The organism is Cytobacillus sp. IB215316, from assembly GCF_033963865.1.
In the GTDB taxonomy this organism is placed as follows: domain Bacteria; phylum Bacillota; class Bacilli; order Bacillales; family SM2101; genus Nanhaiella; species Nanhaiella sioensis.
Map to the genome: position 1 here is coordinate 230686 of NZ_JAXBMC010000002.1, position 115343 is coordinate 346028.

At 33.5% G+C, this 115343-nt stretch carries 95 protein-coding genes and 2 pseudogenes (1 of these 97 running past the window's edge); 28 read left to right on the forward strand and 69 right to left on the reverse strand.

All coding sequences use genetic code 11. The annotated features are described in order from the left end of the window. Positions 1-44: 44 nt before the first annotated feature. Complete coding sequence (locus SLH48_RS05460) at positions 45-755, reverse strand: DNA alkylation repair protein (RefSeq protein WP_320257579.1); 711 nt, start codon at positions 753-755, stop codon at positions 45-47. Positions 756-994: 239 nt separating this feature from the next. Between SLH48_RS05460 and SLH48_RS05465 the strand changes: the two genes are divergently transcribed. Further along, positions 995-1165 carry an aspartyl-phosphate phosphatase Spo0E family protein gene (locus SLH48_RS05465; RefSeq protein WP_214482317.1) on the forward strand — a complete coding sequence of 57 codons (171 nt, stop codon included), beginning with the start codon at positions 995-997 and terminating at the stop codon, positions 1163-1165. A 118-nt stretch (positions 1166-1283) separates the two neighbouring features. Here SLH48_RS05465 and SLH48_RS05470 read toward each other — a convergent pair whose 3' ends face one another. The 4 genes from SLH48_RS05470 to SLH48_RS05485 form a co-directional block, all read right to left on the reverse strand. Then, entirely contained in the window at positions 1284-1448 is a 165-nt protein-coding gene (locus SLH48_RS05470) for a hypothetical protein (RefSeq protein ID WP_320257305.1), read from the reverse strand. Positions 1449-1779: 331 nt separating this feature from the next. After that, positions 1780-2358, reverse strand: a complete 579-nt coding sequence (locus SLH48_RS05475; RefSeq protein WP_320257306.1) for a DUF6944 family repetitive protein — start codon at positions 2356-2358, stop codon at positions 1780-1782. Between the two features lie 427 nt (positions 2359-2785). After that, positions 2786-3208, reverse strand: a complete 423-nt coding sequence (locus tag SLH48_RS05480) for a hypothetical protein (RefSeq protein WP_214482315.1) — start codon at positions 3206-3208, stop codon at positions 2786-2788. A gap of 550 nt (positions 3209-3758) precedes the next feature. After that, a complete protein-coding gene (locus SLH48_RS05485) occupies positions 3759-4634 on the reverse strand; it encodes a LysR family transcriptional regulator (protein ID WP_320257307.1) in 876 nt (291 codons plus the stop codon). Positions 4635-4740: 106 nt separating this feature from the next. Here SLH48_RS05485 and SLH48_RS05490 point away from each other — a divergent pair, with 106 nt between their 5' ends. From SLH48_RS05490 to SLH48_RS05510, 5 genes are all read left to right on the forward strand, one after another. Continuing rightward, positions 4741-5661: a PhzF family phenazine biosynthesis protein gene (locus tag SLH48_RS05490; protein ID WP_320257308.1), complete on the forward strand. Its 921-nt coding sequence runs from the start codon at positions 4741-4743 to the stop codon at positions 5659-5661. 249 nt (positions 5662-5910) lie between these two features. Continuing rightward, positions 5911-6354 carry a DinB family protein gene (locus SLH48_RS05495; protein WP_320257309.1) on the forward strand — a complete coding sequence of 148 codons (444 nt, stop codon included), beginning with the start codon at positions 5911-5913 and terminating at the stop codon, positions 6352-6354. Between the two features lie 176 nt (positions 6355-6530). Then, positions 6531-7448 (forward strand): DMT family transporter, encoded by a 918-nt coding sequence (locus SLH48_RS05500; protein ID WP_320257310.1) that lies wholly within the window; start codon positions 6531-6533, stop codon positions 7446-7448. Positions 7449-7705: 257 nt separating this feature from the next. Next, the gene (locus tag SLH48_RS05505) at positions 7706-8140 is read left to right on the forward strand and encodes a GNAT family N-acetyltransferase (protein ID WP_320257311.1); all 435 of its coding nucleotides are present in this window, start codon (positions 7706-7708) and stop codon (positions 8138-8140) included. Positions 8141-8449: 309 nt separating this feature from the next. Continuing rightward, positions 8450-8881, forward strand: coding sequence for a hypothetical protein (locus tag SLH48_RS05510; protein WP_320257312.1), 432 nt, complete (start codon positions 8450-8452; stop codon positions 8879-8881). A 48-nt stretch (positions 8882-8929) separates the two neighbouring features. On the opposite strand, the gene SLH48_RS05515 is transcribed toward SLH48_RS05510, so the two are convergent. The 11 genes from SLH48_RS05515 to tagD all read right to left on the reverse strand — a co-directional run bounded on the left by SLH48_RS05515 (position 8930) and on the right by tagD (position 24041). Further along, entirely contained in the window at positions 8930-10864 is a 1935-nt protein-coding gene (locus SLH48_RS05515) for an endonuclease MutS2 (RefSeq protein ID WP_320257313.1), read from the reverse strand. Between the two features lie 924 nt (positions 10865-11788). Then, entirely contained in the window at positions 11789-14143 is a 2355-nt protein-coding gene (gene helD / locus SLH48_RS05520) for an RNA polymerase recycling motor HelD (RefSeq protein ID WP_320257314.1), read from the reverse strand. A gap of 394 nt (positions 14144-14537) precedes the next feature. Continuing rightward, the gene (gene tagH / locus SLH48_RS05525) at positions 14538-15359 is read right to left on the reverse strand and encodes a teichoic acids export ABC transporter ATP-binding subunit TagH (protein WP_320257315.1); all 822 of its coding nucleotides are present in this window, start codon (positions 15357-15359) and stop codon (positions 14538-14540) included. Positions 15360-15549: 190 nt separating this feature from the next. Next, the gene (locus SLH48_RS05530; RefSeq protein ID WP_320257316.1) at positions 15550-15825 is read right to left on the reverse strand and encodes a hypothetical protein; all 276 of its coding nucleotides are present in this window, start codon (positions 15823-15825) and stop codon (positions 15550-15552) included. Between the two features lie 503 nt (positions 15826-16328). Further along, a complete protein-coding gene (locus SLH48_RS05535) occupies positions 16329-18386 on the reverse strand; it encodes a CDP-glycerol glycerophosphotransferase family protein (protein WP_320257317.1) in 2058 nt (685 codons plus the stop codon). Positions 18387-18414: 28 nt separating this feature from the next. Beyond that, on the reverse strand, positions 18415-19593 hold the full coding sequence (locus SLH48_RS05540; protein WP_320257318.1) for a CDP-glycerol glycerophosphotransferase family protein: 1179 nt from the start codon (positions 19591-19593) through the stop codon (positions 18415-18417). A 29-nt stretch (positions 19594-19622) separates the two neighbouring features. Continuing rightward, complete coding sequence (locus tag SLH48_RS05545) at positions 19623-20648, reverse strand: ribitol-5-phosphate dehydrogenase (protein ID WP_320257319.1); 1026 nt, start codon at positions 20646-20648, stop codon at positions 19623-19625. Continuing rightward, the gene (locus SLH48_RS05550; protein WP_214482303.1) at positions 20641-21357 is read right to left on the reverse strand and encodes a 2-C-methyl-D-erythritol 4-phosphate cytidylyltransferase; all 717 of its coding nucleotides are present in this window, start codon (positions 21355-21357) and stop codon (positions 20641-20643) included. The genes SLH48_RS05545 and SLH48_RS05550 overlap by 8 nt, the downstream gene beginning before the upstream one ends. A gap of 240 nt (positions 21358-21597) precedes the next feature. Beyond that, positions 21598-22404, reverse strand: a complete 807-nt coding sequence (locus SLH48_RS05555; protein ID WP_320257320.1) for an ABC transporter permease — start codon at positions 22402-22404, stop codon at positions 21598-21600. A 69-nt stretch (positions 22405-22473) separates the two neighbouring features. Beyond that, positions 22474-23646 carry a CDP-glycerol glycerophosphotransferase family protein gene (locus tag SLH48_RS05560; RefSeq protein WP_320257321.1) on the reverse strand — a complete coding sequence of 391 codons (1173 nt, stop codon included), beginning with the start codon at positions 23644-23646 and terminating at the stop codon, positions 22474-22476. Beyond that, on the reverse strand, positions 23646-24041 hold the full coding sequence (gene tagD / locus SLH48_RS05565; protein ID WP_320257322.1) for a glycerol-3-phosphate cytidylyltransferase: 396 nt from the start codon (positions 24039-24041) through the stop codon (positions 23646-23648). The genes SLH48_RS05560 and tagD overlap by 1 nt, the downstream gene beginning before the upstream one ends. 741 nt (positions 24042-24782) lie before the next feature. On the opposite strand from tagD, the gene SLH48_RS05570 reads away from it, so the two are divergent. Next, a complete protein-coding gene (locus tag SLH48_RS05570) occupies positions 24783-25514 on the forward strand; it encodes a WecB/TagA/CpsF family glycosyltransferase (protein WP_320257323.1) in 732 nt (243 codons plus the stop codon). Between the two features lie 76 nt (positions 25515-25590). Here SLH48_RS05570 and SLH48_RS05575 read toward each other — a convergent pair whose 3' ends face one another. The 3 genes from SLH48_RS05575 to SLH48_RS05585 all read right to left on the reverse strand — a co-directional run bounded on the left by SLH48_RS05575 (position 25591) and on the right by SLH48_RS05585 (position 29357). Further along, positions 25591-25806, reverse strand: a complete 216-nt coding sequence (locus SLH48_RS05575) for a DUF1272 domain-containing protein (protein WP_214482298.1) — start codon at positions 25804-25806, stop codon at positions 25591-25593. Between the two features lie 463 nt (positions 25807-26269). Then, positions 26270-27208 (reverse strand): S8 family peptidase, encoded by a 939-nt coding sequence (locus SLH48_RS05580; protein WP_320257324.1) that lies wholly within the window; start codon positions 27206-27208, stop codon positions 26270-26272. Between the two features lie 715 nt (positions 27209-27923). Continuing rightward, the gene (locus tag SLH48_RS05585) at positions 27924-29357 is read right to left on the reverse strand and encodes an alanine/glycine:cation symporter family protein (RefSeq protein WP_214482296.1); all 1434 of its coding nucleotides are present in this window, start codon (positions 29355-29357) and stop codon (positions 27924-27926) included. A 287-nt stretch (positions 29358-29644) separates the two neighbouring features. Between SLH48_RS05585 and SLH48_RS05590 the strand changes: the two genes are divergently transcribed. Further along, positions 29645-30283 carry a pyridoxamine 5'-phosphate oxidase family protein gene (locus tag SLH48_RS05590; RefSeq protein ID WP_320257325.1) on the forward strand — a complete coding sequence of 213 codons (639 nt, stop codon included), beginning with the start codon at positions 29645-29647 and terminating at the stop codon, positions 30281-30283. 311 nt (positions 30284-30594) lie between these two features. Here the strand turns inward: SLH48_RS05590 and SLH48_RS05595 are convergent. Next, a pseudogene (locus SLH48_RS05595) lies at positions 30595-31937 on the reverse strand (RNA-guided endonuclease InsQ/TnpB family protein). A 34-nt stretch (positions 31938-31971) separates the two neighbouring features. Then, on the reverse strand, positions 31972-32376 hold the full coding sequence (gene tnpA / locus SLH48_RS05600; RefSeq protein ID WP_320257326.1) for an IS200/IS605 family transposase: 405 nt from the start codon (positions 32374-32376) through the stop codon (positions 31972-31974). A 964-nt stretch (positions 32377-33340) separates the two neighbouring features. Here tnpA and SLH48_RS05605 point away from each other — a divergent pair. After that, positions 33341-33781 (forward strand): SRPBCC family protein, encoded by a 441-nt coding sequence (locus SLH48_RS05605; RefSeq protein WP_320257327.1) that lies wholly within the window; start codon positions 33341-33343, stop codon positions 33779-33781. 374 nt (positions 33782-34155) lie between these two features. Further along, entirely contained in the window at positions 34156-34599 is a 444-nt protein-coding gene (locus tag SLH48_RS05610) for a YtoQ family protein (protein ID WP_320257328.1), read from the forward strand. 128 nt (positions 34600-34727) lie between these two features. Here SLH48_RS05610 and SLH48_RS05615 read toward each other — a convergent pair whose 3' ends face one another. After that, positions 34728-35516, reverse strand: coding sequence for a GNAT family N-acetyltransferase (locus SLH48_RS05615; protein WP_320257329.1), 789 nt, complete (start codon positions 35514-35516; stop codon positions 34728-34730). A 466-nt stretch (positions 35517-35982) separates the two neighbouring features. After that, the gene (locus tag SLH48_RS05620) at positions 35983-37674 is read right to left on the reverse strand and encodes a phage head spike fiber domain-containing protein (RefSeq protein WP_320257330.1); all 1692 of its coding nucleotides are present in this window, start codon (positions 37672-37674) and stop codon (positions 35983-35985) included. Positions 37675-38255: 581 nt separating this feature from the next. Here SLH48_RS05620 and SLH48_RS05625 point away from each other — a divergent pair. Further along, on the forward strand, positions 38256-38429 hold the full coding sequence (locus tag SLH48_RS05625) for a hypothetical protein (RefSeq protein ID WP_214482290.1): 174 nt from the start codon (positions 38256-38258) through the stop codon (positions 38427-38429). Positions 38430-38976: 547 nt separating this feature from the next. Here the strand turns inward: SLH48_RS05625 and SLH48_RS05630 are convergent. The 11 genes from SLH48_RS05630 to gshAB all read right to left on the reverse strand — a co-directional run bounded on the left by SLH48_RS05630 (position 38977) and on the right by gshAB (position 56287). After that, positions 38977-41118: a beta-galactosidase gene (locus tag SLH48_RS05630; RefSeq protein WP_320257331.1), complete on the reverse strand. Its 2142-nt coding sequence runs from the start codon at positions 41116-41118 to the stop codon at positions 38977-38979. 16 nt (positions 41119-41134) lie between these two features. After that, entirely contained in the window at positions 41135-41752 is a 618-nt protein-coding gene (locus tag SLH48_RS05635; protein ID WP_214482288.1) for a YesL family protein, read from the reverse strand. 29 nt (positions 41753-41781) lie between these two features. Beyond that, positions 41782-43722: a glycoside hydrolase family 2 TIM barrel-domain containing protein gene (locus tag SLH48_RS05640; protein ID WP_320257332.1), complete on the reverse strand. Its 1941-nt coding sequence runs from the start codon at positions 43720-43722 to the stop codon at positions 41782-41784. A 31-nt stretch (positions 43723-43753) separates the two neighbouring features. Further along, complete coding sequence (locus tag SLH48_RS05645; protein WP_320257333.1) at positions 43754-44602, reverse strand: carbohydrate ABC transporter permease; 849 nt, start codon at positions 44600-44602, stop codon at positions 43754-43756. 9 nt (positions 44603-44611) lie between these two features. Continuing rightward, positions 44612-45520 carry a sugar ABC transporter permease gene (locus SLH48_RS05650; protein WP_320257334.1) on the reverse strand — a complete coding sequence of 303 codons (909 nt, stop codon included), beginning with the start codon at positions 45518-45520 and terminating at the stop codon, positions 44612-44614. 383 nt (positions 45521-45903) lie between these two features. After that, a complete protein-coding gene (locus SLH48_RS05655) occupies positions 45904-47157 on the reverse strand; it encodes an ABC transporter substrate-binding protein (RefSeq protein ID WP_320257335.1) in 1254 nt (417 codons plus the stop codon). A 227-nt stretch (positions 47158-47384) separates the two neighbouring features. After that, positions 47385-48362 (reverse strand): LacI family DNA-binding transcriptional regulator, encoded by a 978-nt coding sequence (locus SLH48_RS05660; RefSeq protein WP_214482283.1) that lies wholly within the window; start codon positions 48360-48362, stop codon positions 47385-47387. Between the two features lie 134 nt (positions 48363-48496). Next, entirely contained in the window at positions 48497-50026 is a 1530-nt protein-coding gene (locus SLH48_RS05665; protein WP_320257336.1) for a glycoside hydrolase family 30 protein, read from the reverse strand. 250 nt (positions 50027-50276) lie between these two features. Further along, on the reverse strand, positions 50277-51959 hold the full coding sequence (locus SLH48_RS05670) for an AMP-binding protein (RefSeq protein WP_320257337.1): 1683 nt from the start codon (positions 51957-51959) through the stop codon (positions 50277-50279). A gap of 148 nt (positions 51960-52107) precedes the next feature. Then, positions 52108-53796, reverse strand: coding sequence for an AMP-binding protein (locus tag SLH48_RS05675; protein ID WP_320257580.1), 1689 nt, complete (start codon positions 53794-53796; stop codon positions 52108-52110). A 169-nt stretch (positions 53797-53965) separates the two neighbouring features. Beyond that, positions 53966-56287, reverse strand: a complete 2322-nt coding sequence (gene gshAB / locus SLH48_RS05680) for a bifunctional glutamate--cysteine ligase GshA/glutathione synthetase GshB (RefSeq protein ID WP_320257338.1) — start codon at positions 56285-56287, stop codon at positions 53966-53968. Between the two features lie 854 nt (positions 56288-57141). On the opposite strand from gshAB, the gene SLH48_RS05685 reads away from it, so the two are divergent. Continuing rightward, a complete protein-coding gene (locus SLH48_RS05685; RefSeq protein ID WP_320257339.1) occupies positions 57142-58515 on the forward strand; it encodes a tryptophanase in 1374 nt (457 codons plus the stop codon). A gap of 1160 nt (positions 58516-59675) precedes the next feature. Continuing rightward, the gene (locus tag SLH48_RS05690; RefSeq protein ID WP_320257340.1) at positions 59676-59933 is read left to right on the forward strand and encodes a DUF3006 domain-containing protein; all 258 of its coding nucleotides are present in this window, start codon (positions 59676-59678) and stop codon (positions 59931-59933) included. A gap of 83 nt (positions 59934-60016) precedes the next feature. Here SLH48_RS05690 and bioC read toward each other — a convergent pair whose 3' ends face one another. From bioC to SLH48_RS05730, 8 genes are all read right to left on the reverse strand, one after another. After that, a complete protein-coding gene (gene bioC, locus SLH48_RS05695; RefSeq protein ID WP_320257341.1) occupies positions 60017-60859 on the reverse strand; it encodes a malonyl-ACP O-methyltransferase BioC in 843 nt (280 codons plus the stop codon). Further along, positions 60856-61593 (reverse strand): alpha/beta hydrolase, encoded by a 738-nt coding sequence (locus SLH48_RS05700; RefSeq protein WP_320257342.1) that lies wholly within the window; start codon positions 61591-61593, stop codon positions 60856-60858. Before SLH48_RS05700 ends, bioC begins: the two co-directional genes overlap by 4 nt. A gap of 1 nt (position 61594) precedes the next feature. Continuing rightward, complete coding sequence (gene bioF, locus SLH48_RS05705; RefSeq protein WP_320257343.1) at positions 61595-62800, reverse strand: 8-amino-7-oxononanoate synthase; 1206 nt, start codon at positions 62798-62800, stop codon at positions 61595-61597. A 71-nt stretch (positions 62801-62871) separates the two neighbouring features. Next, positions 62872-63870, reverse strand: coding sequence for a biotin synthase BioB (bioB, locus tag SLH48_RS05710; protein ID WP_214482275.1), 999 nt, complete (start codon positions 63868-63870; stop codon positions 62872-62874). A 282-nt stretch (positions 63871-64152) separates the two neighbouring features. After that, the gene (gene bioD, locus SLH48_RS05715; protein ID WP_320257344.1) at positions 64153-64854 is read right to left on the reverse strand and encodes a dethiobiotin synthase; all 702 of its coding nucleotides are present in this window, start codon (positions 64852-64854) and stop codon (positions 64153-64155) included. Further along, positions 64847-66208 (reverse strand): adenosylmethionine--8-amino-7-oxononanoate transaminase, encoded by a 1362-nt coding sequence (bioA, locus tag SLH48_RS05720; protein ID WP_320257345.1) that lies wholly within the window; start codon positions 66206-66208, stop codon positions 64847-64849. The genes bioD and bioA overlap by 8 nt, the downstream gene beginning before the upstream one ends. 884 nt (positions 66209-67092) lie before the next feature. After that, positions 67093-67500, reverse strand: coding sequence for a thiol-disulfide oxidoreductase DCC family protein (locus SLH48_RS05725; RefSeq protein WP_320257346.1), 408 nt, complete (start codon positions 67498-67500; stop codon positions 67093-67095). An 824-nt stretch (positions 67501-68324) separates the two neighbouring features. Continuing rightward, positions 68325-69290, reverse strand: a complete 966-nt coding sequence (locus SLH48_RS05730; RefSeq protein WP_320257347.1) for a nitronate monooxygenase — start codon at positions 69288-69290, stop codon at positions 68325-68327. A gap of 389 nt (positions 69291-69679) precedes the next feature. On the opposite strand from SLH48_RS05730, the gene SLH48_RS05735 reads away from it, so the two are divergent. Together SLH48_RS05735 and SLH48_RS05740 are read left to right on the forward strand one after the other, a co-directional pair. After that, the gene (locus SLH48_RS05735; RefSeq protein ID WP_320257348.1) at positions 69680-70267 is read left to right on the forward strand and encodes a TetR/AcrR family transcriptional regulator; all 588 of its coding nucleotides are present in this window, start codon (positions 69680-69682) and stop codon (positions 70265-70267) included. Between the two features lie 20 nt (positions 70268-70287). After that, positions 70288-71553, forward strand: coding sequence for an S-layer homology domain-containing protein (locus SLH48_RS05740; protein ID WP_320257349.1), 1266 nt, complete (start codon positions 70288-70290; stop codon positions 71551-71553). 184 nt (positions 71554-71737) lie between these two features. Here the strand turns inward: SLH48_RS05740 and SLH48_RS05745 are convergent, their stop codons facing one another. The 6 genes from SLH48_RS05745 to SLH48_RS05770 all read right to left on the reverse strand — a co-directional run bounded on the left by SLH48_RS05745 (position 71738) and on the right by SLH48_RS05770 (position 76623). Beyond that, positions 71738-71968, reverse strand: a complete 231-nt coding sequence (locus tag SLH48_RS05745) for a hypothetical protein (RefSeq protein ID WP_320257350.1) — start codon at positions 71966-71968, stop codon at positions 71738-71740. Between the two features lie 107 nt (positions 71969-72075). Then, positions 72076-72390, reverse strand: coding sequence for a hypothetical protein (locus SLH48_RS05750; RefSeq protein WP_320257351.1), 315 nt, complete (start codon positions 72388-72390; stop codon positions 72076-72078). A gap of 254 nt (positions 72391-72644) precedes the next feature. Beyond that, entirely contained in the window at positions 72645-73529 is an 885-nt protein-coding gene (locus SLH48_RS05755; protein WP_320257352.1) for a metal ABC transporter permease, read from the reverse strand. After that, on the reverse strand, positions 73526-74908 hold the full coding sequence (locus SLH48_RS05760) for an iron chelate uptake ABC transporter family permease subunit (protein WP_320257353.1): 1383 nt from the start codon (positions 74906-74908) through the stop codon (positions 73526-73528). The genes SLH48_RS05755 and SLH48_RS05760 overlap by 4 nt, the downstream gene beginning before the upstream one ends. Before the next feature lie 12 nt (positions 74909-74920). Further along, entirely contained in the window at positions 74921-75667 is a 747-nt protein-coding gene (locus tag SLH48_RS05765; protein ID WP_320257354.1) for a metal ABC transporter ATP-binding protein, read from the reverse strand. 20 nt (positions 75668-75687) lie between these two features. Further along, complete coding sequence (locus SLH48_RS05770; RefSeq protein WP_320257355.1) at positions 75688-76623, reverse strand: metal ABC transporter solute-binding protein, Zn/Mn family; 936 nt, start codon at positions 76621-76623, stop codon at positions 75688-75690. Between the two features lie 917 nt (positions 76624-77540). Here SLH48_RS05770 and SLH48_RS05775 point away from each other — a divergent pair. Next, complete coding sequence (locus SLH48_RS05775) at positions 77541-77972, forward strand: hypothetical protein (protein WP_320257356.1); 432 nt, start codon at positions 77541-77543, stop codon at positions 77970-77972. 290 nt (positions 77973-78262) lie between these two features. Here SLH48_RS05775 and SLH48_RS05780 read toward each other — a convergent pair whose 3' ends face one another. The 6 genes from SLH48_RS05780 to SLH48_RS05805 all read right to left on the reverse strand — a co-directional run bounded on the left by SLH48_RS05780 (position 78263) and on the right by SLH48_RS05805 (position 85095). Next, positions 78263-78664 (reverse strand): hypothetical protein, encoded by a 402-nt coding sequence (locus tag SLH48_RS05780; protein WP_320257357.1) that lies wholly within the window; start codon positions 78662-78664, stop codon positions 78263-78265. 313 nt (positions 78665-78977) lie between these two features. Then, entirely contained in the window at positions 78978-79802 is an 825-nt protein-coding gene (proC, locus tag SLH48_RS05785; RefSeq protein ID WP_320257358.1) for a pyrroline-5-carboxylate reductase, read from the reverse strand. Between the two features lie 598 nt (positions 79803-80400). Then, positions 80401-81435, reverse strand: a complete 1035-nt coding sequence (locus SLH48_RS05790; RefSeq protein WP_320257359.1) for an alpha/beta hydrolase — start codon at positions 81433-81435, stop codon at positions 80401-80403. 985 nt (positions 81436-82420) lie between these two features. Next, positions 82421-82876, reverse strand: a complete 456-nt coding sequence (locus tag SLH48_RS05795) for a nucleoside deaminase (protein WP_320257360.1) — start codon at positions 82874-82876, stop codon at positions 82421-82423. A gap of 801 nt (positions 82877-83677) precedes the next feature. Next, a complete protein-coding gene (locus tag SLH48_RS05800) occupies positions 83678-84067 on the reverse strand; it encodes a hypothetical protein (protein ID WP_320257361.1) in 390 nt (129 codons plus the stop codon). A gap of 491 nt (positions 84068-84558) precedes the next feature. Further along, positions 84559-85095, reverse strand: a complete 537-nt coding sequence (locus SLH48_RS05805) for a hypothetical protein (protein ID WP_320257362.1) — start codon at positions 85093-85095, stop codon at positions 84559-84561. A gap of 1174 nt (positions 85096-86269) precedes the next feature. On the opposite strand from SLH48_RS05805, the gene SLH48_RS05810 reads away from it, so the two are divergent. Next, positions 86270-87304 (forward strand): beta-propeller fold lactonase family protein, encoded by a 1035-nt coding sequence (locus SLH48_RS05810; protein WP_320257363.1) that lies wholly within the window; start codon positions 86270-86272, stop codon positions 87302-87304. A 206-nt stretch (positions 87305-87510) separates the two neighbouring features. On the opposite strand, the gene SLH48_RS05815 is transcribed toward SLH48_RS05810, so the two are convergent. Next, the gene (locus SLH48_RS05815) at positions 87511-87873 is read right to left on the reverse strand and encodes a hypothetical protein (RefSeq protein WP_320257364.1); all 363 of its coding nucleotides are present in this window, start codon (positions 87871-87873) and stop codon (positions 87511-87513) included. A gap of 642 nt (positions 87874-88515) precedes the next feature. Here SLH48_RS05815 and SLH48_RS05820 point away from each other — a divergent pair. The 3 genes from SLH48_RS05820 to SLH48_RS05830 all read left to right on the forward strand — a co-directional run bounded on the left by SLH48_RS05820 (position 88516) and on the right by SLH48_RS05830 (position 91450). Then, a complete protein-coding gene (locus SLH48_RS05820) occupies positions 88516-88653 on the forward strand; it encodes a hypothetical protein (protein WP_320257365.1) in 138 nt (45 codons plus the stop codon). Between the two features lie 1118 nt (positions 88654-89771). Beyond that, the gene (locus SLH48_RS05825; RefSeq protein ID WP_320257366.1) at positions 89772-90800 is read left to right on the forward strand and encodes a cytochrome D1 domain-containing protein; all 1029 of its coding nucleotides are present in this window, start codon (positions 89772-89774) and stop codon (positions 90798-90800) included. 131 nt (positions 90801-90931) lie between these two features. Next, positions 90932-91450 (forward strand): hypothetical protein, encoded by a 519-nt coding sequence (locus tag SLH48_RS05830; protein WP_320257367.1) that lies wholly within the window; start codon positions 90932-90934, stop codon positions 91448-91450. A gap of 392 nt (positions 91451-91842) precedes the next feature. Here the strand turns inward: SLH48_RS05830 and SLH48_RS05835 are convergent, their stop codons facing one another. After that, the gene (locus tag SLH48_RS05835; RefSeq protein ID WP_320257368.1) at positions 91843-92505 is read right to left on the reverse strand and encodes a hypothetical protein; all 663 of its coding nucleotides are present in this window, start codon (positions 92503-92505) and stop codon (positions 91843-91845) included. 489 nt (positions 92506-92994) lie between these two features. After that, positions 92995-93465 carry a hypothetical protein gene (locus SLH48_RS05840; protein WP_320257369.1) on the reverse strand — a complete coding sequence of 157 codons (471 nt, stop codon included), beginning with the start codon at positions 93463-93465 and terminating at the stop codon, positions 92995-92997. A 1042-nt stretch (positions 93466-94507) separates the two neighbouring features. On the opposite strand from SLH48_RS05840, the gene SLH48_RS05845 reads away from it, so the two are divergent. After that, positions 94508-95512 (forward strand): cytochrome D1 domain-containing protein, encoded by a 1005-nt coding sequence (locus SLH48_RS05845; RefSeq protein WP_320257370.1) that lies wholly within the window; start codon positions 94508-94510, stop codon positions 95510-95512. Between the two features lie 211 nt (positions 95513-95723). Here SLH48_RS05845 and SLH48_RS05850 read toward each other — a convergent pair whose 3' ends face one another. The 5 genes from SLH48_RS05850 to SLH48_RS05870 all read right to left on the reverse strand — a co-directional run bounded on the left by SLH48_RS05850 (position 95724) and on the right by SLH48_RS05870 (position 104696). Continuing rightward, positions 95724-97691 carry a translation factor GTPase family protein gene (locus SLH48_RS05850; protein WP_320257371.1) on the reverse strand — a complete coding sequence of 656 codons (1968 nt, stop codon included), beginning with the start codon at positions 97689-97691 and terminating at the stop codon, positions 95724-95726. 317 nt (positions 97692-98008) lie between these two features. Further along, positions 98009-99496, reverse strand: a complete 1488-nt coding sequence (locus SLH48_RS05855) for an amidase (protein WP_320257372.1) — start codon at positions 99494-99496, stop codon at positions 98009-98011. Positions 99497-99594: 98 nt separating this feature from the next. Next, positions 99595-100446 carry an AraC family transcriptional regulator gene (locus SLH48_RS05860; RefSeq protein WP_320257373.1) on the reverse strand — a complete coding sequence of 284 codons (852 nt, stop codon included), beginning with the start codon at positions 100444-100446 and terminating at the stop codon, positions 99595-99597. Between the two features lie 278 nt (positions 100447-100724). After that, positions 100725-102344 (reverse strand): ABC-F family ATP-binding cassette domain-containing protein, encoded by a 1620-nt coding sequence (locus SLH48_RS05865; protein ID WP_320257374.1) that lies wholly within the window; start codon positions 102342-102344, stop codon positions 100725-100727. A 711-nt stretch (positions 102345-103055) separates the two neighbouring features. Then, on the reverse strand, positions 103056-104696 hold the full coding sequence (locus tag SLH48_RS05870; protein WP_320257375.1) for a lamin tail domain-containing protein: 1641 nt from the start codon (positions 104694-104696) through the stop codon (positions 103056-103058). A gap of 553 nt (positions 104697-105249) precedes the next feature. Here SLH48_RS05870 and SLH48_RS05875 point away from each other — a divergent pair. Beyond that, positions 105250-106140 carry a GNAT family N-acetyltransferase gene (locus tag SLH48_RS05875; protein ID WP_320257376.1) on the forward strand — a complete coding sequence of 297 codons (891 nt, stop codon included), beginning with the start codon at positions 105250-105252 and terminating at the stop codon, positions 106138-106140. Between the two features lie 294 nt (positions 106141-106434). Here the strand turns inward: SLH48_RS05875 and rraA are convergent, their stop codons facing one another. Beyond that, positions 106435-106917 carry a ribonuclease E activity regulator RraA gene (rraA, locus tag SLH48_RS05880; RefSeq protein WP_320257377.1) on the reverse strand — a complete coding sequence of 161 codons (483 nt, stop codon included), beginning with the start codon at positions 106915-106917 and terminating at the stop codon, positions 106435-106437. Positions 106918-107288: 371 nt separating this feature from the next. Then, positions 107289-108026, reverse strand: coding sequence for a metallophosphoesterase family protein (locus tag SLH48_RS05885; protein WP_320257378.1), 738 nt, complete (start codon positions 108024-108026; stop codon positions 107289-107291). Positions 108027-108401: 375 nt separating this feature from the next. On the opposite strand from SLH48_RS05885, the gene SLH48_RS05890 reads away from it, so the two are divergent. From SLH48_RS05890 to SLH48_RS05900, 3 genes and pseudogenes are all read left to right on the forward strand, one after another. Then, positions 108402-109328: a GTP-binding protein gene (locus SLH48_RS05890; protein WP_320257379.1), complete on the forward strand. Its 927-nt coding sequence runs from the start codon at positions 108402-108404 to the stop codon at positions 109326-109328. Positions 109329-109513: 185 nt separating this feature from the next. Then, positions 109514-109654 carry a hypothetical protein gene (locus tag SLH48_RS05895; protein WP_320257380.1) on the forward strand — a complete coding sequence of 47 codons (141 nt, stop codon included), beginning with the start codon at positions 109514-109516 and terminating at the stop codon, positions 109652-109654. 429 nt (positions 109655-110083) lie between these two features. Further along, positions 110084-110482: pseudogene (locus SLH48_RS05900) on the forward strand (sigma-70 family RNA polymerase sigma factor); the annotation flags it as partial. Positions 110483-110667: 185 nt separating this feature from the next. Here the strand turns inward: SLH48_RS05900 and SLH48_RS05905 are convergent. Further along, a complete protein-coding gene (locus SLH48_RS05905; RefSeq protein WP_320257381.1) occupies positions 110668-110862 on the reverse strand; it encodes a hypothetical protein in 195 nt (64 codons plus the stop codon). Positions 110863-111235: 373 nt separating this feature from the next. Here SLH48_RS05905 and SLH48_RS05910 point away from each other — a divergent pair, with 373 nt between their 5' ends. Continuing rightward, a complete protein-coding gene (locus SLH48_RS05910) occupies positions 111236-111424 on the forward strand; it encodes a YkvS family protein (RefSeq protein WP_214482234.1) in 189 nt (62 codons plus the stop codon). A 488-nt stretch (positions 111425-111912) separates the two neighbouring features. On the opposite strand, the gene SLH48_RS05915 is transcribed toward SLH48_RS05910, so the two are convergent. The 4 genes from SLH48_RS05915 to SLH48_RS05930 all read right to left on the reverse strand — a co-directional run bounded on the left by SLH48_RS05915 (position 111913) and on the right by SLH48_RS05930 (position 113946). Then, positions 111913-112086, reverse strand: coding sequence for a hypothetical protein (locus SLH48_RS05915; RefSeq protein ID WP_320257382.1), 174 nt, complete (start codon positions 112084-112086; stop codon positions 111913-111915). 143 nt (positions 112087-112229) lie between these two features. Further along, positions 112230-112382 carry a hypothetical protein gene (locus SLH48_RS05920; protein WP_320257383.1) on the reverse strand — a complete coding sequence of 51 codons (153 nt, stop codon included), beginning with the start codon at positions 112380-112382 and terminating at the stop codon, positions 112230-112232. Next, positions 112379-113527 (reverse strand): AimR family lysis-lysogeny pheromone receptor, encoded by a 1149-nt coding sequence (locus SLH48_RS05925; RefSeq protein WP_320257384.1) that lies wholly within the window; start codon positions 113525-113527, stop codon positions 112379-112381. Before SLH48_RS05925 ends, SLH48_RS05920 begins: the two co-directional genes overlap by 4 nt. A gap of 248 nt (positions 113528-113775) precedes the next feature. Beyond that, positions 113776-113946, reverse strand: a complete 171-nt coding sequence (locus tag SLH48_RS05930) for a hypothetical protein (RefSeq protein WP_214482230.1) — start codon at positions 113944-113946, stop codon at positions 113776-113778. Between the two features lie 385 nt (positions 113947-114331). Here SLH48_RS05930 and cspD point away from each other — a divergent pair, with 385 nt between their 5' ends. After that, on the forward strand, positions 114332-114532 hold the full coding sequence (cspD, locus tag SLH48_RS05935; RefSeq protein ID WP_214482229.1) for a cold-shock protein CspD: 201 nt from the start codon (positions 114332-114334) through the stop codon (positions 114530-114532). A 786-nt stretch (positions 114533-115318) separates the two neighbouring features. Further along, positions 115319-115343, forward strand: the beginning of a protein-coding gene (locus SLH48_RS05940; RefSeq protein ID WP_320257385.1) for a hypothetical protein. The gene runs 1619 nt beyond the window's last position; 25 of the gene's 1644 nt are visible here — the first part of the coding sequence; it begins with the start codon at positions 115319-115321; its stop codon lies beyond the right edge, outside the window.

Genomic DNA, 115343 nt, shown 5'->3' on the forward strand with positions numbered 1-115343 from the left:
TAAAAGATCCTTTATTTAGCGTCAAAGCTCCTTAAATGCTAAGTCTAACAAATACACGTTTTTCTTTTCTTCCCTATTAACTCTTTTTTCTCCATTTTCTCAATATATTCTTTAGCTAGTGGAACTTTACAAGCTGTGTTCCCCATATTCACCTTAACCTTACCAATTACTCCTGCTATCCGCTTTGCCTCCCCATGAAGTGGCTCATAATATGCTCCAACTGAGATAACAAATCCATTCATCACATAACGAACTCGATTTCTTTCATCATGTATCGTGTGTTCTACTTTTGTTAATAGTCTCATTATTTCATCTTGATCAATTAGTTCATCAGGTGTAATTGATAAATAGTTTGAAAAAACACTCCACCCTGCACAAGCAACATTTTCACTTGTGGAAGCAATCCATTCTCTAGCTAGTTCTAATGAAAACCGAGACTCCGCTGTAACTTGGGCTACTGAATATTCACTTATCATATACCAATTTGCTTGCTTCACCCAGTTTTGTAGTTGTTCCTTCGTCATTTGTTGAGGACTTACAGAAAGACCCGCCAAATACATAGCATCACTATTCCCCGAATTGTATAGTTTTAATGCTAAGTCTTGATCCTTCTTCACCTTTTTCACCAGGTGCTTTTTTAAGTCACCGATTTTCACTCCATATAACGGCTCGCTTGCTCCATGTCTTAGCAACGTATTTTTCGTTTGTTCATTTCCAAGTTCCGATAGCTTTGTCATTACTTCCTCATATGTAATCAACGTATAACCTCCTTTTGAAATTTAAGATAGCTTCATTACACCAAAATCTTCACCATTCACTTTTGTTCATAATCAATAATGTTAACCTAACACATCAACATCAAAACCAACTATTCCCATATATTTTTTTAATAAATCTCTTTAAATTCCTAGTTGTTGGATATATAATATATCTTGCATAATACAGTATTATCCATTATTGCTCTAATCTAACTTTTAAGGAGTTCCTATACTAAATGAATATATCAAATTACCAAACTGAACTATTGCAGGAAATAGAGGAATTGAGGATTAAAATGATTACTATGGGCCTAAAAAAAGGACTTCATCATGATGATACGATATACATTAGTAAACATTTAGATTTGCTATTAAATATATATCAAACATTATCAATTCAGAAATGATGAAAGAAATGCTTCTCAACAATTCTACCCACCTTTTCCTCTTATCATGCGCTACATTTAGTACTTTAGTATGAGTTTTCCTTCACATAAATATGCCCATTATCATGAAACATAATACCTACGAATCTCTTTGATTAATATTTATTACCTTCCCCTCATCTTGTAACAATTTTCTTTCTATGTTAATTAACTTATCTTCAACTGAAGAAATTCTGTTATTCATCCTTATCAAAACTGGCGAATACAATAAAACCGTTACTAGTGCTGTTAGAAAAATTTCCATGGCTAACTCCCTCCATCATAAGTCTTCCTTTTAGACTCTTATTGTAAAATTTGTTGCTATAGTATCTAAACTAGTAGATAAAGATGTCATTTTTCTCAACATTTATCGTTTTATAGTAAAACTACATAAAATCTAATTGTATACGTGTTTATTTTTTCTTACAAAAAACAATAATCTATGCAAAAATAGCTTTATTTTATGTATAGCTATTGCTTATATATTCTCTATGACTAGAACAAAATTCCTTCCTAGAAAGCATCATTAAAATAAAAATTAGTTTTCTCTCATATGAATAGCTAGTATGAATACACATCAACAGCTTTTATACATTTCAATCCTTAATTGCTATTTGCTTAGTAAATATGATAGCAGAAAGTGTGGCACCAATTGCTTGTATCCAAGTTCCAATCTTAGATATTTGTAAACCAACTTCATCCATACTAACTAATAAGTATATGCCACCTATCGCTCCTAGCCCAGCCCCTAAAGATTGCAATATATTTCCTACAACTGCAAAGTCTTGTAGAGGAGCCTTAATCATGTTAGATCCAACTGCCGCAAAAGCAGCTCCTAGAGATTGAAATGAACCACCTAAAATACCAAGTTGAGTTCCCTCATCTTCTTCAATAGTGGTTGCTACAGCACTTGCAGTATTACCGGATGCCTGTATCCAACTTCCAAAAATAATTAAAAAATCCGCCTCAGTCCCATCACCCTGAATATTCATTGTTCTCCCTATCGGCTTAAATGTGTTCCCGACTGCTTGAAGACTATTTCCAACTCTAATGAACTGATTAGATAATTCATTATCATTTAAAATAGGTTCAGTTCTGCCAATTGCCGCAATAATGTTTCCAATAGACTGAAGCCATGAACCAATTAATTGCAAGTCAGTTCCTGTCCTTATCACCTCCAAATCCCACCAATCCTGCTTTTAGTTATTTAAGGTATTGTATTCAATTGGAGAGATATAATTTTGTGAAAAAGCCTAAATTATTTACAATTTATAAATATAGTTCATTATCGCAACTGGCGATTACCTACTTCAACACGCTTAATATGTCTTTCTGATTCACCAAGCAATTTTATGTCCTTAATTTACATTAACTTCATTAAGTACGAATGCGAAGAATTGTTAATTATTTATACAATAAATTCTTCAATAACTAAAGGTCAAAACAATCCAAAAAAGAGCTGATTCCTAAAGTAAATCAGCTTATTGTTGAACATAATCTACATTAAAATTACTAAAACTAACAAGAAATAATGGAGATTTTTTATGTATACATAAAGTCCATTTCATTTTATCGAACTTTATTTGCACTGTTAATCCTAGTTCACATGTCATTTTCTACATAAAATTTCTCAACTTCTTGATCTATCGCTTTAACTACTTCTGGGTTAGCGTACATAAATAAAGTAACACCTTTTGAGCCATCTTCGTTTTCGACTTCTGCTTCAACACTTATCCTAGTTTTTTCCTCTTTAAAAATAACATTAAATGTACCAATTTTTTTATCCTCATGTCTTTTTTTCATCATATGTATTTCTTTATTGATTAAATTAATATCATCTTCCGTAAACCCTCTATCAAAGATTGATGAAGATAATTGCATAAAAAAAGGTTGTATGTCTTCAGGGTCACAATTAAAATCAGATAATAATGGCTCATTATCATTGGTTAATACTCTCTTTTTAATTAACAGAACAATCATGCTTACTAAAATGATTACCCCTAGACCAAATATTATAGATTTCATCCCCTTAATCCTCCCTTTCATAGTTGAATACAATACTATGAACCTTATTATTACCATATACCCTCAACAAATTCCCTTTTGTAAATTAGTCGCTCAACTTATAAGTACCACTATATATCGTCTAAAAAGATGAACGAATGATAATTGGAGAAGAGTTTACTTAACTTACTTGAAATTACGAACTAAACATTGAATGGGAAGTAAAAATCTTAGAAGTGTGAAATATAGTTGAGGACTAACATATACAATAAAAAAAGGACTAGTGGTAGCCCAGTCCAAATTGTTGTAATATATCTATCTTAATAAAAAACATATCATAAGATTACAAATGTTAACAATATAGAATTAATGGATAGATAACCATTTTTTTCGTAATACTAATGTCCTTGAATATCGTGTGATAGAATCAATTAACAAACTGAACTTATTAATAGAATTAAGTTCGAATTATCTCACCTTGCATCTGATCTAATGGATGCTATACTGATTAGCTTCTTTTAAAGCGTTCTCGACCTCTACAATATCTTCAAAAGCTCTATCGTACCCGAGGTTACTCGGTTTCTTCTAAGCACTTCTTAGTCAATTCTACAAACGCCTGTACAACTGGTGGAGCGTGTTCAAACGAGTTTGCTACTAAACCAATAGAGCGATAGTAATTTTCTTTTAACCTTACTGAAGTTATTTCTCCAATACAAACGGATAAAACCATTTTTGGAACAATACTTATTCCTAGGTTCTGTTCAACCATTGCACTTATTGTAGGATTATCTTCAATTTCACAATATATATAAGGCTTTACATTGTTTTCTTTAAATACTCTTTTAACCAGTGCATCACACCCACCCTTTGGCATGATAAAAGGATTAGTTGCTATATCATGTATACTAATGTTCTTCTTTTTTGCAAATGTGTGATCAGCTGGTACAATGACATAGAGGTGGTCATCAACAAGGTTAATAAAGTCTAAATTATCTATTTCTGTTGCTGGTAAAAAACCGATATCCACCTCTCCTTGTAGAATCATTTTTCTAATTTCCTCATACCCACCCTCATAAAACTCCACTCGGATTGCTGGATACAACTTGTGAAATTTTTTAATAATAAGCGGTAATAATTGAACAGATACGCTACTAAAAGTACCGATACGAATGGTTCCTATTTCAAGGCCATTCATTCTCCCTGCCTCTTGCTTCATTAGTTCAGTTTTAGCTAAAATCTGTCTGATGTAATCAATGATTACCTCTCCCTCTTTCGTTAAAGTAATCCCTGACCGATTTCTATATAAAAGGGTTAAGTTAAGTTCTGATTCTAAGCCTTTTATGGCATGGCTAACAGCACCTTGTGTGAGACCTAATTTTTCCCCAGCCTTCGTAAAACTCTTTGTATCAACAATTGTATGAAACACTTCATATTGAAGTAATGTCATCAACAAACCCCTTTCTATTAATATAATTAATATATATCATTATAAACATTCGTTTGATTAATCCTAATCGTTGTAATAAGATTACAGCAAAGGGGGGCAATAAACAATGCAAACTTTACATTACACGTTAATAGACGTATTTACAAATCAAGCATTTGGAGGAAATCAATTAGCTGTTTTTAAAGAGCATGGCAATCTATCAACTGAGATGATGCAAAAAATCGCCAGGGAATTAAATCTTTCTGAAACGGTTTTTATGAGGCCTTCAAGAAGTGCAGCAGCTGATAAAGAATTACGTATTTTCACACCGCAAATCGAATTACCTATCGCAGGTCATCCGACAATTGGAGCTGGTTACGTTTTAGGGATGGACCGCATTTCTACAATGAAAAGTAGACTTAATCAATTTGTATTCGAAACGGGTGTTGGCAATATTAATGTAACAGTAAAAAAAGAAAATGATATGATTTCTTTTGTAGAAATGAATCAAAAAACACCGGTTTTTGGACCTGTTTTTCATAATATTAAGCGCGTTGCTGAACTTTTAGCAATCTCTTCAGAAGATATTGATTCAAACCTTCCTATACAATCAATATCAACGGGTGTACCTTTCTTGTTAATTCCCATCCGTACGTTGTCTGCAATGGAAAGAATAAGCCTTCAAACAGACGTTTGGAATAAGTTTTTTAGTGAAGATAAAAATATAAAACATATTTATGCTTTTACAACTGAGACTATTTATGAGAGTTCAGATGTCCATAGCCGCATGTTTGCCCCAGCAATGGGTATTACAGAGGACCCTGCAACTGGTAATGCAAATGGCCCATTAGGAGCATATCTCGTTGAATATTCAGTAATTCCAAAATCTGAACAAACGTATAAAATTAGAAATGAACAAGGGATTGAAATGAAAAGGCCGAGCTTTATAGACATATCAATTAGTAAAAAAGGAAATGTATATGAAAACGTCTCAATTGGAGGTAGTTCAGTAATGATGGGTTCTGGTCAACTTGTTTTTGAAGTGTAAAATACGGAAACACAATACCAATGAATATTATACAAAGGTTATAAATACACGCATACCCGAGTTATTCAAGATTTAAGAAAGTATGCACAAAATCAGGACGAAAACTTATTGTACAAAACTAATATAGTTAAGTGAGGATTTTTTCGAAAGTATAATGCAAAGAATCCCAATGCCGACATGAAAAACAACAGCCTATAACGAAGTTGGTCTCAGTATAGTATTCTAAATATTATAAATAGGAGGAAAATTATGTTTTCTACAACTACACAATTAGAAAATTATTTATTATCAGTTCCACAAAAAATTAAATCTCTTTCAAATATGGAATATAAACCCATACAATCAAAATGGTCTAAAAAAGAAATATTAGGGCATTTATGTGATTCAGCTAATATAAATCACCAACGGTTTGTTGAAATTTTATCTGCAACGACAGCTTCAGTTTCTATCAATAACTATAACCAAGATTTATTGGTTAAGGTTCATAATTATCAGCATTCATTCAAAACAGATGACCTCATTATAGTTTGGGTTGGTTTAAATACACAAATTGTCAACCTCCTAAAACATGTTACGAAAGAACAGTGGGAATTACCATGCTTATTAGAAAATAAACAACCTGTAACTTTAAAATGGTTAGTTACTGACTATATAAACCATTTGAGCCATCACTTGGAACAGATATTTTCATAGTTTGCTCATGTTAAATATACTAAAACATTGGTTAACCAAGTCAATTGCTTCTCCTACAATAGAAGTCGACTTTAGCGGAAAGTTTTGTAATTATAAATGAGACGACATATACCTTTTAATACACCTAAAGACAAAACCTGTAACCTACTATTTGTAGGTAGAGAGGTTGTGGAAAATTGGAAACATCTAAATATCATTCAACATCGATATATTTTTTACTTTTGTTAGTTCCCCTATTTTGGGGAGGGGCTTTCGGTGCATCTAAACATGTCGTTACAGAAATACCTCCTATGACTGCTGGTACGTTACGTTTTGGTTCAGCAGCAATCATCTTACTATTACTTGTCATCTACCGATCAGAATGGAATACAGAAAAGCTCAAAAGACATTGGTTCGGATTAACATGTATGGCCCTCACTGGTATATTTTTATATAACGGTCTTTTCTTTTTAGTAGGCTTGAAATATACGTCGGAAGTAAACGGCGCATTAATCATGGCTACAACCCCTGCTTTTTTAACAATGGGGGCTGTATTGTTTTTAAATGAAAAGTTTAATAGACGTTTAGGGTTAGGCTTATTTCTATCATTATCAGGCGTTCTAATCGTCATCTTTAAGGGGATTGATACAATTGGTTCTCTCTCTTTTAATAAAGGAGATTTATTGTTTGTTGGTGGCTTAATTTGTTGGGTCATTCACGGGTTAATCGGCAAAGTTGTTATGAGAGACGTCTCATCAACTCTCACAACATGTATAACGATGTTAATTGGCACTATTTTACTGGCGGTTTTTTCTATTATTGAAGGTGGTTGGATATACGTTGCAACTATGTCAGCACAATCATGGATTGAAATAAGCTACATGAGTATCTTTGCTTCGGTCATTGCCTTTATATTGTGGAATGAAGGAATCAGACGAATTGGAACTAGTAAATCTAGTATTTATATGAACCTCGTACCTATAAATGCCGCTTGGATAAGTGTAGTTTTGTATGGTTCTACACTTACGTTGCAACAAATTATTGGTATGTTTATCGTAATTTTAGGTGTTTATATTGCTACATCTAATGAAAGAAATGTTGTCAAAAGCTCATAATATAACAAATATAAAACACAACTGCAATTATTATTTAATCAGTAGTATTGAGATTCTACTAGATCATGCTTTGGTTTTAGTAAACCCCTATTTGCTATGAGCAATATCGCCCCCACGCTTGTTTGTGGGGGCTTAAATATCTACTTTTCAAATCCAAGCAATAATACTTGTAGATGGGAATATGAATAGCAAGATAACTTCTTACATTTTTTGTTATGATGAACTTTATAAGAGGTATACTTTAGGAGGACAATACGTTGATTATTAACAAAATATTGTTAAATGATGCATATCATATAAGTAAATGGAAATATGATGAACCATACACACTTTACAATTTCGATGATAGTCCTGAGGATATACAAGAACTGATGGATGGATCATATTTCAGAGTTCAATTGAACAACGAATTAATTGGGTTTTTATGTTTCGGTTACAATGCCCAAGTACCAGATGGAAGAGCTGTTGGGTTATATAATGATAATGGAAAAAATTTTATAGATTTCGGGCTAGGTATGAAGCCAGAGCTATGTGGACATGGAAACGGCTTGTCATTTGTGCAAACAGGACTAGAATTTGCCATAAAACGTTTTAAACCTAAATTCGTACGGTTAAGTGTTGCTACTTTTAATATCAGAGCCATATCGGTTTATAGTAGAATTGGTTTCAGCAAAGAGCAGACATTTTTTTAATAATGAAACTGAATTTCTAATTATGAAATATGAGGTATAAGAAACAATTGTTTTTAGGGCCTTCGTAGCAACCTTGTAACAAAATTGGAAAAGCTATATGGTGGTTATTTTAGATTTCATGCTTCCGAGAAAAAATACCTCAAACGATAATTTCATACATGTTCATAGTTCGGAAGCAACAATATTCATGAAAATAGCTTTTCAAGCTGTAAACTTTGTCGATGCCTGATAGATTTTTTTATTACACTTGTTTACATTTACATATTTATCCCTTTCTTAAATATAAAATAATTTATAGGGGGGGTTGGTGTGCACAAGTCAATTAGTTTTGCTATTATCTTATTCATTATTGTATTTACAATTAGTTTGTATGTAGGCATTAGTTGTCTCGTTATCTATTTACTTAGTTTAATTTCTTCATTGGCAATTGAAATTTATAATTGGCATTCAATGATGTTAATTTCTTTGTTAAATTTCTTCTGGTTACTACCGTTTGATATCATTAGCAGCCTATTTAATGTATCAACACCAAATAAAAAAATTAATGACTTTGTAAAATTGGTGGGATTGTTAGTAAATGTAGCAGTATTTTCACTATTTGTTATTTGGCTCAATAATACCTTTACTGGCGTTTCATTTTCAAAGATAGGCCTCGTTTGCTATATCCTTGCAATGACTATTATTGTTCACCTAACCATGATTGGTGGCACAATAATTGAAGAACAAGATAAGAGAGTCTGACTCCCTTCACTTTAACGCGTTACACTACTGGTAGTCAGACCCCACATTTTATTCTTCTGTTTCGATAACTATTCCTTCTACGTGTTTACGGTTTAGGAGGTTATCTTTCTTTCGATAGTCTTTTGTTTTAAAAATAATATCAAAATCATAGTCTTCGGGATATAGTTCATCTCTTGCTATATACAACTGCATACGTTTATGATTAATTTTTCTTTTTTCATCCTTCACTTGAATTATATAATTCCCATATTGGTCAGGTCCTTTGTACACTATACCAAGCTCTCCTGTTGACCCAATTTTCACATTATCTCCCATCTCAAAAAGCGTAAATTTTTCCTTAGCTTGTTGCGTGTTTTCCTGCTTATCTCTTCTTACATATTTATTTGATGCAATTTGCTTATCAAGCTCTCGTTTTATTGACAGTGATGGTTGTTGAATCTCGTAGGATTTATGTTCTTTATAAGTTATAGAATGAGCTTTTTCAATAATTTTCGGGTGCATCCCTAACTTTAGTGCAATGCTAAATGCTTGGCTGTCACCACCTTCTCCAATGAGCAAACGGTAAGTTGGACCAAGTGTTTCGATATCAAATTCCATTGAACCATTACGGAAGCCTTCTCTCTCTGTCGCAAATTCCTTCATTTCACTAAAATGCGTAGTTGCAAAAATAGTAGCTCCTTTTTCGTATAATTCATCTAAGATAGAAATTGATAATCCCATACCTTCACCAGGATCTGTACCAGACCCAAGTTCATCAATTAACACTAAGCTTCGATCATTGGCATTTGCTAAAATGTCAATAACATTTGTTATCCGAGAACTAAACGTACTTAAATTTTGTTCGATACTTTGACCATCGCCAATATCAACGAACATTTGTTGGTATATCGATAGATGGCTACCTTCATCAACTGGAATGAATAACCCACATTGAACCATTAATGTAAGCAACCCAATTGTTTTTATCGATACTGTTTTTCCACCAGTATTTGGTCCTGTTATAACAAGAGCGTGGTAACCATTTCCTAGCTGGACAGATAAAGGAACAGCATCTTCTCCTAGCATTGGATGTCTAGCGTTTTTTAAATTGATAAAATGTGATTCATTTAGTTGAACTTTGTTACCCCCAATTGCTTCGCTATATTTCCCCTTTGCAAATAAAACATCGTAATGAATCATCGTTTCTACAGCCAAGCCTATTTCTTGTTGATGTGCTTCAACTAGCCCTGTTAAATAACTTAATATAGCCTCTATTTCAATATCTTCTTCAAACTTCAGACTGTCGATACGTTCTTGAATATTAGCAACTTCAGCTGGTTCTAAATAAATTGTTGAACCTGAAGCAGAAGCATCTACTACATTCCCTTCAACTTTCCTTTTGTATTCTTTTTTAATTGGAATAACATATCGTCCATCACGTTGACTCACAATTGGCTCTTGAAGATAAGGTTGATATTTTTTTGATTGTAAAATGTGTTGGACCTTATCTTTCAATCGCTCTTCTTCAATCAATAATTGCTTTCTAATTTTCTGCAACTGCTTTGTTGCGTAATCATCGACTCGCCCATGCTTTATACACCGAATGATTTCATCAGCTAAGTTAGGCAGATCCTCTATCGCATACACATATGTGGTGACTCGTGGTGCAATAAATTCCTTATCCTTCATAAAACGTTTAAGCTTCGTACTGCTGTCTAAAAATGAGTAAATTTTCGTTAACTGCTCAGTTTTTAACACAACACCCTTATTCATCTGCTCAATAACCTTTGTAATACCATTTAGTCCATGAATTGGGACTGATGCACTTTTCCGCAAAATATAGACAGCTTCTTCTACTTCATGTAACCAAGCTTCAACTTGCTTCAAAGATATCGAAGGAGATAGTTCCAATAAATGTTGCTTACCTTCCTCTGTTATTGCATATTGTGCTAACTCATTTTTAATGAAATCAAACTGTAATGCTTGAAATGTTTGTTCGTTCAATGTATTCTCCTCCAAATAAATTTATTTATTGTTATCCCTATAGCAATTTCTTCAATCGTAGATTCACGGTATAAAAACCACTTCATCTTCATAAACTCACCCTTTCCTTACACAAAAAAGACCACAACGAACAATGTTCATTGTGGTCTAACTTCATACGAGTCCTTAAATCCAATTCGTCTATTATCTTACATTATAGTTGTAATGGTTTCCTAAAAGTACACGTTCCACATAGATGAATGAACAATAATAATAATTATTATTACACATCTCATCAACATGTCACCTTATATGTTTAGACAGTAACTTACAAAGAAACCTAACTTTAATATACATAAAAAGCTGTGCCAAAAGACACAGCTAAACGAATAAACGGATACTGTATGCTATGACCATTGTCCTTAACATTTCATCCAAAAAGCATACTTAAATAAGCTATCTGAAAATTCACTTTCAGCTTAGGCTTTTTGAATGACCGTATGAAATTACGGATTAGTTAAGAACGACCCCTAACATAAACAGAACTCCTTTATTATTTGTAATTTAATCAAATAAATAATACATGTTGGTTAAAATAATGTCAAGTGTGTTTTTAAGCACAGGACTGATTATACTAACTGTTTGATGGAAAATAGGGATTTCTAGAAAGACATGAAGAAATTTTTAAATACACGTGTTAGTATTGTAAAAAAATAGTTGTGAGTCCACCTAATATTCTGTTTTACAGAATTTAAAACTGAAGAATACGGTTAAAACAAGGTAGTAGAAAAGATGCTACACATACTAATAATTTTCATTTTTTAATTATTAATACGAAAACAACAATAAATGTAATATACCCAAAGGAAAAGAATGATTATCTCCTAAATTAAAGAAGACAACCACCCCTACTTAAAGTTAAAGTCATGACTATGAAGATATACTCTAATGGCTATGTTCAATTATATACTTGCTAGGCGAAATGCACGATAAAAACGGGCTCATCTCACCAATGAAAAAAATATGCAATTTGTGCATTGCACGAGTACATGCAGTATAAAATAGCATACGCTCATTTTCATCGACATAAATAGAACTAGAACCATTAAAAATAATTACAGCGTCAAATTCAACACCTTTCGCAAGGTAGGATGGAATGACAAGTACCCCACTTTCAAATGAACTAGTTGTTTTATTAATAAGGCGGAGAGTCAAATCATTTTTCAAACGATCGTATGCCTTCTTACTTTCATCAGCGGTTTTACAAATAACCGCTATCGTTTTATGATCTTCATGTTGAAGCTTGTGAATTCGTTGTTTCACTTTATCAATATGACTCGTGTCATTGTCGACCTTTGTCATGAAAGGTTTTTCACCCTCTCTGTTAAAGGCATCAATCGCTACATTTCCAACAAGGATCTCTTTTGTGAATTCTATAATTGGCCGAGTTGAACGATAACTACGTGTCAAGTCTATACACTCAGTTTGATTTTCTCCGATCATTTTCGTCAATAATGCAAATCCATCTTGAGAAGCTTGAGAATGAATTGTTTGATTCTTGTCACCAAGAATGGTCATTTTACTATTTGGAAATAAATATTTAATATAGGCAAATTGAAAAGGTGAATAATCTTGAGCTTCATCAATAAAAATGTGTTTTACAGCCGTATTTTTTTTGAAGCCTTCAAGTTGTTCCTTTAAATATAAGTATGGTATTGTGTCTTCAAAAGCTAATTCGAATTTTTCAATACGTGCGACTGTTTGATCACACATTTCTTCCCACTGATACTGAGTACTTTTTTCCGCTTTCGGCATATTCATAAATTGATTAGTTGTAAATAACTGCATATATATTTTACGGATATCAACAAAACGCAAATGTTCCACTTTAGCCATCAAAGGTTTAAGATGTTTTCTAACAACTATTGCTGCAAGTAGCTTTTGCTCGCGTCGGTAATCGTCAAATGTGTTATTAGACTTGTTGTTATCTCGTTGAAGTTTTCGGTACACCCGAGCATACACATCACGGTCTAATAATTCTATTTCATCTTCCACCCACGGCTTCTTACGTTCTGCTTTTTCAATTTTTTTCAGCTCTTTAAGCAACCATTCCACCATTAGCGTTAAACGGTTAGGAATCCGCAAAGATGGATCAAACGAATAAAATTGTTCTTTTATTTGATCTGCTGAAATAACAACCTTATTTCTAAATGTTATATCTTTAAAAACCATGTCTCGTTTTTTCAGTTGATTAATATAATGATCTATTAGTATCATAAATTCCAAACTGGCTTTATATCGTATATTGTTCATCCTAACCGAATATATTGAATCTTTTGTAGCTGTCAATGTATATTCAAGCTGTTCATACTGATCTTCTAAGTCAAATTCTTCACCAAGTTGATGGTCTATATATTCTTGAAGAGTTGTTTGCTGCATATTATCCTCACCAAGCTCTGGTAGTACAGTGGAAACATAGCTGTTGAACATTGAATTAGGAGAAAACAGCAATATTTGCTCTGCTTGCAATGTTTCTCGATATCTATATAATAAAAAAGCTACACGTTGTAGAGCAGCTGATGTCTTTCCACTTCCTGCTGCACCTTGAACAATAAGTAAGCGACTGTTTTCATTACGAATGATTAAGTTCTGCTCTTTCTGGATCGTTGCGACAATACTTTTCATCTGAGAGTTAGATTGATTACCAAGCACTTCTTGCAATAGTTTATCACCTATCGTAACACCTGTGTCGAACATACTTACGATTTGGCTTTCATGTACAATAAATTGACGCTTTAGGTTCATCTCTCCTGAGATTACACCTTCAGGGGTTAAAAATTGAGCTTTTCCTAATGAATAGTCATAATATAAACTTGAAATTGGTGCCCTCCAATCATAAACGAGAAATTGTTCCGACTCTTCATCGTAATAAGAACGAATACCGATATAAATGTTTTCCATTTTACAATCTCCATCTTCAACAAAATCAACTCTTCCAAAATAGGGGGAATCTTTTAATTTATTTAAGGTTGTTATTTGTTGAAAGGCCTGTTTGTGGTTCCGTTCCCTTTCAGAAAGCATCTCCGCCTGTTGTTTAACACTAATAGCTGTTTCAGTAGCTTCGTTTGTATCATCTAAATTAACTGTCACATCATCCCAAAAATGCTTACGGATATTAATAATTTCAGCTTTAACACCACCTATATCTTTCTTAAGAGATCCAAGTTCTGCCGAGATTTTTTCGACTACAAAATCAACACGATGCTGTTCTCCTTGCCATTCCTTGTTAACTTTATTCATATAAGCACCTCTCAAATTAGATATTTTCCACTGAAAGCTTGACAGAAATCTAAATAAATGTTAATATTAAATTGGGTAATTGTAATTATATTTATTTTTTATTCTGATCAAATCTAATTCTAACACAACCTTATTTTCGAATCAATATATATTTACATACAAAAAGGGGCATTTCTAAGTCAAAATAAGACATAGAAGTGCCCCTTAATTTGTTATAGAAAGGATCGATGTAATTTAATAAGATTTTTTCAAAAACATCGATGCTTTTGTTACTAAAAATGCACAGCATAATGTATACTATGCTAGATGTATACGTGCTTTTATCCTAGAACGAAAGCATCAATCAATGCGAAAACAACCTTATGTATCAGAAGTAAATATTATGGCTGTTAGGTTATCCAGTAGGTGATGTCTGCGCTTGGATTTGTTTGCCACTACGTTTTTCATTGAATTTATGTTTTAATTGCTCCTTTTCTTCCTTCGTCATCTTCTTATAATCTTTTATAAACTTTTCATATTGAGGTATAATCTCCTCTTTTAAACCATATGCTTTGATTTCACCTGCTTCTAACCAAAGAACCTTTTCACAGAAGTCTTTTATTTGACCCATTGAATGGCTAATAAAAAAGATGGTCTTTCCTTTTTCTTTAAAGCTATTCATTTTTTCTAAACATTTATCAGCAAATGTTTTATCACCTACTGATAGCGCCTCATCAATTACTAATATATCAGGATCTATTGACACTGAAATTGCAAATCCTAATCGAGACTTCATACCACTTGAATATTTTTTAACGGGTTGATCAATGAATTCCCCGAGTTCAGCAAATTCAATAATTTCAGGAGTTAACACTATTATTTCTTGTTTCGAGAAGCCTAACATTAAACATTTCAGCTCAATGTTATCTCTCCCAGTTAATTCATTGTTTAAGCCAGATGCGATTGCTATAAGCGAGGCTTCACCGTTTATTTCAATACCTCCTGAAGATGGTGGTATTACCCCTGAAATCAAATTTGATAATGTCGATTTTCCTGAACCATTAATACCGACAATACCTATAGTATCTCCCTTTTCAGCTTTAAAGTTAATATCCTGCAACGCATAAAAATCCTTCCCATAGCCTTTAGGGAGGACGATATCTAACAGCTTATCTGAAGTTTTTTTATACATTTTATACTTTTTTGCAACATTGTTAAAAATAACAGTACTGTTCATATTTGCTCCTTCTATTAACCATAAAAATGAATATAGGCACTTTTACTATTCACAATTTTTATATCCATATTAACATAAATTTTTATGAATAGATATTTATTAACAACATACTCACCATCATGATTAATATTAGCTAGGTAAAATAAACTGATCATACAACAGACCTTAAAGTAAATGAATTTTGTACATATTATAGTAAATGCGAACATCCTAAAGATGCTAATTCTTCCTCATATTTATCCTTAGGCAATCCCTTAAAATAATGACTAAGAGGATTAGATAAATTGTCACTTAATTCTAAAATTTCTAATTCTTCGTAGTATAAAAATGCATCTAGCTTACCTTGAGCTCTCACCCATACACCAGCCTGATCTTTTTTTATTACATCATATTCTTTACCAATCATGTCGTTAGGTGTAGCGATACCATTTTCATCAGTTATAGAATTTATAACTTTTATCCTCATTAATAGTCCCCCTTTTCCAACTTACGTCTTCATGAACAAATCAATTACTTTTTTATATCAGGCTATCGAACTGTAGGGAAACAGTATCATGAACGTTAGTTGTTTTTACATATTATTTCTTCTTACGAAAACAATAATTAGGGTAAGCACAAGCAATATAAATCTTCGTGGTGAATGCTACGCTGTACCTGAACGAAGTAATAATGAACAATTGGCATATATTAAGTTTTCCACACAGACAATATAAATATAAGTCTGATTATCGAACTATTTACTTTATTATACGGATTTGATTTGCGAAAAATACAGTAAGCTTTTAAAGATTTTGATAAATTTTTGTAAATACATCATAAGCTCATATAAATTAAAAATGCCATTGCAAGATTGTTTTTGTTAGATATATAAACCTAAGCAAATACTCCTGCAATAGCATGAAATCAGTTATTTATGTTTCGTCCATTTTGCTTTCTGACAGCAAACCTTTGAAAATAAAACTTCTTCATTTATCCCTCTTCAATAACTTCTTCCTCAAGCCCTAAAATCAATTGGTCAACCACTCTTGCGCTAGACATCCCATCTATATCATCAAAGAAATACTCTACAAATGGTTTTATTTTATGCATTTCGAAATTTTCATTTATAATTGTCTCAATTAGTTCTTTTGTAGAGCGTACTAGTGGACCAGGAATAAATGATTGGTACTCAAAGTAAAAATCTCTTTTCTGCACATATTCTTCAACATCATAAGAAAAGAAAATCATAGGTTTATCAAGCAATGCGTACTCAAAACATACTGAAGAATAATCCGTTATTAACACATCTGTTATAAATAATAAATCATTGATCTCCCGATACGATGAAAAGTCATAGAAAAAATCACCATACTGATAAGGTATACTAAAGTCATTTTTTATAAAGGGGTGTAATTTAAACAGAAAAACATATTCATCACTTAATGATTCGTATAGCTTATGTAAATTCAATACTTCCATAGGATAATAAGCGGATTGTTGACCATTCCCTCTGAAGGTTGGTGCAAACATAATGACTTTTTTACCTTTTAAAAATGGATAATCATTGTATAATTGTTCTTTTACTTCCTCTTGATAAGACTTATCAAAAAACACATCTGTTCTAGGGATTCCTGTTGCTACAACGTTTTCCCTATCAATACCAAAACCCTCAGCATAATATTTCCCAATATGATCAGAACTTACAATTGCTTTAGTATAATTTCTATGATTTTTTGATTTTGGTGAAGGCCCACCAGGTAGACCTATCCGACTAAAACCAAATTTCTTGAAAGCACCCACTGCATGCCAAAGTTGAATGAGTTCAGCATTTTTACGAATTTTCAAAGGATAAACCATCGGGTAAAAGTCATCAAGTAAAATAACTTTCGATGTTGCCAAATGATAAGCTAACTCAACTATTTCTCCTATTGTCTTTTTATCAGTAATGCCTTCTTTAAATAAAAATCTGTATTTCCAATCAAATTCTCGACTTTGCATCTCTTCATAAACGAATTCGAAATTACCACTCATTTCAGTTCGACTATCTGATGCAAACAGCACTTTATTCTTCTGCATTGGTAACAATTTGAAAATGCTATATAGCCCTCTAAAACCAATTGTTTTTATGATTTTATATATTAAGCCATTGCTCTTATTTTTTTCTATAATCAGCCTAGAGGGATCGATATCCATTAGCTGTGTTGATCTTAATGTCAACGTCTTTTCATGTTCATCATAAGATGCTAAAAGATTATATCGCATTTCTTTTCTGTTAGAAAAATACTCCATTTTAGTTGTATAAAACTGATGATGTAAAAACCTCTCTATATTACCTAACGGATACATTCTACTGTACTTTTTACCATTATAATCTTGAATCTCTATTTCAATAAACATTTTATATAATGATGCAGGAAGAGGGTGTGCATTTTTAGAAATCGTCGCAAAATTTACCGTCCCAACAAAACCTGCCCATTTGTATACATCTACATCAATATTTTTTGATTTATCATCGTTAAATAATTCAACTAAAACATCTCTTAAAGGAATCGCTATTTTCTCCTTCTCTTCGCTAATTAAAATGAGACGTTTCTTTACTAAATCTTCATCACGTAAAGGAATATCCTGCAAATAATAATATCCCTTAATTTCCATAATTGCACCGTTCCAACTTAAATGTGATATGGTTCTCTTAGGTATAATCTCTTTTCCTGCATCTATCATACGTTTTGCAGATGGTAGCATATTTTCAGCATGATCAATATTTTTTACTAATAAATCTTCGGTATATGTTGTATTTTCATCATTAACATGTGGTTGTGGAGTTGCCGTAGGAAGATTTTTTCCCGCAGCAATCATCTCTTTTGCAGCACGTATTACCTCTTCATCATATTCATTGGTTTTGATAACCCCAACTTCTTCATCATATTCATTGGTTTTGATAACCCCAACTTCTTCATTATAGTTTGTATTGTCATCATTTATCTTTAACTCATTAGGTGCTATTTTTTTATGTAAATTACTCTCTTTTAAGCCTGGTGAGTTCATTAAAGTAAACCCCCTTCTTTCTCTGTAATCATCCTGAGTGTGTATCAACCGAAAATATGAAATCAGTCACCCTTTTGGATACATGACCATCACTGGTTGGTAAAAAGCGTTGCCTAAACGTTGATATTAACTGATAATCAAATTCACCTTTTTTTATACAGTAAGCCAGTTCTTCGGAGTTATTGAAAAACGGACCAGGGATAAAATTTTTATAAGGATAATAGAAGTCTCGTTCTTTCCTATACTCTTCTAAATCGTTCGCATAAAATAAGATTGGACGTTGTAAAATACTATAATCAAATATAATAGAAGAATAATCAGTAATTAACATATCAGATAATAATAATAGCTCTTCAATACTATAATTCTTCTCAATTTGATAAATAAAACAAGAATGTTTTGGATTTATTGCTATTTTTTCCTGTACATAAGGATGAAGGTGCACGAGAACCGCATAGTCCTCTCCTAAAACTGAATGTAATGCGTGGAAATCAATTAAATAGTCCATTGATTCCTGATGATAACCATTTCCACGAAAAGTAGGAGCATATAATATCAATTTTTTTCCTGATAGTTCTGGAAATTCACCGATAAATCTTTGATAAACTGGCCTATGCTTTGCATAATCAAAAAAATAATCTGTTCTTGGTATGCCTATGGGGTATATTTTATTTGCAGACATATTAAATGCTTCAGCATAATATGGAATAACCTCTTCCGCACTAACTAATACTTTAGTATAATTGCCGTGTACTTTTATGTATTTTAAATATTCTTTAGATGGGCCATAACTCTTACTAATTGTACTATGTCCAAAGGTCTTAAACGCACCTGCTGCATGCCATAGCTGAATAATATCCACACCTTGTCTAGGGCTTATAATATACACAGGAAAAAAATAATCATCTATTACAAAGTATTTTGAAGTAGCCAGATGATACATTACCTTAGTCATATGTACTAAATATGTCAACTTCCCTATTTTACTTGCTGAATTCCTTTTAAATAACAATACATAAGAGATTCCTTTGTTTCTAGCTAATAGCTCTTCATAAACAAATTTTAAATTTCCACTAATCTCCTCAGAACGACTAGATGCAAAGGTTATTTTATTAGGATTGATCGCATAAAGCAGTGCAAAAATTTGATGCAAACTACCAAAAAAAATTTTCACTAATAATGTTGGCAAAAGCTTCACATTTATCATTGAAATATCCTTCTTTGAATATTAGACATTTATATCTTCCATTCCAGTACAGTCTTGCCCCAAGATGTAGTTAAGTCTTTTTCAAAGGCATTGATAACATCTTTAATGGATCTAACTTCATTAACAGAGCCTACAAGTGTTTCTAAATAATCCACGATGTCAAGATTTGCTGCTAAAAAATCAACTGTATTCTTAAAGTCAATATAACCACTTCTACTGCTTCCAATGACTGTAATACCTTTTTCTAGAATCATCCTCGTATTAATTTCCACTGGATATTCAGAAACTCCTAAGATTGAAATGGAACCTTCAGGAATAATATAATCAATAATTTGGTTAATTGCATATTGACTACCAATTCCACCAACACATTCAAAGGCATGGTCGAACTGAACATCATCTGGTATGTCATTAATATTGTATACTTCATCTACAAATGAGAAGTTGTCTAACTTATATTGCGTTTTTCCAGCTACGATGACATGACAATCTCTATATTTTCTTTTTAATAGGAGTGCAGTAATATAACCTAAATTTCCATCTCCCCACACACCAAACCTTTTTCGACGAGTATGCGATAACCTCTCAAACCTTGACATGGCATGCATCGCAATTGTTATTAATTCAGTAAAAGCAGCAACAAATTCATTAATATTGTCAGGCAGAACTACAAAGCGATCTCTTTTCAGAAAAACATAATCCTGCATAAAACCGTCATAACCGCTTGATAAAAACCTGCTTGAACGTAGATAATTCTCAGCAATAATTTCATCCTCTTCAATAGGAGAGTTTGGAATCATAACAACCTTCGTCCCAGGACGATATTCACCATAAGGGTCGTACACGATCTCTCCCACTGCCTCATGAATTAATGCCATGGGTAGCTTTTTAGATAATGCAGCTTCCCCCCTAGTTCCAGTATAATACCGTTGATCTGCTTGGCAAATCGATAAAAATGTTGGACGAACGATTAAACGATCTGAATTAATTGAACTATCCTTATATGAAATTTCAAATTGCCTTGGAGATACCAATCTATATACTTGATTAATCATGCTCAATATTCTCCTGTAATATTGCATTAGCAACCTTTAGATCATATGGAGTCGTAATTTTTATATTAAAAACCTCACCTTTAACTATTTTTACATCTTCACCATACAGTGAACATATTTTGCAAGCATCTGTCAGCTGTTCTTTTTCTGCTCGTGTTAATTTATTGTAATAGCCAACAAGTGTTTTTATATGGAAGCTTTGCGGAGTTTGTCCTTGGTACATCATACTTCTATTTGGTATATCAGAAATTAAGTTTCCGTCTTCAGATTGTATAATTGTATCAATTGCTTCTATTACTGTATCAACAGCATTATAGTGTTTAACTTGTTCAATATTCTCTTTGATGATTCTATGTGTTAAAAATGGACGTACAGAATCATGTGTAACAATATAGTCATCATCAAAGATCCCAACCGTATCTTCGATATAACGAATGCCATTCATAATTGACTCGTTGCGATCTTGACCACCCTCTAAGACTATAACTCGATCATTATCACCTATATACTTATTTATAATGTCCTTCGAATGATGAACCCACTCTCTAGGAGTCATGACTAATATCTTTTCAAAATCTGAATTTAAGATGAATTTTTCAAGTGTATGAATTAATATCGGCTTTTTGTTTAATGGTAGAAATTGTTTTGGCATATTCACATTACCCATGCGAGTTCCTTTTCCACCTGCAAGTATTTCTGCATAAATCATATACGAAACAACAACTCCTTTCATTTAAAATAGATCTTCGTCTAACGCTTTCAATCACTCTGTGAGCATTCATGCCCACGAAACTGACAAATGCTTATATCTAGGTTATAATTTCTTCTACTAATTTATAATAAATGCTTATAAAAGTAAATCTTTCCACTTACTTTAATTAATCAATATAACCAAATATTTCGAAACAAGTTCTATGCGTGAAACTGGCAATTATCATAAGGAGCACCTCTATAAAAAGTCCACGAAACGATCTCGAAATTTTACATGTAATACAGAACCGATTAATAATAGTATGAAAACAACCCCCCAAAAATATAAAGTGTAAGTTAGATTGTCGATAAAGTACCAGTTTAGTCCTAATAGAGACGATCGGTAACCTTCAACAATATAATAAAATGGGTTTAATTTCATAATTAGTTGAATAAACTCTGGTAATTTCTCTACTGTCCATAATATCGGGGTTAAATATAATAGAACTCTGACGACTGATTGAACAACCATTTGTACGTCACGAACAATCGTTGCTAGTGTGGCTGTTATTAAAGATATAGCAATTAAAATAGCTATCGTAGCAGCCATAAAATAAGGTAGCTGTAAAAAGTATACCGATATTGAATAATCGTAGAAAAACAATATCACCATAATAATGCCAGTAAGTATAAGATGAGAGTAATACTTAGATGCGATAACAAATGTAGGTATGACACTCATCGGAAACTTCATTTTTGCTATGATCCTTACTCTTGAATAAATAGATCTCGAACCTTGTAAAATGGATTGAGAGATGAAAAACCAAACACTAATGCCCGAAAGCATCCAAGGCAAGTAAGCGATGTCACCCACTCCTTTATCGCCTCGTATACCTAACCCAAAGACAAACCAAAAGACACTAATTTGAATCATTGGGTTTAAGACCTCCCACAGGATACCTAAGTAGTTATTATTATTTGTACTTTTTAATTCGTATATAGATAAACGTACAATTAAATAGAAATTGTTTATATGTTCATTAATAATCGTCAATACTGATTTCATGCTGTAATCCTTTCCATAAAGCTCATTTTAACTTTGTTCTTACATGAACAACCACGATTGTCGAATAAATTAGGTTATTTTGGTTAGTATGTACTGAACAAGTCTGTTTGATGAATTTCCTTTTGAGTGTTCATTCCATTGATGATAAAATCTTAATATCAACTCATTATTAAATTGATGGGTTAAAATAATATCGATAATTTCATCAGTATCATTCGCTACAGGCCCAGGGACAGTAGTTTCGTAATCTTGAATAACACCCTGCTCCTGTTGATAGATTGTTAAATCATAGGGGTAAAAAATCATTGGCTTTTGTAAAATTGCATATTCAAAAGGAATGGATGAATAATCAGTAATTAAACAATCAGTGATCATCAATAACTCATTTGTACTTTTATAAGAAGATAAGTCAACAACGAAACCTTTGTATGTTTCCTCATAATCCACATTTACTTTAACCATTGGATGTAGCTTCAATATTAAAATATATTCCTCTTGCAGCTTTTCGTAAAGCTTGTCCAAATCCAGCTTAATATTGTAATTATTTAATTGACCATGCCGAAAAGTCGGAGCATATAATATTATCTTTTTATGTTTTAACAGAGGAAATCTAGAATAGAGTTTTTCTTTAATTTGACTTGTAAGTTGGTCATCATAAAAGAGATCTGTCCTTGGAATTCCAGTTGGGAGTATATGATTAGCTGGTATATGAAATGATTCCATAAATATTTGTGCCATTTCTTCTGAACCAACAACTACCCTGTTGAATTGCTTATACACTTGTCGAAACCTTCTTTGAGCTTTGTTACTCCTTTTACGAACCGATTTGTCTTGTAAGCCAAAGGTTTTTAACGCTCCAGCGGCATGCCAAATTTGAATGCACTCAACATTGTTCTTAAATGTAATTGCCGATAAAAATGCAAAATAATTATCTATGATGATTATTTTGGATGTAGCCAAATGATAAATAGACAAAAGCCAATGAATTAAATTCTTTGATTCAAACGTATATATTTTTGCTTCTTGAAAAATATGTTGAAGGTCTGTTTTTGCTGACGTTTTACACAAAATGATAATGTCAATTGACATAGATTGTTTTATCAATTCTTTATATAAAAAATGAGCATTTTCTTCATACGAAATAACGAATGTAATTTTTTTCTTCAGCTTGAATTGTTTAAATAAATTAAAGACCAGCTTAAATAGTAGTAAATAACTCGAAATTAATAATTCCTTACCCATTATTCAGTAAATAACTCCATATTTTTTTTAATCATAGTTGTAGAAATACTCTTTGTCCTTGGCAAATAAATAACATGACAATAATCCTCTAAATAGTCAAATTTCCCCTTCCAATCATCTCCCATAACAAAAATATCAACATTATGCGTAATGATATCATCAGCTTTCTGCTCCCAATTTTTTTCTGGAATTACTTTGTCAACGTAACGTATTGCTTCAATTACTTTTTTTCTATTTTCAAAATTATGATAGGATTGCTTATTTTTCATTTTATTAAACTCATCAGTTGATAAGCCAACAGTAAGGTTGTCGCCTAACTCTCTTGCTCTTTTCAGAAGGTTAACATGGCCCCAATGCAACAAATCAAACGTTCCATAGGTAATAATTTTTTTCATAACGTCTTACGTCCCTTCTTTTTAAAAGGCATAATATAGATGCTAGTATTGCAATGAATGTATGAACAGGTTTCCACTAGCATAAAAAACTAATTATAAGATAAACATCGCTTGACAACAATACAAATATTATCAAGTGCTTTTTGAAGTAGGCTCTTTTCGCAGCTAGCTGAGGCATCTTGTATACAGAGAAAAAGGTGATAACTACAATCGTTAATATGCTTGTCTATTTTTTGGTACGAAAAATTAAAACCTTGAAAACAGCTTTTTAGTATCTAGGGCAATTCCTTTGTATAGAATAACAATTACACATCTAGACCCAATATCATAATTTTTAAATTTTGTTAAAACATGAATAATTATCCTTGATCACCAATACTTACATTATTGTTTATGACATCTATTTTACCAAAGGTTGCTGTATATATTAATTATTTTCTACTGATTAGCCGGATTTCCAAAATAAATATACTCATAATACTAGTATATTTATCCGATATACCCTTAACTATACAAACATATAGTTCATTCATATATGTAAAGAAATTAATAGCTTCACTCAATTCCAAATATTTTGATGAAAGCAAAAATATGACTTTCATGCCAATAACACTATATTTTTAGTTGAATTTATGCGAAAATAACATTCTAGTGTATCTATATTATAAATTTTTTTCTACCAGTTTTAAGGAATACAATTATTGGATAATTATTTTGTAAATATATCGGGGGATATTAAAAATGGTTAACTTTGATGAGGTTATGGGATATGAATTTGTTAACAATCGAATGGAAAACTTCTTAAAAGAAGTTCACAATAGAATGCAAGTTTCTCAAAAAACCTTTATCGTTACAGCAAATCCTGAAATTATTACATATGCTAAATCAAATCCATCATACGATTTAACCCTAAAAAAAGCTACCTACATTATCCCGGATGGAGCAGGCATTGTAATTGCTTCCAAAATCTTAGGTAAACCTCTCAAAGAAAAATTAACGGGTATAGATTTTATGGAACAGCTCTTAAATATTGCAAACAACCATCGTTACAAAATATATCTTTTAGGTGCAAAACCTGACGTTATTGGCCTAACTGCGAAAAACATTCAACAACGATACCCACATGTAGATATCGTTGGATTTCACCATGGTTATTTTGATGATAATGATGAGACGATCATCTCTCAGATTAAGGAAACTGAGCCCGATATTGTGTTAGTAGGTCTCGGGTTTCCAAAACAGGAAAATTGGATTGCAAAAAGCATGCATAACTTTAATAAAGGGGTTTTCATCGGGCTCGGAGGAAGTTTTAATGTATGGGCTGGTGTAGTCAAAAGAGCACCAAAAATATGGAGGGATACTAATTTAGAATGGCTATATCGATTAATTAAAGAACCATCTAGGTTAAAAAGAATGATTGCCATTCCGAAATTTATGGTGCGAGTACTTAAAAAGAAATATCATCGAAGCTAAAGTAATATTGTTAGCGAATATTCCCTCGTATTAAACTTAATATTTTTTTTGATTTTTCCTTTTCTGCTACCCTTCATTATTTTGAGTTGTTCAACACATTCATAACAGTTCTTAATTTCCCATCTCTTTTCGGTCTACTGACAAGCTCACCTCCACAGTTCGGACAAATATTTTTGACTTCAGCGCTACATTGAGGACAAAATGTACATTCATAAGAGCAAATATAAGCATCAGCATCCTTCTTTAACGAAATATCACACCGCTGGCAAACTTTTTTCATTTTTAACCCCATCTTGCTTCATCCTCTCTATTTCTTTTTACATTCAATTTCGCTGGGTTACATAGCTTGTTACTTTGCATACAATAAACATACTCACCTGTCATAAAGTTTATGAGAAGCTTTATCGTACACTTTGTTGCTCTTTTTACTTAATTTTGAGCAACTGATACCTACTATATGATTTTAATAGTCTTGAAAAATGATAAGATGCCGCGCACATTAAATGGATCCATTTTTAGTTTTCATTACGAAAAGCAACAATTAATGTGAATACAGCCTTCATTAAATAACTAAGAAGGTCAGTCATCGAGCAAATATTTAGATTTTGCTATTTATCAAACTACAGTTGAAATTCATAATTTCTGCAACACCAAAAGCTCTACAAATAGTCCCAACGAAATCATTGGTTGTTATTACTTCCATTTTTATCTTGCAGTTGAACTTTGAAAAGCAAAACATAAGAATACAAAGTATCTTATTCAGTCAGTTGTTTATTTCCTAAATAAAGAAGCCCATTCCCTTCCGCATGTCTGCTATAGCCAATTGGTTGAGTATGCTCAATTAAAATATCATATAACTCGTTTTCACATATTTTTCTACCTAACTCTTTTTCTTTCTCATTTAACAACAAGGCTGCTGCACCAGAAACATGTGGTGTAGCCATCGATGTCCCAGACAGCCTAGCATATTTATTATTTGGATATGTTGACAAAACCTTAACTCCTGGTGCGACTAAATCAATTTCCTCATGTGTATTCGTAAAATCAGCCAGTCTTTTGTCAAAGTCGACAGCTCCGACCGACACGACTTCATCATAATAACCTGGGTAGCTTCTTTCTATTGTATCAACGTTTCCATCCCCCTCGTTCCCCGCTGCACATACGACTAAAATATCGTTATTGACTGCATTTTTTATTGCGGTATGTAGACTAGATACATTTTCTGGCCCTCCAAGAGACATGGATATAACACGAACTTTTTCACCATAGGGTCCACGCCAACTTATTGCATAATCCAATGCATCAATTAATCCCTTATAGCTACCAGATCCATCTTTGGATAATACCTTCAAAATCAATAGTTTTACTTCTGGTGCAACACCAACAACGCCATTATTGTTTAATGTAGCCGCTATTGTACCAGCTACATGCGTACCATGGTATTGGTTATCATCAAAATTTGATTCATCTCCACCATAATCGTTAGTAAAATTCCTTCCATCTATTATTCTATCTTTTAAATCAGGGTGTTCAATATCACATCCTGTGTCAAATACAGCAACAACAACATCATTTCCCATATATCCCTTTTCCCACATACTTGGTGCTTCTATTAATGCTACTCCTTGTGGTATTTCGGTTGTTTTGTCAACAATTTGGTCAACCTTATACGGTATTAGTCGAATTTGACTCATTGAAAGTACCTCCTATCGATAATAGCACTTGCCTAGCTTTTTTTATTATGCCTCTTTTCGTAAATAGTGCTAGTTGTAATTGATACAGACTGTAAAAGAGGTCTTAGATGATTATCATCATATAATAGAAGAAAAAGATGCTACGAGTACTAGTTGTGTTCGTGTTTATTGATTAGTATGAAAAACAACAATATATACGCAAACAACCCTAATTATAAATGTAAGCCCCCATATTGAGATAAAAATGGACTGAAAGGAATTGTAACCATAGCTGGGATTTTTTATTTATTGAATTTTCAGATATTTAAAACGAGAATTATTCTTAATTTATACAAATCATGAGTTGGATACACTTAACAATATACCATATTTACCTATTATTTGCTATTAAATAACTTCTAAGATTTACACATAAATGCTCTTTTTACAGGAATTTAGGATGAGTAAAATCTTAAGGTTGATACAATCAATTTGGCTAATGAAACTACCACCTACATAGAAAGAAGTTTTAACATGGTGTAGGTGCTTTGCTTACTTTTTTCAGTGTATAACAAATAGCAGCTATTTTCTAGTAGCTCACTAAAATGGTTTAAATTAAGCATATTGACTGCTCTCATTAAATAGCTAACAACAATTTGTATAATAGATAACTTTACACAAAAAAGAGACAGAAAAAAATCCTGTCTCCGCTTTAATGTTTCGTTTTACTTAATTATCACACAGCTTTTTTCTTGTCAATTTTCTCTTCTTCTCCCCAACACTCAACATTCTGCAAACCATCTACGTTTGATACGTGGAATACTGGGTTTTTACCGACTTTTAGTTGAGAGACATAATCATCCAATGTTTTGAAAGCAATTTTGCCTAGAAATGCGATAGCAATTAAATTGGTTATAGCCATTAATGCCATTGATAAATCTGCTAAATCCCATACGATTTGTACACTTGCTAACGAGCCAAATAATACCATCCCTAACGCTGCAATGCGATATAAGAATAATACCGTATTATCTTTCTTAATAAACTCAATGTTCGTTTCACCATAGTAATAACTACCGATAATTGAACTAAATGCAAATAAGAAAATTGAAATCGCAATAAATACGCTTGCCCAAGGACCAACATGTGAAACTAACGATGCTTGCAGTAAGTTGATTCCCTCGAAAGTTCCTGTTTGATATTCATTTGATAATAAAATAATAAATGCTGTTGCACTACATACGAATAATGTGTCAACGAAAACACCTAATGTTTGAATAAGACCTTGTTTTGCAGGGTGAGAGACTGTAGCTGTTGCTGCTGCATTTGGAGCACTACCCATTCCAGCTTCATTAGAGAATAAGCCACGTTTAACCCCATAAGAAATAGCTGCACCAACTGTACCACCGAGAGCTTCATTGAAGCCAAATGCACTAGATATAATTAAACTAAATACTCCAGGTATTGCTTGGAAGTTTGTAACAATAATAAATAAGCCGATGAGAAGATAGAATACCGCCATAACTGGTACAACAACTTGAGACACTTTTGCTATGCGGTTTATGCCACCAAATATTACGAGTGCCGATACCCCAGTTATAATTAAACCCATTACGAGACGACTTGTGCCAAAGGCTGATTCAAATGCAACTGAAATCGTATTTGACTGTACTGAGTTAAAAATCAACCCAAAGCTAATCGTAATGAATATCGCAAAGATAATCCCTAACCAACGTGCATTTAAAGCTTTTTCAATATAATAAGCAGGCCCACCTCTGAATCCATTTTTATCCTTAACTTTGTATATTTGTGCTAACGTGCTTTCGATAAAGCTTGTTGCACCACCTACTAAAGCAACGATCCACATCCAAAAAACTGCACCAGGGCCCCCAAGCCCTATGGCAATGGCCACACCGGCTAAGTTACCCGTTCCAATTCTTGTTGCCGCACCGATACAAAACGATTGAAAGGATGAAATCCCTTTTTTACCGTCTGCTGAGACTGTAGCTTTATCTGTCAACAGCCTAAACATTTCACCTAAAAGTCTAAATTGTACAAACTTCGTTCTAAAAGAAAAATATACACCTAAACCGATTAATAAACCTATTAAAATATAAGACCAAAGATAATTATTTAGTTCGGTAACAATGGTATTGAATAACTGTCCCACTTACTTTCCTCCTCTTGATGCATCACTTCTCCGCTGTTATGTACTAAATTATAAACAACGAAATAGAATATTGCAATAATTTTTTTAATATATCAAAAAATTATATTTATTAAAGTGATTTCTTATATTTATTATTTTTACAGTACTTTCATCAGTAAACTCCTACATAAATAGTGTATATGCGTTGTATAAAGAAGCTACAAATCTATTAATCAAAACAATATTTCCTAGTTTTACAATTATCTTTAATATAGTAAAATTAGTTTACAAAGGAAGGTGTTTGTATTATGACAATATTAAAAAACTTTAAAGATACCATTACTACTGAAGAGGAATTACGTACAATCATTGGAGAACCTAAACAAATGATTAATGATAAGGTCATATCTTTTGTTGATGAAAATTGTAAAAAGTTCATTTCACTATCCCCTTTTGTATTAATAGGAACTGCAAACGCTGATGGCTCCTGTGACGTGTCTCCCCGTGGTGACGGTGCTGGATTTGTTCAAGTTATTAATAATAAAACACTCCTTATTCCTGAACGTAGAGGAAATAAGAAGATAGATTCATTACGTAACATTCTTTCAAACAATCAAATTGGTCTTCTCTTTATTATTCCTGGTTTAGGAGAAACTCTTCGTGTGAACGGTAAAGCTGTTATTGTTAAAGATCAAGTTTTGCTAGAAAAGATGGAAGTGAATGGTGTAATACCAAGTTTAGGTATTGGTGTTGAGGTTGAGGAACTATACATACATTGTGCTAAAGCTATGATACGTTCGAAAATATGGGACCATCAATCTTACCCTATGAAAGATGCATTACCATCAGCAGCTAAAATACTTGCAGGTCATTTACAGCTACCAAAAGATGCAGTTGATGATTTACAAAGCAACCTTGATGAAGCTTATGCGAAACGGCTATATTAACTCTATTTCATACGTCAACTACCCCCACTGAGGTGAAAAACTTCAGTGGGGGCTTGAGTTAGAATCCCAGGTCTTTTATATCCATTTCTAGACATAGTGACGCTCTAGGGTTCATGCCACCTTTCGGTGACACCCCAAGTAAGTTTTTGGTTGGTTTGGCATGAAAGAATGCTTCACCACTTGCACCACCCTTTCGAAAAAGAGCAGTTCTTCATACAGAAGAAACCACCACTCAGAATTATCTGGCGTGTGCTACAAGCCCCGACAAGTCGAGTACACATGGATGGTTGACACACCCACTAAGCTATGCGCTAGGCAACAACCTTACGTTTTTGTACTTCTATAATAATTGGCGTTTTAATTTTAATTGTTTCGTCTATTTTCACAATTTTTGACTTTCGTAAAATATTCAACGCAGAATTAATATCTGCATGAATACATTGTCCACTTTTGCTTCTATACAAGCCTTGAGTAATACGTTTTCCACTGAATTTATAGTCCGTTTTATTGTTTTCCGACCAAACCGGAATAACATCATTATCTAGGAAACTAGCTTTTGAAGTATAGCTTTCTTCTTGCTTCTCAAATCGAATGCCCTCTTTTAAACATTTATTTTCGATAGCTGAAATCAGTTTATGAAAAGGTATTTGAACAAACTTCTGATTATTCTTTTTTCCCATATCAGACTCTTGCTTCCAACCTGCGTTATAACCAACAACAATTGTATCGATGTTTAATTCTTTTACTTTTTTGAACAGCAAACCAACGGTTTGGGTAATATAACCGTTTATTTGGTTGTTACGCTTAATCCAAAGCTCTGCTAATTTATTGGTTACAATTCGTTTTGACATGCCATTTTCTATATTCTTTTGCTGCAATTGGCTTATCTCTTTATTGAAATATTGGTTAAGTGACTTTAGTTTTTTACCATCAATTAAGAAAGTGTCACCTTTATTTGTAGCGCAGCTCATGAATAAGTCTACACCTAAATCACAACTCAAAGCATTTATCGTTGTCGTTGGTTTTTTCTTCATTTGAGCAACGTGCATTTCGTATGTATAATGCACCTCAAAGAACCGACCTTTTTGCTTGGGTACGATTTCGATGTATGAGATTTTTTTGTTTAATAGATTTTTAGGCATTCGAATTTTAATAGAACCAAACCGTTTTCTGAATTCAATGTTCATAGGGATACTCCAGTATCCGTCTTTGTCCACTTTCGGAATTTGATAGATTTCGATAATTCGCTTCATTGTAGAACCTGAATATCCTGGGAACTGCGGACGACCGGTAAATTTATCAGGATTTTCCTCCCACTTTTTCAACGCATTGAAAAAACTCTTTGCTTCAGCATATAGCGTTCTTCGAACGGCTTGAACAGAATTGGATTGAATACCCCAATAGTTCACATCGGCTTGCATGGCTGCATCCACTTCTTTTATTGATGCCATCTTCCCAGTTTCCAAATAACATTGTTTTATCGTATATAATCCAACATTACGAAGTGCCTTTGAACTATGAGACATTCGTTGAAGCAAGCGAAACTCTTTAGACGAAAGAGCGTTGCCCCCAATATTTTGTTTTTGAGTGAAGCGTTGAATCTTTTCGGATTTCCTTTTTTTTGTAATATTTTAACCTTTTTCTTCTTAGTCATTTTTTCACCACCTTTCTAGTTGAATTTAATAGAATTATTTCATTCCCTGAGACTCTATGTATTGGCGGATTGTCTCAATAGGAGCACCACCTGTTGTTAAGAGACAATAGCTTCTAGACCAAAACATCTCTTTCCAAAGTTGATTTTTTATAGTTGGAAAATCACGTTTTACAAATCTAGAACTAACACTCTTGTAGCTATTAATTGCCTTCGATAAGTCAATATTAGGGACAGAGCGAAACAAAATGTGAATATGGTCACCATCGTGGTTCCACTCTTCTACAGTAATTCCTTTCGGTTCGAGTAATCGTACGAAATGGTCTTTAAGATAGTTCGAAATTTCATCGTTCAAGACTTTTTTTCGATACTTAGTAACTAAAACTAAATGGTAGTGTAGCAAGAACACTGAATGGTTATTATTATCTAATTTCGTTATCATATCAAAACACTTCCTATCTACGACTGATTATACCAAAAAACAAAAAAAGTGCCTTTATTTGTACCTTATATAGAGAACAAATTATGTGTTCTTTCCAAAACAGTCCTAACTATCGACCGAAAGCAATTCATCTCCACCTGAATTGTCAGACACTCACCTCAAATACAAATCAGATGGATTCTTCTTGCCTATGAGGGTAAAACTAAAACTTAAAACAAGCAATTTCCGTGAGTGAGTTTTGGAGAATACAATGCTCACTCACTATGTTGAATACCGTAAACAGCTTCTTCTCTGTCTTGCCTTGTCAAAAATTTTCCTTGTTTCTGAAACAGCAATACTTTTTACTACTTTTACCTTTTTACGAAGGTTGGTAACTTCCGAGCAATAAACCCTAACATGTTCTTAAATTTATTTTTGCAATGGCTGCTCTAGCTTTTCTTCTAGTAGCTTGCTTAAACGACATACTCATACAACTTTCTACCATTTATTAGACTTTACCCTCTTGATTGTAATGAAAGAAACCAAAACTATGCCCCTATAGCTACAAAGAAAGATATACTATTCATCATGATTATACGATTAATATGGACGCCTACAATTGATTAGTTGTTCATATGTTATGCTATTCCCCCACCCGATTGAATAACTACATCTATATTACTCATGATCTCATTCGATTTAATTATAATTTTCATTCTGAATTTTTTACTTATTCACTACAAACAATTGCTGCTTCTGGAATTGTGATATATTAGAATTAAACAAGCTATTTGTTGCATGGCGTAATTTTTATAGGTTACTATGGTATATATGTTGAGCATAACATTCATTATGAAGTAGAGTTACTTCTAAAAGATGAGAACAAACTTACAGACTTTTTTTATATTTGTAGCAAAATTGAGGTTTGTATGAAAAACACTAATCAACGTGAAAAGAGCAAATAATTGTATAGGAGGAAGCGTTGTTGATTGCATTTACAGATCAAATTGTAGTGAGTAAATCCATTGAAGAAACGTTTGATTATGCATCTAATATGGAAAATTCACCTAAAATATTAGCAAATGTAGTTGAAGTAACAAAAATGACTGATGGACCAATTGGTCAGCATACTAAGTTTAAGGAAGTTAGAGAAATTCGAGGAAAAAAAGCAGAGGCTATCATAGAATACATATCTTTTTCAAAGAATAAATCTTACTCTGCTAGAAGTGCCCTACAAGGTCTTGAAACCATCTATCATTATGAATTCTCAGAAACTGAAGGTGGTACTAGAATAGACTTTTCTTGTGAAGTTAACACTAAAGGCTTAAAAATGCGAATTATACGCCCTTTCTTTATAAAAATTTTAAAACAAGAAGACAGTCAACATTTAACAAAATTAAAAGATGCTCTTGAAGCTAATTCTTAATAAAAACCAAGACAAGCAAAACGCTGTAATGGAGCTTTATAATGGAAAAACTGCCAAGACTATTTAATGCGCAGTAAAATCATTATGTAAAATAGCTTAATTACATCACAATAACAATGTAAGCACTAAATTATTAACAGTTATTACATGCAATAAGCTGTGAATTAATATTCTTTTATAAAAGCTTGTTTGCGAAAGATTGTTGTTCTTTGTACTAAACACGTATACAACTAGTACTCGTAGCATCATTTTTTCAATAGATCGATGACTTTTACGTAAAATGACATCTTTATCTTCTAGTATAAAAACGATAACAACAAAGTTTACAAAAAAAAGTCCTTATAAAAATTAAAATGATCATCGGAGGTATTTATATGGAATTAACTGTTTATCTTGCAGGAGAAATTCATAGTAATTGGAGAGATGAAATTAAGGAAAAAGCAAAAGCTTTACAGCTTCCATTAACATTTGTTGGCCCAATGGAGAATCATGACCGCTCTGACAATATAGGAGAGGACATTTTAGGTGAACAGCCAAATGCGATTTTTAAAGATGATGCTGCCTCTGATTTTAACAATTTCAGAACACAAGTGTTAATGAATAAAGCTGACATTGTCATTGCACTATTTGGAGAAAAATATAGACAATGGAATACAGCAATGGATGCAAGTGCGGCAATCACTTTACATAAACCACTTATTCTTGTACGCCCTGCATCATTGCACCACCCTTTAAAAGAGCTATCTAATAAAGCTAATATAACTGTTGAAACTGTTAATGAAGCTCTAAAAGCACTTTCTTATGTTTTTGAATCATAGAATGAGTTTCAAGCGTATTTCTACACCATTTGCACTATAACATAAAGCTGATTTTGAAATAGACCCAAAGATCGAAAGGGTCTATTTCCTTTAGTAGGTCCAAGCAATGTTGTTATTAACCTTTTAGGTCAAATGCTATTATAGTGAAAAGCGTATACAGGGTATGAACAGTTTCTTTCAAATCCTAACTTTGTTGCTAATTTATGTGACGCAATATTATCGTGAGTAGTTTCCCATAACGGAATAAAGTTTCTTGCCAATCCATACTCAATTAATTTTGCTCCTGCAACGGTCGCATAACCTTTTCCTTGCTCGTTTTTATCAAAAGTTTCAACACTTATAAAATATGATTCATTATGAACGAAACCATTATTTTTACATACGGCAATGATTTTATTATTCTTTATAATTTTTGATCCAAAACGTGTCTCATTTATTAATTCACATTCCTCTTCTTTACAGCTAGATGTTACAATAGGAAATTGGTCAATTTGACAATCAACCTGCGATTCTATTTGCCTCGTATCAAGCTCTCTAAACTTACCAATATTTAATGTATAAAGAGATTCCCAATGCTTTTTCACATCGAGATTAGATAAATTTGCGCTAAACTCTTTCTCCCACTCTTGATTTTCACTTTTATAAATTTCAAAAATGCTTTTTCCCTCTATTTTAAGAAACTGCCAAAGCGAATCAATTATGCTTCCATAAGTATGATTTTTAGGAATGTCCCCCTCACAATATAGCCATCTTCCAAGAGCCCAAACAATTGCAAAATTCGGTTGGATAACTGAATCAACGAATATCTTACCAGGGTAATTTCCGTAGATAACAGAAAGTGCTGGAATATATTGTTTATGACCTCGAAAGAAATGCTCGACTATTTCATACTGATTCTTGTGTAATTGTTCTAACATCATTTTCCTCCATTTGACTGCTATGAATTTCAAAAGGTTTTATGGATAGTATGTCACATTTCGAAAGAAAGAACTAGTTGACAGTTTAATAAAGTTCGAGTCTCTATACCAAACTGAAAAATAATGGCTAACTATCGTATTCATTACTGTCTTGCTTAAACGGTATATTTAATAGCTACAAACTACTGACAAAATTTAGAGCTAACAATCTACCATTATGAATATAAAAAACCTTGTATACAAGGGCTACTAGGATACCAACACACTTTATATTTTTTTTTGATCTCAAAGTCACATTCGCTAGCTATAAAGTAAAACTGTTTCTAACAGTGTATACAATTTGATCATGATCAATATTCTTATGTATTTTAATTAGTTACTCTATTTATAGTTTTCAACCAAGTCTTTTAACGAAACATAAAAAAACTGTTGTGACTTCACAACAGTTTCTTCAATACATTGTTATTCAGTTTCCTTCAGTCACCACTACATCTTTTACATAAATAGAACCAGCTTGACCTGTTTGAAAGCCTGCAGGATATATAGTTGCTCTTAACCAATCAGCATCATCATCAAATGTTTGGGTGATAGTTACCCGTTGCCATTGACCTGATGCCACATTTACCGTTTTGACTTGATCATTATTTCCATTATTCCCACTATAACCTTTAGCTCTTAAACGAATACTTAACGCTTGTTCCACGTCACTTTTCACGAGCATACTATAAGTGTATGTATGGCCGTTCGGATTTAAATTAATTGTATTGTTAACATACCCGCCATTACTTGTGGCTGTCAGTTTTAACATTGCCTCTCCATTATCAGTGCCGTGCTCTACAACACTGTTAGTCGTGTCAAACACCTGGCTCCCCCACATGTAAATAGTACCTGTTTCACCCGATTGGTAACCCGCTGGATAGATAGTTGCTCTTAACCATTCTGCTTCTATATCAAAAGCTTGGGTAACTTCAACACGTTGCCATTCATTAGCTTGAAGATTTACAGTTTGAACACTATCATTATCTCCGTTACCTCCATTTAAATTACCCTGACTTCTCAAGCGCACACTCACTTGTTGGTCTTGTTCAGACATTAGCCAAACGCTAAAAGTATACGTGCGGTTGTTTGGATTAAGCTGAATTGTGTTATTTACATAACCATCCTCGTCCTTCGCGACTAGTTTTGCAACACGGTCACCATTCAGATATTTCACGTTTTCATCAAATTCAAACGATGTATTATTTCCTTTATTCCATGCATGAGGACTAAATGTATTTAGAGGCTGTTCCCATAGATTATTTACACTGTATTCAAACATAGCAGACACAGGCTTATGGTCTGATAGACCTTTCCCGTTGCTATCTAAAAAATCATCATGAGGAACATCATAATCAGTTACGTTAAGTGTAAGACCGTCACTGCCTCGAAACAAAATTTTATCAATACGGCCACCGGATTCACCAATATCAGGTATTTCACCATTATTTTTTATTTCCGCCCAAGCATCTGAAAAATTAGCATCAACAAATTGCCTTACTCCATCTGAATCTTTCCAATGGCTGTTAAAGTCACCCGTGACAATGACAGCATGATCTTCTGACCATTGTTCAATTTTTGACAATAATTGCTGAAAATTTTTCTTCCTGACAGTATAATCATCATTACTACCACCAGCATCTGCATGAACATTATACATGTCTATAAATACGCCTTCTGCAACTTCATGCCTAGCAAATGAAAATCCTTTAGGCGTTAAACAGTCAGAACCGTCCCCAAACACACCATGACAGTCATTCCAATCTTCACGTTTAAATTTAGTAAATGGGTAAATTGACATTCGATTTAAACCATCTCCAAATCCCATAATCCCTGAATGTGAAGACAGGTATTCATGTTCGACTGCTGAAATCAAATCACTATGATAATTAAAATCCTCTTGAACTAATACAACATCATAATCATTTAATTTAGGACTGATTTTCTCTGTGTTATTTGCGGGATTAGAAGATGATACAGGATCCCATAATCCAGCAACGTTATAAGTTAACAGCGAAAAACTACCTGTGTTATTACTAGCTCCTACAACTATATTCTTTTGACCAAAAAATGATAAACTAATGAGCATTGATAAGAAAAGAATAGTTAATAGCTTTTTCATACAAAATCACCCTTTTAATAGTTTAGTAGGCGTGTTAAGAAAATTAGATAAAATACAGCATAAACACTTTCATTCGCTAATTCCTATTATATTTTGATAAAAAATATTAATTCTCGAGAATTAACTACATCCTACCATTATGTACATATATATGGAAAATTCTGAAATCGGTATATTTTCTCTAAAACCCATAGAAATATTCGCTTTTTCTTCATAATACTTAATATTTCGAATATTTAAATAAATATATTAATAGTACATAAATTCTTTTATTGTAAAGGTTAACTACTTTTCAAGATCTACTTTAATGAATATATAACGAATAAGTTTTTTCTTCAAATCTATGTTTATCGTTTCTAAAAAACGAGTCTTATTTTTTCGTATTATCTTTTTTCCAAATATGTTTTATGGACTTTGTTTTTTTATAAAGGTGCTAGGTGGTTAAATCATTGACTAACAATTCGCACAAAGTAACAGTAGCAACAGAAGTATATGAACAGAGTATTTGGTAACAATAACATTCAAATATAAGTAATAATTGCTATTATTAACTAATTCTTAAGAGGATAAGGAGCAAAAAGATGTCGGTGACTTATGTCATGCTTGCTGTTGTTTGGATATTAGGTTCATTGTTTGTTCTAGTAGATGCATCCTATAAGAGAGGGCAAAATCTAGGCTGTTTATGGTCATTAGTAGCACTCACGTTAGGTCCGATTGCAGTCATTGGATATATTTTGGTTAGAAACACCGAATAACTTTGTAACAGTGTGCTAAATAAAAACAATATTAAGTACATTATATTTACCTTGAGCATTAGATAGTGGCTAGTCAAGTTAGCTAGTTCTTTCGTTCGTATTTCTATTAAACTACTAAAAAAGATACATCATAGAAGGATGGTTTAAAAGAAAGGTTTTATATAAACTTTATTGCTATTTATCTTAAGTTCGATCACTAAAAATTATAAATAATGGCTAATATGCTACAAACATTAGATGTATACGAGCTTATATCTTAGTACGAAAAGCAACAATCTGTGCCAGAACAGCCTTTTATAAACTTTGATTCTTTTTTTACTTTTTCGTAGGAGTAACTGATGTGGATGTTATAATTTTTATACTGTTTAGCTTCTTATTATAAAATGGAACAATTAATGTCAAAAAAGCAAAAAGCAAAAAAAAAGGTGACGAAAAGCTGTTAACTTTTCGTCACCCTCCAAAGAGGAATAAGTAGTGTGTAATTACATATTAACACGCTAACATCGACAATTAGTTACAAAAAAGTAACAAATGTCACATTATTGCATTACCCCTTTTTGTTGACTTGAGAGCTAATGTTTGAATGCTTGCTGTAATAAAAATCACAAGGTGCATCAGCTTTAACAGTTTGTCCTCGGTATGACACAGCTGGAGTAACGAATGACTCATCGTAATCGTTAATTCCTTTTACTACACATGATGTAATTTCTTCGCTTGTTAAAGTGATTATTGCACAACCTTTTGCAGGAAGTGAAATAGATATTTGTTCACCATCTATACTCAGGTTATGTTCTTTTTCAATTTGTGAATTACTTAAGACATATAATGATTTTTTACCGTCTAGCTCATATAAAAACGTATAACATTCGTCTCCAACGACACGCGACTTGTCAATATGAATATTCATTAAATGTGCAAATGTAGGTGAGATTCCACATGATGAGAATGGATTTTCTGGATAATACACAACAATTCCATCTCCATGTTCAACTGTATTGTATCGTTTAGAATCAGTAATTACACTTGCTAATATATCACATTTATCCATTGCTTCATCGTATTGTGGAACTTCACCGAAGAAGAATAGTTTACCACCGTTATTTACATATTGTAATAACTTCTCCTGTACAGCCCTGTGCATAAAGAAGCCACCTACAATTGAGATTGCACCTTGCTGTTGTAATTCTTCCAAAGAAGCTGCTTCTATATTAACAATCCCAAATTCACGCTGTTCTTTTAACATCGTAAGCATAAATGATTCCATTGCTTTATAGCCTGAATGTGGTGCCTTCACGCCCAATTTTTCAAAATCACGATCCTCAATACCAAATGAAGCTAAGTAACTATAAGGTGCATATAACCCCCACGCGTTTTCATGTCCGCGCTTGCCTTCGGTAATTAGCTGTTCATTTTCTTTTAAATACGAAACTAGCACTTTTAACGCTTCGTATTTCTCACCTGTCTCACCCTTTTCTGAAATAGGTGAGCAGTCGGGGTATGGACGTGCATGAATTGAATCAAGCTCATCAGTCCACCCGTCAGTGGAAATACCAGTATATACATTAAAGCCTGTAGCACCTAGTCCCATAGCTAACACTGTTTGGTAAAATGGTACATGATGATAAATATATCGCCAATCATATAGTGGATCTGAAAAGCCCCAGTTTTCCTCTAGATTTATACCTCTATCACGTTTTACGAGAAGTAAGTATCGTAAAAATGCTGTTTCATCATGAGAAACGACACCAATCCAGTTTGTAAAACCATAGCTAACATCCCAATGTTCAGGTACTACACGTGTTAACCAAAAATCAAAGCCTTTTGCCTCATTTAACGGAGGGTTTATATTGTTGAAAACAGGTAATGTTGAATCAATTGCACTACCCCAATTTGTGTATAAATCTCCTAAATAACGATTTTGTGTCTCAGCCCAGTGTAAATAAGGTAAAATTTCTTTAACGTTCTCTTTCGTATGAATATCAAAAGACCTAGGCACAGGGATATCTTGATATGAAGTATAACTTGAACCAAACATGTCATTATACTTGTCAATTGAGCCAAACTGTTTTTGTAGTCTTTCTGCATGATATTCCAATCCACTTGGAGAGTAATCATATGCTAAAACACTATGTTGTCCGTCTGAATATAATCCTTCATTTAAAATTTGTAACGCGATTACAGGTCCTGCCGGGTACGTAAATGGCTTAATTACAGTTTCATCACATACTTTATACCAATCCTGCACTGCATTTGTAAAAGCTGCATCAAAAGCAGCAGGTAGGTTTTTATGCCATTTTCGCTCATTTCCTTCATTATCTAGCATTGCTTCAAACTCTTTACCACCTTCAACAAAATCAGGTAGTCCACCAAAATCAGTTTCAGCATGAATGAAAGGCCCCGGTTTCACAACTGCAAACATTTCTTTTTCTTCAACTAGTTTAATAAATGAAAGTACGTCGCGATTCCCTTGAGTTTCCCCAGAAAAATCTATCACATCTTTTCCATCAATCTTTAAATGATGGTGTCTCCACGGAACGTAAAATGTAACGACTTCGATTCCTGCTTCTTTTAATTTATCCAGTCGATCTGACCAATTCTCTGGATAGTCTCGGTAGTACGGATAATCTGCTGAAATAAACACAAATGGTTTCCCATCGCGATATAAAACTCCATCTTTTACATTAATCATTTGGGTATCCCCCATTCTATATTGTTTGTTCTAGTTTGTTAAAGCTTTTATGAAAAGCTACAGTAAAGGTGAGTAACAAAGGCATAATTCCAAACAGTGGTATTATGGTCGGGAAATATCCATAGATAACTCGTATTGATAATATTACGATAAATATCATTAATGTTACTACCGGATTGGCAACTCCTAATAAAAACGCATTTTTTATTACTTTAAAGGCTGAATCTGTCGTGATTGATATTAATGGAAGTGAATAAAAAATCGTTATTAATAAGAACATGCTGACAATTACTAGCCCTATACCAAAGATCGTCACTACCATGTTGTCAAATTGCTGTATGATTTGAAAATCGAGATACAACATAAATGAAACAGCTGCAGTTAAAACGCCAAGGATATTTCCTCGAACAAAGTTTTGTTTATATATTGCCCAAAATGTTGAAAAAATAGGGATGTTATCCTGTTCAACAATACGTTTTTTCATAAGATAACAAACAGCTATTGATGCTGGAAAAACTCCAAAAGCAACTAAACCAACGACTGTAAAAAGAAACCATAGTAAATTCAGAACGATGAACTGAAATATCATATCAGTAATAAAATAAAGTCGTCGCCCAGCTGAAGATTTAAGCATCTGTTTTCTCCCCTTTTTCCCCATTCAACTTATAAGTTTGTTAGTTTTTTGTAGTCCCGTTTTAAATGTTCAAATACAGGCTTTGTTGTTTTGCGATCCATTTCAAATAGGCCCATCGTTTGATAAAATTGATTATGGTTTATATACCAGTCATAGACAGTCCAATAATTAATACCAGTTAAAAAACCCTCTTTATTTTCATGACCATCTGGTGTAACGGTAGCTTTTTCGAGCAAAGCTCGCAATGTTTCAGTATAAATGTGTACTTGTTTTTCCTTCTCACTGCCATCTTCCCTAGACCAATATCCGTATTCAGTATTTAAAATAGGTTTGTCTGGCCATGCCTTATGAGCCTGTTCTAAAAAGTTTTTCGTACCTTCGTACGGTGTACTGCCATGGAATACACCAAAATACATCGTCCACCCTGCTACGTCGAGCGGTTCTACGGATTCATCCCAGTATCCTGGTTGGTCTGCTGCAGCGCTCTGGGTAATGAGTCGATGATCGTTATACTTCATACGTAAGTCATTCACTAATCGTTCATTATGCTTCTTTCTTAATACGACCTCAACAGATTCATTTTGCGTACTCCACAAAATAATAGATGGACGATTATAGTTTGACAACACCATTTCGCGCCACATTTGTTGCGCATGAAGCCTTGTTTCTTCAGCCTCATAATGCTCTTTCTCAAATTGCCATAATGGTATTTCACTCTTTGCTGTAAGACCTAATCGATCAAGGATAATGTAAGTGTAAATGTGATTAGGATAATGTGATGTTCTCACAAAATTTATTGATAGGTCTTTCATTTGTAATAAATCATTAACGATACGATCAAAAGAAGCAGTTCTTCCAAAATTAGGCCATTCTTCATGCCTTGCTAAACCTACAAGAAAGATAGGCTTGTTATTTAATGTAATCTTTGTACCATTAGTGGAAACCGTACGAATTCCAAACTGGGTAAAAAACTGATCTACAATAGAATGCTCTTTAGTAAGCTCAACCTGGCAAACGTATAAATTTGGTTTTCGAATATCCCACAGCTTTGCATTGTCTATAGTTATTTCCGTCGTCCAAATCGCCACACCATTCGCTTCAACGTGCAATGTTTGCTCGCTCGTACCGACAAAATGCTGGCGTTCACCTTTTATATCCTCTGCATACGGCGATTGCAAATAGGATGGCGCTTGTTCATTACCTTGAAAGAATTGTAATGAAACTGATATATTTTCTGCTATTTCACTATGATTTTCAAAAACTAGTTTCACCTTTACTTTTCCTGATGTATCAACTGGTACAATATCACACCTGCTGATTTGTACCGGAGAAGATGCTTCAATAAATAAGTCATGAATAATGCCTGTATAATTGAAGAAATCAGTTCCTTCTGTAGCTGGAATAATGTCATAGCGACTCCCCCAAGGTGGGTTATCAACTCGAATGACTATTGTATTAACTTCACCAGCTCGTACAAAATTTGTAATATTAAATGCAAATGGTGTATAACCACCTTCGTGAACACCTACATACTTACCATTAATCCAAATATCAGCAACATAACTGATAGCGTATGCCTTTAATATTGCTTGTTTTTCTTCCCAATCCGAAGGGACAGAAAAAGTTCGACGATACCAAACACCATCCTCATACGTTTCCACACCGTGGATACTGGCTTCTCCTGTCATCGCATTTTCCGGCAAAGGTATGCTGTGGGTGTTCAAACGTTCATCATTAAACTGTACGTTTGTGATACCTTGAGCATCTTGTTCTGTAGTTTTGACCCACTCAGCCGTTCGTTCAGCCATCGTATGTTCATGATTAGCTTGAAACCTCTCTTTTTTCCATTCACCTGCTAAAGAAATTGATTGCCTCTTTTGTGGATCAAATGAGGGCAATACAGTTCCATTTTGGAATGGAACTTCATGACCATTGATCGTTTTAAGTGACAACGTTGATTGTAAATACATCATTATCCAACCTTTTCATATACCAAATTAATTAACCTTTTACTCCACCAATATTAATACCCTTCATGATGTGCTTCTGTAAGAATAAGAAAACAATAATGAGTGGTAATGCAACCATAACCGAACCTGCAATCATTACAGGATATAATTCGGCATTTTTATCTGCTGCACTTATAAGTGCGCCTAAACCGAGAGATAATGTGTAATTTTCTGGTGTTGTTATAACTACTAATGGCCACATGTAGTTATTGTAATTCCACATAAATGTGAAGATCCCCAAAATAACAAGAATCGGCTTTGCTAATGGCATTGCAATTTTCCAGAAGATAGTAAACCAACTAGCACCATCGATGATTGCTGCTTCTTCAAGCTCTTTAGATAAACTATAGAAATGTTGGCGCATTAAAAATACATTATATACACTCATCGTAAACGGCAAGATAAGCGCCCAAAGTGTATCATATAGACCCAATTGGTTTACAATGATCATATTTGGCACAAGTAGCACTGTACCAGGGATCATTAGCGAAACTAGTAGAATTTTAAAAATGACTTCCCTACCTCTAAAGTTCAGTCTTGCAAAAGCATAACCAGCTAAAGAATTTAAAATTATGTTAACGAAAGTTGCAATAACCGCTACAAACAGTGTATTAAAAAATAGCGTACCTAAATTTAAATATTCAAAAGCGTACTTGTAGTTATCAAAGCTGAAATATATACTGCCATCATCGTGTCTTGGCAAAAGAGAAAAAGTAGTTGAAAATATATCTTTACTTTCTTTAAAAGACGAGGAGGCTAGCCAAATAAATGGACCCACAAGAATCACTGCGAATATTGACAGGAAAATATACAAAAATATTCTATCAAGTTTAATCTTCATCACATTCACCTACTCATCCATCTTTTCTGGAACAAACTTAAAGTTGATCCAAGTTACGAATAATATAATTACTAATAAAATGTAAGACATTGCTGAAGCAGTTCCCATTTCAAAATATCGGAAAGCATGGTTGTATAAACTCAACATGTACGACATCGTTGACCCATCAGGACCACCCTTTGTCATTAAATACATCGGGTCAAAAATTTGAAAGCTTGCAATTAGTCCTGTAACGAGTAAAAAGAATATCGTCGGTTGAATCATAGGTAATGTAATATAAATGAAGCGTTGTATTGGATTAGCTCCATCGATTTTGGCTGCTTCATAAACACTATCTGGAATTCCTTTCATCGCTGAAATAATAATCAAGATGTTATAACCTAATCCTGTCCAAATGCCCATCACCGCTAATGCAGGTAACGCAGTTGTTACACTACCCAACCAACTATGATTGATTCCCAATAGTTGGTTAACCATCCCAATGAGGGGATCCAATAAAAACACCCACATAGCTGCGACAGCAACAAATGAAGTTACATTAGGAACGTAATATGCTGTTTTAAAGAAGCCTTCTCCTTTTACATTGGCATTTAACGCAGATGCCAAAATGAGTGCAAGAAGTATCCCAATTGGTAAACTAAAGAGAATATATTTTAAAGTTACCAGTAATGAAGGCCAGAAATTTGGATATTTCACCGAATCAAAAAGTAAATTCGTATAGTTTTCAAAACCAACAAACTTAGGTGTACTTCTCATGTTCCATTCTGTGAAACTTAGCACAAATGATAATAAAATAGGCAGTAATAAAAATATACTAAAATAAATGATCATTGGTAAAATGAATAAATAACCAATCTTAGTTTGATCATTAAGGGAACCTTTTTTGATGCTTTTACCTTTTTTTCTAGACGTACTCATACTCTAGATTCACCTCTTTTTCCCCGCAAATTAATTAATAATTGTCTTATGTTCACATGAATCTCATTTCAATTTAGGAAAATGCCAAGATCTTTTCCTAAATTGTGAACAAATCATACAAACAATTTGATTATTTACATATTTTGTTAAGTATAACTTTATTGTGTTGATTGTTTTCGCCATATCACTACAACAAACAAATTTAACTTACCCTCGATGATTGTAAAATATCAAGCCAATTTACAAAAATGGGTCTTTTGAAAAGAAGGGGATGTCCAAAAAGTCAATTCACGACTTTTAGACGCCCCTAGTTGAAAGTGTAGAGCATGGATATATCAGTGTTTCTTTATCAATTGGTATATCGCACCAATAAACAACTTATATTATTCGCTAAATAGAATATCGTTGGCTCTATCTTGTGCTGCACCTAATGTTTCTTTTGCATCTTTACCACTTAATGTTATTTCTTCTAAAGCAGTACCAATAACCTCATCATTAACTTTTAACCAATCTGTTAAGCGTGGACGTGCAACAGCTGTTTCCATTTGTTGTAAAAATACTGATAGATTTTCATCTTCTGCATACTTAGGGTCTTCAGCTGCTTCTAATTGAACAGGGAAATTACCTGTAATATCAGCAACAGCAATTGAATTTTCTTTAGATGTTAAAAATTTCACTAATCCCCATGCTGCTTCAGGGCTATCACTATTTTCATATACTACGATGTTATCTCCACCGATATTTGAATAAGACTGAACACCTTCTTTAGAAGGAATTAATGCAACACCAAAGTTTAAGTCTGGGAAGTTGTTTTTGAATGTGTCAATTTCCCATGGGCCACTAATTTTCGTTGCTAGTTTACCATTTCCGAAAGCATCTTGGCTGTCACGAACTGCTAAATCCGAGTATTTGTATAAGCTGTTCAACAATTCAGCTGCTTCAACTCCTGCCTCTTCACCAAACGTTGCTTCTGTTTCATCTGCATTTACCATACTTCCGCCTCCACTATGAACAAAAGCAGGGAATAACCAAGCTGCCCAGCCACCAGTACCGACTCCTTCATAAGCACCGATTTGATCCTTCGCATACACCTCTTCGGCCATTGCTACCCAATCATCCCAAGTTGCTGGTGGTGTAGGTACTAAATCTTTATTATAGAAAAGAGCTACAGTCGTTTGGTTAAGTGGTAATCCAAATAAATTTCCATCTACTACATTCGTGTCGAATGCGCCTGTGAAATATTGCGTACGATCAATACCATTTTCACCATCTGCATATTCATCTAGTTGAAGTAACGTACCATCTTCAGCAAACTTTGGCACTAACGGTTGGTCTAAGTATGAAACGTCAGGGTTTTTCCCAACAGCAATTGAACTATTTAACTTCGTATTAAAATCATCCTTTGGAATGTATGAAGTTTTTACCGTTACGTCATTTGCTTCTTCATACTCGTCAATAAGTGCATTTAAAGAGTCTTTATGCTCTTTTGAACCTGGCTCATAAGCCCAAAATTCAATTTCATTGCCTCCTTTGGCACCTCCAGCTTTATCTCCTTCATCAGCAGTACCACAACCAGCTAAACCAATTGTTAAAGCAACAGCTGACGCAAATGGCATGAATTTTTTCATGTTAATCATTGTTAAGTTCCTCCTTATAGTTCAATATTTTCTATTAGTTTGTAGAGATTTCACTAATGGTATTCACAAATGTGACAAACATCTTTAATAGGACGTCCTACCAAAATATATGTTATCCACCTCCTTAAGGTGTTAACGTTAACATTTAGTGAAAAACTTTATAGACTCATAACATGAATCCAAAAGTTTTTTTCAGTAACTATTAAGTATCTACTAATGATGAATCTTTAATCTAACTGACTCTCGTTAATACTGCTAACAGAATTTCGTTTAACTAATGACGGCTTCATCATCTTTTGTACGACTTCACCTTCTGGGTTCTCAATTCTTTCTAAGACCAGTCTAGCCAGTTGTTTTCCAGCATCATAAACAGGCTGCTCAATCGTAGTTAGTGATGGATAAGATAATAAATCTATACCTAACCCATCAAACCCTGAAATCGATATTTCTTCAGGAACTTTCCTTCTTAATGTCCTAGCTGCCCTCATCGCACCTAATGCGAGTACATCGCTTGAACAAAAGAGTGCGGTTACATTTTCTTTTGTAAGTAAATCAAGTGTTTTTTCATATCCGCAATTTTCTTCATTAGCTGTAAATCTCATAAATTTATTCTCGACTTTAATTTCATGATCATGGAGTGCTTCGCAAAAACCGTGCAATCGATCAGTTGCAAAACGTTTGTTTTCATTAATACCAATGAAGCCAATTCGCTGATGACCTTGCTTAATAATATGGTCAGTCATTAAATAAGACCCTTTTTTATTGTCAACATCTAACCAATCAATATCAAGGTCGGTGTGTCCGAATAAAACAATAGGTATATCCATCAAACTAGCGAGCCAATCGTCATCTGTCTTATCTAAACCCATTGCAATAATACCATCACATTTCAAAGGGATGTCACGATCTCTTCTCAAAAGGAATGAATAGTAAGATTTACTTAACTCCTCACTAATACCGGCAATCACATTCATTACGAATGGGTTAGCAGCCTCAAGCCTAATTGGAATGTATACGTGAATCACCTTTGTTCGATTAGATACAAGAGCCTTCGCAGCATGATTCGGTTTAAAGTCAAGTTCTTTCATATATTTCATTATTTTTTCTCTCGTCTCTAGCTTCACCTTCTCAGGTGTATTAATCACCCTTGAAACGGTTATTATCGAGACACCAGCGGCTTTCGCCACATCCTTCATTGTGGCCATGTTTTCCCCCTAAGTGACTGTTAACGTTTACATTGATATTATACTCCCGACGATAATTGACGTCAATAAGTTTCACTCGTTTTTTTCATACAATTATATGAATTGAATTTTCTTTTTCACCTGATCGACATATATCATTTCCATTTTACCGTAACAACACTTGCAGGTGGAACTTTATATTCCCCTTTGTTTCCTCTCCAACGAATTGATATATTTTGATCATTATCTGAATTCTTATTTGCAATTGTAACTACTATTGATTGATCAGGATTCATAAAGGCAACTACATCTAATTGTGTATTATCATTTTTTGCGTCTATTCGAATAGGGTTTCCCTCAATTGTCGGATGAACAAATTTGCTTACTTGCCCAAGCGCATAAAATTCGACTTCTTTCCTTACTATACTCTCGTCATTATCAACCGTATACACACCACGACAATTACCACAGCCTCCTAAATGAGGTCCAGATTGTTCATCTAATGCTAGGTTCCATAATAATACCATACTAGAATTATGCAACGGAGTACCTAAAATGATATTTTCCATATTCCACAGAAGATTGTCTTTAAAATTCGTAGCCCAGCCTCCACCTGTTATTTCTGTCATATATAGTTCAGCATTCGGAAATTGTTCGCTTATTTTATCAAAGGCTTTACCGAAATCTTTAATTCCATCAGCTTCATAACCATGAAATGCGATACCTGAAATATAATTTGATGCATATTCATCTTCGAGGAGAACCGTACCATAATTAGCGATGTCTTCTTCAGCTCTAGTATTGTTATCTGTAAAATTGTGATCCCAGCCCATAATTTTTGTTTCAATCCCATTTGCTTCAAAGGCTGGACCTAAATAATTCCCAACAAAATCAGCCTGTTCAAAATGCTCCATATACATAGTTGGGTAATCTCCATGCATAAAATGAGGTTCATTTTGAACAGAGACATAATCGATCGTAAGCCCCTCAGTTTCATATGCCTTAATATATTTGACAAAATAATTTGCATAAACATTATTAAATTCTGTCAAATAAGCTCCACCTAATAACGAATGCGTTGTTTTCATCCAAGCAGGGGCACTCCAAGGAACAGATACTATTTTTACATTCGGATTGATTTCTTTAATTTGTTTGAGAACAGGAATGATAAATTCTTTGTCTGGTTCTATTGAAAAATTTGATAATTCATTGTCAGTATCATATGGATCCTCTAAATCATTATACGTATAATGCTTTCTTTCTCCAAATACAGGTCCTACAAAATCACTTGAGCCCATAGGCACTCTAACAACTGAAAGCCCTATTCCATTTTCTATTGAAAATAAACTTTCTAATATTTCATTACGCTCGGGGGAATTCACTATATTGTACGCAGAGCTATGTGATACAGCAGCCCCGTATCCATAAAATTCTTGATATTGTTTTTTATCATCAACAAGGATTTCTGTGTAATCATTATCCCCCTTCGATAAACCTTTACCCCACGCAAGGTCTTCTTGACGTTCTAATAGGGTGCTTTCATCACCTTTCGTTAGCCAAACTTCAGCAGGTTCCGCTTTTTTATTACTAAACATATTATTACCAGATACAATCACTACACCTATACCGACAACAATACAAGTAAGTAGGATCGTTATAACCAAACCTCTCTTCTTCTTTATCATCAATAATCCTCCCTCGACACATCTTATGATAACGTTATCATAATTAAATAAATGTGTATGCAAAACACGATTTTATTACATTTGAATTTTATAAAATGGATGTCACAACGTCAATACATATTTTTTCTAATAATCTTTTTTTGACTATGGAATTCAATAGTTCTAAGTTTTACTTTCATTTTTAGAAATATACGTATTGAGTAAAAAAAGCCGGTACTTACCAAAACTAATGGTAGACCGACTCTAATAATTAGGCTTGTAGCTTTGCTTTATCTTCTTCCACTAACGCTCTACGTAAGATTTTTCCAACTGCTGTTTTTGGAAGTTCATCACGGAAGTCATAAATTCTAGGTACTTTATAAGCTGCCAAGTGCTTTCTACAATAGGCATCCAGCTCTTCTTCTGTACAATGTTGACCCTCTTTAATTACCACATATGCTTTTACTGTTTCACCCCGGTACGGATCTGGTATACCAGCAACAATCGCTTCTTGGATCTTTTCATTTTCATATAGAACCTCTTCTATTTCTCTAGGATAAATATTATAACCACCTGCTATTATCATGTCCTTTTTACGATCGACAATGAAGAAAAATCCATCTTCGTCCATATAGCCTAAGTCTCCAGTGTATAACCAGCCATCTTTAAGCGTTGCTTCAGTTTCTTCTGGTCGATTCCAATACCCTTTCATGACCTGAGGTCCCTTAACTAAAATTTCACCAATTTCATTTACTTCAGCAGACTTGCCAGTTTCCATAGAAAGTATCATTGCATCGGTATCTGGCCAAGGCACACCAATACTCCCCACTTTCCTCTTATCCCATACCATGTTAGCAATAACAGCAGGTGATGTTTCAGTAAGTCCATACCCTTCTACTAGACGTCCTCCACTAATTTTTTCAAATTGTTCCTGAACTTCAACTGGTAATGGTGCAGAACCACTTATACACGCTTCAATGGATGATAGGTCATACTCATTGATTTTAGGATGGTTTAATAAAGCTATATAAATTGTTGGAGCACCTGGAAAGATTGTAGGCTTGTGTTTATCAATAGCTTTAAGTGTATCTTGAGCATCAAACTTTGGTAATAATATCATTTTAGCTGCATACATTATCGAATAATTCATAACGGTTGTCATTCCATAAACGTGAAAGAAGGGTAGTAAACCTAAAACGCTTTCATTTCCTTTTTTGGATTTATATATCCAGTAATTACACATTGTTGTTTCAGATACTAAGTTCATATGTGTTAGCATTACTCCTTTGGATAAACCGGTCGTTCCTCCAGTATATTGTAGTAATGCCAAGTCTTCGTAAGGGCTGAATTTAATATTGATTTCTTTTGGATCATAATTTTTTAACACGTTCTTAAATAAATTTGTTTTACTATTTTCTTCAATTTTAACTACAATTCCTGATTGCTTTTTTTGTATATAAGGAAAAATCATGTTTTTTGGAAATGGAAGATAATCTTTGATGGAAGTTACAATGACGTGGTCTATATTTGATTTCCCTTTTACGTTCATTACTTTTGGATATAATAAATCAAGACACAAAATGAACGTAGCACCTGAATCAATAAGCTGATGTTCTAGTTCTCTTTCCATATATAAAGGATTTGTTTGAACTACTACTCCCCCTGCAAGTAGTACTCCATAATATCCAATAACCGCTTGGGGACAGTTCGGAAGCATAATTGAAACTCGATCCCCTTTTTTTAACCCCTTGTCGACTAAAAAATTTGCAAATGATAATGACTGATCATAGACTTGACGAAATGTCATTTCTTTCCCAAGAAAATGAAGCGCTTTCTTTTCTGGGTACTCTAATGCCGATTCCTTCAAATACTGGTGTAATGTTTTTTCCTCATAAGCAATAGAAGTCGGAATTTCCTTCGGATAATGCTGAAACCAGACTTTTTCTTTTCCCATCTTTTTTCCCCTTTCGACATTACAAGACATACACACATTACTAGTATAAAACAAAATTGTTAGTTTTTTAATATATTTTTGAATTTTTTTAATATAATAGAACTAACCCCCAGCACTTTATCACATTAACGTACTGGGGGTCAGTCTCTTAATTAACTTTTTTCTGTTTTTCTTTTTCTTCGTCAACTAAAGCACGACGGAGTATTTTTCCTACTGCTGTTTTCGGTAATTCATCACGGAATTCATAGATTCTCGGTACTTTATAAGCAGCTAAATGCTTTCGACAAAATGCATCTAGTTCTTCTTCGGTACACTCTTCACCCTCTTTAAGTACAATGTATGCTTTCACCGTTTCACCACGATAAGCGTCTGGCACTCCTGCGGCAACTGCCTCTAATATTTTGCTATTTTCATATAGCACCTCTTCTATTTCACGAGGATAAATATTATAGCCACCAGCAATAATCATATCTTTTTTGCGGTCGACTATGTAGAAAAATCCTTCTTCATCGACATATCCTAAATCTCCAGTTAAAAACCAACCATCTTTGAAAGAAGCCTCATTTTCTTCTGGACGGTTCCAATAACCTTGAGTAACTTGCGGTCCTTTAATAGCGATCTCACCAATTTCATTAACTTTTGCAGGTTCTCCTGTCTCCATAGAAAAAATGATGCCATCTGTATCAGGAAATGGGATACCAATGCTTCCTAATTTGCGTTTCTCCCACACGGTATTTGCTAGAGCAACCGCTGATGTTTCAGTCAGTCCATAACCTTCAACTAGCCTTCCACCACTTACTTTTTCAAATTGTTCTTGTACTTCTAATGGCAGAGGTGCTGAACCCGATATACATGCTTGGATCGAAGTCAAATCATAATCCTTAATTTTTGGATGATTCAATAATGCAATAAATATTGTCGGTGCCCCTGGAAATACAGTTGGCTTATGTTTATCAATTGCTTTTAATGCATCACCAGCATCGAATTTAGGTAACAAAATCATTTTTGCTCCATATAATGCTGAGAAATTTAAGACTGTGGATAAGCCATAAACATGAAAAAATGGTAAAATACCTAAAACTATATTTTCTTTATCATTATTTTTATATAACCAATGATGGCACATAGTTGTAACTGACGTTAAATTATTATGTGTGAGCATAACTCCTTTGGATAAACCAGTTGTACCACCAGTATATTGTAGTAAAGCTATTTCATCTGGAGATACTTCGATGCTCAACTCATGGGCTTCATAGTTCTTGAGAATACTCTTTAATTTATGGGTATTACTATCTTCTTCTATAGTAACTACAATTCCATGTTGTTTTTTCTGAATGTAAGGATAGATGAGGTTTTTCGGAAATGGCAGATAATCTTTGATGGAAGTTACAATGATGTGTTCAATTTTTGTCTTACCTTTTACATTCATTACTTTGGGATATAGTAAATCAAGGCATAAAATAAAAGTTGCACTAGAATCTACTAGCTGATGCTCTAGCTCTCTTTCCATATATAAAGGATTTGTTTGGACAACTACTCCACCTGCCAAAAACACTCCAAAATAACCAATAACAGATTGAGGACAATTAGGAAGCATTATGGAAGCTGTGTCACCCTTCTTAAAGCCCTTTTCTTTTAAGAAGTTAGCAAACTTAAGCGCTTGTTCATACAGTTCATCAAATGTCATTTCTTTCCCTAAAAAATGAAGCGCTTTCTTTTCTGGCATTTTGCTAGCAGTTTCCTTTAAAAATTCCTGCATCGTTTTTTCTTCATATTTAAGTGATTTTGGTACTTCCTTAGGGTAATGCTCAGTCCAAATCTTTTCAACTTGTTCTATATTCTCCACATTTCATCCCCCTTTTTACCTATTTTCAATTAGGCCCTTATTTTAAGTATAAATGAAATTTGAAAGTTGTCTATTATATTTTGAATTTTTTAATTATTTAGTAATTAACATCCCCCATCTCACTGGGCGAAAACATCTGAGTGGGATGAGGGACTACCCTTTAGAACCCGAGAGCTTTTATAATTTTTTGTCCAGGCATTCTATTCTTTCCTTTATACGGGAAGCTATGGATGTGTATAGCAGGGTTAAAGTTCAATTCAATGATTGCATAGTTTTCTTCAATTTTATTTTTAGTTATATCAGGAATCACCATGTCAACACCACAAATAGTTGCGCCAGCTGCTTTTGCTGCCTTTATTGCAACCGTTTTATACTCGACTGGAATCTCATCAGTGTAATCAATACTGTCACCGCCCGTGCTAATATTAGAATTTTCTCTTAAAAATATTCGTTCTCCATGCTTAGGCATATACATAAAGTCTTTTCCCTGTTCTCGTAAAAACATCTTTTCAGGCTCTCCTAAATCTATTCTTTCCAAAGGAGTCTTATATCCCTTTCCTCTCAGAGGGTCTTTGTTTTTTTCTATGACTAATTCTGTTATGTTACTATATCCATCTCCAATGACATTGGCAGGAACTCTATTAAGTATCCCAACAACATCATCACCGATAACAAGAAATCTGTATTCTTTTCCATCAACAAATTCTTCAATAAGGATAGAAGTGTCATGTGTAAAAGCCATTTCTACTGCTTTTTCAAATAAGTGTCGCGAGAACACGTTTTTTAAAATTGTAATTCCTAGTCCAAAATTTGTTGACTTTGGTTTAATAACTATGTCTTGATTGCAAAATAAACGATACGCGTTTTTTGCCTCATTTATATTATTATAGTATTCACCAATAGGAACCTTTATCCCCGTATGGTTTAGTACTTTCTTAGTCACTAGTTTGTTCTCCATAATTAAGACTGTGCTATATGAATCCAAAGACGTTTTGGTTGCTTGCTTCACATACTCTTGTTTAAATCCATCGTCCAATAATACAAAATTTTCCTGTCTATCTAAGATTTCAAAATTCACGCCCGTTTTAAGTGCATTCATTAGTAGTATTTGTGTGGACAATTCAAGATCTTCATGGTGCAATAAGTTAAATTTCTTTCTTTTACTTTCCTTCAAATGAACTTCTGCTAAATTTAAATGATAATCAATATACGAGTGCTCCTTTACCCCCTTCGATATCACAGAAGAAATAGTTTTTTCTGGATTATCAATCTTCTCTTTGGCGCTTCTAATGATTTCTTTGTACTTATTTTCTTTTATTCCAAGTTGGAGAGCTAGATCTAACATCTTATCCAATATGTTATGTCCCCAATCATGCATACTTATTTTTTCGTGTTCATTTTTTAGCAACATTAACTGTGGCTTTCTACCTAAACTTGCAACAAGATTATGATTCTTTAACGCTATATTTTGATCAATGCCCTTCGTTTCCTTTTCATTGATAAAGAGTGTGAACAGGATAAAAAGATGGAAAAATTCTAATGTATTAAGATCTATTCCCACTTTGTGCAATGGATTAAGATCTAAAATCCTAAATTCTACATAAGCAATGCCGTCTTTACTTAATGAGCTTAAATAATTTTTTTTATCATGAGGTTTTAATTTAACTGGGCTGTAATATTCCTCAACCCTACTTATCTCTCCGGTTTTAATTAACTTATTCAGGTCACGTAAGTACTCTTCAACATTACGGTGAGAAACATGAAAGTTTGTTTTATTTCTATAACCACAAAGCCCATTTCTGAAAGAGCTTCCATATTCTAAATTATTATGTGAACGATCATCACATGTCGAGTCAAAACATTTTTCGGACACACTGGCCCCAAATAAATAGATAAGAAGCCATCTATATTTCAAAAAATTTCTACTGACTTTTAGATAAATCTCATTTTTAAACTCTTTAAATGAGAGCCCAGTGCTTAATTGTTGATGTATCATTTGTAGAAGATGTTCTGTAAAAGAAAAGTTAAAATGGATACCAGAAATGAGCTGTTTTTTCTTACCATATTTTTCAGCCAACTTCATTCTATACTCTTCAGCTTGGTGGCCTTTTGCAGATGAATCATATCGAGCTATAGGAATCGTTTCTTCATTAGGTAATAGAGGCGGAGCGCTTTGAGGCCATAAATATTCATCCTCAAGCTCAAGTGAGACGATATGGTGAATATTTTCAAGAAAGTTATAGCTTTCTTTTATTGTGCTACATGTAGGTGTAATCATTTCTATTTGACTTTCAGAGAAATCAGTTGTGATAAAAGGGTTTTGAAGCTTATTTCCAAATCCTATTGGATGAGGTGATAAAGCTAACTTACCTGTACGATCGACTCTGACATTTTCCTTTTCTAATCCAAAATTCCCTTCAAATACATCTTTTTCAAGACCCAATGTTTTTATTTTATTTATCAAGTTTATCGTTTCTAACATCCTCATACTCCTTCTGATGTTTATTACATCTATATATGTTGTTCTTTTAGTAAGGCTGTTTTCACATTGATTGTCGTTTTTCGTAATAAAAAGGTAAATACGAATAAGCCAAGCGTTCGTGGTACCTTTTCTCATTTAAAATGAAGACCATTGCATAAATTAATTTTTATGACAGCCCTAAATGTATCTCAATAGCAACAATGTTTACGAAAAGAGACTTTTGTAAACTTTTTTATGGTGACAACATTGTAACGAAGCAAAATGCCACGTGCAGCTCGTTCATAGTAAAAAACAATCAATGCACATCAGCTTTAATACAAAATCCTGTATATTAATCAAAAATATTTGATGATCATCCCGAAACTTTAAGTTCCCTCAAGTTTAGTACACTTAGGTTATCAAAGTCGATTATGATCAAATAAACCGTCTGTTTGATGTATAAACTGACAGGTACTGACGAGGATTCAAGTCTTAAAATCCTAACCATTTCATATGTATAAAAACACTGCAATCTTTAATCTAAATTAATCAAATTTTTTTGATATATGTACTCATCTTATTATGATAACCTCAAATAGTCAACTATAATTCAACTTAAATTACTAAATGACTTTAACACACTACCGTACTGATGTTCTGATCCTAAATACATATTTCAAATTGCTGGGCATACAATCTAGTGTTATCTATTTATTGGCTGTTTTCGCATGAAGCGTTTTTCTCCCACCTAGCAAGTATTTCATTCAACCTGTCTACCTATAATATTCGCTGTAGCCTGACCTAGCATTTAACATTTTCTAAAAATAACATTTATCGAAAAGAGCCTAACTATCTTTGAAGGGGGATAATTTCTTATGAGTAGATTACCTGAACCATACAAAATAAAAATGATAGAGCCAATTCGGTTGATTTCTAGAGAAGAAAGAAAACATAAGTTAATAGAAGCTGGTTACAATCCTTTTTTATTAAAAAGTGAAGATGTATATATTGATCTGTTGACAGATAGTGGAACAGGTGCTATGAGTGACAGACAATGGTCTGGACTCATGCTTGGGGATGAATCATATGCCGGGAGTCGTAACTTCTATTACTTAAAGGAGACAGTCCAGCAATTGACAAATTATCAATATGTCATCCCCACTCATCAAGGTCGTGGTTCAGAGCAAGTTCTATTCTCGCAATTAATTAAGAAAGGGCAAGCTGTGTTAGGAAATATGCATTTTGATACAACAAAAGCACATATAGAGTTGAATGGTGGAAAGCCAGTGAACCTCGTAATTTCTGAAGCATACGATACATCAAATCAGCATCCTTTTAAAGGGAATTTTGATACAAATAAATTAGAATCCTATATTCAACAGCACGGTGAGGAAAGTATTGCTTTTATTAATGTGACCATTACGTGTAATAGTGCTGGGGGACAACCTGTTTCTATGGAAAACATAAAGGCTGTTTCCAAAATCGCCAATAATTATCACATACCTCTCATTTTCGATGCAGCTCGCTTTGCAGAGAATGCATATTTTATCAAAATGAGAGAAGATGGCTATAAAGACAAAGATATACGTGCCATTGTAAGAGAAATGTTTGCATATGGAGATGGCTTAACAATGAGTGGCAAAAAGGATGGGCTTGTCAACATTGGTGGACTAATTGTAATAAAGGAAGATGAGAAATTATTTCAACAGTGTACATCAACAATCGTGCCATTAGAAGGTTTTCCGACGTATGGAGGGTTAACCGGAAGAGATATGCAAGCTCTTGCGATTGGATTAAATGAAGTTGTTGAAATTGATTATTTACACCATCGCATAAGCCAAGTACAGTTATTAGGAAAACTACTAGTAAGTTATGATATCCCCATTCAAGAGCCTATCGGAGGCCATGCTGTTTTTGTTGATGCAAAAAAGCTGTTACCACACATTCAACCTAGCCAGTTCCCAGCTCATGCGTTGGCTTGTGAATTATACATTGAAAGTGGTATTCGAGGTGTTGAAATCGGCTCTCTTTTATTTGGAAGAGATAGCGAATCTAGAAAGGACGGGTTGTCAAAGTTAGAATTACTTAGATTAACAATACCGAGAAGAGTATATACTGATAATCATATTCAATATGTAGGAGAATCGTTAGGAAAACTGTCTCATAAACGTTCCCAAATAACTGGTGTTCATTTTACTTATGAACCAACTATACTTCGTCACTTTACTGCTCGCTTTAAACCTATCTAGCCTCAACATAACACGATAATCGCCTTTTTCTATGAATGATCCATTCATTAGAAAAAAGGTTTTTTTATTGGATGTTTTCACCTTAATTTTAACTATCCGTAACAATATCTAAAGACAAATATAACTAACATTCTCAGCATCTTCTCTTTTATAAAGAATATAAAAATCATATTATAGACTTCATCTCCTTCGAATGTAAGTAAAAAAAGCAGCAAAGTAGACGATAATTTTCATGTAATCCCTCCTTTGAATAAAGGCAGAACAGCCTCTCTTCCCACACACAACTAATGAACGTTGATCTATTTAGAACAGCTGACATTTTAGTTCATCTTAGCATGAAAACTTATGCCTGATGTTAACCATCCTATACAGTAAATGTATAAATACAATTCACTGTTCTCATATTAATTGGACTCAATTACCATTTTATAAAGAAGAATGAAAGATCCCAGTTATATTCATAATGTAAGTGCCTTCCCCTTAGTAAGAGTTTATATATTAAAAGGTTAATGATTATAAATAGTTTAAATTATTAGAAAAGTAGAAATATTTAAAATAGTTATAAAAACCTAAGGATTTATGAGCAATCTTTGCTATTTATTCATAAAATGAGGAAATTGTAGTGTTGACTCTCAACCGATAGAATGATAAATTTTAAGAAAATTACAAAATAAAGTAAATTCAAGGATACCTTCATGTGAAAGCGATCTATCTCTTTATTTATGCTGCATGAATGATCGTGTTCCTTGAATGAATTTGTGAATAAATATTTCCCAGTGAAGTAAGCGTCTCTGTAGCCAAACACCAGAATGTAATGCCATTACGTCGTATTACAATTAAAAAGATGCACAATTATGATGAACTATTAGAGTTCAAGAATTGAGTACAAATTTTAAAGAATTATGATATACGGTGACAATTGTATAAAACGATGTTTTTTTGTGGAATTTTTATGTTAATAACAACAAAAATGCTAAAAGAGCCTTTGATAAAGCATCAAATTTATATGTTCTATTTCCTTTCGCTGTTTTCTCATGAAGTTTGTATTTCGAATACCTAAACAAAAACTATAGCCCTTATCCAACGTATTTTAATAAATAGTAACAAAGTATACGAAAAGAGCCTCATTATTTTACTCTTAACGAATGGAGATGTTATGTATGCTTTTTAATGACAAACCTTGTGGAAATTATACGATTGATCGAATCGAAGGTGCGATAGCTGTCCTATTATATAGGGAAGATACATCTAAAGAAATAAATTTACCGTGTACAATGTTACCAGTTGATGCAGTGGAAGGAAGTTTGTTGGAATTATCTCTTGATAACCAAGATCATGTACAAATTAAATTATTTCTCGAAGAGACAGAAAGTGCACGAAAGAGTGTAGAAGCATTACTACAGAAGTTAAGAGGTTGAATTAAAACAAGCTAGCATCGTTAATATTTCATGCTAGCTTCAAGAAATATATGGAAACATCCAATACATTTTTCTTCCATCTTTTAACCTATCTCCAAATTACCTTCAAATTTTTTATATGTTACAAATAAACATTGATACGTAGCTCTTACTCCATGCTCATCTCGATAATTATTATCATATTGTTTAATTACTTCTTTAAAAAACGATGGTTTCTGACAGGATTTTCCAGAATTGCTATTATTGGCTCCTATTTTCTTTATTGCAGTAAAAAATTCATGCACTGTCTGAAAATATTCTATTTCAAGGTCTTCTTCGACCCGAAAATTTTCACTAGGTATTTCATGACTATTATTAAACGCTCCCTTACTGAGGTTTGATAGCTCTAACATCGTGAAAAATGATTGCCCTGGTGCAGTTTCCATTTGAAGATTTAATACCTGTTTTGCCCTATCGTAGCTTGAATGAAGTTCTCTGAAAGTAAGATTTCCAAAGGTGGAAAATGAGATTACTCCTCCTTTATTTAATGCTTTTCTCAGCTTTGTTAACATAAGAGGCAAATTATTTAACCATTGGAAGGTCGCATTCGAAATAATTATATCGTAACCTTCTAGCATTTCTATGTCTTCGATATCTGCGCATAGAAATGTGACGGCTTTGCCATTCAATCGCTTTTTCGCTATGTCAATCATACCTGGAGCTAGATCTACAGCTGTAATTTTTGCATGAGGAAAATTGGTATATATTAAATTTGTTAAATAGCCAGTTCCGCAACCAATTTCTAAAATATTTAACCTATCCCCGTATGTAAATGATGAAAGCTTATTCATTAATTTTTGCGCCATCTTTTTCTGTACGATTGCGTAATTATCATAGGTTTCTGCTCGTTGACTAAAGCGCTTTTTTAATAGCTTCTTATCAATCATCGTCTTTCCCTTTCTTCTATAAATTCCTTAATTAAATTTGCACAAGTTTCTTTCTCGGTAAAAAATGGTATATGGCCAGAATGATGAAGAATGTGTAGAATTGAGTTTGTTATCTTCGTGTGAATATACTTGGAAGCTTCGACTGGGCATATATTATCTTCCACCCCATGAATTAATAAACTCGGGACATCAATGCTTGCTAATTGTTCCCGAACATCTTGTTCAATGAGGTAATCTAACCCTTTTATGAGAGTATTTAAGTCGTTATCAAGAGCACCCGCTATACACAATCGTAAAAATTTATCATATTCTCCCATTTCATGCTCATGTACAGAAAACATTGAGTGATAAAATGCCTGTAATGTTCTGCCTTTATCTCTTCTCAGTTGCCTCTTCATACGTTCTACAATTCGTGGATTCCACCCCGAGAGATAATTGTCCATAATCGTAAAACGACTCGTTCCTCCTACTAAAATTAAACCATCAATATTTTTATGTTTAGTAGCAATATTTATTGCAGCTATTGAGCCCATTGACCATCCTAGGAGATAAACCTCTTTAGTTTTATCATTTAATAAAGATCCCACTCTTTCTTCCAGGTTTGTTCCAGAGATGATGTCTTGCCAGTCTATAAAATTAAAATGGAACAATGGTTCTAAAAGATGGGTCAATGGTAAAAATACTTCCTTTTCCATCCCCCAACCTGGTAACAAAACAAGATGTTTTTTTGACATATTAAATCACCCCTAGACTTTTCCCAACATAAATTATCCTATCCAAAGCCCAATTAATATCTTCGCGTGCTTGAGCTGAAGTAATAGTAAAACGGACTCTCGACTCCTTCTCAGGAACTGTAGGGGGTCTAACCGGGATTGCAGCGATACCTTCTTGTTGAAGTAATCTAGCAAAATGTATTGACCGGTCATTTTCCCCAACAAGTATCGGCACAATCTGTGTTTCACTACTACAAATATTAAATCCATTTCTTAATAATTCACTACGAAAATGATAAGCTAGGTCGTGTAACGACTGTCGCTTCTGACCTGCTTGTTGAGCAATTTCAATTGACTTAATTATCGAGCCTAGCACAGCAGGTGGTAATGCTGTTGTATAAATCAAACTACGCATTCGGTTGATTAAATAGTCTATTAACCACATATCACCAACAACATATGCACCATAAGAACCGAGTGCCTTGCTAAAGGTCCCCATTTGGATGTCCACCTTACTTTGTAGGTGCTCCATTTCCGCATAACCTGTGCCATTTTCCCCATAAACACCCGTTGCATGAGCTTCATCAACCATTAACAATGCATTATAGCGTTCTTTTAATTCAACAAGTCCTTTGAGGTCAGCAATATCCCCATCCATACTAAACACCGTATCTGTAACTATTAATTTTCTTTTCTCTATTGGTTCCCTTTGTAATAAAGCCTCTAAGTGATTTAAGTCTTTATGTCGATAACGTCTATGCTTTGCTCGACTTAAAACAATTCCATCTACTATACTTGCATGGTTTAATTTATCACTAAACACTACATCATCTCGCCCGGTCAAGGCTGAAATAACCCCGATATTTGCTACATATCCACTATTAACAATTATTCCCGCTTCTGTGTGTTTCCATTTTATGAGTTCTTTTTCAGCCTTATCGTAAAGGGGATGACTACCAACTAATAATCGTGACGATGTAGAGCCTACACAATAATGTTGAATAGCTTCAATCATAGCATGTTTCAAACGTTCGTCTCCAGCTAGTCCTAGATAGTTATTTGAGGCAAGGTTTAACATTCTTTGCCCTTCTATCGTTAACCATGCTTGATCAGCATTTTCTGTCATTACGAGAGACCTTCTCGCTGATTCGTTATCTAATGCTAATAATTCATCTGTAATGTCTTTTTCCCATCTACTTACGTGTTCGATCGTTATTCTACCTCCCACACCATATACGTAAAGAGGCTTACTCTGAATACCTGAGCTCGCCTCTTCTTTTCTAATATTCTATATTGCTACTAAAAGGAACCTTCCTCAATTTCAAAGCCTAGATCTTCGATCATTTGATGATCAATTGTCGCTGACTGCCCTTCTGTCGTTAGATAATCACCTACAAAGATTGAATTCGCTGCATACAATCCCATTACTTGAAGAGAACGTAAATTAATTTCTCTTCCACCTGACATTCTTATTTCTTTAGATGGATTTATCAAACGGAACAAGGCAAGAACTTTTAAACAAAAGCGTGGATTTAGTTCATCCATTTTTTCAAGCGGCGTTCCTTCAATAGCATTTAAGAAATTAACTGGTATTGAATCAGCATCAATATTACGAAGCTCTACAGCTATGTCATATAAATCGTTATGTGATTCTCCCATACCAATAATACATCCAGAACATGGTGAAATGCCGGCTCTTTTGACATTTTCCACGGTCTCAACTCGATCATCATATGTATGAGTTGTTGTTATTTTTTCATGATGCCCAGCACTAGTATTCAAATTATGGTTGTAACGGTCTACTCCCGCTTCCTTTAATTGGTCCACTTTATCATTAGAAACAATACCTAAGCAGGCACATATCTTTAGTGGCATATCTTCCTTAATTTCCTTTACCGCAGCAACTACTTGTTCTACTTCTTTATCTGTTGCACCACGTCCGCTCGCAACAATACAATATGTTCCTGCTTTTCGTGCCATAGCTTCACGAGCTCCACTTACAAGCGTATCCTTATCAAGAAGTGTATATTTTTCAACTGGTGCATTAGAAACAATAGATTGAGAGCAATAACCACAATCTTCTGGACATAACCCACTTTTAGCATTAATAATCATATTTAACTTCACTTTATTACCGTAAAAGTGCTTTCTAACTTTGTATGCTGACTGTAAAATAGGTAATAGTTCTTCATCTGGAGCCGATAGTACACTCAGTGCCTCGTCTCTCGTAATTAATTCCCCTGCTAACGATTTTTCTGCTAACTTATCCCATTGTGTAACATGAACTAGATTTTCCATATAATGTCCTCCTATTTACCCTTATCTTTTATGGTAATTAACATTTTTATAGACTTCATAAATGTATTGCTTTTGAGACTAAATTAGGATATTGACTATTAAATTTATACAAATGAGAAAAATGCCACAAACGCTTGATTTATGCGTGTTGATTTCTTAGTATAAAAAACAATGAACAGCCTTTTTTTATTAAGTAATTTACGCGTACGTCGAATGTTTGTAACCTTTTCTTCAAACGTAACAATTGAATGAATTTACTTCTGGCTTGATTATTTTAACTAATTACGAATTTATTGCATTTAATAAACTAGCAACCTTTATTTTTTCATTTACCATGTCCACAACTTGTTTTCGAGTGGCCCCCTCCATCCAAGGTATAACTCCTAGTACAGGAACATCAGTAAACTCTTCAATTAAAGCTGGGTTCGTTTCTTCAGCAATGCCGTATTCATCTTCTTTCAAACCATTAATAATAATACCTAAAACATGTAGCCCAGACCTTTTGGCAAATTCTATTGTTAGCAACGTATGGTTGACAGTACCTAGGTTGGGTCGTGCGACGATTAATAAGGGCAGACCAATCTCTTTTGCAACATCAGACACTAAATAGTTTTTGCCAAGAGGAACTGCCAAACCACCAGCACCTTCAATTAAAAAAGTACTATGTGTTTTTTTTACGCTATGCCATGCTGCAATTACATCATCGATCGATACATGTCTTCCTTCTCTCTTTGCCGCAACATACGGTGCAAGTGGCTCTTCGAATTGATAGGGATTAATTTCTTCTAATGAATTGCCATCAAGTGACATCTGCTTTAAAATTGCTGCGTCACTTTGTGGATCATCACGACTCATTCCACTAAGCATTGGCTTAAACACACCGACGTCTTGACCTTTATCTTTTAATACAGCTGCTAAAGCACCCGTAACAAAAGTTTTTCCTATTTCTGTATCTGTTCCCGTTACAAAAATACCGCTACTCATTAAATTGAGACCCCTCAGTAATGATATAAATTGCTTCTTTCATAATTGACATCATCGCTTGAAGATCATCATTAGTGCTCGCCAATGGTGGCATAAATACGACGACATCTCCTAGTGGTCTCGTAATCATTCCTAGCTCCCTCATTTTCAATGTTACGTTGTAGCCGATACGCTTTTCCCACTGAAATGGCTCTTTCGTTTGTTTGTCTTTTACAAGTTCAATTCCTGTCATCAAGCCCACTTGCCTAATATCCCCAACATGGTTTAACTCATAAAATTCTTCAAACATTTGATGGACATCTGCAGATTTCTTTTTAACATTGTCAACTATATTTTCACGCTCAAATAACTTGAGGTTCGCTAAAGCTACAGCACATCCTAATTGATTTCCTGTATAAGAATGACCATGAAAGAATGCTTTCATTTTCGTATAATCATCATAGAAAGCCTCATAAATTTTCTCGCTTGTCATCGTAATTGCTATAGGAAGATACCCCCCTGTCAGCCCTTTACCAGCTGTCATAATGTCTGGCACGACCCCTTCATGATTACAAGCAAACATCTCTCCAGTCCTACCGAAGCCAGTGGCAACTTCATCAGTAATGAGGAGTACATCATATAACTTACAAAGTTTTTCGACTCCTGCTAAGAATCCCTTTGGCATGTTAATCATGCCTCCAGCACCTTGCATCATTGGTTCTACTATTAAAGCAGCAATTTCGTTATGACGCTCTTCAAGTAGTAATTGCAGCTTGTGTAAGCATTCGTCACGACAAACATCAGCATTAGCAGATGGATGACGATATATGTATGGATACGGTGTTTTATAGCTGTCAAACATTAATGGTTTATACACTTTATGAAATATATCTATGTCGCCTACACTTACAGCACCAACAGTATCACCATGATATCCGTTGTTCATTGTAATAAACTTTTGCTTTGATGTTTTACCAATGTTTCTCCAATATTGGAAGGCCATTTTTAGAGCAATTTCAACTGATGTTGCACCACTATCTGAATAAAAAACTCTATCAAGTCCTGGAGGTGTTAGGTTGACGAGCTGTTCAGCAAGCTCCGTCGCTGGTACATTTGTCATTCCTAGTAAGGTTGAATGTGCTATTTTGTCTAGCTGCGCACGAATGGCATCATCTAGCTCTTTTTTTCTATGTCCATGAACATTTAACCATACAGAAGAAAAACCATCATAATAGACCTTTCCTTCAGTATCTTTTAACTTAACCCCCTCTCCACTTTCAATAATGAGAGGATCCCTTTCATAGTCTTTCATTTGTGTAAAAGGTAGCCACAAATGCTTTTTGCTTTTTTCAATTAATTGCTCATGATCATTCATTAAAAAAACCCACCCCTTTTGTTAACTAAAATTAAAATCAAGTTAACATATAGCTATTTTAATCTAACCATGTCGCAATAAATCTGTCAAGATTACTTACAATTATATGGAAGACAACATACGTTTATATCCTACGATTATTTAAACTGAACCCTTCCTAAAACGTTATTAGATAGTAAATTAACATTGACCAGCTGATATGTTCTATTGCTTTGAGGCTCATGTTAATAGTTGTGGTTTAGTAGAACATTTTTAGTATGATACAATTCAAAGTTTAAATAATTTCTAAAAATAGCATAAGCAGTAATTGTTCAAAAAAATGATTGCTAGTAGCTAAAAGAAGAGAGTGGTAAGGGTATGGTAATAAATGTATAAAGTACCATTTATAATAGTATCGTAGCCAGTTTTATGGCTTTATCTAAAAGAATAAGGGGGAAAAAGACATAATCATCCAAAAATGACCATCTATTGGATATAAATGTGCTTTAACACGTTTACACAGCTACTAGTAGAAAAGGAAGAATCGCACCTCCCCCTTGTGGATTGGTGTTGAAATGGTCGCAACTGATTTTCTCAGACGTTTTCTTTTCCATAACGAAAAAATTAGCCAATTTTTCATCATATTTTAGGCAGGGAATTCTTGAAATAAATGTAATAATTTCATCCTCATTTTTTTAAAAAACATGCATTGTATGACGGTTAATTAAATCAAACCGTTTCATAAATTATTTGACATACTTCATGAAATTGATATAAACACCCTAGGACAGAGATACATACTAACAAAAATATTTGGCATATAATATAACATCTCCTTTCATTTTAAGACCTTCCTAAATTTTTTTCATATTTTTCTGGGGAGGTCTTTTTATTTGTTCATCAAATTAGTTAAGGAATTTCTTTTTGATTTCTGGTGTAGGTAACATACATTCTGTTCTACGCCCAAACCATTTATAGCGGTTTTTTGCTACCCAATCGTAAACATAATCACGAATTGGTACAGGTATGATCCTACACAGATAGAACACCTTCCATAAACCCGGCAAATATTTAGACACTTGAAGTGCTGCAGTTGATTTTACATAAAAGTTATTCCCATCTATAAAAACGAAGCTATCAACATTGGTTGGAATTTGATATGTGACTAACAATTCCTTTGCAGCTTCTGATTGCATAGCAGTAAAACGCAATGCATCCCTCTTATCTCTCTTTAGTAAAAACTGGACAGCTCCGTTACATAAATTGCAAACCCCATCAAAAATAATAATCGGAGTGGTGTTGTCATTATTCATTATTCATCATCACTCTCCACCTAGTTGTTTATTATGTTGAACTTATTATTCTTCTGATTAGATAACGGGATCTTTCTCAAATGGTAAGTTCTATCAGCAAATAAAATTTAATGCTTAATTCCAAGAATCTCATCCTTCTTGAATCAATTCATTTAACAGATTGTTTTCACTATGGTTGTTATGTACTTCGTATTGAAATAAGCAATAAGAGAACTAGCTCATAATGGCATTTTTTACAGATAATTGTTTAATTTTTTTTAAGTACTTTTCGTAAACTTTATTGGTATTTTCAAAATGGGCATTATGATGAGTATTAATAGAGCTCCATAATTTTAAGAGAGACCTGATGTCACGAACGCTAGTTGTATACGTGCTAATACGTTAGAACAAAAGCAACAATCAATACGAAAACCACCTTAAAATAACTCCTATCGAAAAAAGGATGAATATCTACAATACATACTTTATACATTAAATGTAATATATGTCCATACACTAAATAATACTTCTACAACTTAGACTGATGATTGTGGATGATTTATTTAAATATGGAGGGAAAAATTGTGACGAAGAATACGGTAAGCTTGATCGTTACTATTGTTGTTGTAATTATCATTGTTATTTTACTTAGATAATGCTTAAACATAATGTATTATCATTCGATTTATATACGAAATTAATAACACCTATAATATATATACTCATAAAACGTAAAAAAGGGTATTCCTTAAGTCGATTATTAACGACTTGGATGCCCCTTTTTATTTATATACTTTGTCAATATTCTTCTGTACTTAAAACCTTCTCAGTAATAGTATCTTTCGCTATCGTTTACTTAATTCAGAAATGATGTTTTGGGCATCGACATATTCTTTATACATATTGTTTACAATCGTATCTACTGATTCAACAGCTTTAATTGACCCTACACCATGACCTGACGACCAAATATCCTTCCATGCTTTTTTATCAGATTGTGGATTATTAAAGTCAACACTTGCTTTTGCTGCTAGTTTATCTGGATCGAGACCTGCTAATTTAATACTAGGTGCTAGCATATTTGCAGGGATACCTGTAAATGCGTCCGTACAAATTATATCCTCACATGAAGAGGAGACTAACATGCCCTTATAATCTTCTGTCGCCATGCTTTCGTTAGCGGAAATAAACCTTGTCCCCATATAAGCCAGATCAGCTCCAAGAACCTGTGATGCTAAAATTGCCCGCCCATTAGAAATTGATCCTGCTAGTACTAAAATACCATCAAAAAATTCACGAACCGCTTGAACAAAAGCGAATCCAGATATTGCGCCAGTATGTCCTCCAGCACCAGAGCTTACAAGTACAAGTCCATCCACATTAAGAGAAGCTGCTTTCTTAGCATGTTTTATAGAGTTAACATCTGCAAAAACTTTACCTCCATATGAATGAACAGCTTCAATAACTGCAGCTGGATTACCAAGCGCCGTTATAACTATTTGTGGTTTATATGTTTTTATTAATTGTAATTCTTGATGCAAGCGTTCGTATGTCGAATGAACAACTAAGTTCGCTGCCCAAGGCGCAACTTTTTTATTAGGATTTGCAGTCTTATAGTCACTTAACTCCATCGTAATGGTAGCCATCCATTTATCTAATATGTCAATTGTACGAGCATTAGGTGCTGGAAATGATCCAATTATTCCTGCTTTACACTGTGCTAAAACTAACTCAGGTCCAGAAACTAAAAACATAGGCGCACCAATTACTGGTAGTTTTAGTTTTGAGCTAATTTCGTTAGGTAATTTCATTTTAATCACTCCTTTATCATTTACTTACTTGTAAGTAAATTTGTTATTATTCAGAAGATTAACATAATTATTATTATTGTGCAATTATTAGTTCTTCATATTAAAGAATCTATAATGTTTTTATTCACTACAATTAAAATTAGACCAGTGAGATATTCGAATGGTAATTAGGTCGTAATTGTGCTAAATTGGACAAATGCCATGAAAATTTCTGTCCCATTTTTAGTAATCTCATGTACAATAGGAATAAAAGTATTTTTCAATAGATTTTGGGCAAATGGGTTGTGGATAAGCTTGCATACTTCGTAAATTGCCCTTTTAAAGTTATTAAATTTTACAGTTCTTCACGAAACACCTGAGAAGAGAAATTATAAAGAAGGATGAGAAATTTGAAAAGAGGATCAAAAGACGTAACTCCTGAAAAAATTATAGATGTAGCAAAAGAATTATTCTTTCGAAATGGATATAAAACCACTAGTTTAAAAGAAGTAGCTGATGCTCTCAATGTGACTCGACCAGCCATTTATCATTATTTTAAAAGTAAAGATGAAATTATTTTTTCAATTATTGATAAGGTTACTTGGAAAATTACTGATTTTGCAAAAATCACCTTAGCAAGAGAAGATATAAAGGATCATGAAAAATTTCATCTGCTCGTGAAACAACATATTTTATTAATCTTGGAAAACAAAATGGACATTGGTTTGTTTTTTGATGAAAAAAAGAATTTATCAAATGATTTAATTAATAACTCATTACAGCATATACGTTTGTATTATAAACATGCTACTGAACTATATAAAAATGCTGTAGCATCAGGTGATTTCGTAGATATCCCACCGTCTATCGCAGTTCAAACGATTTTCGGATCATGTAATTGGGCTTATCAATGGTACGATGCTAACGGTCACCTTTCAAAAGAAGAAATAGCAGAAATGATGTCTTCATTGCTATTAACCGGTTATAGAAGTAAATAAAAATATGAAGGAGTCGGGCAATGAACAAATCGATACTAATGGCTCTCATTTTCGTTTTGATTTCCACTTTCATTTGGAATGATAGTGTATTTGCTCAAATTGATAAAATTGAAAATGCGAAAATCATAAACTTAAATAGTGAAATTGAAACGATTCATGAATTAGATGGGTCAGTATACTATTATTCATTTTCAATTGAACAACATGGAAAATTCATACTGGAACTACTAACTGAGACAGAAATATTAGATACATATACAATCCTAGATCAGAATAAAGAAGAAATACTATCAAACTCTGCACCCTCAACGTGGATTTTAGGATTACCTAAGGGCTCATATTATTTAGCAGTTTCTACAAAACAAAATCCAGCTACAAATGCCGAATCATTTACTTTACAAATTAATTTTGAGATAGACAAATATTTCAAAAACTCTTTAGGGACAAATGAAATAGCAAGCGCAACACCAATTGCATTAAATACAACCTATCAAGGTTTTCATTATGCAGACGAGAATGACTACTTCACATTTCAACTCACTCAAAAGGAACGAGTTGGTATAAAAGGAACTTACGCTAATGCAACCTTGTATGATTCTTTAACTTTTAAATTACTAGACGAAGAAAACAATATTATCAATTATACTTTAGCTACACCTGAAGGCGGCTTTTTTGAAGCTGAATTAAGCGAAGGAACATATGTTATTGATGTGTGGGGATCTTCTCCAGAAGGATATTATGACCTTGAGGTAACAACAAGTGATTTTAAGGACTTAGCTTTAAATCATTGGGCAGTAAAGGAAGTTCAATTTTTATCAGATTTTAATATTATTAAAGGCTATCAAAATGGCAACTTTGGTCCTGATGATGAGGTTAGACGTGGACAGGCAGCACTTATGTTCGTAAGAGCTCTGAATCTTGACTTGGATAACCGTCCTAATCCAGGGTTTGAAGATATAACAGCTGATCATATTTATTACAAAGAAATCGCAGCAGTTGTTGATGAAGGGATCTTCCCTAAGGGAGAGAAATTCAATGCTTTCGATCCACTGAAACGAAGTGATATGGCCTTTGCTCTAGTAAATGCTTATGATTTACAAGGCACTTTTAACGGGGACATTGTTGATGTTGATAAGGCAGAGCCAAATTACCTCTATATCAATACATTAGCTGCTAATCAAGTCACTAACTTATATAGTGATGGCACATTTAAACCAGAAAGTGTAGTCAATAGAGCACAGTTTTCAGTGTTTTTTGCTAGAATACTTGACGAAAGATTTAAGTAAGAAAATGATTAAACATGAACTTGTAAAGGTCCAAACTACATTTCGGTCATAAATTTGTGAAGGAATGTTACATTAGCAACAACCTCCTGAAAACAGCAGTTTGCACAGAAAAAGCATTTAATGAAAAAGATAACATTTTTCATTGGATGCTTTATTTTTTAGAGGTCCGATCGGACACAGCCTCTTACTTATCTATGCCTTTCTCTACTTTAATTTTTAATACCATGACAAAAGTCTCTTCTTGGATCATTTCGTCAATTCCAGCCTGAGTATAGTAGTCATAGGGACGTAAAATGGTTTCATCATTATGCCGGAAGAATGCTAATACTCTTGTTTCGCCCGATTGTAATCGAATCGTATCTTCTAAAAAAGCATTAATAGAATTGACTAGCACCTGTAGAAAAATATGAATCATTTACTTCAAGGGCTTGTGGTCTCTGCATTGTCGCTGGAGAATATAGAAAGAACAAATCTTGATCTGCGGATTCAATCATACCAAACCCCATTGAGCCTGTAGAAGTATTACGTGGATCCCTCCCATAGGATAACTGTATTAACGGAGAAGCTTTTAGCTTTTATCTTTTCTCCATCCTCATATCCTTCAAGCCAAATATTAACCCAGCTTTGATCTGCATCCGGAAGTTCAAGTTCAAACTCAAGTAACCAACCTAGATTTAGCTCCATCAAGATTTTCTGATGAGATGAATCTGAATCTTCTTTTTTCGAAATATATGCGACATAGTCAATATTTTCCTCAATTGTTGTTTTCTTTGAACATGAAGTTACAGCCATTAAAGATAGAATTAGTAATATTCCAAAGATTTTTCGAGCATTCACACGCCTATCACCTCTTAAGAAATTAACATCAAGTTATTCATTTTATTAAATGTACTATTCCATGCTTATTATTATGGCTATTTATTTCACATCAATTTTATGCTTTAATGTAGTATAAGCAAAATATATACAGGTATTTTCATCCTATTATAAAACACGTGTAACGTTCTTCGCAGAAAATTCACCAATACTTTTCTATAAAAAAAGCGCCTCATACCCTACACTTAGCAAAGTGAAAGCTTGAGACACTTTTATCAAAAATCCTTAATGGTAACTTTTCTTCTCGCTAACCACCTGGACAGTACCCCATGCTTGGGTGATAAGAAAAATGTAATAGCAAAGATAATCCCAGCAGAAGTTGCCATTGCTCCAGCGATTGATACATTCCATAAGACGGCTGCATAGTAGCCAAGCACAGCAGCTAGTACACCAATTAGAGCACTTATGACGAGCATGATACTAAGCCTTTCTGTTAATAAATAGGCTGTTGCTCCAGGGACGATGAGCATCGCAACAACAAGAATCGCCCCTACACTATCAAAGGATGCAACAGTTGAAATCGATACCATCCCCATAAGTAAATAGTGTATAAACATAACTGGAATTCCTAATGCTAACGCCATTTCTGGATCGAAGGAAGCTATTTTTATTTCCTTATAAAATAAAATAATCAAAATGAGGTTTATGACAAATACAGAACCTAACATCCATACTGCCTTTGGACCTAAATTGTAACCCGCGATTTCAATTGTATCCCATGGTATAAATGTGATCTCACCCATCAATGCATGATCAACATCTAGATGCACATTATCAGCGTATAATGAGAGTAGAATGACGCCGACTGCAAACAGCGAAGTAAAAACAACACCAATTGCTGCATCTGATTGTACTCCACTTGAATCAAGAAGCTGAACAAAAAAAGCAGTAAGTAAGCCTACTATAACAGCCCCTATTAGCATATTTATTCCGTCTAAGCTATTGCTTATTAAATAAGCTCCAACAATCCCTAATAAAACTGTGTGACTAATTGCATCTGCAAGCATAGCCATTTTACGCAATATTAAAAAACATCCGATCATGCCACAAGTAATACCTACAAGTGAACCTGTAATTATTATCCAAGCTGCATAACTCATGAGCTTGCCCCTCCATGTCCTTTTACCTTTTGTCGATGCGTTTCTGTTGATGTAGGGCTAAAAACAGTGTGTAAGCTGCCTTCCGAACTAGGCACTAGCTTTGGTTGCCTTCCGTATTGAATTAATAATTGCTTCAACTCGTCAACTACATTTTTCGGTAAATCTAATATTGATGAATGATTATCATGCTTTACATGTAATGCTGCAAATTTCATCTCGTGCATTAAATAAATTTCCATTAATCTATGTTTCAATACTACATTATAAGCTTCATATAAACCTTTTTCGGTTAAACGCCATGTAAGATTAGGTTCTTTTTTCACAATACCTTCTTTTGAAAATTGTAATAATACTTTGTTTAACTGTCGACTCGATAGAGGTCGTTTTTTGTTAATCTCTCTTTCTTCAATTGCACGGAGATAATGCCTATTGTCAGAATTAATCATTTCTTCAGCAAAATCATATAAAGATAGTAATATATTTTCCTTCGCTACGAATTTTCTAAGCTTTAGCAAACGAATTCCTTTCATTAATAAGCCGCGATTTGGTGCAAAAATCATTGAAACAAGAAAGATGATAGTTGCCGCGACGATAATTAACGGACCTGTAGGCATACCTGTTGTTGTCGTACTAATTAAAGTACCTAATATACCTGAAACTGCACCTATTGCTCCAGAAATAATGACCATGTAATCAAGCCTCTCTGTCCAATAACGCGCAGCTATGGCAGGTGTAATAAGCATAGCTGCCATGAGGACAACTCCAACTGCTTGTAAACCAATGACAACTGCCCCAACTATTAGTACCATGAGTAATGCATTTAAAATACCTGTTGGTAATCCAATCCCCTTTGCAAACTGAGGGTCAAATGTTAGAAGCTTAAATTCTTTAAACAATAGTAATGTAATAACGAGCATCGTTATAGCTACACCAGATATAACTTTTACATCCGTACCTATAAGCGATGCAGCCTGCCCAAAGATAAAGTCGTCTAAACCGCTTTGATTCCCTGAACTGTTTTGTGCAATAAATGTTAATAAGACAATTCCAAAACCAAAAAACACAGATAGAATTAAGCCAATCGCCGTATCTTCCTTAATTCTCGAAAAGGATATAATAGACTGTATAAAATAAGTTGCTATTAAGCCTGAAATTGCTGCACCAATTAGAAATAACACAATTGACTTTGAACCGTAAAGTAAAAAAGCTATACATATCCCAGGTAAAGCAGCATGTGCCATCGCATCCCCTAGTAAGCTCTGCTTTCGAAGTAATGCAAAGCTCCCTAACACACCGCTAGCTATCCCTAATAAAACGGTTCCTATTAACACCCATTGAGTATTTGCATCTGATAACGTGCTAATGAGTGTAGCCCACATAATATTTCACTCCTATTGTTCAACTAATGCATTTCCGTGTTCAAGAAATGCCAATCGTCCACCATATGTTTTTTGTAAATTATCAATAGTAAACACTTCTTCTGTAGGACCAATTGCGATTTTCCTCATGTTTAAAAGCAGCACCCAATCAAAATATTCCTTTACTGTTTGTAAATCATGATGTACAACGAGCACTGTTTTTCCTTGTGATTTTAATTCTGTCAATAAAGCAATGATTGCTTTTTCAGTAGCTGCGTCGACTCCAACAAAAGGTTCATCCATAAAATAGACTGTTGCATCTTGTGCCAAAGCTCTTGCAAGAAACACACGTTGCTGTTGTCCACCTGATAACTGACTAATTTGTCTATTAGCAAATTCCTTCATCCCAACTTTATCTAGACAAGAAAGAGCAAACTCTACATCCTTCTTATGCGGCCTGCGAAACCATCCAACGTGACCGTATCTCCCCATTAAAACTACATCTAATGCATTTGTTGGGAAATCCCAATCAACAGAGCCTCTTTGTGGTACGTACCCTACAAGCTTTCGTTGAGCTTTATACGACTTTTTATAAATTTGAACATCTCCACTTGCCTTAGGAATTAACCCCAGTATTGCTTTAATCAACGTCGACTTCCCAGCTCCATTAGGACCGATTACACCTATAAGCTTTCCCTCTGGAACAGTGAAGCTCACTTCTTGTAATACGGGCTTGCGATGATATGCAACTGTGACATTTTCTACTTGTACTGGATTCATCATTTATACTCCTTTACACATTATTTCAACGCTGAAACAATCGTATCAATATTATGCATATACATTCCTTCATACGTACCTTCTTCAGTTCCTTGTTCCCCCATTGCATCTGAATACAATGATCCCCCAATTATTACTTCATGTTCTTGTTCTTTTGCACCTTCAACGACAGCATTAATTGATTTTTCAGAAATACTACTCTCAATAAATACTGCTTTAATTTTTCTATCAACTAATAAATCTACTAAATTTTGAACATCTTTTAGCCCATACTCTGAATCAGTACTTAACCCTTGTAAACCCATTACCTCAATACCATATGCATCGCCAAAATAGCCAAATGCATCATGAGCTGTAACGAGAACACGACTTTCTTCAGGTATTTGAGCGAGCTGTTCTTCAGCGTATGCCCTTATTTCTTTTAAAGTGTCAATATACTTTTCAGCATTGGCATGATAAATATCAGCATGCTCAGGGTCCAATTGAGCTAACCCCTCACTAACGGCTTTTACAGAATATGCCCAAAGGTCAGTATCAAACCAAACATGCGGGTCTATAGCTTTTGTATCTCCAGGTTTTGCTAACAGCATATCTTCTGGAACTGTCTCACTTACAGCATACGTAGGCTTTTCAGCTCTCATTTTTTCAAATATTTCGTTCATTTTTCCTTCTAAATGTAGTCCGTTATAAAAAATAATATCTGCTTCACTTAATTTCTTAATATCCCCTTGAGAAGCTTGAAATAAATGGGGATCTATCCCAGGCCCCATAAGTGGTGTTACTTCCACATACTCACCGCCTACATTTTCAACAATATCTGCGATTTGACCGATTGTCGTCGTAACCGTAATAAGGCTATCTGATTTATTAGTTTGTGATGTATCATCACTACATCCAGTAGCTAAGATGATAAAAGTTAACAAACTAGTAAGCAATAACATTAGTTTTTTCTTCATATTAAACCCTCCGCTTTATCTGTTTTTGATTAACGCTATTTTATTGGACTAGTGCAACTTTTGAACAAAAAAATAATGTTCTTTAGCTACTTTTGTATACTATGCCAATAATATAGGAAGTTTAAAATACATTTTTCATTACCGCCAATTAAATAGTCAAAGACAATTGTTTTTCCCTAAGGAAACTTTATCAAAAGATATGCCCATTTGTCAATAATGAAATTCATTATTAATCAATGAACAACATATATTCATCTGTATCAAGGATAATGCTAGGTCTTCATATCTGTATCGTATGATTATAGCAAGTTAATGGCTATATGTACTAGAAAAAACAATTTTAATAAATTTCATGTCTATAATTCTACATCTCTCATTAATTTATTATTATTACTAATTTAACCTTGTTGTTTCTAATAACCGTTTTCGTATTCGATTGTTGTTCCCAAATAGGTACTTAGCGTACAAAACTAAATGAGGGCATTTTTCTCTTATGTACAATGCAAAACGAAGATTTAAATACAATTTCTAACACTGATATTTGGTAACAATAGCAATAATCGTTGTAATATAGTCGTTTTATTTCTAGTCCTCAAATCCGTTTAACCTCGTCCTAATTTAAGGGTGAGATCAATAGTTGTTTCATTATAGGAATAATCAAGATTATAGAAATAGCATCATAAAGTTGTTAAAATTATGTTAATCAGAAAATAGCGCTTGTTTGTTAAATAGCATTTAATTAGTAAACAGAACTCAACTTGTGTTTTTGGGGTACTCAATTAGTAGTAACCTTTTACTCAAAATATTCGGAAATAGTTAATTGTTTTCTTTAAGACTCTTTGCTATAAGATTGTTATTTTTATGTAAGTTCTCTATTTTGTATAATTTGGTAAAACAATATCAAGGAGTGTGTTGATATGTTAAAAAGAAAAATTTTAACATTGATTTTTGCTTCATTGTTATCTATTTCACTTATCGCTTTTTGGTATGTATTCACAGATGGAGAAGAACTGATAGCTTTTTTTCCATTAGCGCTTTGGATTAGTTTAATTGCAATTCCTGTAATATTAATTTATGGGCTTCCTGTATCATTTTTGTCAGAAAAATTAACTAAACAATTTACAAATAACAAACGAATATTTTGGGCTCTTGTTATCCACGTGGTCTTTGGTTTCGGATTTGTATTTATCGTTGGGCTAATATTTGAGACAGAAATGTTAATATGGGATTTCATCCAATTCTGGCGAAAGTATGAAGTGTTTTTATTCCCCTCGTTAGTCACTTCTATATGTTTTTGGGGAGTAGATGAAGTAATCAGATTTTTCTCATTAATAAAAGATACAAAATAACATTTTCGTATCATTATTTATATTTGAGGTCTTTTTTAAGCACTCCTTAAGATCTCAACTGTAAAATGGCTCGATTTTTGACACAATGAATAAGCACTTGTTCTACTCGTTTAATTCATAACTACTTTCCTTTACCACGGGAAGGTCCATTTTCTCCTCTTAATTTGTTACAGTTTTCCCAATTTTTAAAGCAACCAATCTATAAAAAGTAAAACGTAGTTCCAATTATTCATTTCTGAAAAACGGGAACTACTCTACTCAATAATCATTGTGTTGAATAAAATTGTAAGTTAATGTGTTTTACAAGGAACTGTCATCCCATCAATAATCAATTCCCCCATACACATATCATCTGGCCCTTGCACTTTACATGTCGCTTCTACTTTCGTTACGTTTTCAAAGGAAAAAAGTTTGTTAAAACTAACTGTATCTAGCGTTACGGTTTGTACTATACCGTTTGTAGTAAAATTTACGTCTAATTCTCCTCCTTGTACTACATTGCCGACCAAATTGAAACAGACTTCACCATGAAGGTCTACTGCCCTACCATCGTAAATTTGAGCTGTTTGGCCTTGTTGCAGCATGTACATTATAACAGCATCTTCCACGATTAACTGACACGGACAATCACACTTATTTTCTTTTTGAATCGAACTTCCACAACAAGAACTAACTTTCTTATATTGACTCATCATTTAACCTCCAAATTCACAGATTAATATGATATCTTATGTCTATATTCATAACTTGACTGGGTGTATGATGCGTCAATACTTTTTTCATGTTTTATCATTGAACACAGTTTTTAATATGTTTACTTAATAAGAGTCACAATAATCCACAATACAATTACGCGATTACAAGGTATAATAAGACCCCTTAATACTCTAATTTATCCTCGTTTTTCTGAGTCGGATAATTCATCCCATTTCTTTTTAAATTCCTCAGTATCACTTTTTTCTAATTTGCGAACCATGTTTATGAAAAGATGAACTGCTCCTACATTTATAAATACTCTTTATTAATTTCCTTTGATCGTTTTGCAGCTGTTTTGACTGCTTGCTTAATTGCCTTGCCCCCGCCAAATTTTTGTAACGCATCTAACCCAGCTTGTGTTGTTCCATTTGGAGATGTTACATTTTCTCTTAATTTTGTTGGAGATTCGTCTCGTTCCATAATCATTTTGGAAGCACCTAGCATTGTTTGAACACTAATTTTTCGTGCTGTTTCTTCTTCTATACCCCCGTCAACTGCTGCTCGTTCAATTTGTTCTATTAAATAGTAAAAATAAGCTGGACCACTGCCGGCAATTCCAGTAAATAGATCCATTTTCTCTTCCTCAATAAAGTAAACTTCACCAAAGCACTCTAATATTTGCTTTACTATCATTACTTTGTCCATTTCAACATTAGATCCAGTAGACACCCCTGTTGCCGATTCTCTTACCATACTAGAAGTATTTGGCATTACTCTTATTACTTGCTGTCCTTCATTTAATCGTTCCTCTATAAAAGCAGTTGTGATACCTGCCATTACTGATAAAATAACTTGATTCGGCTTTATTTTATTCTTTAAAAATGTTAGAGCTGATTCCGCATCTTTTGGCTTCATAGCTAAAACAAAAAAATCTATTTCAGAAAAATTGATATCATCCTTTGTATCTCCACGAATCCCGTATCTATCCTCAAGTGTGCGTAGTCTTTCCATATTACTTTGATTACTTACAATGATATGGCTATTTGGAATCTTCTTTGTATAAATCAGCCCTGATATCATAGCTTCCGCCATTGAACCAGCGCCTAAAAATGCAACCTTTTCGTTTTGTAACATCTACTCTTACCACTCCAGTTTTTATTAAAAATGTTTATTTTAGGTCTCTTTCAAAAGATACAGTTAATAGTCTACAGAACTACTTAAGTTTGAGAAAACACCATTTACACGCCTCACTAGCAACCTCATTGAATTGAATACGATCATTAATACTCATATGAGCGATTCTTACAATTGCTAGCAAATCCTTCAACATCCTACCAAACATATATTGTAAACGCTCTATATCACCTATATGCCATATAAATGTTTTAAATTTCTATATAAATTAAGGTTCTTTTCGTAAACTTTGTTGCTATATAGATAAAAACGTCGTTTTACTCAACAGTCATCGTTTTATAAAAGTAAAGATGCCCCGAAACCAAGTTGTATACGTGTTTATTTTTTTGTATAAAAACTGTCTAAACTAAAAAGCAGACCATCAAAATTTAAAGTCTACCAATGATATTTCTTTTTATTAACAATTCAAAAGAATTTACGGAATGAAAAAGCCATTCCTATATGGAACGGCTACTTTTATAAAACCATTAAAAAGCTCTGTTACGGAGTAAATCACATTAAATCTGTGTATTTAATTAAGCTCACTCCTTTATATAGTTTATATTTCACCAGCCATTTTCAAAATAGCTTCAATAATTGCATCAGGTTGGTCAAACATCATATTGTGACCGCTATTCGGAACTAAAATAAGCTCACTAATATTTGATAAATCGGTTTGTTGTTTTTGAGCATCTTTCCATTGCTGATCAATAATATTCGCCTCTTCTTCTGAAAATCCTAATCCGATTGTACCTAATATCATTTCTCTATCTATATCACTTGGTGTAATAATTAGTAGGGGCTTATCATCTAGGTGTTGAGTATCCTTCAATAGCTTCTCTAATGATCTTAATTGTTTGAATTCTTCATCGGTTATTTTGAAAAAATCAGAGTCGTATTGAACATTGACCTGCTTTTCTGCTGAAAGGTAATCGGGAATTGCATCGCCAAGCATTGCCTCCCCAAATAGGCGTATAATTCCAAATTGAGATAATATACGATACACTGTTTGATCTTGTGACTCAAAATACACATCATTAAATGTTGTAGCTTTTTCTGTAAAATATTCATTTCGTGCATCAACAAGAATTAAGCCTGAAACCTTTTCAGGATATTTATCTGCAAAGAGACGAGAATAAAGCCCTCCAAGTGAATGACCCACTAATATTACTGGGGTATCAATATTAGAATATTCAATAATTTCACTTAAATCATCTATCGTCGTATCGATATTGTATCCATTAGGATGTGGCTCACTCCACCCAAGCCCTGCTCGGTCATAAGTAATTACTTCAGTATGCTTTGATAGCTCTTTCTGGACGTATGACCAATCATAGGACCATGAACCAGCTCCTGCTTCAATCACAATAGATGGTAGATTCGTTTTTTTCCCTTGAATATTCACATGTATTTGTCTATCTCCTACATCAACCATTTCTCCATCTGGAGGAAAGTTGTTTTTAACATTTTTGTAACTCGTATATTCATACAAAAAACCTGCTACCAATGTAAGTAGAATGATAGTAATTAAAGTTATACCTACTAATTTTAACTTTCTAAATGTTTTAGTAGCATTCCTATATTTAATTTCCAAATTTATTACATCTCCCTTAACTAAGCAACTATTTTATAGCTTATTATGCCTCTTATTTCATAACTTTTCTGAACCACTATTTGTATCACTATCCGTTAGAAAATCTCCTATGTACAGTTGCAAAAATACTAATAAGTAATTGTCGCCTTGTTACACTCTTCTTTCGATGGCTAATATTTTTTTCTTCGAACAGAATCATAAAGTTTCAAATCACCATAATCCTTTTAAGAAATAATCGTTCCTACCCTTTCTTTTAGTAAGGCTCTTTTCGTAAACTTTGTTGCTATTATTATCAATTAAATAAAAAAAAAGTGGTTATTATATTGTTAGTCATCGTTGTACTGAAGAAAAAATGCCACGAACTCTAGTTGTGTACTGTTCTATTTCTTAATACGAAAAACAACAATCAATGCGAAAACAGCCTTTAGTAATTTGCTATCCACCTTTTCACCTCTTTTATATTATTGTTAATAATTATCTATTCTAGAATCTTCCATATATCCCTGCATTAATAGTTATCATACTTCACAATGTAATTTGGGAATATTTTGCCCTTCTGCTTTGTTATCCAATGATGCAGCTACATACTATGGCTAGGATAGACAAAAGTGGCTATAAAGCGTTAATAAAATTACAATATTAAAAAGCCCAATCTCTCAGTATTAAAAATGAGAAAATGGACTTTTTTCGTTCTAAAGAAAAAGTTTAGTTATTTCTGGTTGACGTATTAATATGTATTATTTTTATGGAAGTTACAATAAGAACATTACTATTTCCACTCTATCAAGAATGCATTATCTATATAGAATTGATATAGCGATAGCAAATTTTTAAAAAATAACTGACCCTAACAATTAGATTGTTATTTGCCACCTATCTAGTAACAATATAGTTATACAGTGCGCAAACAATAATGTATCGTGTAGAAAACAAATCCATATTTTGAAGGTAGGTCACTCTGGTATCTTTCTTAGATATTTCTAATTTAAAACTTATATCCTTCAAATACTTTTAATCCCTCTTCATTTAATATTTTCTCTACCACTACTGGTTTTTGAGGACTTTTATCAAATACTTCTTTGCATGATATCATAATGTTACTACCTGCTATTTTTGCTAATTGATCATGAGATACACTGTATACTAATTTTCCGAGATTCGACCAAACCATAGCTCCAGAGCACATTACGCAAGGTTCACAACTGGTATATAGACTATATTGACTTAGGTCAAAAATATTATGTTTAGAACAAAATTTTCTAATAAGTCCAATTTCAGCATGGTGAGTAGGATCACACAAAGTATTAATTTTGTTTTCCCCAATCATCACTACTTCATCACCTTTTACTAATATAGCTCCAAAAGGTTCATTTCCTGCCGTTCTAGCTTGAAAAGCGATATCCAGTGCTTGTTTCATAAAATAATCATCATTTTTCGTCAATTTATTAAACCTCCATCCAAATGATTAGAACAACTTATTTTCTATTATGGTTAACAACTCCAATTTTTACTTAAGATTTATTAAAAGATTATGTAAAGTAACTAAGGGTTCACTCTAAGGTTAGAAATAAATAGTTCTTCAAGCTCTTATCTTGTCAAAAATTTCACTCACATGACTTCCTGATGTAGGGTTTGTGTACTATGATACCTTTTATTAAATACCCATACATCATAAATATCATTATTAACATCCTAGGTCCTTTACAAAAAAAGCTCTTCATTAAGGGCCATTTCGTAAAAAGCGGAATGTTAGTTCATTCCTTCCATTTTGCTAATACTCAATTATCAATCCATTTAGTTACGGTAAAAGAAATTTTTCGTATTTGGGTCGTGCTCTAAATATCCTCCATAACGTCAAACTAATAGACCATAATCAAACGTTCTACTAAAAAACCAAATATCGTAATAATTTATTCTTTCTCATAGAACTTTAAGGTTCTTCATTATCCAGTTTTCATCCTCATTAAATATTGGGCTATTATCTATACCTAAATATAAGTATGCTTCATTGGAAACAGTGTATTACTTCTTGTCCCCATATGTATCACTAAAATGAAAAAGAGGCTTACTTTTTTTCATTTTAGCACTATATAGATGAGGTTTGTCAGTCATTTCTGTTTATAAATTCTTTTAAGCTATTAGTCTAAAAGTAGCCAAGATAGTATTACATTCTTGTGCACGATAATTGAATGTCATTATATTTTTCAACACTGTCAAAATATAAATATAGTAATCTCCTATCCTATGACAAAGAAACCATTAAACATAATATAAATGCAATACTTGATAAAGGTGTCATTACATATCTTTCTTTTTTACTCTTGGATATTAGATTTTTTATCGTATTTAAGCCAAGATAAACTGTTATTACCCAAACTAAAATATTTGTAGGTAAAAAATTAAAGATATTTAAAAAGTTAGTATGCTGTAAAAAAACAACTCCCATAAACAAAAGAATGATAGCATTGATGAAACTTATAATACGTAATTTTATAGGTAAAACTTTATAAAATCCACCCATCGCAAATTCGCCTAACGGTACGCCTAGTGCAAGTAACACTTGAAAAACAGCAATAAAAGCAAACATTATAGCAACAATAATGGATAATACGTAGAAAATATCCCCGTCCATAAAATTCGCCTCCTCCAAATATTATACTTCCTATAATACTCAGATTCTTCAACTGGCAGACTAAAATAATACAAATTCCAGTAACAATTCAGCTTATTAAGTTGGATCGACACTTTTTGAAAAGAAAGGACACGTCTTTTACAGACACCATCCATAGTATTGAGTACCATTTAATTATTACACACAACACAACTTGTGTTTACTTCCACCCAATTTAACAATAACGTTTTTATACAAAAAAACGAGGATATAATTTTAATTTTTATAAAAGGAATCATCAAATATTAACAATTTACACAACCATTCATATTCCATAAATTCCAGCTTTATAAGAGTGCTGTTATATCAACGTTTGTATAAATTGATTGGTTCTAGCTGCTATTATGTAAACTAGATTTGAATTTAATATTCATTAATATACAAAAGAAGAAAAAAACTCACGCCTAAAGAAAAGACATGAGTCGTATGTGTGTGATTTAATTCTCAGCTTACTAAATAGTAACTTGGATTTCTGATTCAGGAATTGCCATCCCGTTTTGACGTATTACAAATTCTACTGATTGACCTGATTGCAACATTACCTGTGTTGAAAATGAAAGCTGATAATTGTTGCCTGTGTTTCCTATAAAAATTACGCCACCAGGACCATTTACGGAGGCTGTTCCAGCGAATACGCCTGGATTGTTATAATTCATGATAACACCATTTGTAGCAAGCCTAGGGGCACCATTATCCGATAAAAAACCATAATTTGCACCATCTAACTGTATTACTGAGAAGTTGAAAAATTGAAACATGGGGGTTCCCATAACATTCCTGACTTCCACATCAAAAGGAAAAGGTATAGGTGCTCCAGTTGGTAATTCGAAGCCTACACACTGCTTAACGGTAGTAATTAAACTAGTTGATCCAGGTGGTCCTGGAGGTCCTGGAGGTCCTGGAGGTCCTGGTTTTCCAGGAGGTCCCTGTGGTCCTTGAGGTGGTGGTGGAACTACCCTACATTTACATTCCTTGTCCTCACCATACATCTTTTTCACCTCCAATATATTATTCTATTTATTTTTATGATATTTTTTAATATTTGCTTGGACTAGCGTTTATAGTTAGTCACAACTTTAAACATTGTCATAAAAAATATAACAAGTTCTTTAGATATATTTTTCACAACACCCCCTCTGTTCCAGGTTCTTTGAACAGAGGTTACTAATTTTCATACTCCTAAAAGGAGCAAAGGGTGCTTCGCTTCAGTATACCGCAAAGTAGATTCCTGATTATGTAAAATAGAAAAGTTCCAATTCTTCATTACTGAAGTACTGGAACTAATCGACTCAGTAATCCTTGAGTCTTAAAAAGTGTTTTTTGACCTATCACATTAATACAAGTTTAAATTCAATACTTACATAACATAAAGTACACCCTTTATTATCACTCTTCCCTCCCTGGTTGGTTCATTCCTCTTTTCGTGACCATACGGGAGGGCTAATATTTTTCTGGATGTTCACTTTTTGTTTGTATCTATTTCTGGACGGTTGACATTTAGGTCTCCAATTTCAATTATTAATGATCTTTCTATTAACAAAAGTAATGGAAAAAAGAAAAATCCCGCTAACACTAAAAAAATCTTTTTTATGATACTTTATGTCATCTCTCCCTGTTGATTCGACTGTTACACGTTTTTTCTATTGTGCTTAATTAATAATTCTATTTTTACAATTAAATTAATTCTCCTGATTTTTTAACCGTTTTCATTTTATTTTTCACACTCAAAAGAATAACTACTTGTTATGTACTCGTGTATCTCTAGTACCACTTCTCCACCAGATTCATAGCACTTTGAAGTCAGTAAACTTATTTCCTTACTATTAAAATAACCAAATGAAATAATTAGAAAAGATACTACCAATATGAGAATTACTAGTATTATTAATAACCCTATAATGTGTCTGCTATGTAAAATTGACATGTTACATCCCTCTTTTACGATAAAATAATGGATCAATATTTTTGTTTATTGAAGCGGTAAGCGGTAATTCATGCGTTTACCAATACACCTTTAATGGCTTATCTTGTATGTTGGCATCACCATGTTTTCTAAGATTTTTTATAAACATAATATCACCATTGTTTCATAAAAAGTATCACCCTAACTAACTTTTTTCATATCTATATAGAAAGTATACTCGACGAGAAAGAGGCGGTTTTTTGACGACAACGGTAATTGATGTCAAAACACATAACGTAATTACTACTATACCTGTTGGAGATAATGTCGTATCTGCCCAACCTATCTTTACTCCTGATGGAAAACTGGCTTATATAGCTAATAATGATGTAGAAACTGTTTCTGTCATTGATGTGAAAACACATAGTGTAATTGCTACTGTTCAGGTTGGAGAAAATCCAGAACTTGTCGACTTTACACCCGATGGAAAACTGGCTTATGTAATCAATGAGGGCGCGGACTCTGTTTCAGTCATTGATGTGAAAACACATAGTGTGATTGCTACTGTACAGGTTGGAAGAGATCCTAGAGATGTCAACTTCACTCCCGATGGAAAACTGGCTTATGTAGCTAACTTAGGCGGGGACTCTGTTTCTGTCATTGATGTCAAAACTCACAGCGTGATTGCAACTATAACTGTGAAGAACGGTCCAAGAACTGTCACCTTTACACCTGATGGAAAACTCATTTTTGTGACTAACCGTCGAGAAGATCCTGGGCTTATTTCAGTCATTGATGTGAATACGCATAGGGTGATTGCTACTGTACAGGTTGGAGGAGACCCTAGAGATTTAGTCTTCACGCCCGATGGAAAACTGGCTTATGTAACAAGCAGGGATGAAAACTCTGTTTCAGTCATTGATGTAAAAAACCAAAGTGTAATTGCTACTGTGCTAGTGGGAGAAGAACCTAGAACTGTCACCCTAACACCCGACGGTAAACTTGCTTATGTGGCCAATAGAGATGATGATCCTGGCTCTGTGTCTGTCATTGATGTGAAAACACATAGTGTGATTGCTAATGTACAGGTTGGAGAAGAACCAGGTGTTATCGCTTTCACACCCGACGGTAAACTTGCTTATGTAACCAATCGTGACGATGATCCAGCCACTGTGTCTGTCATTGATGTAACAACGCATAGTATGATTACTACTATTCAGGTTGGAGAAAATCCAGGAGTTGTCGCCTTTACTCCCGATGGAAAACTGGCTTATGTAGTTGAGGGCTCCTCTTAATTAAATGCTCTTGATGTTTGTTAAAATAATAAACAAAATAATACTTATAACTAAATCATTCACGTCTTCATCCACAAGGTCTTAGCTAATTCTTATAGCACGTGTTGGCTGCTTTTCCTAAGTATAGAATTTTAAAAATCCCACTTCTGTAACGAAGATGGGATTTCATTATTTTTCAGTATATTTACAGAAGAAATCCAACCTTCTCATTTGATACAATAAGAATCAATTCTTTGCAGTTCATTTTTGTCATTAAAAATATACACATCACAGGCTGAAACAAAAGATAATTGTTCACCATTACGAATAAATTCAGCTGTTCCATTCACTGCAACGCAATTTTTTTCAGAAATTACATTTAATGTAGTGAATTTAGTGGTAATCGTTTTGAAATAATTTGAAGTTTGCTTGCATTCTTCTATTACAGCCTCCCTACCTACCAAGGTTTTGTCACCTACGATATTCCATTCGATTATTTTTGCTAGAAATGGAAAAGTAGGCTCAAAATTACCATTAGAAAACGACTCTGCAATTTGTTTTTGTGTGAGAACATGACTTTCTGAAGCCATAGTTCAATTCCTCCTTTAATAATTAGTTTAGCTAACAGATGTCTTACCACTATTTGCTGTATTAAATTAATACACCCGAAGGGATTAATACTTGCAGGAACGGAATCCTTTTTGATTCATTTAGCTGTATTATAACTTCCATAAATTCATCATAATTACCTTCATTTATAAAATAATTGTTGTATTACTCTTGAAACCTTTTTGGAATTGTTAGAGGATCCTATTATAAATACTAGAAAATAACATACTGCTATACTGTACAGTCATGATATACAATCAAAGTAATTACATAGAGGAACTTACAAACGCTTCGTCTATTTCTTATGTTTTCATTCTAGTTTTTTCATTTTTATTGATTTTTTCTCCTTTTGAGTGACTAGGTTTATTTGAAGATTAATCATTAGTGTATTTTTTGTTTTTGGAAGCATAGCTTATTGTAAGGATCATTATGGCTTTCATCACAATTGACTTAGTTCATGTTAGAGAGTAGGTAATTTCATAACCATTAAAATAATAGTTTTATATACAGGATTATCGCGCTTGTATACTCAATGTACATCTTTTTCAAGTGTACTTTTTTGTTATAATAGACAATATGTTTATTTTTCACATCAACTTTTTTTAACAGGAGTGTGTTTTAAAATGAGATTTGATGCATTTACACCAATGGTAGGGTTATTTATTAATTTCCTTTCTTTTATAATCGGAATGGTTATTTTATATTGGGTGATTAAACTTGCTGTTAAGAACGCCATCAATGAATCAAAAATGAATAGATAGAAAACATGTATCGTTTTTTTCACTTTCAGATTTTTTATAGGTGTTTTATCAAACTTTTTTGCTATTAAGTCTTATAAAACTAGTGTGTTTCATCTAGTACATACATAAGTTATTTTCTCGAACCTGTTTTTAATACATTGTTTGATATCTTTAAAATACAATGGTTATTAAGTTCGTCTCCACTGTTTGTAGAAACATTTATTGTATTTGTTGCGGTGAAATTATCACCCTTCTCAGTGATCATACCTATTGTACAATAATTGCAAATAGTTAGTTCATCGGGAAATTCACATTGACAAATACAAGTACAAATTGGACAAGTTCCTGAAAAAAATATATCTACTGACAAGGTATCACCCCCTCTCATGACTAAAATATCTTATGCTATACAAAGTATTTATATAAAGAGCCTTTATATTTTTTAATTAGACTGTTTTTGTTTGTTGCTATTGTTATCCAATTAGTACCAATAAAAAGTGGTTTTACATGGTTAGCCATTGTTATACAAAAGAAAGTTGCCACGAACATTAATTATGTACATGTTTGACTCTTTAGTACGAAAAGCAACAATTAATGCGAATACAGCCTTTAATTAACTCCAAGCTTATTTAGTTTCATAAATTCACACATTAACTTACTTGATTAATCCAATTCTTCATTAAAGCTAAATATTTCAAAGGCTTAACATTTAAAGAATTATATAGTGATGAATGTAAAGAAAGGACTTTATTAAATGTTTAATTCTCTCGAGAAAGTAGCCACCATTTTTCTTAGCGTGTGGGGAATTGTTATCATTATTGGATTCATTTTCAACCTAGGAGTAACAAATTATCCTATATTCGATAACCCCATATTTGGTTTAGTTTCATTATTTTTTCTTGTGGTTTTTATATTTTCAAAAATAAAAAAGTTGTTAGTTAAAAAAGACAAGGAACTAAAAAGCCTATAATTTGATTTTATGGGCTTTTTCATATTCAGTTATACATGCTTGTTATCAAGTAACCTCAATTTACTCTTGTGTTTCATAAAATTTTTTCCTAAAAATATATTTTCGAATTATCCCAATAAACTCCTCATACCTTTGTATTAGTAATTACTTTGAAGAGGGTGCATTTGGTTTGACTACTACTGTGATAGATGCAAGAACCCATAGTGTGATAGCAACTTTACCAGTTGGAACTGCAGACTTTTCTTTCGTACAGTCTGTTGCCTTTTCCCATGATGGAAAAGTCGTTTATGTCACTAATAATGACGATCGTACAGTTTCTGTCATTGATGTCAAAGTTCATTCCGTGATAGCTACTATTTCTGTCGGAAACAACCCCTCTGGTATCTCCTTTTCTCCTGATGGAAAATTTGTTTATGTAACTAATACTGGAGATAACCCTGGTACTATTTCGGTCATTGATACCAAAACACATTCCGTTATTACTACCATTTTGGTTGGGGGAAATAGTCCATTTGTTGTATCCTTTTCCCAAGAAGAGAAATTCGCTTATGTGACTAATCCCGAAAGTGGAATAGTTTCTGTCATTGATACCAAAACACATTCTATTATTTCTTCTATATTGATTGATAATGCCCCAGTAGATGTAGTTATCTCAGCTGACGGAAAATTTGCTTATGTCACTAATAATGTTGACCTTGGTACTGTTTCGGTCATTGATGTCAAGTCTCACTCAATAATTTCTACTATTTCGGTTGGAAACTTTCCACTTGCTATCTCGTTATCTCCAAAAGAAAAACTTGCTTATACGGTTAATAACGATGACTTTGGTACTGTTTCAGTTATTGATACGAAAACACAGTCTCTAATTACTAGTATTTCAGTTGGAAGCTTTCCACGTGATGTTGCCTTCTCCCCTGATGGTAAACTCGTATATGTCACTAATGAATCTGACACTGTTTCGGTCATTGATGTGAAGACTCATTCCGTGATAGCCACTATTATAGTTGGTGGGAGTCCTATTGATGTTACGTTCAACAATGAGGGAAAATTGGCGTATGTTACTAATTCTGGGGATAGCACTATTTCTGTCATTGATACCAAAACTCATTCTGTAACTTCCTCTATTATTGTAAACACTCCTGTAGCTGTTGCATTCTCTCCTGATGGTAAACTTGCTTATGTAGATGAAGGGAATTAAGTTCATTAACCTTAATTACTCTCAAGTATCCTTAAATAAATATGTTTGTTGTAATGGTCATTTATCAGTTTCATCTTCATACTTTCTGCATTTACTATTAACAACTAATACTGTATAGGGACTGATTAACTATGACTAACTGTAAATGTAAAGACGATAAATGCCCAGAGTTATTTAAAGTTCAATCCAATCAAGAAATTGACTACGAAGAGGCCATAGATCCAATTGATTTACTCCAATTACCCGTATTGATTAAATCTAAGAACACTGAAGTAAAACTTGATTCAACTGTTGAAATTTTCACAAGTATTATAAATCGTGACCGAGATAATATAGGTTTTGCATCTTTCTCTTACGAATATATCCTTCAACGATCAACAAACGGTGGTAACTTCACAACCCTTGCAACTATGACTCCCGCACAGAGTCTCAATGTAATACCTGCTTCGGGCGCCGGACCAAGTAACTATAGTGGATCTCTAGTTACTAATCTTACATGGGTAGATAAACCAGAAATAGGTTGTTATATATATAGAATTCTTATAGACAAAGGACCAGCACAAACCTTTATAATCCAGACCCCCGCCGATCTTTCCCGCATGGTTAAAACCCGTTCTCTAAATGCTTCGGTATTTACTCACCAAACATAAATTTTGTTAGTAACCACAATACAAAATAAGTCATATCCTTCATGGCTTCATCAACAATGTCTTTGCTGTTACTTATATACCTAGTTTGACTGCTTAATCTAAGGAAAGAACTTAAAAATCCTCCCTCCTATTACCGAGATGGGATTTGATTTTTTTATAGTCTGAACAAGCTAATTATCCTACTAAATATACTGCAATTTATAACCTAGTAAATAATTAATCAAAGAAACTTTTTGTTCCACAATATGGCCCAAATCATAAATAACGGCGCATCTCATAAAGAAATGCGCCAGTTCTGTTGAGTTAATTAGTAAACAGAACTTAACTTGTGTTTAGTAGTAATTAATACAATAGTATACTTCTGTATCTCATTAAAAACTATTATGGTTTATTTATTTATTTATTGATTTGTTGGGATCTAATAAAGTACATATGGAGTACTTAAATTCTACATTACCCCCTGAGTTATTAAACACCTTGATTTCCTTTATATTTTCAAAAGGAACTGTTATTGACTGACCATTAGCTAAAGGTACAGGTATTTCAATTCCAACAGTCGGGACAAAAGTTAGATTTATAGCATCCCCTCCATCTTTCTTTATCGAGACCATTCCTGTTTTGCCCTCACCAAAGATATCCTGGAATATAAAAAATGTTGAACCATTTCCTATATCAACTTCTATATCTGGGTTAGTTTGGGAACATAATATAGGACAACAGTTTTCTTGTGGGTCTAAAAATGTACATATTGAATAAGCGAATTGTGCTAACCCAACTCCTGTATCGTTTTGAGCCATGATTTCTTTTATATTTCTGAAGGGGATGGTCCTTGACTCATTTATGTCTATAGTCATAGGTATACTATTTCCCACTACAGGTATAAAGGTTAATTTTATTCGTATATCCCTGTTCTGTACAGTAATCATTCCTATCTTACCAATATTATCTGGTACTGACTTAAAAATAGGAAAATTAGCTGTACTATCAATATCAACATCTATGTTAGGACTTTCTTCTTGAGAACATAATTCCTTGCAACATTTTTCTTGGACCACCTTAGAAGGAACTTTATTCTTGCATGTACAGCTATTAGTAAGAGTACTCATCTCAATCACCACTTTAGTAAATTTTTATAGTAATATATGCTATTGGTTAATCTGAAGGATAGATTCATGCCTAAGAAATGAGTAGTAAGACAATATTCTTTTTGAAAAGTACTCAGTGACATGTATTTTTGATGGGAGTATGAGAAACTATTTAGGGAATTGATAAAAAGGGATGACAAAAAGTTAATGAACATTTATTCATCATGTTGTGTGCTCAAATGAAATTTAGATTGTTAAAGGAATTTTATATAGAATTGATCAGAGAGGTGAAATGAACCTAATCGGTCAGGTAGGTAAGTTGTTTATCTGAGGCTGAAATTGCATGATTAATTTACTGTGCACGGTCAATAATGTGATGATTATTCATTTTTTAATCCTCTTCTTTTTTCCCTAAGTTATAATAATCTGAGGTTTTTTCTTCTACACTTGATCACAAAGTTAATTAAGCAATAAGGCATTCATTGATCTACTATTTACAAATGCTCCAGCCACACCTCCCTGCGTCTCAACTACAGATGCCATAAGCACAAGGTCTCCTCCTGCACATGGTACTGAAACTGTAAAATTTGGATTTGTGTTATGTTCTACATTAAATTCAGCAGGCTGTTGTACTCCACTTACAGTGTCCAATAATAAAGGAGAAGCCGGTGTATAGTTTGCTTCAGTTGATTCAACCATAACTTGATAAGCTACTTCATATTTGTATGATAGACTTGACTGCTCTGCTGTATTTTCCAAACCAACTACAAAGAAATTAGACTGAAAAAAACCATCAAGTTTTGTCTGTCTTCCATATAAATGTTTAGGTATCCTTAACCTTAGTAACTCAACTCTAGTTCCGTCTAATGGTAATTCTATGGGCTTAGTCTCTTGTGTAGAGAGAAATTCTGCACAATGATTTTTTGTCATTTTTCCACCCCCTGTCCCGTTCAAAATTTACAAATTTCCATAGAGCATAAACTGATTCATTGGAAAAGGTTCTCAGAATATGGTATTCATAGAAATACGCAATGCTTGGATTAACTTCTTAGATCATAAATGGAAAAATATCAGAAAAGAAACTCACTTAACCCTTAATTATCTAATAAGATAAAAAAAGGTTTATTTAAGCTGAAGATGAAATATGAGTGATAACATTAAAGTAGATTTAAATAACGTATACGACTACGAAAAATTCCCAGACAAGCTGGTAGCAGCTGTAATAATTGCAAATCCACTAGTTTTAATTGCTCTGTAGAAGAACTATTTTTTCATACGTGAGTGCATTAATTATGGGAAGAGTCTCTAATTCTAGGCAATAGAGCTATTTTAAATAAACTATGGTTCATGTATATAGAACATAATCCACTTTTATATATCCCTCTATAAGGAATGGCTTATAATGCGCTATTTTTATTTAGCCACTTTTCATTATTCTATTTAAAAGGCTGTCCTTTCAGGCACTATCTCTGATAAACCGTCATTAAATGTATTTAGGATTCCCCCATATTAGTCTGGGAGTCTAGGGTCTATGCAAGTTCATTATAATAGTCGTTATATTCTCAATTTGAACAGTCAGAAACATATAAATCAAATCCTTTACACTGTATATCTGATATGAAATTATCTAGTATTACTCCATATATTAACTTAACAGAGCCATTTTGCAGAAGGTGTCTCCATAATTCCCTCATTAATACAGTCTTTAATCTTACGTAATTAGATCACAACTCGTATTATTTCCCCTTTTTAAATATAGGAATTTAGAAAGCATCCATATTTCATTGCGGATTTGATAAATTTCGTGTAATCGAAGTTACATCATCATTAAATTCTCTGGTATTCTATAAAAATATTCGTTGGTTTTAAATAGGTTGTAATCACATTATTCCTAAGTTTCATAGTTAGCGAATTAACTAGTTCACTTTTCCATATCTTTGTTATAACAAGTATTGAAAAGAGGTGGTTTTGATTGACAACAACAGTGATTGATGTAAAAACACATAGCGTGATTGCAACGTTGCCTGTTGGTGATACAGATGAATCCTTTCCTGTTGCGTTTTCACCTGATGGGAAACTAGCTTATGTGATAAATATTAGTGGCAATATTTCAGTCATAGATGTAAAAACTCATTCTGTTATTGCTACATTGCAAGTTGGAGGTCTTCCAAATCGTGTCGCTTTCACATCAGATGGAAAACTTGCCTATGTGACGAATACTACAATCGCTAATGTATCAGTTATAGATGTAAAAACTCATTCTGTTATTGCTACTGTGCAGGTTGGAGGAGTTCCAAACGATGTGAATTTCACACCAGACGGGAAACTCGCTTATGTGACGAATACTGATATTCCCACTATATCGGTTATAGATGCAAAAACTCATTCTGTTATAGTTACTGTCCAAGTCGGGGTAAATCCACAAAATATCTCTTTCACGCCAAACGGGAAACTTGCTTATGTGACGAATTTTGATGATGCCACAATATCGGTTTTAGATGTAAAAACTCATAATGTGATTACTACTGTGCGGGTTGGTAATGGTGCAACGGATGTTGCTTTCACTCCGAACACGGAACTGGCTTATGTGGCGAATGAAGGTGATGCCAATATATCGATTATAGATGTAAAAGCTCATTCCGTTATTGCTACTGTCCAGGTTGAGAACCAACCAAAATCAGTCACCTTCACACCAGATGGGAAACTCGCTTATATAACGAATTCTGGGGATGCTACTGTATCGGTTATAGATGTAAAAACTCATTCTGTTATTCATACAGTGCAGGTTGGAGAAGATCCAAACGATGTCGCTTTCACGCCAGACGGAAAACTTGCTTATGTGACGAATACTGGTGATGCCACTGTTTCTGTCATTGATGTGAAAACACACAGTGTGATCGCCACAATACAAGTTGGGCTTTTTCCATGTATTGTCTCTTTTACACCTGACGGAAAAATTGCTTATGTAACTGAATAATGAACACAATGTCCTTGTGTCTTATAGAACTTTAAAAATCCCCCTCCTGTAACGGAGAGGGGATTTGAAATTTTTTATTTAAGTGTAAGCACGTTAATTAAGCATGTCTAGGTTTAGGAACATTCCTGCAATTTTAAATCTACAACATGATTAATAAATACTTGTTATTCAACGACCTAGCTCTTGTGCAGAAGAAACTTACTTTTTCGTGCTACGACAATGCCTTCCTTACACTTAAAATATACTTGGACTGATCTAATGGATTGACTCCTCTTCGAGTTCTTGTAGCTAACACTTCTTCGGGACATTCTTGATAACTATGAAAATGAGTCGTAATTGTCCCTTGGCCTTTTGTATAAGACGCTAATTGAACCGCATATTCCATAGAAGTTGCCAAAGGTATTATTCCTTCTATGATCATTCGATCTTCAAGTTGATTTGGTGAATCAAATGTTGCACGCATTAATGATAGATCATGAAGAACCTTTCCTCCAAATTGTTCTGGCACAGATATTCTAAAGTTCAACATAGGTTCTAGTAACTTCGTACCTGTATTACTTAACCCTTGCATGATACCCATAGGTGTCGCGACAGCAAAATCCAGAGGATGTGTGTGGACAACATGATGTTCTCCTTCAATTAAGGTAATTTTTAGATCCACTACATTCCAACCAAATAACCCTTGCTCCAAAGCCTCTGGAATTCTTCTGGAAACCTCATTTTGATAGCGTTCTAATAACTCTTCTTTACGCACAACTGAATGATAGGTAACCCCACTTCCTCTTTCGCCTGGCTCTATTTTAAAACGCAATACAGCCCAGCATGGTTTAGGCATCGTATAGCGGATAAGTCCTTCACCTGAATTTTTCGGTGTCTCCTGATAAATAACAGCAGGCTGTCCAAATCCAACTTTCAGCTGATATCGGTTTTCCATAATAGATTTAAGTATCTCGAGCTGAATGTTACCCATCACTTTAATATGTAGCTCTCGATCCTCTTGTTGCCACTGTAGATTTAATAAAGGATCCTCATCAACAAGTTCCTGAAACGCTTTTACAACAGCAGGATAATCCGCCGCTTTTTCCCATTCAACTTTTACAGTCAGAAGAGGTACCGCCATACGAGGATGTTCTGGAATCCCTTTTGTATCCCCTAATATATCACCTATCATCACATGATTTAATCCAGTGAGCGCAGCTATATCACCTGCTTGAAGCTCTCGTAAATCTTCACTTTTGTTACCCCTGACTTTACGAATTTGAGTCACTTTCTCCTCAATATTTTGAGTAACATTTGTGATCGTATTCCGATTTTGTATACTTCCTTCAAAAAGCCTAACGTACGCTAGTCTGCCTAATTTCTTATCTCTTTCTATTTTAAATACCACCCCAGCCAAAGGGGCATCCTTTGATCCTTTTGGCTGAGGTAGGTACTCGACCATGGCATCCATAAGTTCCTTTATCCCAATACCTTTATTTGAGGCACCAAACAAAATAGGAAATAAATCACAGCGTGCAGATAACAAATTGATTTTCTCTTTTAAAAGGTCGTTTGTTATTTCTTCTCCTTCTAAAAATTTATGTAAGATCGAATCATCATGTTCTGATACTGCTTCAACAAGCTGCTCATAAAAATCATGTTCATGGTTCATTAGCAAAGAGGTGATACCTGTAAAAGTGTGTTCATACCCTTGCACAAACTGTATAGGTACACAAGAATTAGTTAAGTTACGTTGAATTTCAGCCATAACTCGACGAGGATTTGCTCCAATTCTGTCAAGTTTGTTAACATAAATTAATGTTGGAATGTTAAGCTTCCGAAGTGCATGCCAAACAACTTCTGTTTGAGGTTGAACACCTTCTACTGCGCAAATGATAAGTATTGCTCCATCCATAACTCTTAGGCTACGTTCAACCTCTGACAAAAAATCAACGTGACCTGGAGTATCAACAATATTTATAACCGTATCTTTCCAAGTCAATTCCGTTGCTGCAGCAGTAACTGATATACCTCTTGCTTTTTCAACTTCTAGCCAGTCAGTTTGGGTTGTGCCTGTATCAACACTCCCTAAGGAGCGGATTTGACCACTTTGATATAACATCTGTTCTGTTGTAGTTGTTTTCCCGGCATCAATGTGTGCAAAAATACCGATATTTCTTCTTTTCTGAGAGGTTAACAATTCTAGATCACCTATTTCATCATCTTATTACTTCGCTGTTATCACATGTATCGTTGTTCTTAAAAGAAAATTAATGTATAAAACGTATATTTTAATAGAAATCGTGGACTCTTTTCTTCATTAAAACGATGAAACTTGCATCAAATCCCATAATATAGAAACAAGAGCAACAAAGTTTACGAAAAGAGCCTTTGACTAATATATCTTCATTTCATATTGTATCAGCAGTTAGTAGACAATGTCATTGTGAAACAGCTTCATATCGGTATTTTTTCTCTTCTAAACTTCCTATTAACCTAACCTGTGTATCCCTTGTTCTAAAATGCAACTCTGGGAATATCTATATTTAACTCCATCACAAGCTGTTTTATGATGTGTAATAATTGATAATCATTCCACCTTTTCCCCACACACTGTACGCCTATCGGTAGGTTTTCATCACTTAACTGAAGAGGAATCGTAACTACTGGATTTGCTAAAACATTAAATAAATTGGTATATGCAGTTGTTGCTTGCCAATATTCCATCGGTTTGTCATCAACATACACAGGTGTTTTATATATCGGTTGATACCCTATCATTTTTTCTTTTGTGATATGCTGGAATGCTGGTGTAACACTAACAGGTAAAATAAACATATCATAAGGGTCAAGAAACATATCAAATGATGTAATGAGATCTTCTCTTTGAGTTAACGTTCTCATATAGTTTTTAAAGTTTAGTGGCATCAACTTACTAGATGTCGGGTATTTCCGTTGAATTTTTTTAGTAATTACGTGTTCAAGCATCCTTAGTAAAGCAGGTTGATTTGAATTCAGTTCAGCATCGATGATTTTACCCCACGTTTCCCAAACTTTTATAGTACTGACTGGAAACTGCTCTATTTTAACAGTTTGTATACCTATGGATTCTAGCTTTTTTACATATTGATGGATGGAAGTTTTCACTTGCTTACTGACAGGAACATCTGGTAGTTCATCCATCCAGGCTATCTTAAGGTTTGCTAGCTTTACATCAACCTGTTTTTCAGTAACTAAATTGGGTACCTTCACGTCATTACTGTCTGTCCCAGCAATAATACCATAAGATAAAATTAAGTCATCAATAGACCTTGCTATCGGTCCGTAACACGCTAAATGCCTTGAAGAACGATAATTTGGTTGCGTTTTTACATTTTCCATTGGTAAGTGGCCGAAGGCTGACACTGAGTGCTCTGTAGGTTTTAAGCTATACACTCCACAAAAATGTGCAGGCACTCTTAAAGACCCTCCTATATCACTTCCAATATCTAAATAGCTAAAACTAGCTGACACTGCAGCAGCTCCACCACCACTACTTCCCCCAGGGGTACGTTCCAAGTCCCAAGGGTTATTGGTCCTTCCGTAAATATCGTTATCTGTTTGTAAATCCATTAGTAAAGGTGGGACATTTGTTTTACCTATAATAATGGCTCCTGCTTCTTTTAACCGACGTACAACAGTAGCATCAAAATTTGTCTCATAATCTTTGAGTGGAGTAAAGCCACTTGTTGTTTTCATTCTTTTGACTGCATACGATTCTTTTAATGTTATTGGGACACCATGTAAAGGTCCAAGCTTAGTACCTTCTTTCATTAGTTGATCTGCTTTTTTGGCATCATTTATTAGCTGATCAATATTTACATTCACAACTGCATTTACTTTCACATCAAATTGTTGAATTCTTCGAATGATCGCACGTACCACCTGCTCAGAAGTCAACTCCCCATTTGCAATTAATTTAGCAATCTTATTTGCTGATAAAAATAAAAAATCATCTCGTCTCATGTTTCTCTCTCCCTTCATATTAAAGTTAAAGGTAACAAGAAACAAAAACTTGATGATTAATGCTAAAGTGACCATATTAAGCATAAGTATAGGGCACGTTACTTACTTGTAATTGGAATACATATTTGTATCGCATGCTTTGTACCTTCCTCAAACGAGCGATATCTCTCAAAATCATATAAGCCATTAGCAACATATTTAGACTTTGGTAACCATACACCATAAATGTATTCATACGATAGTGGTAACGCCTCTGCGGATCCTTGATGATTAAAAATGAGATAATTACTTTTAGGCAATGTAATCTCCTTTAATTCTTGATTAGGAAGTTGTATAATTTCATCTTCCTCCACAGCAGCTATATATTTAAAATCAATTTCTAATCCAAATGACTCAGGGTAGTGCAAAACGCCATAAAGATACGTATCTGTTTTATCATATTTATGGATATCCCTACGTAGTTTAGACCAGCTTGCATATATTTCTTCGTGTGATGTATTTGTTGCCATATAGCCTTTAAGTCGAAGATCTTCCAACGTGACTTCCTCAATGTCTCCTAATAAATTCTTATTTTTATTTGTAAGATATTGTACATCAATTGGATTTTTGTAGATAAATTCTGCTGTTACTCCAAGTTGTCTAAATTGATACGGACTCATTTTATACCTTTTATTGAAAGCCCTAGTGAAAGCTTCATGTGATTCATACCCGAGCTCTAAAGCAATTTGCAAAATATTCATAGAATCGTTCACTAAAAGGGTTGCAGCTTCGGATAATCTTCTATTCATGATATATTGACCTACAGTTTCCCCAACCACTTGATGAAAGAGTCTTTGAAAATGAAACTTTGAGTAACCGCTATAATGGCTAATATCTTCTATCGTTAATTTGTTTGTTAAATTATTTTCTATGTAAATAATAGTTTTTGAAAGGTTTTCTATATATTCCATAAACAATCCTTTCATATAGAATTTTTTTATATGAATTTATCAGCACATTATGAAAGGTTGGTTTCTATTAATTTTTATATTTCGTAATAAAACACTAAACACGTATCAATTTTACCTTCATACCATCTTTTTTATTTGAATATAATGGTTACCGATACAATCACCAATTAGCTGTGCCAATTTAGTTTCAATTACAACAAGGCTTACGACAAGAACCTAAAGAAAAAAAGGATAGATGTTTATATTTTATCTATCCTTTCCACTCATATCTTATACAATTATTTATACATAGTTGCAATTTGACGTTGCAACTCATCATCTTCAATATATTCATCAAAAGTAATTTGTTTATCGATAACTCCGCTCGGTGTCACTTCAATGATGCGATTTGCAATCGATTGAACAAATTGATGATCGTGTGACGTGAAGAACATGGATCCTTTAAAAGCAATGAGACCATTATTGACTGCTGTAATAGATTCTAAGTCAAGGTGGTTCGTTGGCTCATCAAGAATTAATACATTTGCACTGCTAAGCATCATTTTTGACAACATACAGCGAACCTTTTCTCCTCCAGATAAAACACTAGCCTTTTTCAATACTTCTTCACCAGAGAATAGCATTCTACCTAAAAAACCGCGTAGGAAACTTTCACTTTCATCTTGTGGTGAAAACTGACGTAGCCATTCAACTAAATTAAGATCACTGTTCTCAAAAAAAGCTGAGTTATCCTTAGGGAAATAGGCTTGTGAAGTAGTTACTCCCCATTTAAACGAGCCGCTATCAGGCTCCATTTCACCCATCAGAATTTTAAGTAATGTCGTGTTTGCAACTTCATTACGACCTACTAGCGCAATTTTATCATCTTTGTTCATTGTAAAGCTAACGTTATCTAGTACTTTTTCACCATCAAGTGTCTTTGTCAAACCTTCTACTCGTAGCAGATCGTTGCCTATCTCTCTTTCTGGAGAAAAGCCAACAAACGGATATCTTCTAGATGAAGGTTTAATATCATCAAGTGAAATTTTGTCTAATAGTTTTTTCCTAGAGGTAGCTTGTTTTGATTTAGATGCATTTGCACTAAAACGTGCAATAAAGTTTTGTAATTCTTTAATTTTTTCTTCTTTTTTCTTATTAGCATCCTGAGCCATTTTTAAGGCAAGTTGACTAGATTCATACCAAAAATCATAGTTCCCTACATAAATTTGGATTTTCCCAAAGTCTAAATCTGCCATATGTGTACAAACCTTATTTAAAAAGTGACGGTCATGTGAGACAACAATCACGGTATTTTCAAAATTAATTAAGAATTCTTCTAACCATTGGATCGCTTTCATATCAAGGTGGTTAGTAGGCTCATCTAGTAATAGAACATCAGGTTTACCAAAAAGTGCTTGCGCTAATAAAACCTTTACTTTTTCTCCACCTGCTAAATCACTCATTTTCTTCGCATGAAGGTCTTCACCAATACCTAGGCCATTTAATAATGTTGCTGCTTCTGACTCTGCTTCCCAACCATTTAGTTCAGCAAACTCACCTTCAAGCTCTGCCGCCTTGATACCATCTTCATCTGAAAAATCAGCCTTCATATAGATAGCATCCTTCTCCTGCATCACTTCATACAAACGTTCATGCCCCATAATAACAACTTTTAAAACTTCATGTTCTTCATACTCGAAGTGATTTTGCTTTAACACCGCTAGACGTTCCCCTGGTGTCATGTGTATATCACCAGTTTGGGCTTCAATTTCTCCAGATAATATCTTCAAAAAGGTTGATTTACCTGCACCATTTGCTCCAATTAAGCCATAGCAATTACCAGGCGTGAATTTTATATTAACATCCTCAAATAGCTTACGGTCACCGTAACGTAAGCTCACATTTGTAACTGTAATCATTTACGTTCCTCCATTTTATAATACATCCTTACTATTATATCACCGTCAGTTATAAACTACTAGGAGTGATATTAAAAAAGACGCTAACGCTAATAAAACATACGTTATCTACGTATTTCATCAATTAAAGGTATTTTTGATCTTTTCCGCACTTAGTGTCGTTTCCTTCATGATAGTAACAATCTTTTGATTAACTGTAGTTAATGTTTCAATCATAACACTCATTTTCTCTAAGCTAGCTGTTAAAACGATTGCAATTTTAAACGAAAGAAGAACAAAGAATATTCTCCCAAAAAATGAATTCTGTACTGTATCGAATTTACTGTCTAATAATTACGCATATTATCTACCGCTATATATCAATAACACAAACTAGGCAAAAACCGCTTATAGACTCTAGCATTTAATCCCATAACACTAATGCTGAAAAAAAGTAATATTTGTAGCTATTTTCATTATTGCAAGCTTTATAACACTATATCCTTAAACGCAAAGCATAAAAACACTTTAGTATTTTTTGAATATATAGATTACTCGATCGTTTATTGTATACGTGCATTTTCACCTTAGGACAGGTAGAACAAATGTAACCTTTCATACAAAATTTTCACAAAAAAATAACCACTTAACCCCGTATATAAGCAAGGTAAGTAGTTTTATCTATTAAGGTTGTTTTTCATCTTAGCATCCTAGTTATTTCACAATGCTTGATTAATGACTTCCGATATAATCAAATGTATTTGAAGGGTAGAATGTCCAGTCGTTACTATTATAAGTAGCTGCACCAGATGTTATATCACTATTCCTTAGCAACGTTTTATCTTTTGCAAAGCTAGCGCCTTGAACACCAATAACATCAATAATAACGCCATTATGCTTTAAGACAATTGAATCATCACCATTAAAAACCATATTTGTTTCAGTCATATCTGCTTCTACTAAAATAGTTTGGTCCGCGTTAGGGTTTGCAATAACAAAAACTTCCCCACTGCTTATTGTACCAGTTAATGAAATACTACTAGAAAGATTGGATAGCTCAATTGTATATTGTGATAGATCAACAGCTACACCTGTTCCATTATAAATTTCTAGTGCTTTATTATAGCTGCTTCCTTCAATATATTCAGAGAAAAACACATTGGATGTAGGGTTTTGATCACCTTCCACATAACCAAATGACCCTTTCGCAAAAGTCGATTGATCCCACCACTTATAACCTGGGTCAGGTAAAGACCATGGCTCAAATTCAGGCTCTGTGGAATTTTGTGGTGTTTCAAAATGTAATAATGATGTTGGTTGATCCAGTTCAAGTCCAGATATATCAGCAAAGCTTGTATAGCTTTCTTGAACCGTTAGCCAATTTACCATATTCACAAGAAGCTTAGCGTCATCAACTTCAAGAAAACCGTCATAGGTTCTTTTAGATGATCCATTTTCCTCACGTGCATATTTAGGTGTTGCATCTTCTACTGGAGATGAATCTCCGATAAACGCAGTTTTTCCTAACCCATACTTTCCAATCGCTGCATAAGGGCCTTCTTCGATTCCTCCACCATTATATACGCCCTGATCTACTGCATAAGACCATTTTTGGTTTGTGCTTGGTAAATATACAATTCCCTTTGCTTTTGTTGGGTCAATTATAGCTAAGGTTGACCCAGCATGCATAGCCACGTTGTTTACCCCTTCTGTAATTCCGAAGGATTGGTCTGGTGTTACTATTTGATTAGCGGTAACATCACCTATAGCATTATAACGAAAACGAATCCCAAAATTTTCCGAGAGCCAATCAGAGCTCGTTACATCCGTCATCGCTGTTGAATTACGCTCTTCAGTACTCATCCCTTTTGTTGGATCATTCCACGCGCCACGACGATAACCGTTAAAAATTTCAGATGAATCCCAACGGTTTTTATTTCGGTCAGCATTATAATGGTCAGATATGAAAAAAATACTTCCTCCATTTTCAACATACTGTACCATGACCGCTTGCTCAGAACTTTTATAAGGTATATTTGCCTCAGGTATTATAAAAGCATCATATGTAGCTATGTCTTCATAAGTAATTGGGGTAGATTGTCTAAGTTCTTTAACGTAATAGCCGTTATCTGCGAGAGCATTCGCAAAATCTGAAAATCCCCCGTCTATTACCCAATCAGCTGCACCGGCAGTTTGTCCATGAGTATTGTCAAATAAAATCCTCTTCCCATTTACATTACCTCTTGCTTCAATTTCTGGTGCTGGATCCCCTACTCCTTCTGCAAAAATAGCAACTTCTACTTGTAAAAAAGCAACAAGGGTCAATAAAGCGATTACACTAATACAAATCCTTTTTCCAACTTTTAAAATCATAAACAAAACAAACCTCCTACCTTAATTATTCTCCCTTTTCTAGATTATCATATTAATATGAAAATTAAGTTAAAAATCGGAATAATATTAAAAAACTATACATTCTGTAATGAGATTAATAGAATTACTTTTTTCAGACTTACATTGTAAAAACAAAATTTCATGTAAATTCTCTTTTGCTAACAGGAGACTTTTGTCTATTACCTTTTCTTCCTATTTTTAAAATACAATATAAAAAAGGATTTTAACCGACCTTATCGAATAAAATGAATGTCATACTTTCACAAAAGCGTTTTTCACAAACTTATGATACAAACTAAAAAATTATTATTGACCTTCCATCGCTTTATTAAAAAAAGATGCTTTGAGAACTATGTTGTACCTTGTTTAATTCTAAGTTTGTATAGCATTCAATCACATCAAATGTGTATCTATGGAAAGAAGTTTTACAAAGGCAAAATATATACACTGTCATATGAGCTATGTATAAGGACCTACCATTACCTCATATAGGATTGTTACCTACATCTAAACTAAGGAGAAAGAATACAATATGAATACATTACAACTAATTAGTGATTATAAAAATAATTCAACGTATAGAGAGAGTTTTATTAAGCTAGCTAAAGATGTTTTTGGCATAGATTTTCAACAATGGTTTGACTTAGGATATTGGGATGATAGCTATATATGTTATTCATTTATTGATCAAAAACAAGTTATTGCCAACGCTTCAATAAATAAAATGAGTATCACGCACAAAGGGAAAGAGTTTAACGCGATTCAAGTTGGCACTGTTATGACACACCCTCAATATCGAAACAAAGGCTTAGCTGCGAAACTAATGAAACATATCATTGCAAAATATGAAAACGATTGTGATTTCATTTATTTATTTGCAAATGATTCTGTATTAGATTTCTATCCTAAATTTGGATTCAATAAAGTCTTAGAAAATAGCTTTACTATACAGCGCGCTGACTTAAGTCTTAAACCCATAAATCCTTTAACGATAAAAAAATTAGATGTGAATAAACAATCACACCTTACAATTATTGAAAGATTAGCTAGCACAAGAGTTCCTGTATCAAACACATTTGGGGTAAAAGATTGTAAACATCTGCTAATGTTTTATATTATTTTAGCTTTTAAAGATGCGACTTACTATATTGAAGAGGAAGATAGCATTATTATTTTTGACCAAAATGATGGCGTGTTAAATATTTACGACATCATTAGTAATGATAAGATTGATGCTGTGAACATTCTTGGTAATTTGATGTCAGATGAAAAAGCTATTCATTTTCATTTTACTCCGGACTTCCTACAAGATCTGTTAAAAACTGAACTCAAATCAACCATTGGTAATGATACGTTGTTTATACGTCCTTTAAACAAGGATTTTCCTAGCCATTTTTTATTTCCACTTACATCTCATGCTTAACCTTGCTATTAATACTTGTAACCGTATTTGTTTAATCTACATGAACGGCACTAATTGAGGTGGAAATAATCCCCCTTAAGTTAATTAGGCTTAAATAGAGTTATGGTCTAGAAACAAAGGATTGATCCAACTACATGTTAATAAAGAGGCTGGGACAAAACCCAATTAAAATGAAGAAACCGCACGAAATCATATTTATAAACCTTGATTTCGTGCGGTTTTATTTTTGCTTAATGTATAAAAACCAGTTAGTTTTCCACTTATGTCCCAGCCTCTTTTTCAACTTAAATGATTTTACAGCTTAATTTCCCGTAGACTAACTACGACCCCGTCCTCATCAGCGTAAACAAAATAGCCAGGCTTCCATTCAATTCCACCAAAGTGTAATCGCTCATTCCTTTTCCCCTTCCCTTCCTTTTTACTTTTCAAAGGATGTGTTCCTATAGCTAAAATGCCGATATTAAGTGTAGCAAGTTCTGCAGAATCACGGACACACCCATTAATAATAATCCCACTTAAATTACGCGACATAGCAATACCACCTAGTCTATCGCCGAGCAAAGCACAACTTCTCGAGCCAGCACCATCTACTACTAAGACCGATCCTTCTGGAACTGTCTCCAATGCTTCTCTAACTAAGACATTGTCCTCAAATACTTCTACCGTTGTTATTGGACCAGAAAATATGTGTTTTTTTCCGAAAGAACGAAATGCTGTTTGACAAATTGATAATTCAGCTTCAAATTCATCACATAAGTCTGCAGTTTTTACCTCCATAATCACATCTCCTTTTTTTACTTTTGTTTTTTGCTTATTCGACAATCCGCATATAAAATCCTGTATTGGGACATCATTATTGCCCGCTAGCACTTTTTCTGTCAGTGAAAGTGGGAAATGATATTTAAGTCTGTTTTCACAATGATTGCTCCTTTTCGTTGAAGATATTTACACGTATATAGATGGAGATCGTGCCATCTTCTCTACTTTTACAATTTTTTGACCTCTCATAAAACTCTTCATATTGTCCATTTCTAATTAATAGAAAAGACCCATATTTAAAAAACAATTAAAAACAAACGAAAAAACCGTGGTCCATCATTTGATGAAACACAGTTTTTCTACTGTAACTTAGATACTTGCTATTTCATTTATTTTTTCAAACCTCTATATGTTGCTGTTCTCAGCTCATCAATATAAGGCTCAAGCTCTGGCATTCCTTCTTCTCTTGCTTGGCGAATGGCAAGCTCAATATCGTATGGTACTCGAACTAACTGAATCGCAAAGGAGCTTACTACATCAGAACCGTTGTCCCCTTCTAGGATGACATAAGATGCCTGTGTCATATCTAAAGGATTACCTACACTTCCAACGTTTATAAGCACCTTCTCTTGTATATGGTGGATAAAGGCATAATGAATATCTCCATAACAAACAACGTCTGGCTTACGTCCATTTAATCCACCAGTTTTTTCAGTATTCGTAAACATTTCCTTCCGCTTGTCTAGCGAGTCCCAAGGATAGACTCGGTGATGAACGCTCGTAGATGAAGCATGAAACAGCCGGATTTTTCGACCACTCATCATAAAATCATACGAAAATGGTAAAGATTTTATATACGAAAGTTGTTCTGAACTTAAACGATGCTGATACCATTGAATATATGTATTATTTGTTTCATTTGGAAGAAAGTCATCCCAATTACCTTGTACAACGATATCACAGGTGTCACGTATGATATCAATGCTTTTCTCTGGATGTGGCCCCTTCCCAACCAAATCACCTAAACAATAAATTTTTTCAATGCCTCGTTGTTTAATATCTAGCAATACCGCTTCTAGCGCCGGAATATTCCCATGTATATCTGAAACAAGTGCAATCCTCTCCACCAGCATCCCTCCATAAAGCTCATTATGGTTAAAGCCCAATTATGTTGGGCGAGTTTAATTGAAATTGTACTATAAACTTCCCATTAGTACCTAACAAAAACAATTCCTAGTTAACTTTGAGATCATTTGTAAAGGCTGTTTACGCATTGATTATTGCTTTTCGTACTATGATATACACATATCCACTATATTTTCAGCATCTTTTCCTTCTATCCAAATATGAGTATGACATTAATCGCCTTGTGTTATGGTTATTTTCATATAAATAACCATATTACAAAATGAGCCGATGTTAACCTTTACATAAATCATTGACGAACTGAAATTCAATAAGCTACGATAGAATGTACGTGACCTTAAGGAGAGAAAAAAACAGTGAAGAAAAAAATAGATATTATCATTTTGTCTGGATTTCTTGGTAGTGGCAAAACGACATTACTTACAAATTTGCTACAACAAGAAAAACAACTCAACCGTAAAGTTGCTGTAATCATGAATGAATTAGGCAAAATATCAATTGACTCACAAGCAGTCCCAGATAACACACCTTTGAAAGAACTGCTAAATGGCTGTGTTTGCTGTACGATGCAAGGCCAATTAGAAGCACAACTTCAAGAACTATTATTAACCCAAAACATAGATGTTATTTATATAGAAACAACTGGGGTTGCACATCCAATAGAAGTGGTTGATGCGTGTATGTCACCTATTTTTGCAGATAAATTAACAATACAAGGTATTATTACAATTGTTGATTCAAAAAGATGGTTTGACCGTGATAAGCTTTCTCCACAGATGCAGCAATTATTATACGAGCAAATTCGTCACGCTGATACATTACTTTTAAATAAAACTGACCATTTAACAGATGCTGAACAGGCAAATCTAATATTTTCAATTCAAGCCTACAATACTCATGCGACCTGTTTGTTAACTACTTTTGCAAATATCTCATTACAACAAATTCAGGCAGTTCCAAAAAACAATCGTATTTCAAAACAAACCACTCATGTTCAACATGATTTAAAAGTAAAATCATACGTGTACCAGTTCATGCAACCATTGGACATAGATGCTTTTGAAAACTGGCTACGGGAGATGCCCGAAACTATTTTACGGATTAAAGGCTACTTGAAATTTACTCATTCTGAATCGATGTTCTTATTTCAGTATTCGTATGGGATGCCGATTTATATGAAAGAACCAGTACAAATGCCGATGAATCTCGTCTTTATAGGTGAAAATTTGAACACATCATGGCTTGAGAACGAGATGATTAAACTTGAGCAAAAGAATCTATAACATATATGTTTAAAAATTCAATATTTTCAGAAATTAACAATAGTTATTTTCGCATATACCCTTTATAATAAAATTACAAAGCTTTGTTATTACTTCAAAACAACTGGAGGTGTGGCGCTAAAGCGATTAATGTAGACTTCAAATCGTATGTTGCTTGTTTATCTTTGTAAAAAGGAAGTGATTGTATGCGATTATTTAAAACGTTGAAAATACTTCTGTTAGCAAACGTAGCGATTATCGTAGTTTTTATCTTCCTTCCTGCTTTATTAATAAGTGACATTAGTGTCCTAGAATCAATCCTTGAAACATTATATAACAATGATTAACACTAAGAAATTTTAAAAAGCCTGTACACAGATTTTTTGTGACAGGTTTTTTTATTGTAAATTTGTTATACATAAGAATATTGCTGCTTTGGGGCATGGGCGTGTCAGAAAGTTCCCACTTTTGCACATATGAAATCTTGCGAATTTAAAATTTCACCCAGCCTTACTTAACGCATATATATAATCTGCTAATATGAAACTTTATTTTCTAACAACTCATATAGCATAATACCCTTCATTCAGGCATTTGTACATTTAAGCTGTTGTCAAGTAAGTTAGTGTTACCGCGGAATAATAGTCAAAGCGCGCTTTCGATAGGAAAATTCGATGAGCGATAATACACAGTTTGAACAAATGATCCATCAATACCGACCTATGATTCTAACAATAATGTGAAAACTTCATCTTTACAAAAACTTTGATCACTATTATCAAAGTGCCTTAATTGCTTTATGGCAAGCTTATGAAAGATACGATCGTGAAAAAGGAATTTTTTCAACTTATGCTTATGCAACAATTCAAGGAAAATTATTATCCGAATTGACAAAAGAAAACCGTGTAGAGAGTCATTTCATCTGTATGGGTGATGAAAACCTTCAGTTTCTTGCCGGTTCATACGTGGATATAGAAACAGAGCTTGAAAGTCTGCTCATGTATTGTGAAGTATTAACAACGAATCAACAAAAATGGCTATTAGGTACTTTTCTTCATGGTAAAAAACTACAACACATTGCTAGTGAAGAAGGTGTTTCAATTGCTGCAGTTAAATCATGGCGAAGACATGCTTTAGCAAAATTAAGAAAGAATTTGCCTCCACCTTTCAATTAACCTTTCATATATGTTTCAAGTGAATATCTTTGTTGCTTAGTTACAAAGAGCAGATGTTGTATATACCTTCTGATGATGATCGCATTAACAAACAATTCCTAGTAGTTTGCATTTACGTGAGTAATATCGATAAATGATTATTGCGGTAAGAGCGGCATAACACGATTATTAGAGACACCCGGAGTTTAACTACGCTCTTCTGTTAGATAACGATATATTACGTCCCCACCTCTTTGAGCAATTCCATGAAAATGCTTAAAGTCACTGCGACTAACTATTACGTTTCGATAAGTATAGAACTGGTCCTTACTAACTCTAAACTCATTTAATTCTCCATCACGCAGTTTATCTAATATTTCTGTAATATATTGTTGATCCATATGGACATTCCCCCTCTAATCATAACCTGTTGTCAAAATCTTATTGTTGGACATAAATGATGAGATCTATATAATCATTGGTAACAAAACTAAAAAGTATGTAAGCTAGCCTATTACATCGTAGTAATACTTCAAACCAGATATTTTAGTATTTTACATGTAAAGTTATTTAATGTCTATATGAGAGCGAACCTAGTAAAAAATAACCTTACTAAAATAGTCATATTGACTCATTTATAATGGTAATTTAATACAATTATAAGATCAAACGTATGAACTAACGATAATAAATGTCAATTATCCAAAAAATTGCTTTACTGATTATCTATTTTAGGGCAAAATTGGAAGTATAAGTTTTTAAAGGAGAGATAACATGAAAAAAGCAGAAGTGGGGAACATCATCGAGTTCAGAGGTGGGCTACAAGGTATCGTTGAGAAAGTGAATGAAAACTCTGTTATTGTAGACTTAACTTATATGGATAATTTTAATGAACTAGAGCTTGAACACCGTCGAACAGTTATTAACCACAAAAACTATAAAGTTATCGCTGAAACAAACTAACTCTTTATATCATTACTTACATATTCTTCTCCTCTACATACTAGAGCCATTTCACTTGAAGGTTATTGCCTTTATGTGAAATGGTGCCAAAACCTCGGACCCTTATGTTCCTTTTAATCATTGACAACATACACATCAATATTGCATCCCTAATAGATATGCTTTTGGTATATTTTCTTAATTATTATTGTGTTTTCCTGACTTTCTAGTATTTCAAAAAATCCCCTTAGTTTTGAAAAACTCAACTAAATTTTTCAACTTCCCTTTCTCTAAGATTCTCAACCTTCCATCCATTATCATAACGAAACAAAAAACGCTACACTTTAGTAACGTTCAAAAATAATACAACTACGTAACAGGTAGAAATTTGTTTTATACAATCATTTATAATAAAATCAAAATCGTGATTTTTATCTTGAAAGGTCTGTTTGAAGAACATTTTTACATTTTACTATTGTGTTTGTAATTTCTAAGGAGTTTATATATATTTATTTATCAAAGGGATCTTTGAGAATCAAAGAATCTGTGATGTTTACGTCTTTTTCTAACGCTATATCTGCTTCCCAGCACGTGTTTAAGAAAGCATTCTCATGAAAGATGTTAAGAGTTTGTTCAATAATATCTTCTATTTCTCTTTCAATTTGTTTTTGACGTTCAGACATGCGACTTCACTCCAATTATTAAACTTATATGTAAATTAATTACATTTTCGCATTTTCTTTTTCTTGTTGTAGTTATTCCGAGCCCCTAAAACGAAGGATGGACAGTGTTCATATAGAACACTGTCCATCCATAATATTATATTTTAATTATCATCTGGGTCTATGATCCCTGACTTAAACGTGATTTTAGACTTCTTCTCTAAATTATTACTTGCTATTTCCTCGCTACCTATACCAGCACTAGCAGTAACTATAATAACAGCAATTGCTGTAAATGTTATTAAGAGTTTCTTCAATTTATTGGTACCTCCTTGTCTAATTGTTTTAATTCAAGCATTGGTAGCTGTGCATAATGCATGTCACCAATTGCTTCAAATAAAATAATCGATTGTCTTAAATGATCTCGCTTTGAAGATAGATCACTTGCTATTAGACCCTTCATAAAACTAATAAATGGAGCTTCAAAATCTTCGTATGTAGCATGTTTAATCAATTGCTCAGATTCCTTGATTAAGCCTTTTTGATAATAATAATAAGCGCGGTCAAAATCAGATGTGTCACCAGTTGCATTTTCTAAATCAACTTTATGATAACACTTTGCTATAAACAAGTGTGAGTCAACTGCTTGACTATCTTTAATTCTACCACTTCTACCATATAAATATGAAGATTTTTTTAAATTTTCTTCACATCCATCATAATCAGAAAAGAACTTGGTCAGTGCCAAAGAAAAATATGCTGATGCTTTAATTCTTTCTCCAGCAGTGCTGTTAAAAATCACTTTGGATATTTTTTCAACTTCTTCATATTTCAATAATTGCATTTTAGCTCTCATAAGTGATGTAAGCGCTCTAATTGTAAAGCTTTGACGCAAATAATCGTTCTTCACTTTCTCGGCAAGCCTAATTGACAACTCACTTTTTAGTTCTAACTCACTGAAATTACGCGCTTCCAAAACCACCAACGAATCTATTATTGATAATAAATAGACAATGACTGGGTCACTTGACCTAACTAATTTTGCCTCTAAAATAATGCTCGTCCACTTTTTATTTTGGGTCTTTTTAATCCTTAGCAAATCATATAATTTAGCAGTTTTTTGTAAATTTTGACTTTTGCCCTTACACCGTTTTATTAAGTCAGTCAAAAAATCGAACAAGCTATTATCATACGCATAATCCATTAATTTTAGTAGATTAGTTGCACCTATATCATTTTTTCCAAAATCTTGGACAATGGCATCGATATTAGTAGGATTATTAGCATATAGCCTAGCTAACGCTAAAATATTTTCAAGCTTCGGTTCATTTTGAGACCGATTTTTTAAATAGTTTTTCATATTTGCTATCGTTTTATCACTTACTTTTATGGCTGCACCTAGCTCAACATTACTACGTTCATCAAAGATCATTTTATCATAGAGATTTTCCAATGTTATCAATAGAAATTACCTCTTTTCGAAAACATTTGTCAATAAACTATCTTTTGTTACAATATTCAATCATTTTCATAGCTAAAAATGTGAGATTTCGTTTATGATTTAACTAATAATCTCATTTTTTTACATAAAAGTAAATAGGAGCTTATACATAACTACTTCATTTTGATAGTGATTTTATATTAATAGTCTCTTTAAGCATCACAAAAAATTTGATACATGTCGCTACTACACGATGTTTTATTACTTTTTTATCTAGTTAAGGCATAATACAGCACATATATCCAGCTTAATAGACCGTGTATACAAGCCCAAATAATTGATTTATGAAGACTCCAAGATATTGCAATTGCTAATGCTGACCCAAATGTAATACCTGTTGATACATAATTTGACTTACCTTTCTCTTTTACAATCTTCATATGCATCACCTTTTCTTATCAATTTTTAAGATATCTAGAAAAAATATTCTTTTCATTATTTTACCATAAATAGATCATTTACTTCTTAATCGTGAAAAATTTTGCATAAGCAAATTACCTATTACATTATTATTATTATAAAGTAAGCAATAATATATCTTGAACTAAAAAGTGTAGACAAAATTAGTTCGAAAATTGATTTCTACAGCAAGTAAAACAATAAAGCCCTTTCTTCTTGAAACTTTATGTGGTACAATTATTTCTGTTATTGTTGTTCCAATATGATTGTTAAAAGGAAATATCTGAAAGATTTTCATCTTTAATATATATTTGGAGTAAGAATAGTAATATAATGTGGAATTATCCACCCAGGAGGAAGCGAAAAATGGCACAAGGTAAAGTAAAATGGTTTAATGCAGAAAAAGGTTTTGGATTTATCGAAGTTGAAGGTGGAGATGATGTATTTGTACACTTCTCAGCTATTCAAGGTGACGGATTCAAAACATTAGAAGAAGGTCAAGAAGTTTCATTCGATATCGAAGAAGGTAACCGTGGACCTCAAGCTGCTAACGTACAAAAGTTTTAATAAAAAAAATCGTCTTTTATAGACGATTTTTTTTATTCTTTAACATTCTGTTTGAGCTTGTACTAACAGAATGCTACAGCTAGAAAACAAGAAGGTCTTGGCTAATTCCAATATTCTTCATTTTGTTTTTTGTTTACGTACTAAAATCCCTCATACTTGTAACTAATTTGTTAAATATTCTGATTATCCAATATAAAAAGAGTATTTTGCTAAACTTCCAAGCATAATGCCTCATCTTTATCCATTTGTTTGAATCCCCCCCTAAAACTCTATCCATTAATCCATGTGAAATGACAATTACTTTCTTCCTTTATACAATTAAGCCATTTCAATTTTTTTTAGTAAAAGAAAGTAGGTTTTTATCGTCACTATCTACAGAAAAGACGTCGTTTCTCAAATAAAGTACTTTTAAATATGATTGTGTAAATCTTTCTTTGACAAAATGAGCTGTTCATTGAAATTCTTACAATGGGTATTGAAAGCATTAGATTCGACGTATCTCCAAGTCTCTCTCTTGAAGTTGATATTCTTTATCAATATATTGCCGAACATGTGGGCTCTTGTTAGGAGAACCATGACAATATAGGCTCCATATCATGCGCAGTTGCAATACCACTTTTATCGTGTAGGCAGCTCTTAACATATTTCTTTATTTTTGTATCAAGAAATTTCACAAAAACCCGGATATAATATATAAAATATACAAATATTAACAAATAAATATTCATTATATTAATACCTACAATATTGTTATCTTGTAATTCAATTACATTGGAGGAAATACGCTTGAAAAGATTCGTGTTTGTAGTTA

Bases quoted from the DNA above. Each gene is read 5' to 3' on its own strand.
- SLH48_RS05465 (WP_214482317.1), top strand. From the start codon at position 995: ATGAATATATCAAATTACCAAACTGAACTATTGCAGGAAATAGAGGAA.
- SLH48_RS05470 (WP_320257305.1), bottom strand. From the start codon at position 1,448: ATGGAAATTTTTCTAACAGCACTAGTAACGGTTTTATTGTATTCGCCA.
- SLH48_RS05480 (WP_214482315.1), bottom strand. From the start codon at position 3,208: ATGAAATCTATAATATTTGGTCTAGGGGTAATCATTTTAGTAAGCATG.
- SLH48_RS05485 (WP_320257307.1), bottom strand. From the start codon at position 4,634: ATGACATTACTTCAATATGAAGTGTTTCATACAATTGTTGATACAAAG.
- SLH48_RS05490 (WP_320257308.1), top strand. From the start codon at position 4,741: ATGCAAACTTTACATTACACGTTAATAGACGTATTTACAAATCAAGCA.
- SLH48_RS05495 (WP_320257309.1), top strand. From the start codon at position 5,911: ATGTTTTCTACAACTACACAATTAGAAAATTATTTATTATCAGTTCCA.
- helD (WP_320257314.1), bottom strand. From the start codon at position 14,143: ATGAATAAAGTTAACAAGGAATGGCAAGGAGAACAGCATCGTGTTGAT.
- tagH (WP_320257315.1), bottom strand. From the start codon at position 15,359: ATGAACAGTACTGTTATTTTTAACAATGTTGCAAAAAAGTATAAAATG.
- SLH48_RS05530 (WP_320257316.1), bottom strand. From the start codon at position 15,825: ATGAGGATAAAAGTTATAAATTCTATAACTGATGAAAATGGTATCGCT.
- SLH48_RS05535 (WP_320257317.1), bottom strand. From the start codon at position 18,386: ATGAACTCACCAGGCTTAAAAGAGAGTAATTTACATAAAAAAATAGCA.
- SLH48_RS05540 (WP_320257318.1), bottom strand. From the start codon at position 19,593: ATGATAAATGTGAAGCTTTTGCCAACATTATTAGTGAAAATTTTTTTT.
- SLH48_RS05545 (WP_320257319.1), bottom strand. From the start codon at position 20,648: ATGATTAATCAAGTATATAGATTGGTATCTCCAAGGCAATTTGAAATT.
- SLH48_RS05550 (WP_214482303.1), bottom strand. From the start codon at position 21,357: ATGATTTATGCAGAAATACTTGCAGGTGGAAAAGGAACTCGCATGGGT.
- SLH48_RS05555 (WP_320257320.1), bottom strand. From the start codon at position 22,404: ATGAAATCAGTATTGACGATTATTAATGAACATATAAACAATTTCTAT.
- SLH48_RS05560 (WP_320257321.1), bottom strand. From the start codon at position 23,646: ATGGGTAAGGAATTATTAATTTCGAGTTATTTACTACTATTTAAGCTG.
- tagD (WP_320257322.1), bottom strand. From the start codon at position 24,041: ATGAAAAAAATTATTACCTATGGAACGTTTGATTTGTTGCATTGGGGC.
- SLH48_RS05570 (WP_320257323.1), top strand. From the start codon at position 24,783: ATGGTTAACTTTGATGAGGTTATGGGATATGAATTTGTTAACAATCGA.
- SLH48_RS05575 (WP_214482298.1), bottom strand. From the start codon at position 25,806: ATGGGGTTAAAAATGAAAAAAGTTTGCCAGCGGTGTGATATTTCGTTA.
- SLH48_RS05580 (WP_320257324.1), bottom strand. From the start codon at position 27,208: ATGAGTCAAATTCGACTAATACCGTATAAGGTTGACCAAATTGTTGAC.
- SLH48_RS05590 (WP_320257325.1), top strand. From the start codon at position 29,645: ATGACAATATTAAAAAACTTTAAAGATACCATTACTACTGAAGAGGAA.
- tnpA (WP_320257326.1), bottom strand. From the start codon at position 32,376: ATGATAACGAAATTAGATAATAATAACCATTCAGTGTTCTTGCTACAC.
- SLH48_RS05610 (WP_320257328.1), top strand. From the start codon at position 34,156: ATGGAATTAACTGTTTATCTTGCAGGAGAAATTCATAGTAATTGGAGA.
- SLH48_RS05615 (WP_320257329.1), bottom strand. From the start codon at position 35,516: ATGTTAGAACAATTACACAAGAATCAGTATGAAATAGTCGAGCATTTC.
- SLH48_RS05620 (WP_320257330.1), bottom strand. From the start codon at position 37,674: ATGAAAAAGCTATTAACTATTCTTTTCTTATCAATGCTCATTAGTTTA.
- SLH48_RS05625 (WP_214482290.1), top strand. From the start codon at position 38,256: ATGTCGGTGACTTATGTCATGCTTGCTGTTGTTTGGATATTAGGTTCA.
- SLH48_RS05630 (WP_320257331.1), bottom strand. From the start codon at position 41,118: ATGATTAATGTAAAAGATGGAGTTTTATATCGCGATGGGAAACCATTT.
- SLH48_RS05635 (WP_214482288.1), bottom strand. From the start codon at position 41,752: ATGCTTAAATCTTCAGCTGGGCGACGACTTTATTTTATTACTGATATG.
- SLH48_RS05640 (WP_320257332.1), bottom strand. From the start codon at position 43,722: ATGTATTTACAATCAACGTTGTCACTTAAAACGATCAATGGTCATGAA.
- SLH48_RS05645 (WP_320257333.1), bottom strand. From the start codon at position 44,602: ATGAAGATTAAACTTGATAGAATATTTTTGTATATTTTCCTGTCAATA.
- SLH48_RS05650 (WP_320257334.1), bottom strand. From the start codon at position 45,520: ATGAGTACGTCTAGAAAAAAAGGTAAAAGCATCAAAAAAGGTTCCCTT.
- SLH48_RS05655 (WP_320257335.1), bottom strand. From the start codon at position 47,157: ATGATTAACATGAAAAAATTCATGCCATTTGCGTCAGCTGTTGCTTTA.
- SLH48_RS05660 (WP_214482283.1), bottom strand. From the start codon at position 48,362: ATGGCCACAATGAAGGATGTGGCGAAAGCCGCTGGTGTCTCGATAATA.
- SLH48_RS05665 (WP_320257336.1), bottom strand. From the start codon at position 50,026: ATGATAAAGAAGAAGAGAGGTTTGGTTATAACGATCCTACTTACTTGT.
- SLH48_RS05670 (WP_320257337.1), bottom strand. From the start codon at position 51,959: ATGGGAAAAGAAAAAGTCTGGTTTCAGCATTATCCGAAGGAAATTCCG.
- gshAB (WP_320257338.1), bottom strand. From the start codon at position 56,287: ATGTTAGAAACGATAAACTTGATAAATAAAATAAAAACATTGGGTCTT.
- SLH48_RS05685 (WP_320257339.1), top strand. From the start codon at position 57,142: ATGAGTAGATTACCTGAACCATACAAAATAAAAATGATAGAGCCAATT.
- SLH48_RS05690 (WP_320257340.1), top strand. From the start codon at position 59,676: ATGCTTTTTAATGACAAACCTTGTGGAAATTATACGATTGATCGAATC.
- bioC (WP_320257341.1), bottom strand. From the start codon at position 60,859: ATGATTGATAAGAAGCTATTAAAAAAGCGCTTTAGTCAACGAGCAGAA.
- SLH48_RS05700 (WP_320257342.1), bottom strand. From the start codon at position 61,593: ATGTCAAAAAAACATCTTGTTTTGTTACCAGGTTGGGGGATGGAAAAG.
- bioB (WP_214482275.1), bottom strand. From the start codon at position 63,870: ATGGAAAATCTAGTTCATGTTACACAATGGGATAAGTTAGCAGAAAAA.
- bioD (WP_320257344.1), bottom strand. From the start codon at position 64,854: ATGAGTAGCGGTATTTTTGTAACGGGAACAGATACAGAAATAGGAAAA.
- bioA (WP_320257345.1), bottom strand. From the start codon at position 66,208: ATGAATGATCATGAGCAATTAATTGAAAAAAGCAAAAAGCATTTGTGG.
- SLH48_RS05725 (WP_320257346.1), bottom strand. From the start codon at position 67,500: ATGAATAATGACAACACCACTCCGATTATTATTTTTGATGGGGTTTGC.
- SLH48_RS05730 (WP_320257347.1), bottom strand. From the start codon at position 69,290: ATGAAATTACCTAACGAAATTAGCTCAAAACTAAAACTACCAGTAATT.
- SLH48_RS05740 (WP_320257349.1), top strand. From the start codon at position 70,288: ATGAACAAATCGATACTAATGGCTCTCATTTTCGTTTTGATTTCCACT.
- SLH48_RS05745 (WP_320257350.1), bottom strand. From the start codon at position 71,968: ATGATTCATATTTTTCTACAGGTGCTAGTCAATTCTATTAATGCTTTT.
- SLH48_RS05755 (WP_320257352.1), bottom strand. From the start codon at position 73,529: ATGAGTTATGCAGCTTGGATAATAATTACAGGTTCACTTGTAGGTATT.
- SLH48_RS05760 (WP_320257353.1), bottom strand. From the start codon at position 74,908: ATGTGGGCTACACTCATTAGCACGTTATCAGATGCAAATACTCAATGG.
- SLH48_RS05765 (WP_320257354.1), bottom strand. From the start codon at position 75,667: ATGAATCCAGTACAAGTAGAAAATGTCACAGTTGCATATCATCGCAAG.
- SLH48_RS05770 (WP_320257355.1), bottom strand. From the start codon at position 76,623: ATGAAGAAAAAACTAATGTTATTGCTTACTAGTTTGTTAACTTTTATC.
- SLH48_RS05775 (WP_320257356.1), top strand. From the start codon at position 77,541: ATGTTAAAAAGAAAAATTTTAACATTGATTTTTGCTTCATTGTTATCT.
- SLH48_RS05780 (WP_320257357.1), bottom strand. From the start codon at position 78,664: ATGAGTCAATATAAGAAAGTTAGTTCTTGTTGTGGAAGTTCGATTCAA.
- proC (WP_320257358.1), bottom strand. From the start codon at position 79,802: ATGTTACAAAACGAAAAGGTTGCATTTTTAGGCGCTGGTTCAATGGCG.
- SLH48_RS05800 (WP_320257361.1), bottom strand. From the start codon at position 84,067: ATGGACGGGGATATTTTCTACGTATTATCCATTATTGTTGCTATAATG.
- SLH48_RS05805 (WP_320257362.1), bottom strand. From the start codon at position 85,095: ATGTATGGTGAGGACAAGGAATGTAAATGTAGGGTAGTTCCACCACCA.
- SLH48_RS05815 (WP_320257364.1), bottom strand. From the start codon at position 87,873: ATGGCTTCAGAAAGTCATGTTCTCACACAAAAACAAATTGCAGAGTCG.
- SLH48_RS05820 (WP_320257365.1), top strand. From the start codon at position 88,516: ATGAGATTTGATGCATTTACACCAATGGTAGGGTTATTTATTAATTTC.
- SLH48_RS05830 (WP_320257367.1), top strand. From the start codon at position 90,932: ATGACTAACTGTAAATGTAAAGACGATAAATGCCCAGAGTTATTTAAA.
- SLH48_RS05840 (WP_320257369.1), bottom strand. From the start codon at position 93,465: ATGACAAAAAATCATTGTGCAGAATTTCTCTCTACACAAGAGACTAAG.
- SLH48_RS05855 (WP_320257372.1), bottom strand. From the start codon at position 99,496: ATGAGACGAGATGATTTTTTATTTTTATCAGCAAATAAGATTGCTAAA.
- SLH48_RS05860 (WP_320257373.1), bottom strand. From the start codon at position 100,446: ATGGAATATATAGAAAACCTTTCAAAAACTATTATTTACATAGAAAAT.
- SLH48_RS05865 (WP_320257374.1), bottom strand. From the start codon at position 102,344: ATGATTACAGTTACAAATGTGAGCTTACGTTACGGTGACCGTAAGCTA.
- SLH48_RS05870 (WP_320257375.1), bottom strand. From the start codon at position 104,696: ATGATTTTAAAAGTTGGAAAAAGGATTTGTATTAGTGTAATCGCTTTA.
- SLH48_RS05875 (WP_320257376.1), top strand. From the start codon at position 105,250: ATGAATACATTACAACTAATTAGTGATTATAAAAATAATTCAACGTAT.
- rraA (WP_320257377.1), bottom strand. From the start codon at position 106,917: ATGGAGGTAAAAACTGCAGACTTATGTGATGAATTTGAAGCTGAATTA.
- SLH48_RS05895 (WP_320257380.1), top strand. From the start codon at position 109,514: ATGCGATTATTTAAAACGTTGAAAATACTTCTGTTAGCAAACGTAGCG.
- SLH48_RS05905 (WP_320257381.1), bottom strand. From the start codon at position 110,862: ATGGATCAACAATATATTACAGAAATATTAGATAAACTGCGTGATGGA.
- SLH48_RS05910 (WP_214482234.1), top strand. From the start codon at position 111,236: ATGAAAAAAGCAGAAGTGGGGAACATCATCGAGTTCAGAGGTGGGCTA.
- SLH48_RS05915 (WP_320257382.1), bottom strand. From the start codon at position 112,086: ATGTCTGAACGTCAAAAACAAATTGAAAGAGAAATAGAAGATATTATT.
- SLH48_RS05930 (WP_214482230.1), bottom strand. From the start codon at position 113,946: ATGAAGATTGTAAAAGAGAAAGGTAAGTCAAATTATGTATCAACAGGT.
- cspD (WP_214482229.1), top strand. From the start codon at position 114,332: ATGGCACAAGGTAAAGTAAAATGGTTTAATGCAGAAAAAGGTTTTGGA.